Annotated in this window: 99 protein-coding genes and 2 other RNA genes; 53 read left to right on the plus strand and 48 right to left on the minus strand. The window is 66.8% G+C overall.

The window, feature by feature from the left end; genetic code table 11:
• Nucleotides 1-456: 456 nt before the first annotated feature.
• The 5 genes from sphst_RS02860 to sphst_RS02885 form a co-directional block, all read right to left on the minus strand.
• A complete protein-coding gene (locus sphst_RS02860; protein WP_081877383.1) occupies nucleotides 457-1,458 on the minus strand; it encodes a BRO family protein in 1,002 nt (333 codons plus the stop codon).
• Nucleotides 1,459-1,872: 414 nt separating this feature from the next.
• Nucleotides 1,873-2,244 carry a hypothetical protein gene (locus sphst_RS20265; RefSeq protein ID WP_159043487.1) on the minus strand — a complete coding sequence of 124 codons (372 nt, stop codon included), beginning with the start codon at nucleotides 2,242-2,244 and terminating at the stop codon, nucleotides 1,873-1,875.
• Nucleotides 2,245-2,301: 57 nt separating this feature from the next.
• A complete protein-coding gene (gene fdhD, locus sphst_RS02875) occupies nucleotides 2,302-3,129 on the minus strand; it encodes a formate dehydrogenase accessory sulfurtransferase FdhD (protein ID WP_107045120.1) in 828 nt (275 codons plus the stop codon).
• Nucleotides 3,126-3,731, minus strand: coding sequence for a molybdenum cofactor guanylyltransferase (mobA, locus tag sphst_RS02880; protein ID WP_325049421.1), 606 nt, complete (start codon nucleotides 3,729-3,731; stop codon nucleotides 3,126-3,128). The genes fdhD and mobA overlap by 4 nt, the downstream gene beginning before the upstream one ends.
• Nucleotides 3,638-5,926 carry an FdhF/YdeP family oxidoreductase gene (locus tag sphst_RS02885; protein WP_056405509.1) on the minus strand — a complete coding sequence of 763 codons (2,289 nt, stop codon included), beginning with the start codon at nucleotides 5,924-5,926 and terminating at the stop codon, nucleotides 3,638-3,640. The genes mobA and sphst_RS02885 overlap by 94 nt, the downstream gene beginning before the upstream one ends.
• A gap of 125 nt (nucleotides 5,927-6,051) precedes the next feature.
• Here sphst_RS02885 and trxB point away from each other — a divergent pair, with 125 nt between their 5' ends.
• Complete coding sequence (gene trxB, locus sphst_RS02890) at nucleotides 6,052-7,020, plus strand: thioredoxin-disulfide reductase (protein WP_031395129.1); 969 nt, start codon at nucleotides 6,052-6,054, stop codon at nucleotides 7,018-7,020.
• Nucleotides 7,021-7,331: 311 nt separating this feature from the next.
• On the opposite strand, the gene sphst_RS02895 is transcribed toward trxB, so the two are convergent.
• From sphst_RS02895 to sphst_RS02905, 3 genes are read right to left on the minus strand one after another with little or no spacing between them, the layout of a single operon-like run.
• Nucleotides 7,332-8,144: a hydrolase 1, exosortase A system-associated gene (locus sphst_RS02895; protein ID WP_107045121.1), complete on the minus strand. Its 813-nt coding sequence runs from the start codon at nucleotides 8,142-8,144 to the stop codon at nucleotides 7,332-7,334.
• Nucleotides 8,132-8,794 (minus strand): hypothetical protein, encoded by a 663-nt coding sequence (locus tag sphst_RS02900; RefSeq protein WP_107045122.1) that lies wholly within the window; start codon nucleotides 8,792-8,794, stop codon nucleotides 8,132-8,134. Before sphst_RS02900 ends, sphst_RS02895 begins: the two co-directional genes overlap by 13 nt.
• Nucleotides 8,795-8,805: 11 nt before the next feature.
• Nucleotides 8,806-9,084 (minus strand): acyl carrier protein, encoded by a 279-nt coding sequence (locus sphst_RS02905; protein ID WP_107045123.1) that lies wholly within the window; start codon nucleotides 9,082-9,084, stop codon nucleotides 8,806-8,808.
• Between the two features lie 77 nt (nucleotides 9,085-9,161).
• Here sphst_RS02905 and sphst_RS02910 point away from each other — a divergent pair, with 77 nt between their 5' ends.
• The 12 genes from sphst_RS02910 (at nucleotide 9,162) to sphst_RS02970 (ending at nucleotide 24,810) form a co-directional block, all read left to right on the plus strand.
• The gene (locus sphst_RS02910; protein ID WP_107045124.1) at nucleotides 9,162-10,688 is read left to right on the plus strand and encodes an acyl-CoA ligase (AMP-forming), exosortase A system-associated; all 1,527 of its coding nucleotides are present in this window, start codon (nucleotides 9,162-9,164) and stop codon (nucleotides 10,686-10,688) included.
• Nucleotides 10,688-11,929, plus strand: coding sequence for a pyridoxal-dependent decarboxylase, exosortase A system-associated (locus sphst_RS02915; protein ID WP_107045125.1), 1,242 nt, complete (start codon nucleotides 10,688-10,690; stop codon nucleotides 11,927-11,929). Before sphst_RS02910 ends, sphst_RS02915 begins: the two co-directional genes overlap by 1 nt.
• Nucleotides 11,930-12,057: 128 nt before the next feature.
• Nucleotides 12,058-12,702, plus strand: coding sequence for an XrtA/PEP-CTERM system exopolysaccharide export protein (locus sphst_RS02920; protein WP_031393819.1), 645 nt, complete (start codon nucleotides 12,058-12,060; stop codon nucleotides 12,700-12,702).
• Between the two features lie 11 nt (nucleotides 12,703-12,713).
• Nucleotides 12,714-14,237, plus strand: coding sequence for an XrtA system polysaccharide chain length determinant (locus tag sphst_RS02925; protein ID WP_107045126.1), 1,524 nt, complete (start codon nucleotides 12,714-12,716; stop codon nucleotides 14,235-14,237).
• Between the two features lie 10 nt (nucleotides 14,238-14,247).
• Nucleotides 14,248-15,279, plus strand: coding sequence for an AAA family ATPase (locus tag sphst_RS02930; protein WP_107045170.1), 1,032 nt, complete (start codon nucleotides 14,248-14,250; stop codon nucleotides 15,277-15,279).
• Nucleotides 15,276-16,928, plus strand: coding sequence for a hypothetical protein (locus sphst_RS02935; protein WP_234387277.1), 1,653 nt, complete (start codon nucleotides 15,276-15,278; stop codon nucleotides 16,926-16,928). Before sphst_RS02930 ends, sphst_RS02935 begins: the two co-directional genes overlap by 4 nt.
• Before the next feature lie 12 nt (nucleotides 16,929-16,940).
• Nucleotides 16,941-18,014 carry an ExeA family protein gene (locus sphst_RS02940; RefSeq protein ID WP_056405515.1) on the plus strand — a complete coding sequence of 358 codons (1,074 nt, stop codon included), beginning with the start codon at nucleotides 16,941-16,943 and terminating at the stop codon, nucleotides 18,012-18,014.
• A gap of 43 nt (nucleotides 18,015-18,057) precedes the next feature.
• Complete coding sequence (locus sphst_RS02945; protein WP_056405678.1) at nucleotides 18,058-18,885, plus strand: XrtA system polysaccharide deacetylase; 828 nt, start codon at nucleotides 18,058-18,060, stop codon at nucleotides 18,883-18,885.
• Nucleotides 18,882-19,913, plus strand: a complete 1,032-nt coding sequence (locus tag sphst_RS02950; RefSeq protein ID WP_107045127.1) for a FemAB family XrtA/PEP-CTERM system-associated protein — start codon at nucleotides 18,882-18,884, stop codon at nucleotides 19,911-19,913. Before sphst_RS02945 ends, sphst_RS02950 begins: the two co-directional genes overlap by 4 nt.
• A complete protein-coding gene (locus tag sphst_RS21040; RefSeq protein WP_234387278.1) occupies nucleotides 19,910-21,421 on the plus strand; it encodes a glycosyltransferase in 1,512 nt (503 codons plus the stop codon). The genes sphst_RS02950 and sphst_RS21040 overlap by 4 nt, the downstream gene beginning before the upstream one ends.
• Nucleotides 21,418-22,923, plus strand: coding sequence for an exosortase A (gene xrtA / locus sphst_RS02965; RefSeq protein WP_107045128.1), 1,506 nt, complete (start codon nucleotides 21,418-21,420; stop codon nucleotides 22,921-22,923). Before sphst_RS21040 ends, xrtA begins: the two co-directional genes overlap by 4 nt.
• On the plus strand, nucleotides 22,924-24,810 hold the full coding sequence (locus sphst_RS02970) for an XrtA/PEP-CTERM system amidotransferase (RefSeq protein ID WP_107045129.1): 1,887 nt from the start codon (nucleotides 22,924-22,926) through the stop codon (nucleotides 24,808-24,810).
• 22 nt (nucleotides 24,811-24,832) lie between these two features.
• Here sphst_RS02970 and sphst_RS02975 read toward each other — a convergent pair whose 3' ends face one another.
• From sphst_RS02975 to sphst_RS02990, 4 genes are all read right to left on the minus strand, one after another.
• On the minus strand, nucleotides 24,833-25,867 hold the full coding sequence (locus tag sphst_RS02975) for an alpha/beta hydrolase (RefSeq protein WP_107045130.1): 1,035 nt from the start codon (nucleotides 25,865-25,867) through the stop codon (nucleotides 24,833-24,835).
• A 72-nt stretch (nucleotides 25,868-25,939) separates the two neighbouring features.
• The gene (locus sphst_RS02980; protein WP_031396468.1) at nucleotides 25,940-26,365 is read right to left on the minus strand and encodes an MAPEG family protein; all 426 of its coding nucleotides are present in this window, start codon (nucleotides 26,363-26,365) and stop codon (nucleotides 25,940-25,942) included.
• A 116-nt stretch (nucleotides 26,366-26,481) separates the two neighbouring features.
• Entirely contained in the window at nucleotides 26,482-27,543 is a 1,062-nt protein-coding gene (locus sphst_RS02985) for a 1,9-bis(guanidino)-5-aza-nonane synthase (RefSeq protein WP_031396469.1), read from the minus strand.
• Between the two features lie 133 nt (nucleotides 27,544-27,676).
• Nucleotides 27,677-28,912: a type III PLP-dependent enzyme gene (locus tag sphst_RS02990; protein WP_107045131.1), complete on the minus strand. Its 1,236-nt coding sequence runs from the start codon at nucleotides 28,910-28,912 to the stop codon at nucleotides 27,677-27,679.
• 137 nt (nucleotides 28,913-29,049) lie between these two features.
• On the opposite strand from sphst_RS02990, the gene sphst_RS02995 reads away from it, so the two are divergent.
• Both sphst_RS02995 and sphst_RS03000 read left to right on the plus strand, forming a co-directional pair.
• Nucleotides 29,050-30,012: a threonine ammonia-lyase gene (locus sphst_RS02995; RefSeq protein ID WP_056680389.1), complete on the plus strand. Its 963-nt coding sequence runs from the start codon at nucleotides 29,050-29,052 to the stop codon at nucleotides 30,010-30,012.
• Complete coding sequence (locus sphst_RS03000; RefSeq protein ID WP_031395612.1) at nucleotides 30,009-30,188, plus strand: hypothetical protein; 180 nt, start codon at nucleotides 30,009-30,011, stop codon at nucleotides 30,186-30,188. The genes sphst_RS02995 and sphst_RS03000 overlap by 4 nt, the downstream gene beginning before the upstream one ends.
• A gap of 145 nt (nucleotides 30,189-30,333) precedes the next feature.
• Here sphst_RS03000 and sphst_RS03005 read toward each other — a convergent pair whose 3' ends face one another.
• Nucleotides 30,334-30,990 (minus strand): alpha/beta hydrolase, encoded by a 657-nt coding sequence (locus sphst_RS03005; protein ID WP_031395613.1) that lies wholly within the window; start codon nucleotides 30,988-30,990, stop codon nucleotides 30,334-30,336.
• 63 nt (nucleotides 30,991-31,053) lie between these two features.
• Between sphst_RS03005 and sphst_RS03010 the strand changes: the two genes are divergently transcribed.
• From sphst_RS03010 to sphst_RS03045, 8 genes are all read left to right on the plus strand, one after another.
• The gene (locus sphst_RS03010; protein WP_107045132.1) at nucleotides 31,054-32,100 is read left to right on the plus strand and encodes a cysteine desulfurase family protein; all 1,047 of its coding nucleotides are present in this window, start codon (nucleotides 31,054-31,056) and stop codon (nucleotides 32,098-32,100) included.
• Nucleotides 32,097-33,164: a cysteine desulfurase family protein gene (locus sphst_RS03015; protein ID WP_107045133.1), complete on the plus strand. Its 1,068-nt coding sequence runs from the start codon at nucleotides 32,097-32,099 to the stop codon at nucleotides 33,162-33,164. Before sphst_RS03010 ends, sphst_RS03015 begins: the two co-directional genes overlap by 4 nt.
• A gap of 13 nt (nucleotides 33,165-33,177) precedes the next feature.
• Nucleotides 33,178-33,483, plus strand: coding sequence for a 2Fe-2S iron-sulfur cluster-binding protein (locus sphst_RS03020; RefSeq protein WP_031441521.1), 306 nt, complete (start codon nucleotides 33,178-33,180; stop codon nucleotides 33,481-33,483).
• Between the two features lie 139 nt (nucleotides 33,484-33,622).
• Nucleotides 33,623-33,985 carry a hypothetical protein gene (locus sphst_RS03025; protein ID WP_051916542.1) on the plus strand — a complete coding sequence of 121 codons (363 nt, stop codon included), beginning with the start codon at nucleotides 33,623-33,625 and terminating at the stop codon, nucleotides 33,983-33,985.
• 83 nt (nucleotides 33,986-34,068) lie between these two features.
• Nucleotides 34,069-34,305, plus strand: coding sequence for a hypothetical protein (locus sphst_RS03030; RefSeq protein WP_051916540.1), 237 nt, complete (start codon nucleotides 34,069-34,071; stop codon nucleotides 34,303-34,305).
• A gap of 70 nt (nucleotides 34,306-34,375) precedes the next feature.
• Nucleotides 34,376-34,469: signal recognition particle sRNA small type (gene ffs / locus sphst_RS03035), an RNA gene on the plus strand.
• 380 nt (nucleotides 34,470-34,849) lie between these two features.
• Nucleotides 34,850-36,553: a DNA polymerase III subunit gamma/tau gene (locus sphst_RS03040; protein WP_107045172.1), complete on the plus strand. Its 1,704-nt coding sequence runs from the start codon at nucleotides 34,850-34,852 to the stop codon at nucleotides 36,551-36,553.
• Complete coding sequence (locus sphst_RS03045) at nucleotides 36,550-36,873, plus strand: YbaB/EbfC family nucleoid-associated protein (RefSeq protein ID WP_031395321.1); 324 nt, start codon at nucleotides 36,550-36,552, stop codon at nucleotides 36,871-36,873. The genes sphst_RS03040 and sphst_RS03045 overlap by 4 nt, the downstream gene beginning before the upstream one ends.
• Nucleotides 36,874-36,900: 27 nt before the next feature.
• Here the strand turns inward: sphst_RS03045 and mtgA are convergent, their stop codons facing one another.
• Genes mtgA through sphst_RS03065 form a run of 4 tightly spaced genes read right to left on the minus strand, consistent with a single transcriptional unit; the run spans nucleotide 36,901 to nucleotide 40,757 of the window.
• Nucleotides 36,901-37,572: a monofunctional biosynthetic peptidoglycan transglycosylase gene (gene mtgA / locus sphst_RS03050; RefSeq protein WP_107045134.1), complete on the minus strand. Its 672-nt coding sequence runs from the start codon at nucleotides 37,570-37,572 to the stop codon at nucleotides 36,901-36,903.
• 9 nt (nucleotides 37,573-37,581) lie between these two features.
• Nucleotides 37,582-38,850 carry a flavin monoamine oxidase family protein gene (locus sphst_RS03055; RefSeq protein WP_031396359.1) on the minus strand — a complete coding sequence of 423 codons (1,269 nt, stop codon included), beginning with the start codon at nucleotides 38,848-38,850 and terminating at the stop codon, nucleotides 37,582-37,584.
• Nucleotides 38,851-38,854: 4 nt separating this feature from the next.
• Nucleotides 38,855-39,757 (minus strand): RNA polymerase sigma factor RpoH, encoded by a 903-nt coding sequence (gene rpoH, locus sphst_RS03060; protein ID WP_031396358.1) that lies wholly within the window; start codon nucleotides 39,755-39,757, stop codon nucleotides 38,855-38,857.
• 52 nt (nucleotides 39,758-39,809) lie between these two features.
• The gene (locus sphst_RS03065) at nucleotides 39,810-40,757 is read right to left on the minus strand and encodes an RluA family pseudouridine synthase (RefSeq protein ID WP_031396357.1); all 948 of its coding nucleotides are present in this window, start codon (nucleotides 40,755-40,757) and stop codon (nucleotides 39,810-39,812) included.
• Nucleotides 40,758-40,774: 17 nt separating this feature from the next.
• On the opposite strand from sphst_RS03065, the gene sphst_RS03070 reads away from it, so the two are divergent.
• The 11 genes from sphst_RS03070 to sphst_RS03120 all read left to right on the plus strand — a co-directional run bounded on the left by sphst_RS03070 (nucleotide 40,775) and on the right by sphst_RS03120 (nucleotide 51,392).
• Nucleotides 40,775-41,167, plus strand: a complete 393-nt coding sequence (locus tag sphst_RS03070; RefSeq protein WP_031396356.1) for a Mov34/MPN/PAD-1 family protein — start codon at nucleotides 40,775-40,777, stop codon at nucleotides 41,165-41,167.
• 104 nt (nucleotides 41,168-41,271) lie between these two features.
• On the plus strand, nucleotides 41,272-41,916 hold the full coding sequence (locus tag sphst_RS03075; protein WP_031396355.1) for a histidine phosphotransferase family protein: 645 nt from the start codon (nucleotides 41,272-41,274) through the stop codon (nucleotides 41,914-41,916).
• A 100-nt stretch (nucleotides 41,917-42,016) separates the two neighbouring features.
• The gene (locus sphst_RS03080) at nucleotides 42,017-44,371 is read left to right on the plus strand and encodes a chemotaxis protein CheA (RefSeq protein WP_051916677.1); all 2,355 of its coding nucleotides are present in this window, start codon (nucleotides 42,017-42,019) and stop codon (nucleotides 44,369-44,371) included.
• Nucleotides 44,371-44,802 (plus strand): chemotaxis protein CheW, encoded by a 432-nt coding sequence (locus sphst_RS03085; protein ID WP_031396353.1) that lies wholly within the window; start codon nucleotides 44,371-44,373, stop codon nucleotides 44,800-44,802. Before sphst_RS03080 ends, sphst_RS03085 begins: the two co-directional genes overlap by 1 nt.
• Nucleotides 44,803-44,887: 85 nt before the next feature.
• Nucleotides 44,888-45,253, plus strand: coding sequence for a response regulator (locus sphst_RS03090; RefSeq protein ID WP_031396352.1), 366 nt, complete (start codon nucleotides 44,888-44,890; stop codon nucleotides 45,251-45,253).
• Nucleotides 45,254-45,270: 17 nt separating this feature from the next.
• Nucleotides 45,271-46,410 carry a chemotaxis-specific protein-glutamate methyltransferase CheB gene (gene cheB / locus sphst_RS03095; RefSeq protein WP_082446549.1) on the plus strand — a complete coding sequence of 380 codons (1,140 nt, stop codon included), beginning with the start codon at nucleotides 45,271-45,273 and terminating at the stop codon, nucleotides 46,408-46,410.
• 29 nt (nucleotides 46,411-46,439) lie between these two features.
• Nucleotides 46,440-47,318: a CheR family methyltransferase gene (locus sphst_RS03100; protein WP_234387279.1), complete on the plus strand. Its 879-nt coding sequence runs from the start codon at nucleotides 46,440-46,442 to the stop codon at nucleotides 47,316-47,318.
• Between the two features lie 60 nt (nucleotides 47,319-47,378).
• On the plus strand, nucleotides 47,379-48,293 hold the full coding sequence (locus sphst_RS03105; RefSeq protein WP_107045135.1) for a DMT family transporter: 915 nt from the start codon (nucleotides 47,379-47,381) through the stop codon (nucleotides 48,291-48,293).
• Nucleotides 48,294-48,346: 53 nt separating this feature from the next.
• Nucleotides 48,347-48,979 (plus strand): N-acetylmuramoyl-L-alanine amidase, encoded by a 633-nt coding sequence (locus sphst_RS03110; protein ID WP_081874152.1) that lies wholly within the window; start codon nucleotides 48,347-48,349, stop codon nucleotides 48,977-48,979.
• Between the two features lie 11 nt (nucleotides 48,980-48,990).
• Nucleotides 48,991-49,379, plus strand: an RNA gene (rnpB, locus tag sphst_RS03115) — RNase P RNA component class A.
• A 135-nt stretch (nucleotides 49,380-49,514) separates the two neighbouring features.
• Nucleotides 49,515-51,392 (plus strand): hypothetical protein, encoded by a 1,878-nt coding sequence (locus tag sphst_RS03120; RefSeq protein ID WP_159043488.1) that lies wholly within the window; start codon nucleotides 49,515-49,517, stop codon nucleotides 51,390-51,392.
• A 32-nt stretch (nucleotides 51,393-51,424) separates the two neighbouring features.
• On the opposite strand, the gene sphst_RS03125 is transcribed toward sphst_RS03120, so the two are convergent.
• Both sphst_RS03125 and sphst_RS03130 read right to left on the minus strand, forming a co-directional pair.
• Nucleotides 51,425-52,063, minus strand: a complete 639-nt coding sequence (locus tag sphst_RS03125) for a carbonic anhydrase (protein ID WP_031396345.1) — start codon at nucleotides 52,061-52,063, stop codon at nucleotides 51,425-51,427.
• Nucleotides 52,060-53,640 (minus strand): SulP family inorganic anion transporter, encoded by a 1,581-nt coding sequence (locus tag sphst_RS03130; RefSeq protein ID WP_051916675.1) that lies wholly within the window; start codon nucleotides 53,638-53,640, stop codon nucleotides 52,060-52,062. The genes sphst_RS03125 and sphst_RS03130 overlap by 4 nt, the downstream gene beginning before the upstream one ends.
• 216 nt (nucleotides 53,641-53,856) lie before the next feature.
• Between sphst_RS03130 and sphst_RS03135 the strand changes: the two genes are divergently transcribed.
• Nucleotides 53,857-54,396, plus strand: a complete 540-nt coding sequence (locus tag sphst_RS03135) for a J domain-containing protein (protein WP_107045137.1) — start codon at nucleotides 53,857-53,859, stop codon at nucleotides 54,394-54,396.
• Complete coding sequence (locus tag sphst_RS03140; protein WP_107045174.1) at nucleotides 54,393-54,743, plus strand: hypothetical protein; 351 nt, start codon at nucleotides 54,393-54,395, stop codon at nucleotides 54,741-54,743. Before sphst_RS03135 ends, sphst_RS03140 begins: the two co-directional genes overlap by 4 nt.
• Here sphst_RS03140 and sphst_RS03145 read toward each other — a convergent pair.
• The 9 genes from sphst_RS03145 to sphst_RS21450 form a co-directional block, all read right to left on the minus strand.
• Nucleotides 54,740-55,147, minus strand: coding sequence for a SufE family protein (locus tag sphst_RS03145; protein ID WP_081874150.1), 408 nt, complete (start codon nucleotides 55,145-55,147; stop codon nucleotides 54,740-54,742). The genes sphst_RS03140 and sphst_RS03145 overlap by 4 nt on opposite strands.
• A gap of 68 nt (nucleotides 55,148-55,215) precedes the next feature.
• On the minus strand, nucleotides 55,216-55,455 hold the full coding sequence (locus tag sphst_RS03150) for a hypothetical protein (protein WP_031396340.1): 240 nt from the start codon (nucleotides 55,453-55,455) through the stop codon (nucleotides 55,216-55,218).
• A gap of 12 nt (nucleotides 55,456-55,467) precedes the next feature.
• Nucleotides 55,468-55,707, minus strand: coding sequence for a hypothetical protein (locus tag sphst_RS03155; protein WP_031396339.1), 240 nt, complete (start codon nucleotides 55,705-55,707; stop codon nucleotides 55,468-55,470).
• A 22-nt stretch (nucleotides 55,708-55,729) separates the two neighbouring features.
• The gene (locus sphst_RS03160; protein ID WP_031396338.1) at nucleotides 55,730-55,999 is read right to left on the minus strand and encodes a hypothetical protein; all 270 of its coding nucleotides are present in this window, start codon (nucleotides 55,997-55,999) and stop codon (nucleotides 55,730-55,732) included.
• 11 nt (nucleotides 56,000-56,010) lie between these two features.
• Complete coding sequence (locus sphst_RS03165; protein ID WP_031396337.1) at nucleotides 56,011-56,313, minus strand: hypothetical protein; 303 nt, start codon at nucleotides 56,311-56,313, stop codon at nucleotides 56,011-56,013.
• A 27-nt stretch (nucleotides 56,314-56,340) separates the two neighbouring features.
• Complete coding sequence (pspC, locus tag sphst_RS03170; RefSeq protein ID WP_031396336.1) at nucleotides 56,341-56,724, minus strand: envelope stress response membrane protein PspC; 384 nt, start codon at nucleotides 56,722-56,724, stop codon at nucleotides 56,341-56,343.
• Between the two features lies 1 nt (nucleotide 56,725).
• Nucleotides 56,726-57,034, minus strand: a complete 309-nt coding sequence (gene pspB, locus sphst_RS03175; RefSeq protein ID WP_043158492.1) for an envelope stress response membrane protein PspB — start codon at nucleotides 57,032-57,034, stop codon at nucleotides 56,726-56,728.
• A gap of 1 nt (nucleotide 57,035) precedes the next feature.
• Complete coding sequence (gene pspA / locus sphst_RS03180; protein ID WP_031396334.1) at nucleotides 57,036-57,701, minus strand: phage shock protein PspA; 666 nt, start codon at nucleotides 57,699-57,701, stop codon at nucleotides 57,036-57,038.
• 40 nt (nucleotides 57,702-57,741) lie between these two features.
• Complete coding sequence (locus tag sphst_RS21450; protein WP_261362606.1) at nucleotides 57,742-57,876, minus strand: hypothetical protein; 135 nt, start codon at nucleotides 57,874-57,876, stop codon at nucleotides 57,742-57,744.
• Nucleotides 57,877-58,050: 174 nt separating this feature from the next.
• Between sphst_RS21450 and pspF the strand changes: the two genes are divergently transcribed.
• Both pspF and sphst_RS03190 read left to right on the plus strand, forming a co-directional pair.
• On the plus strand, nucleotides 58,051-59,112 hold the full coding sequence (pspF, locus tag sphst_RS03185; RefSeq protein ID WP_031396333.1) for a phage shock protein operon transcriptional activator: 1,062 nt from the start codon (nucleotides 58,051-58,053) through the stop codon (nucleotides 59,110-59,112).
• A gap of 104 nt (nucleotides 59,113-59,216) precedes the next feature.
• On the plus strand, nucleotides 59,217-59,831 hold the full coding sequence (locus sphst_RS03190; RefSeq protein ID WP_031396332.1) for a superoxide dismutase: 615 nt from the start codon (nucleotides 59,217-59,219) through the stop codon (nucleotides 59,829-59,831).
• A gap of 49 nt (nucleotides 59,832-59,880) precedes the next feature.
• Here sphst_RS03190 and sphst_RS03195 read toward each other — a convergent pair whose 3' ends face one another.
• The 4 genes from sphst_RS03195 to sphst_RS03210 all read right to left on the minus strand — a co-directional run bounded on the left by sphst_RS03195 (nucleotide 59,881) and on the right by sphst_RS03210 (nucleotide 64,460).
• Nucleotides 59,881-60,492, minus strand: a complete 612-nt coding sequence (locus sphst_RS03195) for a septation protein A (RefSeq protein WP_261362605.1) — start codon at nucleotides 60,490-60,492, stop codon at nucleotides 59,881-59,883.
• A 46-nt stretch (nucleotides 60,493-60,538) separates the two neighbouring features.
• On the minus strand, nucleotides 60,539-61,474 hold the full coding sequence (gene ftsY, locus sphst_RS03200; RefSeq protein WP_031396330.1) for a signal recognition particle-docking protein FtsY: 936 nt from the start codon (nucleotides 61,472-61,474) through the stop codon (nucleotides 60,539-60,541).
• The gene (gene mtaB, locus sphst_RS03205; RefSeq protein ID WP_031396329.1) at nucleotides 61,471-62,718 is read right to left on the minus strand and encodes a tRNA (N(6)-L-threonylcarbamoyladenosine(37)-C(2))-methylthiotransferase MtaB; all 1,248 of its coding nucleotides are present in this window, start codon (nucleotides 62,716-62,718) and stop codon (nucleotides 61,471-61,473) included. Before mtaB ends, ftsY begins: the two co-directional genes overlap by 4 nt.
• A gap of 116 nt (nucleotides 62,719-62,834) precedes the next feature.
• The gene (locus sphst_RS03210) at nucleotides 62,835-64,460 is read right to left on the minus strand and encodes a putative bifunctional diguanylate cyclase/phosphodiesterase (RefSeq protein WP_042466603.1); all 1,626 of its coding nucleotides are present in this window, start codon (nucleotides 64,458-64,460) and stop codon (nucleotides 62,835-62,837) included.
• A gap of 306 nt (nucleotides 64,461-64,766) precedes the next feature.
• On the opposite strand from sphst_RS03210, the gene ffh reads away from it, so the two are divergent.
• The 3 genes from ffh (at nucleotide 64,767) to rimM (ending at nucleotide 67,565) form a co-directional block, all read left to right on the plus strand.
• Nucleotides 64,767-66,296: a signal recognition particle protein gene (ffh, locus tag sphst_RS03215; RefSeq protein ID WP_107045175.1), complete on the plus strand. Its 1,530-nt coding sequence runs from the start codon at nucleotides 64,767-64,769 to the stop codon at nucleotides 66,294-66,296.
• 66 nt (nucleotides 66,297-66,362) lie between these two features.
• Nucleotides 66,363-66,788 (plus strand): 30S ribosomal protein S16, encoded by a 426-nt coding sequence (gene rpsP / locus sphst_RS03220; RefSeq protein ID WP_031396325.1) that lies wholly within the window; start codon nucleotides 66,363-66,365, stop codon nucleotides 66,786-66,788.
• Nucleotides 66,789-67,022: 234 nt separating this feature from the next.
• A complete protein-coding gene (rimM, locus tag sphst_RS03225; protein WP_043158490.1) occupies nucleotides 67,023-67,565 on the plus strand; it encodes a ribosome maturation factor RimM in 543 nt (180 codons plus the stop codon).
• Between the two features lie 65 nt (nucleotides 67,566-67,630).
• Here the strand turns inward: rimM and sphst_RS03230 are convergent, their stop codons facing one another.
• Entirely contained in the window at nucleotides 67,631-68,536 is a 906-nt protein-coding gene (locus sphst_RS03230) for an NAD(P)/FAD-dependent oxidoreductase (protein ID WP_107045138.1), read from the minus strand.
• Nucleotides 68,537-68,899: 363 nt separating this feature from the next.
• Here sphst_RS03230 and trmD point away from each other — a divergent pair, with 363 nt between their 5' ends.
• Both trmD and rplS read left to right on the plus strand, forming a co-directional pair.
• Entirely contained in the window at nucleotides 68,900-69,625 is a 726-nt protein-coding gene (gene trmD / locus sphst_RS03235; RefSeq protein WP_107045176.1) for a tRNA (guanosine(37)-N1)-methyltransferase TrmD, read from the plus strand.
• Nucleotides 69,626-69,627: 2 nt separating this feature from the next.
• Nucleotides 69,628-70,020: a 50S ribosomal protein L19 gene (gene rplS, locus sphst_RS03240; protein ID WP_031395442.1), complete on the plus strand. Its 393-nt coding sequence runs from the start codon at nucleotides 69,628-69,630 to the stop codon at nucleotides 70,018-70,020.
• A 480-nt stretch (nucleotides 70,021-70,500) separates the two neighbouring features.
• Here rplS and sphst_RS03245 read toward each other — a convergent pair whose 3' ends face one another.
• The 5 genes from sphst_RS03245 to sphst_RS03260 form a co-directional block, all read right to left on the minus strand.
• Nucleotides 70,501-71,043, minus strand: coding sequence for a pseudouridine synthase (locus sphst_RS03245; RefSeq protein WP_107045139.1), 543 nt, complete (start codon nucleotides 71,041-71,043; stop codon nucleotides 70,501-70,503).
• Between the two features lie 94 nt (nucleotides 71,044-71,137).
• Entirely contained in the window at nucleotides 71,138-72,142 is a 1,005-nt protein-coding gene (locus sphst_RS20270) for a hypothetical protein (RefSeq protein WP_159043489.1), read from the minus strand.
• Nucleotides 72,143-72,412: 270 nt separating this feature from the next.
• Entirely contained in the window at nucleotides 72,413-74,440 is a 2,028-nt protein-coding gene (gene rpoD, locus sphst_RS03250) for an RNA polymerase sigma factor RpoD (protein ID WP_031393714.1), read from the minus strand.
• Complete coding sequence (gene dnaG, locus sphst_RS03255) at nucleotides 74,440-76,302, minus strand: DNA primase (protein ID WP_031393713.1); 1,863 nt, start codon at nucleotides 76,300-76,302, stop codon at nucleotides 74,440-74,442. Before dnaG ends, rpoD begins: the two co-directional genes overlap by 1 nt.
• A 238-nt stretch (nucleotides 76,303-76,540) precedes the next feature.
• Nucleotides 76,541-76,993 carry a GatB/YqeY domain-containing protein gene (locus sphst_RS03260; RefSeq protein ID WP_031393712.1) on the minus strand — a complete coding sequence of 151 codons (453 nt, stop codon included), beginning with the start codon at nucleotides 76,991-76,993 and terminating at the stop codon, nucleotides 76,541-76,543.
• Nucleotides 76,994-77,133: 140 nt separating this feature from the next.
• Between sphst_RS03260 and carA the strand changes: the two genes are divergently transcribed.
• The 4 genes from carA (at nucleotide 77,134) to sphst_RS03280 (ending at nucleotide 83,251) form a co-directional block, all read left to right on the plus strand.
• The gene (gene carA, locus sphst_RS03265; RefSeq protein ID WP_056405544.1) at nucleotides 77,134-78,408 is read left to right on the plus strand and encodes a glutamine-hydrolyzing carbamoyl-phosphate synthase small subunit; all 1,275 of its coding nucleotides are present in this window, start codon (nucleotides 77,134-77,136) and stop codon (nucleotides 78,406-78,408) included.
• A 304-nt stretch (nucleotides 78,409-78,712) separates the two neighbouring features.
• Entirely contained in the window at nucleotides 78,713-82,045 is a 3,333-nt protein-coding gene (gene carB, locus sphst_RS03270) for a carbamoyl-phosphate synthase large subunit (RefSeq protein ID WP_031394602.1), read from the plus strand.
• A gap of 73 nt (nucleotides 82,046-82,118) precedes the next feature.
• A complete protein-coding gene (gene greA / locus sphst_RS03275; RefSeq protein ID WP_031394601.1) occupies nucleotides 82,119-82,595 on the plus strand; it encodes a transcription elongation factor GreA in 477 nt (158 codons plus the stop codon).
• Nucleotides 82,596-82,600: 5 nt separating this feature from the next.
• Complete coding sequence (locus sphst_RS03280; protein WP_056405546.1) at nucleotides 82,601-83,251, plus strand: rhomboid family intramembrane serine protease; 651 nt, start codon at nucleotides 82,601-82,603, stop codon at nucleotides 83,249-83,251.
• Nucleotides 83,252-83,564: 313 nt separating this feature from the next.
• On the opposite strand, the gene sphst_RS03285 is transcribed toward sphst_RS03280, so the two are convergent.
• The 5 genes from sphst_RS03285 to sphst_RS03305 all read right to left on the minus strand — a co-directional run bounded on the left by sphst_RS03285 (nucleotide 83,565) and on the right by sphst_RS03305 (nucleotide 85,547).
• A complete protein-coding gene (locus sphst_RS03285) occupies nucleotides 83,565-83,795 on the minus strand; it encodes a DUF4170 domain-containing protein (protein WP_031395167.1) in 231 nt (76 codons plus the stop codon).
• 80 nt (nucleotides 83,796-83,875) lie between these two features.
• Entirely contained in the window at nucleotides 83,876-84,343 is a 468-nt protein-coding gene (locus sphst_RS03290; protein WP_042466851.1) for a hypothetical protein, read from the minus strand.
• Between the two features lie 67 nt (nucleotides 84,344-84,410).
• Entirely contained in the window at nucleotides 84,411-84,683 is a 273-nt protein-coding gene (locus sphst_RS03295; protein WP_052149343.1) for a hypothetical protein, read from the minus strand.
• Nucleotides 84,680-85,033: a phage holin family protein gene (locus sphst_RS03300; RefSeq protein ID WP_234387280.1), complete on the minus strand. Its 354-nt coding sequence runs from the start codon at nucleotides 85,031-85,033 to the stop codon at nucleotides 84,680-84,682. Before sphst_RS03300 ends, sphst_RS03295 begins: the two co-directional genes overlap by 4 nt.
• A gap of 4 nt (nucleotides 85,034-85,037) precedes the next feature.
• Nucleotides 85,038-85,547 carry a hypothetical protein gene (locus tag sphst_RS03305; RefSeq protein WP_031393149.1) on the minus strand — a complete coding sequence of 170 codons (510 nt, stop codon included), beginning with the start codon at nucleotides 85,545-85,547 and terminating at the stop codon, nucleotides 85,038-85,040.
• A gap of 153 nt (nucleotides 85,548-85,700) precedes the next feature.
• Here sphst_RS03305 and eno point away from each other — a divergent pair, with 153 nt between their 5' ends.
• A complete protein-coding gene (gene eno, locus sphst_RS03310; protein WP_031393148.1) occupies nucleotides 85,701-86,981 on the plus strand; it encodes a phosphopyruvate hydratase in 1,281 nt (426 codons plus the stop codon).
• 23 nt (nucleotides 86,982-87,004) lie between these two features.
• On the plus strand, nucleotides 87,005-87,337 hold the full coding sequence (locus tag sphst_RS03315) for an FtsB family cell division protein (protein WP_042466854.1): 333 nt from the start codon (nucleotides 87,005-87,007) through the stop codon (nucleotides 87,335-87,337).
• Nucleotides 87,338-87,379: 42 nt separating this feature from the next.
• Here sphst_RS03315 and sphst_RS03320 read toward each other — a convergent pair whose 3' ends face one another.
• Nucleotides 87,380-88,204, minus strand: a complete 825-nt coding sequence (locus sphst_RS03320; RefSeq protein WP_031393146.1) for an alpha/beta fold hydrolase — start codon at nucleotides 88,202-88,204, stop codon at nucleotides 87,380-87,382.
• 128 nt (nucleotides 88,205-88,332) lie between these two features.
• Between sphst_RS03320 and sphst_RS03325 the strand changes: the two genes are divergently transcribed.
• Nucleotides 88,333-90,093: a DUF885 domain-containing protein gene (locus tag sphst_RS03325; RefSeq protein WP_107045140.1), complete on the plus strand. Its 1,761-nt coding sequence runs from the start codon at nucleotides 88,333-88,335 to the stop codon at nucleotides 90,091-90,093.
• Between the two features lie 14 nt (nucleotides 90,094-90,107).
• Here the strand turns inward: sphst_RS03325 and sphst_RS03330 are convergent, their stop codons facing one another.
• Nucleotides 90,108-91,523, minus strand: coding sequence for an MFS transporter (locus sphst_RS03330; RefSeq protein WP_107045141.1), 1,416 nt, complete (start codon nucleotides 91,521-91,523; stop codon nucleotides 90,108-90,110).
• Between the two features lie 147 nt (nucleotides 91,524-91,670).
• Here sphst_RS03330 and sphst_RS03335 point away from each other — a divergent pair, with 147 nt between their 5' ends.
• Nucleotides 91,671-93,746: a prolyl oligopeptidase family serine peptidase gene (locus sphst_RS03335; protein WP_107045177.1), complete on the plus strand. Its 2,076-nt coding sequence runs from the start codon at nucleotides 91,671-91,673 to the stop codon at nucleotides 93,744-93,746.
• A gap of 163 nt (nucleotides 93,747-93,909) precedes the next feature.
• Here sphst_RS03335 and sphst_RS03340 read toward each other — a convergent pair whose 3' ends face one another.
• The 3 genes from sphst_RS03340 to sphst_RS03350 all read right to left on the minus strand — a co-directional run bounded on the left by sphst_RS03340 (nucleotide 93,910) and on the right by sphst_RS03350 (nucleotide 97,226).
• The gene (locus tag sphst_RS03340; RefSeq protein ID WP_107045142.1) at nucleotides 93,910-94,464 is read right to left on the minus strand and encodes a glycine zipper 2TM domain-containing protein; all 555 of its coding nucleotides are present in this window, start codon (nucleotides 94,462-94,464) and stop codon (nucleotides 93,910-93,912) included.
• Between the two features lie 69 nt (nucleotides 94,465-94,533).
• Nucleotides 94,534-94,824 carry a hypothetical protein gene (locus tag sphst_RS03345; protein ID WP_107045143.1) on the minus strand — a complete coding sequence of 97 codons (291 nt, stop codon included), beginning with the start codon at nucleotides 94,822-94,824 and terminating at the stop codon, nucleotides 94,534-94,536.
• 110 nt (nucleotides 94,825-94,934) lie between these two features.
• On the minus strand, nucleotides 94,935-97,226 hold the full coding sequence (locus sphst_RS03350; RefSeq protein ID WP_414712107.1) for an ATP-dependent helicase: 2,292 nt from the start codon (nucleotides 97,224-97,226) through the stop codon (nucleotides 94,935-94,937).
• A gap of 101 nt (nucleotides 97,227-97,327) precedes the next feature.
• On the opposite strand from sphst_RS03350, the gene sphst_RS03355 reads away from it, so the two are divergent.
• Together sphst_RS03355 and sphst_RS03360 are read left to right on the plus strand one after the other, a co-directional pair.
• Complete coding sequence (locus sphst_RS03355; protein ID WP_031396463.1) at nucleotides 97,328-97,723, plus strand: GFA family protein; 396 nt, start codon at nucleotides 97,328-97,330, stop codon at nucleotides 97,721-97,723.
• Between the two features lie 225 nt (nucleotides 97,724-97,948).
• On the plus strand, nucleotides 97,949-98,275 hold the full coding sequence (locus tag sphst_RS03360; protein WP_031396464.1) for a UrcA family protein: 327 nt from the start codon (nucleotides 97,949-97,951) through the stop codon (nucleotides 98,273-98,275).
• Nucleotides 98,276-98,356 lie beyond the last annotated feature (81 nt).

The following is a 98,356-nucleotide window of genomic DNA, read 5'->3' on the forward strand; positions in this document are numbered from 1 at the left end:
CGAGTTTACGAACCGCCCCCGCCAGGGGCATATGGAAACCGAAGCTAAGTTATCAGCGGCCTGAAAACGGGGAGCAGGTCAGAGCCGACCTATCTTCTTTCCAGAGAAGCCGGAAGATAAGCGCATGGCACCGCACGGTGATTCGATTGCGAACTAGCCGCTGTAGCGGCGGCGAGTACGACCGCGACGAGAGGGCGGCGCAGGCGCGTTCGAGCTTACGACTTTGTGCGATTGTCGGATCAGCTGGCGGGCATTGCTGGCCGGTTCATTTCATCGGTCAACGACACGCCCGGCGCTCGAGAAATGTTCGGTCGGTTCGCCATGGCACGGCCGATACGACGTGGACCATCGGCACTGCAGTCAGCGGAGCGAGGCGGGTGACCGAGCTGCTCGTTTCGTACCTTTGAAGCGAACGGCCCGACGGGGAGACCCCGTCGAGCCGCTCCAAAAGCACAACTACTTCGGTATGCGCTTCCCGCCCTCAGTAAGCTTTACTGGATCGGATGTTCGCTTGTCGGTGCCTAAGAAGTTTTTCTGGCTGACAACGCGCTGTCCGGTCTGCCTTTCCAAATCCTGGCGCGCACGTCCTGCGACACCACCTCCAGCGACTGCCGCATCCTTGTTGGCGCGTAACCCCTGAGCGTCCCTAATCTGGGCAACCTCCTGGGTAGACCTCTCGCCTAACATCATGAAAATCAGTTCAAGATCGGACATGTGGTCCCGAAGATTATGACTTTTCTTAAGGCCCTTTAGCTGTTTGTGACTGTCGACGCCGACGCCGCCAAACGTCGCCATTGAGACGATATTTGTTAGCAGGCCGTATTGCTGACCCTCGATGCCCCGTTTCTTCCATTCGTTCGTAAGCTCCTTACGAACGACGATGGAGCGAACGCGCTTTTCAATCCAATCATCTGATCGACCCTGGAGCTGATAAGTGAGGATCGCTCGCTTGATAGCGAGCTCTGGATTTTGGATTTCTTGGATGCGTTCGAAGCCGACCCGCGCCAGCCATTTCTTAAAAGGCTCAGCGTTCGGCGAGCGGATGGCCTGGATAATCCGCAAGAGCGTTTCGACGGTAGCCGCATCCGTTTGGTACATTTTACCGTCGGCCGCAGCCATCGGCAGTTGTACGATGTCATCGTACAACTCAGACGCGCCATCTTTCTCAATGAGCTGGCGCTTCAGGTCACTCCAGTACCGCCGCGCATTGGTCGACTGCGTGATTGCGCCGACAACGTCGACGACCGAGAACCACCACTCGTCCTCATGGCATACTTTCCGGATCTCGTGACCTTTGAAGATAACGAGCTGCGCTTCTCCCTCCGGGACCAAGTCGCCGGTGGAGGAAGGGGATTCCGATCCCGCCTCTTCCCTAGTTGCCTTATCGTACCGGCCGTACGCCTCATCACGTCGCATATTGAGTCCGAAGGCTTCCTCAATTTCGTTAGGGTCGCTCATGCATTCCTCCGCGATTCGGGTTTGGCCTTTTCGGCACTCTACGCCGTTATAGGGATAGCCGAGCGATTCTTTGCGCTCTGAGTTATGGGTGCCATCTGACCCCGGTAACGAGCTATTTAGAAGAGCCGCCGACGTGCGCCTAAAAATCGCGAATGCCGATCGGCTTCCCGAAGTAGGGAGAGCGCAACCCGTGACCTAGCTCCGTGAAAAACCGCGGCACGCCTTCCCGAACGAAGTCCGAAAGATAGCTCGCTCGCCGGTCGAGCATGCGCGATAGCGCGGCTAAACTATCCCCGCGTGCCGGGGCGGCGGCGAGCGCCCCGCGCGGATCAACCGACCCATTGCGTAACTTCGCGGTGATGGCGCGCGTCACATACACAACCAATCGGTCTCGGCACCTTGGGTGCGGCGAACCTATCGCCGTCTGCCTGCAAGCTTCCCGGCGACCCGGTCGACCTCGTCCGCCAGCCCGGCAACCCGCACAATCACATGGCCGTCGCGGTCTTCACAATGACAAGCAAAACGTGCGTTAGGTACCTGGGGCGAGTTAAGGCGCAGTGGATCGGGAGCAAGATGGACCGAGGTGTCGATGTCATCGCGATCGTCGAGCGCATACGCAGCACCGGCCTGAACGGCTCGGCACTCGGGCTCATGCCTAGGATCGACATGGAGGGCGAGATACCAGAACTGCCTGCCATCGACGGCGATGTGGTATCCGTAGTGCGTCACCATCGAACCGCTGCCAACTGACGCTTTGGGCGGAGCCGGAGTGAAATATATTTCCATGGTATAATACGTGGTATCGTTCGATTTGTGACGAAGATTATCGCTTATTTTCAAATGCTAATTGCCGACTTTGGGGTAGTCTCCTTCGCTACCATTTTCAAACACACCGAACGGGTCGTTGACGACCAGGATCGCGTCGCTGCGGGCGAGCGCGAGCAGCGTCAGGCCGTGTGCGCGCGCGTGATCGATCGCGAGACTGGTCGGCGCGGAAATCCCCACCAGCATCGCCACGCCCGCGACCAGTGCCTTGTCGACCATCTCGAAGCTGATCCGCGAGGTGACGAGGATGAAGGCGGGGGGCTCGCTCGACCGGATCGCCAGCCCGCCGACGAGCTTGTCGAGCGCATTGTGGCGGCCGACATCCTCATAGGCGGCCAGTACGGCTCCCGACCGGTCGCAGGCGGCGGCAGCATGGATAGCCCCCGTCGCGGCATTGAGCGGCTGGTGCGCGCGCAGCCCGGCCAGCGCGGCGAAGATCGCGGTGACGGGCACGTCGGGGCGGGGCGGGGTACCCGCCACCGGCTTTCGCAACTGTTCGAGCCCGGAAATGCCGCACAGCCCGCAGGACGTGTCGCTGGTCCGGTGGCGGACGCGGTCGTGGATCCGCCCCCTGCACCGCTCCGACAGGCCGACCCGGACGATCCAGCCCGCCTCCGCCTCGAATACGTCGATGTCGCGCACGTCGTCGGCGCTGTCGGCGAGCCGCTCGGTCAGCAGGAAGCCGGTGGTGAAGGCGGGCAGGTCGGCGGGCGTCATCATCATCACCGCATAGCCAAGCCCGTCGATCTCGATCGCGACGGGCACCTCGATCGCGATCGCGCGCGTACCCGCCGCGACGGCGTCGGGGCGCAGGATAGTGATCGCTTCGGTACGGGCAGTCGTCACAGCGCAGCCATGTCCTCGGGGGTGTTGATGTTCGGGATGGCCCCGTGCGCAGGGATCGGCAAGGCGCCGATCGCCTCGGCCCAGCCGCGCACCGAGCGTCGCGGCGACGATTCGATATGCGCGATCAGCGCTGCGGCGGACGCGGTCTCCCAATGCCCCAGCACGGGCGCATCGGGGCAGAAGGCAGGGGCGCGGCGGGCCAGCGCCGCCAGCAGCCCGTCGGGCAGCACGGGCACGTCGCAGGCGATCGTGAGGACCGAGGTATAGCCCAGACCCGCCGCATGATGCAGCGCCCCCGCTATGCCTCCCAGCGGCCCCAGATCGGGCCCCGGCAGATCGCGGATCAGGCCGTCCCGCCCCGCGACCACCGCGTCATCGACATGTGGCCCGAGCAGCGCGCAGGCGTGGTCCGCAAGGCGACGGCCGTCGAGCAGCGCCTGCGCCTTGTCCGACCCGAACCGCGACGATCGCCCGCCCGCCAGGACGACGCCGAGGATCCTGGGCGTGCTCAGCGCGTCTTCTCGATCCGCACCGGCACCGACTTGGCGGCAGGCACATGGCTTTCGCGCGCATGATGCGCGACCGGCATCAGCAGATTGCACTCGGGGTAATAGGCCCCGACGCACCCTTCCGGAATCGAATATTCGACGACGCGCAGCTTGTTGAAGCGGCGGTCGCCATTGTCGCCCGCATCGCCGACCAGATCGACGTCGTCACCGTCGGTCAGCCCCATGCGCAGCATGTCGCTGCGGTTCATGAAGACGATGTCGCGCGTGCCCTTCACGCCGCGGAACCGGTCGTGATAGCCATAGACGGTGGTGTTGAACTGATCGTTCGACCGCAGCGTCATCAGCCGGAACCGCCCCTCGCTCTCCTCGAACCCCGTGACGTTGAGCGAGTGGGGGACGTTGATCTCCGCTTTGCCGCTCTCGGTCAGCCATTCGCGGTGCGCCGCCGGCACGCCCTTCCAGAAGCCGCCGGGGGTGAACATCTTGGCGTTGAAGTCGGAGAACATGTCCGGATAGGTCTCAGCGATCGCATCGCGGATCCGCGCATAGTCGCGCACCCACGCGTCCCAGTCGAGCTTCGGATTGGGCGCCAGCGTCGCCTTGGCGATACCCGCGAGGATCGCCGGCTCGGACAGCAGCGTCTCCGCGGCGGGCGTCGCCTTGCCCTTCGAGCCATAGATCTGGCTGAACGAATCCTCGACCGACACGCTCTGCGGCCCGGTGCCCTGCATGTCGGTCTCGATCCGGCCGAGGCAGGGGAGCAGATAGCAGGTCTTGCCGGGCAGCAGGTGCGAACGGTTGAGCTTGGTGGCGATGTGCACCGTCAGGTCGATCCCGCGCCACGCCGGCTCCATCCGCGCATGGTCGGGAATCGCGCGGACGAAATTACCGCCCAGGCCGATGAACGCCTGCGCTTCACCCTCGAGCACCGCCTCACACGACGCGACCGTGTCCCAGCCCAGCTCGCGCGGCGGCTCGAAGCCATATTGCTCGGCGAGTTTGTCGAGCGGGGCGAGCTCCGGCTTTTCGGTGATCCCGACCGTGCGCTGCCCCTGGACGTTCGAATGGCCACGGACGGGGCCCATGCCCGCGCCGGGCTTGCCGATATTCCCGCGCAACAGCATCAGGTTGACGAGCATGTGCACGTTGTCGATCCCGCCGACATGCTGGGTCAGGCCCATGCCGTACACCGCGATGACCGCCTTCGACTTGGCATAGACCTTGGCGGCCGATTCGATCTCGACGCGCGACAGCCCGCTCTCATGCTCGATCGTCGCCCAGTCGGTGCCGCGCGCGACATCCGCGAACTTCTCGAACCCGGTGGTATGCTCGGCGAGGAAGGCGTGGTCGAGGATCCGCAGCGTGTTGAGTTCGCGCGCGCGATCATCCGCCTCGATCAGATATTTGCACATCCCCATCAGCGCCCCGACGTCGCCGCCGGTCTTCACCTGATGATATTGCGAGGCGATCGGCGTCGACTTGCCGGTGACCATCTCCAGCGGGTTTTGCGGATCCTGGAATTTCTCGAGCCCGCGCTCCTTCAGCGGATTGAAGACGACGATCTCGACTCCCCGCTTGGCGCAGTCGCGCAGCGGGTGGAGGAAGCGCGGGCTGTTCACGCCCGGATTCTGCCCGAAATAGAAGATCGCGTCGCACTTCTCGTAATCGGACAGGTGGATCGTCCCGACCGCCGAGCCGATCGCTGATTTCAGCCCGACCGAGGTCGTCTCGTGGCACATGTTCGAACTGTCGGGCAGGTTCTGGCTGCCGTACATCCGCGCCATGAGGCTGTACATGTACGAGGTCTCGAGGCTCGCGCGACCCGAGGCGTAGAAGATGACCTTGGTCGGGTCATAGGTCTTGAGCTTCGCACCGATCCCGGCGAACGCCTCGTCCCAGCTGCACGCGGCATATTTGTCGGTGGTCGCGTCATATTTCAGTGGATGCGTCAGGCGGCCGGCCTGTTCGAGATCGAAATCCTTCCAGCCGAGCAGCTCGGTGACCGTATGCTCCTGAAAGAAGGCCGGCGTCACGCGGTAGGATGTCAGCTCCCACGCAGTCGCCTTGGCGCCATTCTCGCAGAATTCGGCGGTATGCGGATGCGCGGGCTTGCCCCAGGCGCAGCTGACGCACGCAAAGCCCTCGGGCTTGTTCTGCCGCGTGAGTTCGCGCAGCGCTTCGGGGCCGATCTTCTCGCGCGCGGATATCTCCACGAGCGATTTCATCGACCCCCAGCCGCCGGCGGGTGCGGTATAGTCTTCGATCTCGATGGTCCGGTCGTCGCTCATACGTCTCTCCGCTTTTGCCTTCCAACGAAGCGGGGCGGCAAACGATGCACGCCGATTGCGGTGGCGATGGTTCAAATCGCACGCGCCATCGCCTAGATGGGATCCGAAACTCCAAGGATATCACGATGACGACGCACACGACCCGCATGCTCATTCTCGGTTCCGGGCCTGCCGGGCTGTCGGCCGCGATCTATGGCGCGCGCGCCGGGATGGCGCCGATCGTCGTCCAGGGGATCCAGCCCGGCGGCCAGCTGACCACCACCACCGATGTCGAGAATTATCCCGGCTTCAAGGACGTCATCCAGGGTCCGTGGCTGATGGAGCAGATGCAGGCGCAGGCCGAGCATGTCGGCACGCGGATGATGTGGGACACGATCGTCAAGGTCGACGTCAGCAGCCGCCCGTTCCGCCTCACCGGCGACAGTGGCGACGTCTATGAGGGCGAGACGCTCGTCATCGCGACCGGCGCGCAGGCCAAGTGGCTCGGCATCGACAGCGAGGAGCCGATGAAGGGCAAGGGCGTCAGCGCGTGTGCGACCTGCGACGGCTTCTTCTATCGCGGCAAGAAGGTCGCGGTGATCGGCGGCGGCAACACCGCGGTCGAGGAGGCGCTGTACCTCACCAACCATTCGCCCGACGTGACGCTGATCCACCGCCGCGATTCGCTGCGTTCGGAGAAGATCCTCCAGGAGCGGCTGTTCGCGCACAAGGGCGTGACCGTGCTGTGGAACAAGGAAGTCCGCGAATTCGTCGACGGCGGCGGCAATGCCGGGCTCGTCGCGCTCGAACTCGAGGATACGGTCACGGGCGAACGCTCGCGCCTCGCGGTCGATGGCGGCTTCGTCGCGATCGGCCACCACCCCGCGACCGAGCTGTTCCGCGGGCATATCGATCTCGATTCGGACGGCTATATCTCGGTCGAGACCGGCTCGACGCGCACCAGCGTCGAGGGCGTCTTCGCGTGCGGCGACGTCGCCGACAAGGTCTACCGCCAGGCGGTGACCGCGGCAGGCACGGGCTGCATGGCCGCGCTGGACGCGGAGCGGTTCCTGGCGGCGGCGGAATTCGCGGAACTGGCCGAAGCCGCGGAGTAAGCGCGGGGGGCGTGCGTTTGATCCACGCCCCCTCGTTCGCATGATGGGGGAGCGTGCTCTCGCCCCCTCACACCCTCTCGTCATCCTGACGAAAGTCAGGACCCAGAGCCAAGGACGGCGTCGCCCGTAACCCTGGATCCTGACTTTCGTCAGGATGACGAGAGTAGAGGTGCCAGTGTTCCCCTCACACCTTTCGCCATTATGACGGACGGGGGAGTGCCAGCGTCCCCCCACAACCTCCGTCATCCTGACGAAAGTCAGGATCCAGAGCCAAAGACGGCACCGCCCGTAACCCTTGGTCCTGACTTTCGTCAGGATGACGAAGTGGGGGAGGCGGGGGCCTGTGCATCGTCCGTGCGGTCGATCACGGCCCTGAGCTCCGCCTCCAGCGCAACCGCAGCGGAACCAGCGAAGCTGTGCGAATCGGTAGCCAGCCGCATGATCCGCGCTTCGCCGCCGTAACGCGCCGCAAACACCTGCGCCGTCACGTCACCGGTCGCGAGCAGAATGACGACACGCGCCGCCCAGCCATCGATCGCGCCGCAGACCCGGCTCGCAAGGTCGCCCTCGACCGCTCCCGACGCCCGCGACACCCTCACAAGACCCCGGACCAGCTTGCGCAGATCGATCCCACCGCGGATCAGGCTGAGCCACGCGGCCGGATCACGCAGCCGCGCGGCATAGCGCGCGCGGATCGCAGCGGCAGGGGGCAGGTCGTCGGTCGGCGCGATCACCCAGGGGTTGGCCAGGAGCAGCCGGTCGACCCCCGCCGCCGCGCCGAACAGCGCGAGCGCGCTCGCCGCGTCGCAATTGCCGAATCCGACCAGCCGCGTGACCTGCGGCGCGGCGGCGCGGAACGCGGCGGCGGCGGCGACCAGATCGGCCTGCCCCGACAGAAAGCCGCCATTCTCGCCACTCGAATCGCCGATGCCGCGGCGGTCGTAGCGGAACACCGGCGTGCCCCCCGCCGCCAGTCGCCGCGCAAGCATCGCCATGCCGCGGTGCGCGCCGCTGCGGATCTCGTTGCCGCCCGACACGATCAGCAGCCCGGTCGCGCCCGCCGCATCGTCGAGCGTCGCGACCAGCGTCTCGCCCTCGCAGGGGACCGCGATCAGCCGCCGCATGTGGCGATCCACCCGGCGATGTCCGCGGCCAGCGTGTCGGAGAGCGCCGCATCGCTGCCGGGTTCCGACCGCCGCCACAGCGGCGCGCCGGGATAGCGCGCATCCGCCGGGCGCGGGTCGCTCTCGAGTCGAACCGTTCGCGACGCGGCGCGCGGTACGGCGTCCTGCAGATCCGCGAGCAGCGCCTCGGACAGGCTGTTGCCCGCATAACCCTCCGCGTCGGGCATCGTCGACGCGGCGCGGATCCGGTTCAGGTCGCGCAACAAATCATCGCCCGCCTGCGGTGCGAGCCGCCATCGCCCAGCAAGACTGGCATCGCAATCGACGAGCGCACCGCTCCGAATCGTGACCGCGTAAACTGGCGCGTCGAGCGTGCCGACGAGCGCGGCAAACGCCTGGCGCAGGTCGAGCAAACGCAGGTCGCGCGTCTCGACCACACTCTCGCCGGTACCGGGCAGATCAGGTAGGATGCTGCCGATCCCGCGCCCGGCCAGCGCGCGCAGCATCGCGACGAGGAACGCGCGCGTCCGGTTCGCCTCCTCGAACAGCGGCAGCACCGCGACGACCAGCGGTCCGGCATCGGGGCCGAAGCGCAGCATCGTCTCGCGCCCGCCGGCCCAGTCATTGCGATCGAAGCGGGGGCCGGTCATCCCGGCCGAGGCTAGACCAGCGCCTTGCGCACCGCAAACTGGACGAGCGCGCCGAACGTCTCGAGCATCTCGCCGTCGATCTCGTCATCCTCGATCAGGATGCCGAGCCGGTCCTCGAGCTCGGTCAGCACGCTCGCCACCGCCATCGAATCGAGTTCGGGGAGCGCGCCGAACAACGGCGTGTCGTCAGTGAATGCCGCGACTCGCTCGGCGCTAAGGCCAAGGATGTCGGCAAGGACGGCGCGGACCGTCGTTTCAACCTGGGAAGTACCTTCGAAGATCACGAGCATCGCCTGAACCGTTGCGAACCGGGCCCCGCTAGCCTGTGGGGGTGAATTCGGCAACGGCTTGGCGCTATGGAGGACCCATGACCCCGCCCGACCCCGTCCCGTTTCCGATCGATCACCTGACGTCGCGCGGCGCAGCCGACGACGTTGCGCTGATCGACCGCGCAGGGACGATGACGTTCCGCGACCTCGAAACCGCGGTCGCCGCGCTCGCGGGTTGGCTGGCGGGGCAGGGGTTGGCGAAGGGTGAGCGCGTCGCGACCTGGCTGCCCAAGACGCGGGTCGCCTGCGTGATGCCGCTCGCGGCGGCGCGCGCGGGGCTGGTCCATGTTCCGGTCAACCCGCTGCTGCGGCGCGCACAGGTCGCGCATATCCTCGCCGACAGCGGTGCTGTGCTGCTGGTGACGCAGGGCGCGCGCGCGGCGACGCTCGAGCCGGGCGACGTGCCCGCGGACTGCGCAATCGTCGACGAGACCGCGCTCGATCTGCAAGGCGAGGGCGGCCCGGGCCCGTCCGATGCCGATCCGGCGACGCTCGCCGCGATCCTCTACACCTCGGGATCGACCGGGCGGCCCAAGGGGGTGATGCTGAGCCACGCCAATCTGTCGCTCGGCGCGGTGTCGGTCGCGCACTATCTGAAGCTCACGCGCGACGACCGGGTGCTGGGCGTGCTGCCGCTGTCGTTCGATTACGGCCAGAACCAGCTCTTCTCGACCTGGGCGGCGGGCGCGGCGGTCGCGCCGATCGACTATATGGTGGCGCGCGACGTCGTGAAGGCGGTCGAGCGGGTCGGCGCGACGACGCTGGCGGGGGTACCGCCGCTCTGGGTGCAGTTGCTTGAGGCGGACTGGCCGGCGGAGACCGCGGCGCGGCTGCGGCGGCTGACCAATTCGGGCGGCGCGCTGACCCCGCGGCTCGTCGCAGGGCTGCGTGCGCGGTTCGCCGGCGCGGATATCTACGCGATGTACGGGCTGACCGAGGCGTTCCGCTCGACCTATCTCGACCCGTCGCTGATCGACGCGCACCCCGACGCGATGGGGCGTGCGATCCCGTTCGCGCAGGTGTCGGTGATCCGGCCCGACGGCACCCGCGCCGCGCCGGGCGAGCCGGGCGAGCTGGTGCATGCCGGGCCGCTGGTCGCGCAGGGCTATTGGCGCGATGCCGAGCGGACCGCGCAGCGCTTCCGCCCGGCACCCGACGGTGACGGCATGGCGGTCTGGTCGGGCGACACGGTGGTCGAGGGCACGGACGGGCTGCTCCGCTTCGTTGGCCGCGACGACGAGATGATCAAGAGCGCGGGCAACCGGATCAGCCCGCTCGAGGTCGAGGAGGCGGTACTCGCCGGCAACGAAGCCCGCGAGGCGGTCGCGGTCGGTGTGGCCGATAGCCGGTTGGGGCAGGCGATTGTCGTGATGCTCGCGGGCGACGCGGCGGACGAGCCCGCGCTCAGGACCCGGTTGCGCACCGCGCTGCCGAGCTTCATGCAGCCCGCCGGCTATCTGTGGCGCGACGCGCTGCCGCGCAACGCCAACGCCAAGCTCGACCGGTCCGCGATCGCGGCCGAGGTCCGGGCATGGTCGTCTGCACAGGAACAGGGACAGGCATGATGAAGCCGATGGGGGCGCTGCCGCCCGAATATGCGCACCAGTCGGGCGCGCTGACGATCGGCGGGCGGTCCGCGGAGGCCTGGGTCGCACACGCCGGCGACACGCCGCTGTTCGTCTATGACAGCGCCATCGTCGCGGCCCGGATCGCGCGGTTCCGCGCGGCGATGCCCGCGATCGACCTGCATTATGCGATCAAGGCGAACCCGCATTCGGACCTGCTCGCGGCGGTCGCACCGCTGGTCGACGGGCTCGACGTCGCATCGGCGGGCGAGCTCGGCATGGCGCTCGCGGTCAAGCCGGCGCAAGCGATCAGCTTTGCCGGTCCCGGCAAGCGCGACGACGAACTGACGGCAGCGATCCGCGCGGGCGCGACCCTGAACGTCGAGTCGGAGGGCGAGGCCACGCGCGGCTTCGCGATCGGCGCGCGGCTCGGCATCGCGCCGCGGATGGCGGTGCGCGTGAACCCCGATATCGAACTGCGCGGATCGGGAATGCGGATGGGCGGCCGCGCCTCGCCCTTCGGCGTCGATGCGGAGCGTGCCGCGGCGCTGGTCCGCGACATCGTCGCGGCGGGCGCGGACTGGCGCGGGTTCCACATCTATGCGGGCAGCCAGGCGCTCGACGCGGGCGCGATCATCGAGACGCAGGCCGCGACGCTCGACCTCGCCGCGCAGCTGGCCGACGCGGCGGGCCATGCGCCGCCGCTGGTCAATCTGGGCGGCGGGTTCGGCGTGCCCTATTTCGCCAACGACGTCGCGCTCGACGTCGAACGGGTCGGCGCGGCGCTGCACGGGGCACTCGAGACACGCGCGGCGGTGCTGCGCGACACCCGGTTCGCGATCGAGCTCGGGCGGTGGCTGGTCGCCGAGGCCGGCGTGTACCTGACCCGCGTGATCGACGTGAAGCACAGCCAGGGCGAGACCTTCGTCGTGGTCGATGGCGGGCTGAACCATCAGCTCGCGGCGAGCGGCAATTTCGGCACTGTGGTCCGGCGCAACTATCCGATCGCGGTCGCCGCGCGGATGGGGGAGGCGGCCGCCACGGACGCAGTGTCGGTCGTGGGACCGCTGTGCACCCCGCTCGACCGGCTCGGCGACCGCGTCGCGCTGCCGCCGGTCGTGCCCGGCGACCTGATCGCGATCTTCATGGCGGGCGCATACGGCGCCAGCGCGAGCCCGGCGGCGTTTCTCGGGCATCCACCCGCGCTCGAGATCGTTACTTCAGTCCAACCCCAGCCATGAGCGTGGCGGCGGGCGGGGTTGCGGGGCGCTCCTAAACGCTATCTTCACCTGTTTCCCTGCATAGCCCGTGCGAGTTTAACCGGCCATCGGACACCCGTTGCCGGGATGGCGCCAGGAGATCAGTGCCCATGCGTTCCGGACCCGTTTCCCGTTCCCTGTTCACGCTGGGGCTCGCCGCGTCGTCGCTGGCCGCCTGCAGCAGCACCGGCGGTCCGCCCGAACTGCCGCCCGCGGCCTATGTCGCGAACAAGGAACTGCCGGGCGAGGAATATGTGATCGGCCCGCTCGATCAGCTCAACATCTTCGTCTGGCGCAATCCCGAACTGTCGTCGAAGGTCCAGGTCCGCCCCGACGGCCGGATCACGACGCCGCTGGTCAACGACATGTCCGCGGTCGGCAAGACGCCCGCCCAGCTCGCCGACGACATGAAGAAGGCGCTTGGCGAATATGTCAAAAACCCGATCGTCTCGGTCATCGTCGAGAATTTCAGCGGCACCTACAGCCAGCAGGTCCGCATCGTCGGCGCGACCGAAAAGCCCGCCTCGATTCCCTATCGCGCCAATATGACGCTGCTCGACGCGATGATCGCGGTCGGCGGGCTCAGCCAGTATGCGGCGGGCAACAAGGCGCGGCTGGTGCGCTACGACCGGGCGAGCGGCAAGCAGAGCGAGTTCTCGCTGCAAATCTCGAACCTGTTGAAAAAGGGCGATTCGTCCGCCAATGTCAGGCTTGAGCCCGGTGACGTCATCATCATCCCCGAATCGATGTTCTGAGGCGTGGCGGTATGAACGGCATCTATGACGAGGCGCGGGTCGCGCTGCACGCGATCTGGACGCGGCGGTGGCTCGCGCTCGCGATCGCGTGGGGCGTGTGCGTCCTCGGCTGGCTGTTCGTGTCGCAGATTCCGAGCCGCTATGAATCGCGCGCGCGCGTCTTCGTCCAGATGCAGAACCTGCTGCCCGCGAGCATGGACCAGCCCTCCGGCTCGAGCCGCACCGACATTGACACGATCCGCCAGACGCTGACCTCCGCGGTCAATCTGGAGAAGGTCGTGCGCGGCACCGACCTTGCCAACACGGTTGCCAGCGACCGCGACGTCGCCGACCGCGTCGCCAGCCTCGCCCAGTCGATCAAGGTGACGTCGGCGCAGGACAATCTGTTCGAGATCGCGACGTCCGCGGCGAGTCCGAAGCTGGCGCGGACGATCACGCAGAAGCTGATCGACATCTTCGTCGAGGGCAATCTGGCGGGCGACCGGACGAGCACCAGCCAGAGCCTCAGCTTTCTCGACAAGCAACTGGCGCAGCGGCAGAAGCAGCTCCAGGACGCGGAGGCCAAGCGCGCCGACTTCCAGAACCGCTATCTCGGCGCGCTGCCCGGCACCGGGTCGGTCGCCGACCGGATCGGCGCCGCGCGGTCGCAGATGGCGCAGGTCGATGGCGATCTCGCCGCGGCGCAATCAGGGCTCGCCGCGGTGCAGGGACAGATGGCCGGCGTGGCGCGGACGGTCGCGGGCAGCGGCGGTGTCGCCGGCGCGGCCGGACCCGCACGCGCCCGGCTCGCGGCGATCCAGGGGCAGCTCGCCGATGCCCGTGCGCGGGGCTATACCGAAAGCCATCCCGACGTCGTCGCATTGCGCGCGCAGCTCGCCCAGGCGACCGCGGCGGCGCGCGGCGAACCGCTGTCGGGGGGCAGCGGCGCGGGCTCGTCGCCCAATCCGCTCTATGTCTCGCTGCAGGCGATGATGGCGGACAAGCAGGCGGCGGTCGCATCGCTCAGGATCCGTCGCGCGCAGCTGCAGGGCGATCTCGACCAGCTCAACGCGAAGCTGTCCGAGGATCCGACCGTCGCTGCCGAACAGGGCGCGATCGACCGCGATTATCAGGTGCTGAAGGACCAGTATGACCAGCTGCTGACCCAGCGCGAACAGATCGCCCTCCGCGGCCAGGCGCAGTCGCAGACCGATCGCGTCAAGTTCAGCGTGATCGACCCGCCGACCACGCCGCAAAAGCCGAGCGCACCGAACCGGATGCTGCTGCTGACGGGCGTGCTGATCGCCGGGCTCGGCGCCGGGATCGGCGGCGCGTTCCTGCTCGGCCAGCTCCGCGGCACGTTCGCGACGAGCGCCCGGCTCGAACGCGTCGCGGGAATGCCGGTGATCGGGTCGATCGGCGAAGTCGTGACGCGCACCCAGTCCGAGCTGCGCGCCAAGCAGTTCCGGATGTTCCTCGGCGGCACGGCAGCACTCGGCGCCGCCTATGTGCTGCTGCTGGGCGTCGAGATCCTGCAGCGTGGCCTGGCGGCCTGAGGACGTGACCATGCGTAGCAAGATCCCCCAGTCGAACGGTACCAGCGGCGAGCCGCCACGCGCGCCGTCGCTGCTCGAACGCGCCGCCACGGTCTATGACTTCAACCAGCACGTGCGGGCCCGGCCGCCGGTGCCGCCGGTCGAACCGGCACGCGCGCCTGAGCCTGCCGCCGAGCCCGTTGCCGCGTTCGAAGCCGACGCGCCGGACTCCGACGATGCGACCTTCCTCGCGATCCCGCCCGAGCTTCGCGCGCCGATCGGGCAGGAATTGCCTGACGAGTTCCACCTGCCGCTGGTCGCCAGCGACACGGCGATGATCGATCGCGGGATGCTGGCGGCGAACGGCATGATGGTGCCCGGCGCGCCGGTCGGCCCGCTGGCGGAGGAGTTCCGCCTCATCAAGCGGCAGCTGCTGATCACGCGCGCGCAGATCGAGGCCAGCACGGTGCCCGACAAGGCGCGCACGATTCTCGTCTGCTCGGCGCGGCCGAACGACGGCAAGACCTTCTGCGCGATCAACCTCGCACTCTCGATCGCGGCCGAGCGTGATACCGAGGTGCTGCTGGTCGATGCCGATGTCGCCAAGCCCGACGTGCTGCGGCAGCTCGGGCTCGACGATGGCCCCGGCCTGCTCGATGCGCTGGCCGACACGAGCATCGACGTCGAGACGCTGGTGATCCGCACCGACGTGCCGCATCTCTCGATCCTGCCCGCGGGCGACCGGACCACGATGGATACCGAACTGCTCGCCAGCGCGCGGACCCGTGCGGTGCTCGCGCGGCTGCTCGCGGCGGATCCGCGGCGGATCGTGATCTTCGATTCGCCCCCTGCGCTCGCCGCGTCGCCCGCGGGCGTGCTCGCGATGCTGGTCGGGCAGGTCATGCTCGTCGTCCGCGCCGATCACACGCCCGAGAGCGAGGTCCGCGCCGCGGTCAACCGGCTCGACAGCTGCGAGCATATTCAGCTGGTGCTCAACGCGGTGTCGTTCGTCCCCGGCGGCGCGCGGTTCGGCAGCTATTACGAGCAAGGCGGCGCGCGGTGAGCGATGTCCGCCTGATCCTCGGCGGCGCGGCGGCGCTGTTCGTCGCGGCGCCCGCGCTCGCCCAGTCCGACTCCGCGTCCGGAAGCGGGCAGGGCGCACGGCGCGTCGTCGTCCGGCCCTATATCGAGGCGACGCAGATCCTCACCGCGGATCTCGGCGGCGGCGACGTGCTCACCTACACCTCGCTCGCCGCCGGCGTCGATGCGGCGGTGTCGACCGCGCGGATCAACGGGCAGGTCAGCTATCGCTACGAACGCCGCTTCGCCTATGACGACGATATCGGCGACACCGACATCCATTCGGGTCTCGCGCGGGTCGAGGCGCAGCTGACGCGCAACCTCTCGCTGGAAGCGGGCGGGATCGCCACGCGCTCGCGCTCGGACATCCGCGGCGCCGCGCCCGGCGTGCTGGTCGGCAACGTGTCGAACATCGCGCAGGTCTATGCCGTCTATGGCGGGCCGAATTTCGCCGCGCAGGCGGGCGACGTCGCGCTCAACGCGAACTACCGGCTCGGCTATACCAAGGTCGAGACCCCGACCTTCGGCACCGCGGCGACCGGTGGCCAGCGGCTCGATTATTACGACGATTCGATCGGCCACACCGCGACGGCCAGCGCGGGGTTCCGGCCGGGCACGCTGCTGCCGGTCGGGCTGACCGCGAGCGCGGGGTTCGACCGCGAGACCGCAGGCCAGCTGAGCCAGCGCTACCAGGGCTATTTCGGCCGCGGCGACGCGGTGCTGCCGGTGTCGCCCTATGTCGCGCTGACCGCGGGCCTCGGCTATGAACGGATCGAGACGAGCCAGAAGGATGCGCTGGTCGATGCCGCGGGCGTCCCCGTGCTCGACCGCGACGGCCGGTTCCGGACCGCGCCGGGATCGCCGCGCCGCATCGCCTATCGCACCGACGGGCTCTATTACGACGCGGGCGTGATCTGGCGGCCGAACCGGCGCACCTCGGTCGAGGCGCGGATCGGCGAACGCTATGGCTCGCTCAGCTTCACCGGCACCGCGACCTACCAGGCGTCGAAGGACATCGGCGTCGCGGTCAACGTCTATGACGGTGTGCAGACCTTCGGCCGCCAGCTGCGCACCGGCCTCGCCAACCTGCCGACGAGCTTCCTCGCGCCCAACCAGGGTTTCGCGCAGCAGTTCAACGGCTGCGTCTTCGGCGCGACCGGCGCGGCGCCGGGCGGCTGCCTCGACGACGTGTTCCAGTCGATCTCCACCTCGAGCTACCGTGCGCGCGGGATCGACGCGGTGCTCGTCGCGACGCGCGGGCGGACGACGTTCGGCGGCGGCATCGGCTATGCCAATCGCCGGCTGTTCGCGCCGCGCGGCGCGCCCGGCCTCGTCGTCACGGGCCTCGAGGACGAGAGCTATTACGGCCAGCTCTATTTCGCGCGGTCGCTGTCTTCGGTATCGGGGATCAATGCGACCGCGTTCGTGAACTATTTCGACAGCCAGCTCGGCGGCGGTTTCGTTACCGCGGGCGATGGCGGGGTCTGGTCCTATGGCGCGACCGGCACCTATTACCGCAATTTCGGACGGCTCGGCACGACCGCGTCGCTCGGGTTATACAGCTTCAAGGTCGGCGACTTCGACAGCGACTGGTCCGCACAGGCGCTGCTCGGTGCACGGTATCAGTTCTAGGATATTTGGCAGATGTACGACGAACATTACGGACTGACGGGACGCCCGTTCCAGCTCACCCCGGACCCCCGATTCTGGTTCGAATCGGGGACGCATCGCAAGGCCATGGCGTATCTCGGCTATGGTCTGGCGCAGGGCGAGGGCTTCATCGTCATGACCGGCGATATCGGCGCGGGCAAGACCACGCTGGTCGGGCATCTGATGGACACGATCGACCATCAGAGCCTGAACGCGATTCGTCTGGTGTCGACCGCGATCGAGGCGAGCGACCTGCTGCGGATCGTCGCGACCGCGCTCGGTGTCGACCCGGCGGGGCTCGAAAAGGCACAGCTGCTCACCGCGATCGAACGCGGGCTGCACGCCGTCGCGCGGACCGGCAAGCGCACGCTGCTGATCGTCGACGAGGCGCAGGCGCTGCCCGTGTCCGCGCTCGAGGAACTGCGGATGCTGTCCAATTTCCAGACCGCCGGCCATGCGCTGCTGCAGATCCTGCTGCTCGGCCAGCCCGAATTCCGCGACCGGCTCCACGGTTCCGACGGGCTCGAACAGCTGCGCCAGCGGGTGATCGCGATCCACCATCTCGATCCGATGGAGCCGCACGAGGTCGCCGACTATATCGCGCACCGCCTGTCGGTGGTCGGCTGGGAGGGCAATCCGGCGTTCACCGACGACGCGGTCGCCGCGCTGTTCGACGGGTCGGACGGCATCCCCCGCCGCCTCAACATGCTGGCGGGCCGCGTCATGCTCTATGCCGCGATCGAGGATCTGCGCGTCATCGACGGCGCCGTCGTCCGCGCCGTGCAGAGCGACCTGACCGCGGACCTGCCGACACTCGCGACGACGCCCACGCCCGAGCCCGCCCCCGAACCCGCCGCCGAACCCAAGGCACAGCCCCGCGCCACGCCCGACCCCGCCACCGACCCTGCGGTCCTCGACCGTCTCGCGATGCTCGAGGCGCGCGTCGAGCAGCAGGACCAGGCGCTGCGCCGCGTCCTGACCTTACTCGTCGAGTGGGTCGAGGGCGACGAGCCCAGGCCCGATTACAAGCCGATCCGCGGCGCGTCGCACTGGCACGACGCGGCGTGATCCGGTGACGACGGCGGTAACGGCCGGCCCGATCCGCAACGGCATGTCGGTCGATGTCGAGGACTGGTTCCAGGTCGGCGCGTTCGAGACGGTGATCGACAAGGCGGACTGGGACAGCCTCCAGCCGCGCGTAGAGGCGAATACCGATGCGGTGCTCGCGCTGTTCGCCGAAAGCGGCGTGCACGCGACCTTCTTCACGCTCGGCTGGGTCGCGCACCGCTACCCCGCGCTGATCCGCCGGATCGTCGATGCGGGACACGAGATCGCGAGCCATGGCTGGGACCACCAGCGCGTCTTCACGATGGATGCAGGCCTGTTCCGCGCCGACCTCGCACGCGCGCGCGCGGCGATCGAGGATGCGGCGGGGCAGCGTGTCACCGGCTACCGTGCCCCGAGCTTCTCGATCGACCAGCGCACGCCCTGGGCGCACGCCGTGCTGGCGGAAGCTGACTATGCCTATTCGTCGAGCGTCGCACCGCTCGCGCACGATCATTATGGCTGGCGCGACGCACCGCGCTTCGCCTTCCGCCCGCTGGCCGACAGCGCATTGCTCGAAGTGCCCGTCACCGTCGCGCAGTTCGGCACGCGTCGCGTCGCCACGGGCGGCGGGTTCTTCCGGCTGCTGCCCGCCGCGCTGATGGATTTCGCGGTTCGCCAGGTGAACGCCGCCGACCACCCGGCGATGTTCTATTTCCACCCCTGGGAAATCGATCCCGCCCAGCCGCGCGTCGCGGCGGCGCCCTTGCGCTCGAAGATCCGGCATTATTCGCGGCTTGGCGCGATGGCGGGCAAGCTGCGCGGACTGCTCGGGCGGCATGACTGGGGCCGCGTCGATGCCGCGGTCGCGGTCGAGGCGGGTCGGCTGCGGTGACGACGGCCACCGTGCGCGAGGCGGATCTCGCCGACGCGGACGAGCGCGCGCGGATCGCGGCGTTCGTCGATGCGACGGCGGCGGCGACGCCGTTCCATCTGCCCGCGTGGAGCATCGCGGTCGCGCGCGGTTGCGGCCAGCGCGCACGCTATCTGGTCGCGGAGCGGGGCGGGACGATCACCGGCGTGCTGCCGCTGACCGAGATGCGGTCGCCGCTGTTCGGGCGCGCGCTCGTCTCGGCGGGGTTCGCGGTCGATGGCGGCGTGCTCGGCGATGCCGCGGTCGAGCCGCTCGCCGCGGCGGCCTGGGATCTGGCGCAGCGGCGCGGCTGCCCGTCGGTCGAGCTTCGCGGTGGCGCGGTGCCCGCGGGGTGGGACAGCGACGCGGACAGCTATCTGGGGTTCGCACGCGATCTGGCGGCGGATGACGATGCGGAGCTCCTCGCCATCCCGCGCAAGCAGCGCGCCGAGGTGCGGCGCGCGCTCGGCCTCGACCTCAACATCGCGACCGGCCGCGACCGCGCAATGCTCGCCGAGCATTATCGCGTCTATGCCGAATCGGTGCGCAATCTGGGGACGCCGGTCTTTCCCGCGCGGCTCTTCCGCTCGGTCGTCGAGACGATGGACGCCGACGTACTGACCGTCCGCCACCGCGGCCGCGCGGTCGCGAGCGTGCTCAGCCTCTATCACCGCGGGACGGTCTATCCCTATTGGGGCGGCGGGACCGAGGCGGCGCGCGGCCTGCGCGCGAACGACCGGATGTATTTCGCGCTGATGGCGCATGCCCGTGCGCGCGGCTGCACGCGGTTCGATTTCGGACGGTCCAAGACCGGTACCGGCGCGGCCGCGTTCAAGAAGAACTGGGGATTTACGCCCGTGCCGCGGCTTTATGCCAAGCGCAGCGACGGCCCCGCGCGCGAGGTCAATCCGCTCAATCCCAAATATGCGCTGATGGTGCGTAGCTGGAAGAAGATGCCGCTCTGGGCGGCGAACCTCGCCGGACCGTGGATTTCCCGGGGTCTGGGGTGAGCGACCTGCTGTTCCTCGCGCACCGGGTGCCGTTCCCGCCCGATCGCGGCGACAAGATCCGCAGCTTCCACGTCCTCCGCTATCTCGGCGCACGCATGCGGGTCCATCTCGTCGCATTTGCCGACGACGCGGCGGACCTCGATCCGCCGGCCGCCTTCACGGACATGCTGGCGAGCTGCACGATCCTGCCACGCGGCAAGTCGCAGATGCGCGCCGGACTCGAGGCGCTGGCCACCCGCAAGCCCGTATCGCTGACGGCGTTCGCCGCTCCCGCCATGCAGGCCGCGGTCGACCGCATCCTGCCTCGGGTCGACGGCATCTACTGTTTCTCGGGTCAGATGGCGCAGTACCTTCCCGATGACGGGGCCCGCGTCGTCATGGATTTCGTCGACATGGACTCCGCCAAGTTCGCAGGCTTCGCGGACGACTCCCGCGGTGCGATGCGCTGGATGATGCGCCGCGAGGCACGGCTGTTAGGGGCCTTCGAGCGGGAGATCGCGTCGAGGGTCTCCGCCAGTTTGTTCGTCAGCGAAGCCGAAGCCGCCCTGTTCCGCACCGGCGGCGCTACCGGGCGCATCCTCGCGGTCGAGAACGGCATCGATTCAACGACGTTCGACCCGGCGGGGAAGGTTGGGCAGGCTGGCAAGTCTGGGCAGGCCGCAACCCCACCCTACCACCCCGGCGAAGGCCGGGGCTCAGTTGGAAAGGCCGCAGTAACACCGGACAGTCCGTCGCCCTCAACGTCCCCCAACTGGACCCCGGCCTTCGCCCGGGAAGTGAAGGGCGGCACGCCCGACCCGGCTGCGCATCGCGGGCAGGCCGCAACCCCATCCCACCACCCCGGCGAAGGCCGGGGCCCAGTTGGAAAGGTCGCAGTAACAGCGGACAGTCCGTCGTCATCGACGTCGCCCAACTGGACCCCGGCCTCCGCCGGGGAGGTGAAGAGTGGGCTGGTCATCGGCAGCGCCCAAGCAGACCCACTGATCGTCTTCACCGGCCAGATGGACTACCGCCCCAATATCGACGCCGTGACCTGGTTCGCCTGCGACATCCTCCCCCGGATCCGCACGCGCCACCCGACGGCCCGGTTCGCGATCGTCGGCCGCGCCCCAACCCCCGCAGTGCAGGCGCTGGCAGGCGATGCGGTGATCGTCACCGGCGCGGTCGACGACGTGCGCGGCTGGCTCGCCGCGGCCGATGTCTGCGTCGCCCCGCTGAAGCTCGCCCGCGGCATCCAGAACAAGGTGCTGGAGGCGATGGCGATGGCGCGGCCGGTCGTCGCCTCGGCGGCGGCGGCGGAGGGCATCGACCACGCCGGCACGATCCGCGTCGCGGCGGACGCGCGCGAATTCGCCGCGCAGGTCCTCGCGCTGCTCGAAGCGCCCGCCGACGCGGCCGACCTCGGGCGGGCCGCGCGCGCGCAGGTGCTGCGACGCTATGGCTGGGACGCGCGGCTTGCGCCGCTCGATGCGCTGTTCGGAGTCGATGGCAGCCGGTCCCCATCGTGACCGATCGCCCCGCGACGTCCTGGCCCCGGCATCTGCTCGCGCTCGGCGTCGCGGCGACCCTGTTGCTCGTGCTGTTCCGCCGCGACGTCGCCGATCTGACGACGATCTGGTGGACCAGCACGACCTTCGGGCATTGTCTGTTCATCGCCCCGGTGATCGCCTGGCTGGTGTGGCAGCGGCGTGGCGAGCTCGCGCAACTGACGCCGGTCGGCTGGTGGCCGGGGCTGGCGCTGGTCGCGGTCGGCGGGGCAGGTTGGCTGATGGGCGACGCGGCCTCGGTCAATCTCGCGCGGCAAGTCGGGCTGGTGCTGATGCTGCAGGGCGCGGTCGTCGCGATCCTCGGCCCCAATGTCGCGCGCGGATTGCTGTTCCCGCTCGGCTATGCGCTGTTCCTCGTGCCCTTCGGCGAGGGGATCGAGCCGCCGTTGCAGGCGGTGACCGTCGCGATCGTCACGCCGCTGCTGCATCTGGTTGGCGTGCCTGCGGTCGTCGACGGCGTGCTGATCCATGCCGGCCGCTATTATTTCGAGGTGGCGGAGGCGTGTTCGGGCGCGAAGTTCGTGATCGCGATGGTCGCGTTCGGGGTGCTGGTCGCCAATGTCTGCTTCGTCTCATGGCGGCGGCGCGCGGTGTTCCTCGCCGTGTCGGTGGTCGTGCCGGTCGTCGCCAACGGGTTTCGCGCCTTCGGGACGATCTGGGCGGCGGAGCTGACCTCGGTCGAGGCGGCGACGGGGATCGACCACATCGTCTATGGCTGGCTGTTCTTCGCGCTCGTGATGGCGGCGGTGCTGGCGATCGGCTGGCGCTGGTTCGACCGCGCACCCGACGATCCCGCCTTCGATCCGACGCGACTGCAAACGGTCCCGCGCTATCGGGGCGACCTCGCCACCGTCACGCTGCTCGTGCTGGTGGTGGCATCGGCGTTTCCCGCGTGGAGCACGGCCATCGCCGGGCGGCGGCAGATGCTGCCAGCGCAGATCACGCTGCCCGACGTGCCGGGCTGGCACCGCGTCGATGTCAGCGTCCGCGCGCCGTGGATGCCCTGGTATCCCGGTGCGGACCATTATCTCTTCGGCCGCTATGCCGACGCGTCGGGCGCGACCGTCGACATCGCGCTCGCGGTATTCGGGCGGCAGGGCGACGGGCACGAGCTGATCGCGTTCGGCACGGGGGTGCTGCGCGAGGAGGATCGCTGGGTCCGCGTCGCCGATCTTCCCCCGGTCGCGGACGCTGCGGGCGCGCGCGGTTCGGCGATGCGGATTACCGCGCCGGGACCCGTGGAGCGCATCGTCGCGACGTGGTACCGGGTCGGCGATGCTACCACCGATGACGGGATGATCGTGAAGATCGAGACGATGAAGGCGCGGCTGCTCGGCGGACCGCAGCGCGCGGTTGCGGTGCATCTGTCGGTCGAGGGCGGCGATCCGCGACCGATGGCGCGCTTCCTTGCCGCGCTCGGACCGGTCGGCGCGGTCGCCGATCACGCCGCGGGCCTGCGCTGAATGTGCGGAATTGCCGGGATCTTCCACCCGGGCACGCCAAAGCCGGTCGATCCGAACCGCATCCAGGCGATGATCGCCGCGCTCGCGCATCGTGGTCCCGATGGCGACGGCATCTGGACCGCGCCGGGCGTCGGGCTGGGGCATCGCCGGCTGTCGATCATTGACCTCGAAGGCTCGCCACAGCCGATGTCGGACGGCGAGCTGACGATCAGCTACAACGGCGAGATCTACAATTTCGCCGAGTTGCGCGCCGACCTGATCGCAGGCGGCGCGCGGTTCCGGACCGCGGGCGATACCGAGGTGCTGCTGCATGGCTGGCGCGCCTGGGGGCCGTCGATGCTCGACCGGCTGAACGGCATGTTCGCCTTCGCGATCCACGACGCCGGCGCCCGCGCGCTGTTCCTCGCGCGCGACCGGCTGGGGGTGAAGCCGCTTCATTATGTCGAGCTGGCGGACGGCTCGGTCGCGTTCGCCTCCGAGTTGAAGGGCCTGCTCGCCAACCCGCTCGTCCGGCGCGCGCCCGATCTGTCTGCGGTCGAGGATTACATGGCGCTCGGCTATGTCCCCGACGACGCCTGCCTGGTCGCAGGCGTGAAGAAGCTCGCGGCCGGGCATTTCCTGCTGATCGAGCGCGGGCGCGGCATGCCCGCGCCGCGCCGCTGGTGGGACGTCGACTTCTCCAACCGCGCGACCGGCTCCACCAAGGCGCTGGGCGAGGAACTGGTCGATCGGATGCGCGCGGGCGTGCGGTCGCGGATGGTCGCCGACGTGCCGCTCGGCGCGTTCCTGTCGGGCGGGGTCGACAGCTCGGCGGTAGTCGCGCTGATGGCGGAGGCGAGCCCGCGCGCGGTCCGGACCTGCACGATCGGCTTTGACGAGGCGGGGCATGACGAGCGCGGCCATGCGACGACGATCGCACGCCGCTTCGCGACCGATCATGCCGAGCGGGTCGTCGACCCCGACGATTTCGCGCTGATCGACACGCTGGTCGCCGCGTTCGACGAGCCGTTCGCCGACGGATCCGCGCTCGCCACCTATCAGGTCTGCGCACTGGCCCGCGAGCGGGTGACGGTCGCGCTGTCGGGCGACGGCGCGGACGAGGCGCTGGCAGGCTACAGGCGCTACCGCTTCCAGGCCGCGGAGGAACGCGTGCGCGGCCTGCTGCCCGCGCATCTCAGGACGCAGATATTCGGCGCACTCGGCCGGCATTATCCCAAGGCCGACTGGGCCCCGCGACCGTTCCGCGCGAAATCGACCCTGCTCGCGCTCGCGGCAGGCGGGGGCGAGGCCTATGCCCGCTCGGTCGGCGTCACGACGCCCGAGGTGCGCGCGCGGCTGTTCTCGGGCGGCGCGCAGGCCGCGCTGGGCGGCTACCGCGCGGAGGAGCGCTATGTCGCGACGATGGCCGCCGCCCCCGCGCGCGACGCGATCGACCGCGCGCAATATGCCGATCTCAAGCACTGGCTGCCCGGCGACATCCTGACCAAGGTCGACCGCACCAGCATGGCGGTCGGGCTCGAGGCGCGCGAACCGCTGCTCGACCACCGGCTGGTCGAGTTCTGCGCGACCTTGCCCGTCGGCATGCGGCTGCGCCACGGCGAGGGCAAATGGCTGATGAAGAAGGCGATGGAGCCCTATCTGCCGAAAGAAATCCTCTACCGGCCGAAAATGGGCTTCGTGACGCCGATCAGCGCATGGTTCCGCGGCACGCTGGCGGGCGAGGCGAGCGCGCTCGGATCGTCGCGGATGCTCGCCGAGACGGGGTGGTTCGACATGGCCGCGATCACCGCGCTCGCCGAGGCGCATCGCGGCGGGCGCGCCGAGCATGGCCGCACGTTGTGGCAGCTGATGATGCTCGAACGGTCGCTGAAGCGGGTGTTCGGCTAACCCCGGGCACGCACACCCGTCGTCAGAGCGGCGCTTCGGGCCCGATCGCCTCGCGCATCCAGCGGTCGAACAGCTGCGGCCAGAGCGAACCCGGCGAGCTCGCGGGCAGCCGAGTGCCGAACCCGTGGCGCCCACGACGCAGGATATGCGCCTCGACCGGAATGTCGACGCGGCGCGCGGCGGCGAGCATGTCGAGGCTGTTGGCGACCGGCACCGTGTCGTCGTCCTCGGCATGGACCAGGAACAGCGGCGCGTCGCCGCTGCGCAGATTGCGGTCGATCGCATAGCGCGCCTGCATCGCCGGATCGGGATTGGGCCCCAGCAGCTGCGCGCGCGACCCGCCATGGCTGCGCCCCGGATCCATGTTCGACACCGCGTACATCAGCCCCGCAAAGGCCGGCCGCGCCGACAGCCGGTCCGCGGCATCGACCGGGCGATAGACTTCGAGGCCATGATGGATCTCGAGCGACCCGGCGAGATGCCCGCCCGCCGAAAAGCCGAGCACGCCCAGCGTCTCGGGGTTGATCGCATAGCGCCGCGCATTGGCGCGGATCAGTCGCATCGCGCGCTGCACGTCGGACAGCGGCACGTTGGCGCGGTCCGCCCAGCCTTCGCCAGGCAGCCGGTAGCTGAGCACGAACACCGTGATACCGAAGCCGTTCAGCACCCGTGCGACGTCGATCCCCTCGTTGCGCAGCGAGGTGATCGAATAGCCGCCGCCGGGGCAGACCAGCACCGCACGGCCATCGGGGCGGGCGGCGCGGAACACGCCGACCTCGGGCTGGACGACGCCGCGCATCTGCACGTCGCGGTAGCCGCCCGGGCGTCCGGTGATCATCGGGCGCGGGCGCGGCAGCGGGGTCGGCGCGCCGGCGGGAATGCCGGGCCACAGCGCGAACCGCTCGGCGGGTGGCCAGACCGGATCGCCGGCGAGACGCGCGCCTCGACTGGCGCTCCCGTTCGTCGCGGACTGGCCGGCGGCGTCGGAGAGCAGGGCGGCGGGGGCGATCCCGGCCGCGAGCGGCAGGGCGAGCAAGGTTCGGCGGTCGAAGGTCATGGCGCGGTAGCTAGCCGATCCCGATCGCGCAGGGGAAGGGGCGATCGACACGCATCGCCGGCAATGGTCTCGTCAGAATACCGCCATCGCCGCGTGCAGCGTGAGCGCGATCAGCGCGAGGCTCGACAGCAGGAACAGGATGAACCGCGTCTGCACCCGGTTGGTCGTCGCCTGCGCGATGCTGTGCGCGACCCGCAAGCCGACATAGGCCCAGGCGATCCACGCGTTGACCCCGTCGCCGGTATGGCTGAGCGCGAGCACCGCACACACCGCGTAGAACAGCGTCGGCTGCTCCATCAGATGGTTGTAGTTGTGCGCCTTCCACTGCGCACTGGCGGGCAGCGAGCGGTCCGCATCGGCGGCGCGCGTGCCGACGAGCTGGCTGAGGTCGACCCCCGCCGCCTTCATCGCCGGCAACCGGGTCGCCAGCATCCAGAGCAGCATCACCAGCGTCCAGGCGATCAGCGCGACCATCGGCCGCAGGATCTCGCTGTGGATCAGGTCGTCATGCATGAAAAAGCCTCCCCCGGTTCCCCGGAGGAGGCTGCATCAATCACGCAATGGGAGCAATCGCAGAATCCTCCCCCTTGCAGGGTAGGATCAGCGCGCCCGCCTCAGGCCTTGTCGAAGCTCGCGCCCCACTTGCGGACCGGACGGTCCTTCCACAGGCCGCGATGATACGCGTCCGACGCGAGCAGCGGCATGACCGAACCTGCCTCGGCGAACACCATCTGCTCGATGCCGGTGTTGACCTTGCCCCACGACGCCGCCTCCTGCAGCGTCGACGACGAGCATGCACCGTCGCGCACGTCGGCGACCGTGATCTGCACTGCGTACTTGTGGACCTGGACGTCGTCGTGACCGAGGATCTCGGCGCACACCACGGTGTCCTGGATAAAGTTCTTCGGCACGCCGCCGCCGATCATGAGAAGCCCGGTGGTGCCCGCCTTGATCTTGATCTCGGTGAGCTCGCGGAAATCGGCGATCGCGTCGAGGACCATGTAGGGCTTGCCCGCCTTCGCGGCATCGACCTGGTGCTTGACCAGACCGAAGCCTGCCGAGCTGTCGACGAACGCCGGGCAGAAGATCGGCACGTCATGCTCATAGGCGAGCTTGACGAGGCTGTTCTCCTTCTTGCCGTGCTCGACCAGATACTTGCCCATCTCGCGGATGAACTCGCGGCTCGAATAGGGGCGGGGTTCCAGCGTCTCGGCGATCTCGAAGATCGTGTGGTCGACGTGCTGGAGCTCTTCCTCGTCGATATAGGTGTCGTAGATCCGGTCGATCATCAGCGAGCGCAGCACGTCGTCGTGCGGCACTTCGAGCGCCTGGTAATGCTTGTGGCCGAGGCCCTCGAAGAAATCCATGTCGACGATCGTCGCGCCGGTCGCGACGATGCCGTCGATCATGTTGTTGCGCAGCAGCTCGGCATACAGGTCCATGCAACCGCCGGCCGAGGTCGAGCCCGCGATCACGAGGAAGATCGTGCAGTCCTTGTCGGCGAGCATCTGGTTGTAGATGTCGGTCGCGCGGCCGAGGTCGCGGCTGGTGAACGACATCTTCTTCATCGCGTCGACGATCGGCCGCGCGTCGAAGCTGGTGATGTCGATATGCTCGACGGTGGTGGACAGGAGCTCAGCCTTGCGCTGCGCGTCGATGCGGGTGTCTTCGGTCATGGTCATCATCCTCAAACGTCGTCATCCCCGCGCAGGCGGGGATCCATAAACTCGGGGGCTCGATGGAGCCGCGCCGATAGCGTTTATGGATTCCCGCCTGCGCGGGAATGACGGTAGAAATAACAGCTAGTGGTTACAGCGTGACGACGTTGGACGCGAGGTCCTGGTACCGTTCGTCGTACAGCGAGACCATCGGCTCGTCGGTGACGATCACCGTCTCGTCCGATCCGAACCCGTTGAACGCGGTCCGCATCGCCGAGCCGTATGCGCCGAGCATGCCGATCTCGATATAGTCGCCGGCCTGGACGTCGGCGGGCAGCAGGAACGGCCCGGCCATGTGGTCCATGTCGTCGCACGTGGGACCATAGAAGCTGAACTCCATGTCCTTGGCACGGCTGTCCGGCTCGCGGAGCAGCTCGACCGGGAAGCGCCAGCCGATATGCGCCGCATCGAACAGCGCGCCATACGCGCCGTCATTGATGTACAGCTCGGTCCCGCGGCGCTTTTCAACGCGCACGATGATCGACGAATATTCCGCGCACAGCGCCCGGCCGGGCTCGCACCACAGCTCGGACGAATAGCTGACGGGCAGCGATTCGAACGCACGGTGGATCGTCTCGAAGAAGCGCTCGAGCGGAGGAGGCTCCATCCCCGGATAGGAAGACGGGAAGCCGCCGCCGACGTCGATCACGTCGACCGTGACCGCCGCCTCGACGATCGCCGCGCGGACACGCTCCATCGCGTTCGAATAGGCCTCGGGAGTCATCGCCTGGCTGCCGACATGGAAGCAGATGCCGAGTGCGTCCGCCGCCTGGCGGGCCGCGAACAGCAGCTCCTTGGCTTCATGCGGTGCGGCACCGAACTTCGACGCCAGGCTCAGCTTCGAATGCTCGGACGACACGCGCAGCCGGACGCACAGCGTCAGGTCGCTGGCTTCGCGGGTGGCGCGCACGACCTTGTCCAGCTCTTCCAGGCTGTCGAGGCTGAAGGTGCGGACGCCGTGCGTGAAATACGCCTCGGCGATCGCTTCCTCGGCCTTGACCGGGTGCATGAAGCACAGGGTCGCCTCAGGCAGCGTCCGCGCGACCAGGCGCACTTCGGCGATCGACGCCACGTCGTAATGCGTGATGCCATTGTCCCACAGGATCTGCAGGAGTTCGGGAGATGGATTCGCCTTCACCGCATACATCGAGCGGCCCGGGAACTTCTCGACGAAGAACCGAGCGGCGCGCGCAGCAGCGTGCGGACGAACGAGCGTGACCGGATTGACCGGGCGCCCCTTAGCGATGTCGATGCCGCCCCCGATGAGGGGAGTGTCGGCGGTCGAATGGGCTTTCGCTAACCCCAGCGCGATATGATGCTTGACCAATTCAAGGGACCTCCAATGTCCTGAGACAAATTACGAAAACACTGCCTTGCGGTTGGAAGTCCCATGGGGCAGCGGAAGCGCGATTTAGGGGCGCACGCCCCCCATGTAAATAGCATCTGCACCACAGGAGACGACGTGTGACGATTTTGCGACAGCCGACACGGGCCGGTGTCCGTGACGCGGCAGAGAAGATCGCGCGCATCCTGCCGCCGACGCCGCTGTTCGTGGCCGAAATCCGGGGGATAGCGGTCGCGTTCAAGGCGGAATCGCTGCAGCCGGTCGGCGCGTTCAAGATTCGCGGCGCCTGGCACCGGCTGACCGCGATTCCCGATCAGATCCGCGCGCGCGGCGTCGTCGCCTTCTCGTCGGGCAATCATGCGCAGGGCGTGGCGTGGGCGGCGCGGCGACTCGGTATCGCCGCGACGATCGTCATGCCGTCGGACGCCCCGCGGACGAAGCGCGACGCGACGCTGGCGCTCGGTGCGGAGGTCGTCGCCTATGACCGCGCGACCGAAAGCCGCGAGGCGATCGCCGCACGGCTCGCCAAGGCGCGCGGCGCGACTTTGGTGCCGAGCTTCGACGACCCGTGGATCATCGAGGGGCAGGGCAGCGCGGGGATCGAGGCGCACGCCCAGATGGCGGCGCTCGGCCTGGGGTCGCCCAGCCGCATCGTCGTCCCGTGCGGCGGCGGCGGGCTTGCGGCGGGGGTCGCGCTCGCGGTCAAGGACGCGGCGATCACGGTGGTCGAGCCCGAGGGGTGGGACGACATGCGGCGGTCGCTCGAAGCGTCGTGGATCGAGCCGGTCGGGCCGAACCCACCGCCGACCGCGTGCGATTCGCTTCAGACGCAGCGCGTGTCGCCGCTGACCTTCGACGTGCTGTCGCGGCGCGATGCGACCGGCGTCGCGGTCAGCGAGGCGGAGACCGCGGCGGCGCAGCGCTGGGCGGCGGAGCGGCTGCGGCTGGTGATCGAGCCGGGCGGCGCGGTCGCGCTCGCGGCGCTGCTGGCGGGCAAGGTGCATCCCGAACCCGGGCTGCTCGTCATCCTGTCAGGCGGCAATGTCGACCGCGCCGCCTATGCAGCGGTGCTGGCAGCATGACCGCCGCATTGACCGCCATCGCCGCCGCCGCGCCCGCCATCGCCATGCTCGGCATGTTCGCCTGCCTGATCGGCGGCATCACGCTGATCGTGAAGAACCGCGACCGCCGCAAAGGCATACTCATGCTGGTGATGGCCGCGGTCCTGCTAGCCAACGTAGCAATCTGGACCCTGTAAACCCCTCTCCCCTCGGGGGAGAGGGAGGGGCCCGCCGCGCAGCGGTGGGAGGGTGAGGGCACGTGGTGAAGCGCAAGGCTCCCCAACGTGCCCTCATCCGGCGCTTGCGCGCCACCTTCTCCCCCGAGGGGAGAAGGGCATAAGCTCACCGGATCGGCGAATTCGGATCCAGCCGCATGTCGAGATACTTGTCCACCGACCCCATCAGCTCGGGCATCTCATGCTCGAAGAAGTGGTTCGCCTTCGGGATCGTGTCGTGATGGATCGTGATGTGCTTCTGCGTGCGCAGCTTGTCGACCAGCTTCTGCGTCGCACCCGGCGTCGCGACCTCGTCGCCCTCGCCCTGGATGATGATCCCGCTCGACGGGCAGGGCGCGAGGAAGGTGAAGTCGTACAGGTTCGCCGGCGGCGCGATCGAGATGAAGCCGCGGATCTCCGGCCGGCGCATCAGCAGCTGCATGCCGATCCACGCGCCGAAGCTGACGCCCGCGATCCACGTCGTCTGCGCCTCGGGATGGAAGCTCTGCACCCAGTCGAGCGCGCTCGCCGCATCGGAGAGCTCGCCGACGCCGTTATCGAACACGCCCTGGCTCTTGCCGACCCCGCGGAAGTTGAACCGCAGCGTCGCAAAGCCGCGCCGCTGGAAGGTCTTGTAGAGCTGCTGCACGATCGCGTTGTTCATCGTGCCGCCCGCAGACGGGTGCGGGTGGAGGATCATCGCAACGGGCGCGCGCGGGCGCGGACCCGGCGCAAAACGACCTTCGAGACGGCCTTCGGGACCGGGAAAAATGACTTCTGGCATGGGCACTCGCGAGCTGGGATACGCACTCGGGTGGAGTGCCGGACGATGCGCGCTATATAGGTAATGCACCCCTTTTCGCAATTGGAACCGACCCTGTCCCGTAACGAACCCCGCATCTACCTCGATCACGCCGCCACCACGCCGATGCGTCCGGAGGCCGTCGCGGCGGTGATGGAGGGCATGACGCGCTGGGCGAACCCGTCCTCGCCGCATGCCGAGGGGCGGGCGGCGCGGGCGGCGCTGGAGGATGCGCGGCGCCGGATCGCGCAGGCGCTCGACTGGCCGCACCACGTGATCCTGACCAGCGGCGCGAGCGAATCCGCAAGCCTCGCGCTGCGAGGACGGCCGGGCATCGGCGTGGCCGCGGTCGAGCATGACGCGGTCCTGCGCGCGGCGGAAAGCCCGGTCATGCTGGATGTCGATGCGGGCGGCATCGTCAGGACCGAGGGGCGGGACTGGATCGCCCTCCAGTCCGCCAACAGCGAAACCGGCGTCCTCCAGCCCGCGACCGCCACCCCCCGCATCGCCGACTGCGCGCAGACCGCCGGCAAGCTCCCGCTCCCGCACGCGGACATGATCATCGTCTCCGCGCACAAGCTCGGCGGCCCGCCCGGGATCGGCGCGCTGCTCGTCCGCGACCTCGGCCTGCTCGATCCGACCGGCGGGCAGGAGCGCGGCTATCGCGGCGGGACCGAGAATCTCCCCGGCGCGCTCGGCTTCGCCGCCGCACTCGAAGCCCCGCGCGACTGGTTCGCGCCGCTCGCCGACTTGCGCGCCGAACTCGACGCCGCGATCCTCGCACATGGCGGCGAGATCGTCGCGCAGGCCAGCCCCCGCATCCCGACCATCGCCTCCTACCGGATGCCCGGCGTCGGCGCGGCGGCGCAGCTGATCCGCCTCGACATGGCCGGGTTCGCGGTCTCGGCGGGCAGCGCCTGTTCGTCGGGCAGCATGCGGCCGAGCCATGTCCTCGCCGCGATGGGCTATCCCGCCGACGCCGCCGCGCAGGTCGTCCGCGTCAGCTTCGGCTGGACCACCACCGCCGACGACGTCGCGCGCTTCGCCGAGGCCTGGACGCGCATCGCCCGCGACATCAGGGCGGCCGCATGAGCTATCTCGATTACCAGGCGACCACCCCGCTCGCGCCCGAGGCGCTGGCCGCGATGCTCCCCTGGCTCGAATCGCAGCATGCCAACCCGCATTCGCCCCACCGCGAAGGCCGCCGCGCGAAGGCCGCGGTCGAGCTGGCGCGCGATCAGGTCGCGGCGCTGCTCCCCCCCGGTGGCCGCATCGCCTTCACCAGCGGCGCGACCGAGGCGCTGAACTGGGCGATCAAGGGCACCGCCGGGCCGATCACGACGCTCGCCACCGAACACGCCGCCGTCCTCGACACCGCGGCGGCGGAAGCAGCGCAGGGGCGCGACGTGACGATCCTGCCGGTCGGCGCAGACGGGATCGTCGACAGCGTCCCATCCGGCGCAGGCGTCGTCGCCGCGATGCTCGTCAACAACGAGATCGGCGTGATCCAGCCGATCGCCGCGCTTGCCGAGGCCGCGCACGCCGCCGGCGCGCTGATGCTGGTCGACGCGGTCCAGGGCTATGGCCGCGTAGCAATCCCCGACACCGTCGACCTGATCGCAATCTCCGCGCACAAGATCCACGGTCCCAAGGGCATCGGCGCGCTGTGGATCCGCGACGGCGTCACGCTCGCCCCGCTGCTCCACGGCGGCGGGCAGGAGGCGCCCGGCCGTTCTGGCACGCTGTCGCCCGCACTGTGCGCCGGCTTCGGTATCGCCGCGCAGCTGATGGCCGACCGCAGGGATCAGGATGCCGCGCATGTCGACCGGCTCTGGTCGCTGGCGCGCGACCGGCTCGGCCCCGGCTGGACGATCAACGGCGCCACCGACTCGCGCTATCACGGCAATCTCAACATCCGTCGCGACGCGCTCGACGTGAACCGGCTGATGTCCGACCTGCGCGACATCGCCTTTTCCGCAGGCTCGGCCTGTGCGAGCGGGTCGGGGCGGTCGAGCCATGTGCTCCGCGCGATCGGGCTGAGCGAGACCCAGGCCCGGTCGAGCATCCGCCTCGGCTTCGGCCGCTACACCACCGAAACAGACCTCGCCGCCGCGATCGACGCGATCGCGGCCGCGGCGGAAGGGCAATGGCCATGATCGTCCGCTTCCCATGATCGTCCACTTCATCGCCCGCGACGGCAGCATGCGCAGCGTCGCCGCCACCCCCGGCGACCGGCTGCTCGACGCCGCCCAGGCGGACGGCCAGCCGCTCGAGGGCACGTGCGAGGGCCAGCTTGCTTGCGCGACCTGCCATGTCATCGTCGACGCCGCCGATGTCGCGCGGTTGCCGCCGGCGAGCGCTGACGAAGAGGACATGCTCGATCTCGCCCCCGGCGCGACCCGGACCAGCCGGCTCGCCTGCCAGATCCGCCTGACCGAGGCGCTCGACGGACTGACGGTGCGCATCCCCGGATGACCGACCGGGCGAACCTTACAGAATGACAACGGCCGGTTCAGCGTCGAGCCACGGCGGTTCGGCGATCAAGCCTCCACCGCCCCAGTATACGGGGCATTGATACAGCCCCGCTGCCCGGGGCTCGAGTGGAGTAGCTTTCATGAGGATCATCGCTTTCTTCGCCGCCGGTGCTCTGGCCGCCGGTACCCTGGTTGCAGCGGCCCCCGCGGACGCACAGCGTTACGGCTGGGACGGGCCGCGCGGCGGCGGGCATCATGACCGTGGCTGGCATGGCCCGCGCCATCGCTATGACGGCTATCGGGATGGCGGTTACCGGGGCGGCTACCGGGGCGGGTACCGCGGCGGGTACCGGGATGGATATCGCGGCGGCTATCGCGGGCACCACGGCGGCTATCGCGCGCATTACGGCTATGGCGGGCCGCGTGGCTATGGCCGCTCGCGCGTCGTGTGCCGCATCCAGCGCGGCTATTACGGCCCGGTTCGCCGCTGTTTCCGTCGTTGATACGGAACCGTAATGAGGCGGCGCGAGTTTGCTAACATAGGTTATGGGATTCACGCGAATCCAGACCGCTCAGGAGACTTTCCATGAAGTTGTTTACCCTCGCCGCCGCCGGTCTCGTTGCGCTCACCGGCCTCGCGCCCGTCGGCTTCGCCGCCGAGGCGTCTGCACAGCGCACCGTCGTCCATGAGCGGACCGTCGTCCGTCACAACGACAACCGCCCCGGCGTCCGTCATCGTACGCGCACGCGTCAGATCTGCCGCAACGTGGTCCGCAACCATCATCGCCAGCGCGTCTGCCGCACGGTCCGCGTCAACCGCTAAGAACGGGCCTTCCCCCTGGTCAGGCCGTAAAGCGGCTTGATCATCCCGTCCGACCCCGCCATATGCGCAGCGGGAGTCGGGCGGACGGGGTCGTCGCCAACTTGGTCAGATCCGGAAGGAAGCAGCCACAACGATTTCGCCCCGGGTCGTCCCGGCTCCCACCGCGAACATTTGCAGGCAAATGTTCGCGCGGCCAGCGGCGCAAAGCGCCGTCTGACGACACGGCTCAGCCGTGGCGCCCCTACCTCCCCGCCAAACCCCTGATCCCAAACAGCTTTCACAATGACGTTCCCGAAACGTTCCATTTCACTGTAAATCTGCCCGCGATTGTGGTACGCCGCATCATGGCCCAGATCGCTCCCAGTTCCGGCCCCCGATACGCCATCCCGAACGGCCGCACCCCGACCTCGGGCTGCACCGCGAAGACGCTCAGTGTCGACCCGACGCCCAATGTTGAATCGCGCTATCGTCTCAACATTCGCAACATTCGCGGTCCCGGCCATGCCCTTCGACACCGGACCCGACAGCCGCTATGACGACCGCAATGTCAGATTCCTTCGACCTGGGCGAACCGCCACAGCCGGCTGCTAAGGCGGATGTCGCGTACCGTGTGCTCGCGCGCAAATATCGTCCGCAGACCTTTTCCGAGCTCATCGGGCAGGACGCGATGGTCCAGACGCTCGGCAACGCGATCAAGCGCGACCGGCTGGCGCATGCGTTCCTGATGACCGGGGTGCGCGGGGTCGGCAAGACGTCGACCGCGCGCCTGATCGCCAAGGCGCTCAACTGCATCGGTCCGGACGGGCAGGGCGGTCCGACGATCGACCCCTGCGGCGTCTGCGAACCCTGCCGCGCGATCGCGGAGGGCCGCCATATCGACGTGATCGAGATGGACGCAGCGAGCCATACCGGTGTCGACGACGTCCGCGAGATCATCGACGCGTCGCGCTATTCGGCAGTCACCGCACGCTTCAAGATCTACATCATCGACGAAGTCCACATGCTGTCGAAGAACGCGTTCAACGCGCTCCTGAAGACGCTCGAGGAACCGCCCGCGCATGTGAAGTTCCTGTTCGCGACGACCGAAGTGAACAAGGTGCCGGTGACGGTCCTGTCGCGCTGCCAGCGTTTCGACCTGCGCCGCATCTCGGCAGAACAGCTTGCCAAGCACTTCGCCTGGGTGTCGACCGAGGAAGGCGTCGTCGCCGAGCCCGAGGCGTTGATGCTGATCGCACGCGCCGCCGAAGGGTCGGCGCGCGACGGGCTCTCGATCCTCGACCAGGCGATCGCGCATGCGGGGCTCGAAGGTGGCGGCGTCACCGCGGACGCGGTGCGGCAGATGCTCGGCCTGTCCGACCGCGGCGCGGTGCGCGACCTGCTCGCCCTGATCCTGGCGGGCGACGGGGCGGGGGCGCTCGCCTCGCTGCGGCGGCAATATGATTATGGCGTCGATCCGCTGTCGGTGCTCCGGTCGCTGCTCGAAACCGTTCACGGCATCACGCTGACCAAGGTCGGGACGCCGGCCGACGCCGCGCAGCCCGCGGAGGAACGCGCCGCGCGCGAGGAGTGGGCGGCGAACCTGTCCTACCCCGCGCTGCATCGCCTCTGGCAGCTGTTCCTCAAGGGCCATGACGAGGTCGCCAAGGCGGTCCTGCCGATCGAGGCGGCGGAAATGGCGCTGCTGCGGACGATCTACGCCTCGACGCTGCCCGATCCCGGCGAACTCGCGCGGCAGATCGCCGGCGGTCCCGCACCCGCTGCGCCCGCCGCCGCGTTGACTCAGGCGCCGGCGCCCGCTCCCGCATCCTCCGGCGAAGCGCCGCCCTGGGCCGGGGCGGTGGCGCCCGCCGCGCCGGCACCCGTCGACACCGGACCGATCCTGCCGCCGACCTTTGCGGCTCTGGTCGATCTGCTCGACGATTCGGGCGGGCTGGCGATCGCCGCGCGGCTGCGACACGGTGCGCGAATCGTCTCCTATGCGCCGCCCGAATTCGCGCTCAGCGGAAGCCGGCCGGTCTCGGCCGACACGCTGGCGGAACTCGGCACGCTGCTGAAGTCGGTCACGCGGACCGCCTGGAAGGTGTCGATCGTCGACGCGCCCGGCGAACCGACGCTGCGCGAAGCGCAGGACGCCGCCGACGAGGCGGTGAAGCAAGCCATTCTCGAATCCCCCATCATGAAGGCCGCGGTGGCAGCGTTTCCCGACGCCAAGCTTGAATCGTGGCCGGGTCAAAGGAGCAACGCATGAAGAATATCGACGAAATCCTCGCCATGGCGCAGAACGTCCAGACCGAACTCGAAAAGGCGCAGGCCAATCTCGACACGATCGAGGTCGAGGGCGCGTCGGGCGGCGGGCTGGTCAAGGTCAAGGCGTCCGCCAAGGGCCGGATCATCGGCATCGCGATCGACGATTCGCTTATGCAGGTCGGCGAGAAGCAGATGCTCGAGGATCTGCTGACCGCCGCCTTCAACGATGCCCGCGCCAAGGCCGATGCGGTGTCGGGCACCGAAATGTCGAAGATGACCAGCGGCCTGCAGCTCCCGCCGGGCTTCAAGCTGCCGTTCTGATTTGCCGGGTGCGGCGGCTGCCGGCCCCTAGCGGAGGCAGCCGTCGAGCCCCTGGGTGCGGACCGTCGAGACACGGCGCGACAGCGTGTTGCCATGGCGGCGGACGAAACCGCGCGGCGCGATCGCCGCCCGCTTCTTCGGCAGCGGCAACACCGCCGCGATCCGCCCCGCCTCGGTCGCCGACAGCCGCGACGCATCGTGGTTGAAATACCGGATCGCCCCGGCATTGGCGCCATAGGTGCCGATCCCGGTCTCGGCGATGTTGAGATACACCTCCATGATCCGCCGCTTCGGCCACAGCGTCTCGATCAAGACGGTGAAATACGCCTCGAACGCCTTGCGGACATAGCCGCCGCCCTGGAACAGGAACGCGTTCTTCGCGGTCTGCTGGCTGATCGTCGACCCGCCACGGATCCGCCCGCCCTGCGCATTGCGCGCCGCAGCCCCGGCGATCGCCTTGAAGTCGAAGCCGCTGTGCGAACAGAACCCCGAATCCTCGCCCGCAATCGCGGCGCGCGCCATGTCGGGATCCATCTCCGACAACGGCATCCAGTCCTTCGTCACCGTATGCCCGGACAGCAGGTCGCCCATCATCGTGAAGGTGAAGGGCGGCGGGACGAACCGGTACAGGCCGACCCAGGCGACCGTCACGACGACGAAGACGAACGCGAATTTGGCGAGGATGCGGATAAGGCCCATGGCCGCTCCTTATGCGATCACCGCGCCCCCGCCAATGATCGCCCGCGCCGCCGTGACGCCGGTTTCATATGCGCCATGCGCCGTAGAGAAATCCTCGCGGTGGCAGGCCTCGCCGGCAAAGAAGATCCGGCCATCGACCGGTTCTTCGAGCACCGCGCGCTGGCCCGCGCACCCGATCCGCGCATGGCTATAGCTGCCTCCGATCCAGGGTACGTGGCGCCAGCGCGTCGCGGCAAGCGCCGTGAAGCGGCTGCGCCAGTCGCTGCCGAGCAGGGCGACCAGCTCATCGATCGCGAACGCCGCGGCGTCGCCATCCTCCAGCATCTCCGCGCAATCGCCGCCGAAGAAACTCTCGATGATCGGCCAGCCGAACGGCGACAGGCGGTGGCTGGCGGTGCAGGCGGCATAGGGGTTGCCGACGAGATGCGCATTCGCCGGCCATTCCGGGCGATCGACATGCAAGAACACCTTGTCCGCCAGACCGAGTGGGAGGTCGGCGGCGGCGGCATGCTTGTTGGGCAAGGGCGGGTCGAACCTGATCTGCGATCGGGCAAGCACGGTGGTGGGCACGCAGACGATGACATGATCCGCGTCGATCGTCCCGGACGGCGTGTCGAGCGTGATCCGCCGACCGCCATGGTCGATACGGGTAACCGGCGTGGAGAGGCGGATCGGAAGACCGGCGGCATGGCTGGTGACCAGCGTGCCATAGCCTTGCTTCACGGTCCAATTATCGTCCGATGCAGCATTTTCATACGCGGCCCAGTCATGGAGCGACACCTGCGACAGGTTCGCGCCATTCGCATAGCCTGAGATCGCGTCGATCCTCGACCGCCACGGATCGTTCACACCGACAAACTCGGACAGGGCGCGGTCGGGACCGTCGACTGCCGCCAGTGCGCGGGCGTTCCACTCCTGATAGGCAGTGGACGAGGACGCCTGCTCTTCGGGTGAAAAACTGAGGTTACGCCATTGCGTGCGCCAGTTCGCGTCCGACCGGTCGACGCTGAAACCCGAAAGCTCCGCAATCGCGGTCCATGGGTTGCGCTGCGCAGAGTGGAGCCACCCGCAACCGGCATCGACATTAGACCCCGCAGGGACAGGATTCGCCTCTGCCTCACTGCTCTCGCGGCTCAATAACTCGTCTATCGAAAGACTATGCGCCCGACCACCAAGGCGGTCGCTCGCCTCGACCAGCAACACATCATGCGCGGCGTCATACAGCGTTCGCGCCGCCGCAATACCGGCCGCACCGCCGCCGATGACGACGGTGCGCATGACGTCAAGCGGCGAGCAGGCGCTTTTCGCCAGCGATGCGCATCATAGCCTTTTGCAGCTTCTCGAACGCGCGAACTTCGATCTGGCGGACTCGCTCGCGCGAGACGCCATAAACCTGAGACAATTCCTCGAGTGTCTTGGGATCGTCCGTCAAGCGGCGTTCGGTCAGGATATGCTGTTCACGATCGTTGAGGTCGTCCATCGCGGAAACCAGCATCGAGTGGCGGACGTCGGCCTCCTGTGCGTCGGCAACGATCTTGTCCTGAAGCGGTGCGTCGTCCTGCAACCAATCCTGCCACTGGCCTTCACCGTCCTCGCGCATCGGCACGTTGAGCGAGGTGTCACCGCCCATCGCCATGCGGCGGTTCATGCTAACGACGTCAGTCTCGGCGACACCGAGATCGGTGGCGATCTTCGTCACGTGCTCAGGGCGCAGATCACCGTCCTCGAATGCATCGAGGCGGCTCTTCATCCGGCGCAGATTGAAGAAAAGCTTTTTCTGCGCTGCGGTGGTGCCCATCTTCACGAGCGACCAGCTGCGCAGGATATATTCCTGAATTGACGCGCGGATCCACCACATCGCATAAGTCGCGAGGCGAAAGCCGCGCTCCGGCTCAAATTTCTTCACACCCTGCATCAGGCCGATATTACCCTCAGAGATTAGCTCGGACGTAGGCAGGCCGTAACCGCGATAGCCCATGGCGATCTTCGCCACGAGACGGAGATGCGACGTCACCAACTGTGCCGCAGCATCGGTGTCGCCATGCTCCTGGAACCGCTTGGCGAGCATATATTCCTGCTCGGGTTGCAGGATGGGAAATTTCTTGATCTCGGCGAGATAGCGATTGAGACCCGCCTCGCTGCCGAGCGCAGGTATCGTCGCTGGAACGTTAGAGCGGGCTGCCATGGTAGTCTTCCCTTTCTGCGAAACCATACCGCACTGCGGCAGGGTCCGATATCTATACGTGAAGCTCGCTGAACAGTTCCTGCATGTCCGCAGGCATCCTGCTTTCGAACGCCAAAGCGTTACTATTTATAGGATGGATGAACCCGAGATACGCGGCGTGCAAGGCCTGACGGCGGAAACCAAGCGTTTCGAGCAGCGTCTTCTGACCCGGCCGGTTTCTACCGTAGACCGGGTCGCCGAGCAAGGCGTGCCCTATCGAGGCCATGTGAACGCGCACCTGATGCGTGCGACCCGTTTCGAGCCGGCACTCGACCAGCGCGGCATCGCGAAGCGGTTGCAGCGTCGTGAAATGCGTGACGGCGCGTTTGCCGCCCTGGACGATCGCGATCTTCTTCCGGTTTTGCGGACTGCGCGCCAGCGGGGCATCGACGGTCCCTGAGGAAGGGCGCGGGATCCCGCCGACGATCGCGCGATAGCGACGGTCGATGCTGTGATCGTGGAACTGTTTGGCCAGTCCCTCATGCGCGCGGTCGCTCTTCGCCGCGATCATCAACCCGGACGTATCCTTGTCGATTCGGTGGACGATGCCCGGACGTGCAACCCCACCGATCCCCGACAGATTGCCTGCACAATGGTGAAGCAGCGCGTTGACGAGCGTGCCGTCGAAATTGCCTGCTGCAGGATGCACGACCAGACCCGCCTGCTTGTCAACGACGATCAGATGCTCGTCTTCATAGGCGATGACGAGCGGGATGTCCTGCGCCTCGTTATGCAGCGGCGTCGGCGGGGGGACGGCGATCGCGAAGGTCTGACCGGCTGACGCCTTTTTCGACGAATCACGCCAGGGCTGACCTGCCTGCGATACCGCGCCAGCGGCGATCAACGTCTTCAGACGTTCGCGCGACATCGTCGGGACGGCATCCGCGAGCGCCCGGTCGAGACGCCATCCATCGGCCGCCGCGGCGATTCTCGCTTCAATCGTGGCAACCCCCCGGTCCATGCGGTAGCGATGTGGCGATGAGCGTTACGATTTCAAGCAGCGTCCTCGATAGGATTATCGCTCTGGCGGCGGCATCGCAGGACGGGGAGATTTGCGGACTGCTGTTCGGCGCGCCGGATGCGATCGCAACGGCAGAGCCTTGCGCGAACGTCGCGGAACATCCCGCCCGCAGCTTCGAAATCGATCCTGCAGCGCTGCTGGCCGCGCATCGTCGCGCGCGCCACGGCGGCCCAGCGGTCATCGGTCATTACCACTCGCATCCCACGGGCAACCCCGTGCCGTCGCCGTGCGACGCCGCGCAGGCGATGGGCGACGGAGCGATCTGGCTGATCATCGGCGGCAGGCAAGCCCGCGCTTGGCGGTCTCACGCCCCCGGTGCATTTGCCGAGGTTGCCATTGTGCTAATTTGACGTGATCCGCCGAGCATAGAGCGCGAAGCGCCAACGATGCGCCTTGCCGCTTGCCAGCCAATCGTGGCGAGGTCAGAACGGCACATGTTTTCGAGAGGATATTCATGACTGTCAGCCCGGTCGATTTTGCCAGCCTGTTGTGTTCGCGTTTGTGTCACGACCTGCTGTCGCCGGTCGGCGCGCTCAACAACGGGCTCGAACTGCTGGCAGACGAAGCCGATCCGGCAATGCGTGCGCGGTGCATGGAGCTGCTGGCGGACAGCGCACGCGCATCGGCGAGCAAGCTGAAATTCTTTCGCTTGGCCTTCGGTGCTGCGGGAGGATTTGGCGAGGAGGTCGCAACCCGCGAGGCCAAGTCCGCGATTGAAGGGCTGATCGCCGAGAACAAGCGGATCGAGCTCGCCTGGCTCGTGGACGAGGAAACGATGCCCAAGGCGGCGATCAAGGTCCTGCTCAATTTGGTGCTGATCGGCAGCGAATCGCTGGTGCGTGGCGGCCGGATGGAGATTGGCGGCGAGGACAATGCCGGCCATCTCGAGGTGGTCGTGAAGGTCGAGGGGCCGCGGCTCGTCCTGGACCCCGAAATTCGTCGGACGCTGGTCGACGGTCCTGGCGATACTGCGGTAACGCCGCGCGCGGCCGCCGCTTATATGGTGCACACGCTCGTCGCCGAGAGCGGGGGCAGCATGCAGATCTTTGAACCGTCCGACGGCGTCATGATCTTCGGTGCGGTGTTCAACGCGCGATAACTTGGCTGGATACGGTGGTGCGGTGGGGGAGGAGCGATCCTAACGCGGCCTTAACCCCTGTTCGTCATGACGGGCCCGACGCACGCGTTCCGGGGCCCGCATGGACGATCTTCTACAGGAATTCATAGCCGAGACGCGCGAGACGCTGGAGGCGCTGTCGGGCGAGATTGTCGCCTGGGAGGCGGCGCCGACGGATCGCGCGCGGCTCGACGCAATCTTCCGCTTCGTTCACACGGTGAAGGGCAGCTGCGGGTTTCTCGACATCCCCCGGCTGGCCCGGCTGAGCCATGCCGCTGAAGACGTGCTTGCGGCGGTTCGGGACAACAAGCGCGTGCCCGACACCGCGCTGGTGAATGCCGTGCTCGCGATCGTCGACCGGATCGGCGAGATCGTCGAGGCGATCGATGCCGGCGCGGCGCTGGATGATGCAAGCGAGGAACTGCTGATCACGGCGCTGGCGGAGGACGCCACGCCGGCGGCCGTGCCCGTGCATGTCGCAACCGTGCGGGCCAGCAGCCGCAGTGTCCGTCTGAACGTCGATCTGCTCGACCGGATGATGAGCGGCATGTCCGACATGGTGCTCGCGCGCAACGAACTGGCGCGGCGATTGCGAGATAACGTCAGCGATCCGCATGTTGATGCTGCGCTCGAACGGCTCTCGCTGACCGTCGCCGACATGCGAGACACGGTGACGCGGACCCGGATGCAGAAGATCGATGCGCTGTTCTCGGCGCTGCCGCGCATGGTCCGCGATACCAGCGCGGAACTGGGCAAGGCGGTCAACCTGGTGATCGAGGGCTCTGACGTCGAGCTCGACCGCGAGCTGATCGAGCTGATTCGCGATCCGCTGGCACATATCATCCGCAACGCCGTCGATCACGGGATCGAGTCGCCGGCCGACCGTCTGGCCGCGGGCAAGCCCGCGACGGGGCGACTCGTCGTGTCCGCACGCCAGTCGGGCAACCAGATCCTCATCGAGATCAGCGACGACGGACGTGGCATCGACGTTGCGCGGATCGTCAGCAAGGCCAAGGACCAGGCCCTGCGTACCGAAGCGCAGATCAGCGCGATGGATGAGGACGCAAAACTCGATCTCGTGTTCGAAGCGGGACTGTCGAGCCGCGACACGGTCACGACAGTCTCTGGACGCGGCGTCGGTATGGATGTCGTGCGCGCCAATATCGAGCATATCGGCGGGCGCATCGCGCTGTGCAACATGCCCGGCCGCGGGCTTCGGATCGTCATTCACGTGCCGCTGACGCTGTCGATCCTGTCGACGATCATCGTCAGCGTGGGGACGCAGCGTTTTGCGCTGGCGCGGCAGTCGATCGAGGAGATCGTCAGGGTCCGTGGAACGCAGGTGCGGATCGACACGATCGGAGATGCATCGGCCGTCGCGGTCAGGGGACGGCGGATGCCGCTGGTCTCGCTAGCCGCGCTGTTCGGGCTGGGCGACCATGACCCGGGCACGCTCGTGATCGTGTCGACCCGCGAAGGCGATTATGCGCTCGGCGTCGACGATGTGCTCGACGCGGAGGAACTGGTCGTCAAACCTGCTTCGCCGCACGTGATGGCGACAGGCGTCTATGCCGGCCAGACGCTGCCCGACAGCGGCCTGCCGATGCTGCTGCTCGACGGAGCGGGGATCGCGCATGTCGCGGGGCTGCGGTTTTCCGCCCTCGCGGTCGCGCACGACGAAGCTGCGGCGGACAGCGTCGCCGGCGTACAGGCGCTGCTGTTCGACGATCTGGACGGCAAGCGCCGCGTGATCGCGCTGGCGGTGATCGACCGGGTCGAACCGGTGGCGACGTCGGCGATCAGCTTTACGGCGGGCGCGCTGCGTCTCGCCATCGGCGGGGCGATCGTGCCGTTGCATTCGGTTGGCGTGATCGGCGACCGGGAAGAGGTCGCCGTACTCCGTCTGACCGATGGCGACAGCGAGATGGCCTATGCGATCGCGGAGGCCATCGAGATCGTCGAATTGCCGCCCGAAATGGCGCCGGCTAATGGCGGCGGGCCGATCGCGGGCGTCGTGATCATCGGCGGTGAGCAGGTCGAACTGATCGATCCGCACGCGTTGTTCGCGGGCGAGCCGGTCCGGCGCGCCTCGCGCCCGGTCTGCCTGTTGCAGAGCGACAGCAGCGGGTGGATGGAGACGTTCCTCAAACCCGCGCTCGAGGCGTCGGGCTATCGGTGTGTGACACGCCTCGCCGCGGGCGAGACGCCTGCGGTCGCGCTGGCGATGGAGGATGGACCGGTCGAGGCGGTCGCCGCCCCGATCGTCACGCTGCGCCGTAATCGGGAGGGCGCGAGCGCGCAGGACCATAGCATCTATCGCTATGATCGTCCGGCCCTGATCGAGGAACTCGCGCGGCGGGTCGCGGCGCAGGCCGGCGCGCAACAAGAGGATTCAGCACCCTCTATTCGCGCCGTGACGAGTGGGGGAGCGCGCTGATGGAATTGTTTCTGATCGCGCATATCGCCGGGCGCGGCGTCGCGATTCCGGCAGAACAGGTCGGCTCGGTCGTCGATATCGGTGATGTCGTCGCGGTGCCGCAGGCGGAGGCGGCGATCCGCGGGCTGACCGCGCTTCGCAGTCGGGTTGTGACGGTGATCGATACCGGCACTGCACTGGGGCTCGCGCCGACGCCCGAAACCGCCAGACGGGCGGTCATCACGCAGGTCGACGGGCATGATTATGCGATCCTGGTCGACTCGCTCGAGGATGTCGCGCCGTTCGAGCGGCTGCCGCTGTCGTCGGGGCTGGCGCTCAACCACGGCTGGGCGGCGGCGGCGTCGGGGCTGGTCGATCGCGATGGCGAGCCGATGCTGGTGCTCGACCTGGCCGCGGTGGTGCCGTCGTCCTTGCCCGCGCTCGTCGCCTGAACGGCGGCCAACTCGCGCGCGCTTAACCCGGTGCTTACGCTTTGCCGGCTAAGGCGGGCGCCATGATCACCCCGGAAGGCTTTCCATGAAGACCTGTCTTGTCGTTGATGATTCGAAGGTGATCCGCAAGGTCGCGCGTCACATCCTCGAAACGCTTGATTTTACCGTTCGCGAGGCATGTGACGGCCAGGAGGCGCTCCAGTGCTGTCTGGAGTCGGTTCCGGACGTCATCCTGCTCGACTGGAACATGCCCGTCATGAGCGGCATGGATTTCCTGCGAGCGCTGCGCGACAGCGATATCACGCAGCGTCCCAAGGTCGTCTTCTGCACGACCGAGAACGGCATGGCGTATATCCGCGCCGCGATCGAGGCGGGTGCCGACGAATATGTCATGAAGCCGTTCGACCGCGAAACCCTCGCATCGAAATTGCAAATCGTCGGCATGGCCTGAGCGGGTCTTACGACGCCGTGGCCGCCTCGCTGCCCCTTCCACCGCTGCCGCGGTCGCCTTCGTCCGCCGTCGCGCGCGTCCTGATCGTCGATGATTCGGTGGTCGCCCGCGCGGTGATGGCGCGGCTGATCGACGCGAGCTCGCAGTTCACCGTCGTCGGCGCGGTTGCCAATGCGGGAGCCGCACTCGAGTTCCTGCGCTCCGCTGAGGTCGATTTCATCCTGCTCGATATTGAAATGCCGGGGGTCGACGGACTGACCGCTTTGCCGGACCTTATCGCTGCGGGGCAGGGTGCCAAGATCCTGATCGTCTCCTCCTCCGCCGATGAGGGCGGTGCGGCAGCGGTCCAGGCGCTCGCGCTGGGGGCGGCGGAAACGCTGGTGAAGCCGGGCGCCAGCGGGATGTCTGGCCGCTTTGCAACCGCACTGGTCGAAAAGCTCGAACGCCTGTGTGAAGCCCCGACCGCGATCGTGCCTACCCGCGCGTCGGGACTGAGAAGCGCGAGCAACGTCACGGCCGCAATTGAGCCGCTGTGCGGCCGGGGTGCTGCGGATCAAGGCCGTTCCGTCGCGGTCGGCGACGCCTATGACATCGTCGCGATCGGTGCATCGACCGGCGGGATTCACGCACTGAGCCAGTTGCTGCGTGAGTTGCCCGCCACGTTCCAGCTGCCGATCCTGATCACGCAACATTTGCCCGCGTCGTTCATGCCGTATTTCGCGGCACAACTCACGGTCCTGTCCGGCCGGCCGTGCGACGTCGCGACCGACCGCCTGCGGATCCGCCCCGGCCGCCTGTTCATCGCCCCCGGCGACGCCCACATGACCTGCGTGCGGCTGAGCGACGGCGGTGCCGCGATCCGCCTCAGGCAGGGCGTCGTCGGCAGCGGCTGCCTCCCCTCAGTCGATCCGATGCTGGGATCGGTCGCCCAAGTCTTTGGCGCGCGCGCGCTGGCTATCATGCTGAGCGGCATGGGCCGTGACGGTGCGGAGGGGGCGCGACAGGTCCACGACGCCGGCGGCAGCGTGGTCGCTCAGGATCAGACGACGTCGGTCGTCTGGGGCATGCCGGGCGCAGTCGTGTCGTCGGGTGTCGCTGCGGCGATACTGCCCCCCGAGGCGATCGGGCGGCTCATCGCGTCGCAGCGCCGTCCATGATGGGCGCGTCAGCGTTGCGCGGGCGGAGCATGCCGACCACGGCGCCGTCATCCTCACCGGCAACGGCGGCCTCCCAGGCGACGATCGACGTGCTGACCGCGCTGCTAGAAGCGCGGACGGGACAGCAGATCGCGGCCTATCGCTCCTGGCGCCTTGATACAGCGCTCAAGCCGCTGTTGCGTGAACGCCAGCTCGGCAGCCTTGATGAGCTGGTTGCGCAGTTGCTGGCCGGAAAGGATCGGGAGATCGGCGAGCATATCGTCGACGCGCTGCTGAACCAGGAAACGTCCTTCTACCGGGACGCGCAGGTCTTCGAGCACCTCGTCGCGGCGATCGCGGATGCCGAGACCGCCGGTCATCGCATCCGGATCTGGTGCGCGGGATGTTCGACCGGGCAGGAGCCGCTGTCACTGGCGATGCTGTTCGCCGAGCGGCACGAGACGACTGGTGCGCCGGTTCCGGATATCGTCGCGACCGACGTTTCGGGCGCCGCAATCGCCCGCGCACGGTCGGGGCGTTTCACGCAGTTCGAGATTCAGCGCGGGTTACCGATCCGTCGGATGATGCGGTGGTTCGACGGTGTCGGCGCAGACTGGGTCGCCAAGCCTGAGCTGGTGAAGCTGGTCACGTTTCGGCGGGTGAATCTGGTGTCCGATGCGGCGCCGGCAGGACGTTTCGACCTGGTCCTGTGCCGCAATGTCCTGTTGTACCTGACGGCGGAGACGAAATTGCGGGTGTTCTCGACGATCGCACGGACACTACGGCCCGGCGGCCTGTTCGTGATGGGCGCGGGGGAGACGGTGAGCGGGCAGACCCCGTTGTTCGAGCCCAGCCAGCGCTATCGCGGCTTCTACGAAACGCCGTCGTCAAGCACTGGCGATCCGCGGCTTCGCGCGCCCGGGTCCTGATCCCGCGATAGAGTGCTGCGGCAGTTTACATCGCGGTGCGATCCCGGCAAGCGTTGGGGGATGACGATCCAGGCCGCACCTCCAGCGACGCATCGGTTCGGCCTGCGCGACTTTGCGATCGTCGTCGTGATGAACGTGCTGTGGGGGCTCAACATCATCGCCGTGAAGATGGCGGTGACGGAAATCGCGCCGATGACGGCCGGGTTCCTGCGCCAGGTCATCGTGTTTGCGGTCTGCGCAAGCTGGTTCCGGCTGGTGCCGGGACGGACCGCGACGCTGGCACTGCTCGGACTGTTGTCGGGCGGCATCTTCTATCTCGTGATCAATCTGTCACTGTCGGTCGCGACCAATATCGGCGCGTTGGCGATCGCCGGCCAGCTCGGCGTTCCGTTCGCGCTGCTGCTCGCGATCGTCGTTTTTCGCGAACGGATCCACTGGCTCCGGATGCTGGGGATAGGCCTGTCGATCCTGGGAGTGGTGCTGCTGGTCTTCGATCCGTCGGCAGCGCGCGAGGGCGCCGGTCTTGCGCTGACCGCGCTGGCAAGCCTGATCTGGGCGATCACCTCGCTGATCCAGCGGCGGCTCGTCGGCGTGCCGGTCCTGACGATCTATGCCTGGGTCGGTCTGATGGGGAGTCTGGTAATGGCGGTCGTGGCGATGATCACCGAGCCTGCGGCGATGCGCGCGATCCCTGACCTGCCGCTCCGCACGGTCGGCTGGGTGGCGTTTTCCGCGATCGGATCGACGGTGATCGGCCAGGGCTCGATGTCATGGCTGTTGCAGCGTCATTCGGTCAGCGTGGTCACGCCGATGACGCTCGCCGCACCAATAATCTCGGTGTTCGCCGCAGCCTATTACTTCGGCAACCCGTTGACGCTATTGATGCTTGCAGGCGGAGGCGTTGCGATGCTCGGCGTCGCGATCGTCACGATCCGGACCGCACGCGCGGACCGGCTGGAGGGGAAGCTGGCTTGACGATCATCGAGACGCCGTCACCGAATTTCGACGACCGAACGCTGCCTGTCAGCATGATCGTATTGCACTATACCGGCATGCAGGATGGCCCGTCCGCGATCGCCCGCCTGCGCGATCCGGACGCGAAGGTGTCGGCACATTATCTGATCGAGGAGGACGGGACCGTCCTGCGGATGGTCGCCGAGGATAAGCGGGCCTGGCACGCGGGACGGTCACACTGGCGCGGGATCGAGGACGTCAATTCGGCAAGCATCGGCATCGAGATCGTCAATCCTGGGCATGAGTTCGGCTATCGCCCGTTCCCGCCCGAACAGATCGCCGCGCTGCTGCCGTTGGTGGCGCAGATCAAGGACCGCCACGAGATCACGCGGGGTAACATCGTCGGTCATTCCGACATCGCGCCGACGCGCAAGCGCGATCCCGGCGAGTTGTTCCCGTGGCACGAACTGGCGCGACGCCGGCTTGCGCTGCCGCGGCCGACCAAGAATCTGATGGATCCCGGCTGGACGGAGGGCGGGTTCTGCCTTGCGCTCGAACGGTTCGGCTACGACGTGGAGAACCGGATGGCGGCGATCATGGCGTTCCAGCGCCGGTTCCGCCCCGAGCTGGTGGACGGCGAGATCGATGCGGAATGCCGGTGCATCCTGCTCGCTTTGCTGCTTCCCAAACCGATGGGTGACGACTAGGGATCGGCGCGCCAGAGGGTCGGGCGCCCGCGGGGGTGTTGTAATGGCATCCGCGAGGAAAGTCCGGGCTCCGCGGAACGACGGTGCCGGGTAACGCCCGGCGGGGGTGACCCCAGGGACAGTGCCACAGAGAGCAGACGGCCAACCCTCGGCGCAAGCCGGGGCGGTCAGAGTGAAAGGGTGCGGTAAGAGCGCACCGCGCGCCTGGTAACAGGGGCGGCATGGCAAACCCCACCGGGAGCAAGATCGAATAGGGGTGGCACATGGGCTTCGTTCCGGCTCGTCACCCGGGTTGATTGCTTGAGGCGGCGGGCAACCGTCGTCCTAGAGGAATGGTCGCCTAACTTTCGACCGAAGGGTCGGAAATGGACAGAACCCGGCTTACAGACCCTCTGGCATCCTTTCCCGATCGCATGCAGACTGCCCAAAAGACGTGGGGGATGTAATGCGTATCGACCGGGCAGGACTGATGGGCGCAGGCGTTTTGATGGCGGCGGTCGCCGCGTAGGTTACGGCGCAGGGGCCCGTAACCACAGTGCAGCAGGATTTCGAAGCGGCAGCAGCGTTGGATGCGAAGGGCGACAGGCCCGCTGCGCTGGCGGCATGGACGACACTCGAGGCGCGAACCAAGCCCGGATCGCGGAGCCGGGGGATTGCGCTGATCCGCAAGAGTGCGGCGCTGTTCAAGCTCGACCGGTCGGACGATGCGGTGACCGCGGCGCGCGACGGCCTCGCCCTGTTGCCCGCGAACGATCCGACGCTCGCCGAGGATCGGTGGCGGGCCTATTATGATCTGGGCCTCATTGCGCAGAATGCGCTCGATTATGCGGGGGCGAGCGTCTCGTTTGCTAGCGCCGCCGCTGCGGCGGACGGCGCGTCGCTGAAGGTCGCGGCGTTGTTGTCTTTGGCGGACACGACGACGTTCACCGATCCCGCCGCCGCGGATGCGGCCCTTGCGAAGGTCGATGCGCTCGTCCGGACGGCCCCTGCCGATGCGGATGTAAAGGCTTTGATTGCGCGGCGTCGCGCGATTCTGGCGCTGAACCGGGGGCAGTATGAACAGGCGCGGACGCAAGCGGTTGAGGCGGTCAAATTTTATGGCGGGATGACGTCGCAGACCGATTCGCGCGACGTTTCTGCGCGGTCAGATGCGGCGATCGCGTCACTGTTGGCGGGCAAGAGCGAAGAGGCCCGCCGGTACATGGCGATGACCGGCGCGGGCCGGTTGAGCAAGGGGGAGTTTGATCCGGCGGTACAGATGGAGGTACCCGCCTGCGGTGGCGAGGCCGATCTGAGGCCTGCGGACATGGCGGTCGTCGAGTTCACGATCGACAATGACGGCGTGGTGCGCGGCGTCTCGCCCATCTATGCCGCAGGCGGTGGCGCGGTGGCGCTCGAATTTGCGCGTGCCGTCCGCGACTGGTCATGGACGCCCGAGCAGACCAAATCCTTTCCCGCGTTCTTCCGCTACAATATCCGCGTCGAGATGCGCTGCTCGACCGCGTTCGAGCGACCGTCGATCACCAAGTTTCTCGACGCGGACATGGCGGCCTGGCTCGAGTCCAAGGGGCTTTCGCTACCGGTAAGCGAACGTGGCGCGGATGCCGCCGCCATCGTCGGGCAACGTGCCGCACTCGCGGCGGCGGAGGGCAAGTCGGGGCCGACATCGCTCGCCACGCTGCCACCCTTGTACCAGCTCGTTGGCAACGCGGTCGTGGGTCGTGAGGAGGCGCATGAGCTGGCGCAGCGGGCGTTCGCTATTGCTCAGGCAAACGGCGCCCCGCCGATCGCGCTGCTCCCGCTCGACATCCGTGTGCGTGAGACCGAAAGTGCCGATAGCTGGAAGCAGGGCGCCTATGCCCGCGCTATCACGCCGCTGCTGTCGAAGCGCGGTTATGCGCAGGATCCGCAAGCGCGATCGGCGCTGCAACTGCTCATAGCGGATTCGACCAAGAGCCGAAGCCGGCGTGTGGCGCCGTTACAGGCGGTCGCGGACGACAAGGGTTTGGCAGCAAACGACCCGATGCGTGTCGGTGCGCTGATCCGGCTGGCGTCGCTACAGCAGCAGGCGGGGGATCCGGTGGCGGCACGTGCCACGTTCAACCGGTCGGGGCTGGCGGCCAGCCAGTGCGCGATCCTTGATGCCCCGCCCCGATTCCTTTCGGCCGGCGGCACGTTTCCGGATGAAGCCCGCATTTGGGGATTCGAAGGCTGGACCCGGACGCAGTTCGATGTGGGGCCGGACGGCAAGGTGTTTAACGAGCGCGCGGTGCTCAGCTATCCGCCGTTCGTTTTCACCAAGGCCGGCACGCAGACCGTCGCGGGCGCCCGATATACGAAGACGTTTCGCCCCGATGGCGGTGTCGGCTGCGGCGGGCTTTCCCAGAATGTCCGGTTCAAGATGCCGGGATGATCCTGCCCTCCCCGTCGGAGGAGGGACTGACGTCAGACCAGCACCTTGTCAGGCCTGCCAATCTCGTCGAGAACCGTGTCGGCGGCGATCTCCATGAGCGGTTTGATATGGCCGTCACGCATGTCGTAGACCCAGCCGTGCAGTGCCAGTTCCTGCCCCTTGGCGAACGCATCCTGCACAGTCCTGGTGCGCGCGAGGCGAACGAGCTGGTCGCGGACGTTGACCTCGACGAAGCGATTGACCTTGGCCTCTTCGGTAGGCTGCGCATCGATCTCGTCGCGGTGATCGCGCAGCACTTCGCGCGCAGTATCGAGCCACTCGTCGACGGGACCGTCCAGGCCACCTTGCAGCGTACCCATGATGCCGCCGCAACCGTGATGGCCGCAGACGATGACATGCTTCACCTTCAGTACGTCGACCGCATATTGCAGCACCGACATGAGGTTCAGGTCGTGATCGTTGACGAGGTTGGCGATGTTGCGGTGGATGAACATCCCGCCCGGCTGAGTCATCGTCATCTGTTCGGGACTGACGCGACTGTCCGAGCAGCCGATCCACAGGAATTCCGGCTTCTGGCCGACCGTCTGGCGGCTGAAGAAATCGGGATTCTCGTCGGTATGCTCTGCGACCCAGGCCTTGTTGGCGAGCAGCAGCTGTTTGTAGCGTCTCATGTGTACAGAACCTCGCTCGATGGCGCGTTGATCAACGCGGCACGCTTGCCGGCGATATCGCCGCGCAGGCTGACGGTGATGCCGCGATATTCCGCGCCTTTGATGAACGCGTTGATGATGTCGATATTGTCGAGGTCGACATAACTGGTCGACGACAGGTCGATCAGCACCTGGGTATTGTCGGGCACGCGGTTCAGCGACTTCTGCAATTCATATTTGTGGATGAAATACAGGTTGCGGCGCGCACGGACGAGGCAGTCGTCGCCATCGCAGGCAAAGGTGATCGCGGTACGGAAGTTGCGTGCAATGACGAATACGAAGCCGACAACGATGCCAATCACGATGCCCTCGAGCAAATCGGTAAACAGGATCGCGCCGACTGTGACGACGAAGGGGATGAACTGCGTCCAGCCCTGCTTGTAGCGTTCCAGAAACAGCTTCGGCTTGGTCAGCTTGTAACCGGTCGCGATCAGCACCGCGGCAAGCGCGGAGAGCGGGATCAGGTTAAGCAGCGACGGGATCAGTGCAACGCTGATCAGCAGCCAGAAGCCGTGGAGCATGGTCGAAAGCTTGCTCTCCGCCTTGGCGTCGACATTGGCCGACGATCGGACGATCACCGACGTGACGGGAAGCCCGCCGATCATGCCCGACAGGATGTTACCCCCGCCCTGCGCGAGCAACTCCCAGTTCTTGTCGGTGGAGCGACGGCGCGGATCGATCTCGTCGACCGCTTTCACGCTGAGCAGCGACTCCAAGCTCGCGACGATTGCGAGCGTGACCGCAGTTGTCCAGACGATGCCCATGCTGATGCCGGAAAAGTCCGGGAGCGTGAACAGCGTGGGAAATTCGGAAAGCTTCTGCGTGACGGGTACCTGGACGAGATGTGTCGCCTGGAGCTGCCAATCAGGCTTGACCGCGCCCAGCAGCGCGTTGCCGAGCACGCCGATCAGGACGACGACGAGCGGGCCGGGGACGAACCGGAGCGGGCCATTCTTCGGTTTCGCGCCGTCCCACCAGAACAGGAATGCCAGGCTGATCCCGGCAATCAGGATCGCACCGGGGGTCACGCTCGCGCTCAGACTGTCGATGATTCGCGAGAAGGTGTTGACGCCGTTGGCGGTGGAGAATTCGAAGATCCCCTCGGCCTCGCGGTCGAAGCCGACCGCGTGCGGAATCTGCTTGAGGATAAGGATCAGGCCGATCGCGGCCAGCATCCCGGTGATCACCGAGGAGGGCACGAATTCGCTGAGAATACCCGCGCGCGTCAGCGAAAAGCCGATCTGAAGCACGCCCGCCAGCACGACGGCCATCAGGAACATCTGGTAGCTCGGCATGCTTTCGATCGCTGCGAGGACGATCACGGTCAAGCCTGCAGCCGGTCCGCTGACCGACAAGGGAGATTTTGAGAAGAGCCCGACGGCGATGCCGCCGACGATTCCGGCGATGACGCCTGCGAACAGCGGCGCACCTGACGCAAGCGCAACGCCCAGACACAGGGGCAGGGCGACAAGGGCGACCACGATCGACGCGGGCAGATCGGCCCGCCACGTGCTTAGCTTCGGAATGAGAGTTTGCACCAGGGCTCCTGTCGCCGCGACGTCGGCCGGGATGCGCCCGGAGCAGACGCTTTACCCTATGCCAGATGACAATTTATTCATGTTCATTAGGCGATGAACGCCTCCTGACTCAAGGCGCAATGTCGGTCCCGGCCGCAGGTGCGGCCGCGTGGCTTGATCGTTTGGCGGTGCGGTACGCGGTTGCGTTGTCGGTGGGGACGCCTATCTCGAACGGCTATGGCGCGAAGCACGACACGTACACCCGATTGGGGATTTCCGCGGTGGCGCGGCTATGGCTCTAGCAGCGAGGCGGTGACGGTTCGATTGTGCGACCGGCACGGCTGCAACGAACCCGGCAATTGCCCGGCGCCGAAATCGCCCAACAGCCCGGACCGCTGGTATTTCTGCATGACGCATGCGGGCGAGTATAATCGCGGCTGGAATTATTTCGAAGGTCTGAGCGCCGAGGAAGCTGCCGAGCGCGAGGCGGCGGAGACGCGTACCGCGGACGGCTATGCGGATCCGAAGCATTATGCCTGGGCGGGGTCGGGCGACGGCAGCCGGTCGCGCGACGAGATGCGCGCGCTTGAAGTGCTGCAGCTCGAACCTGATGCGACGTTCGAGGATGTCCGTGCCGCGTGGCGGCGAATGGCCAAGGCCAATCACCCCGATGTGCGTCCGGGCGACAATGATGCAGCAACACGGTTCCAGGGTGTCCAGGCCGCTTACGAGGTCTTGCGCGCCGCAGAGGATGCACGGACGTGGAAGCCGGCGTGATCCGCGTGCTGGCGAGCCGCTGGCAGGGAAGCGTGCTGGTCTGCGGCAAATGTTCGAAGAAGCTCGCGGGCGGGTTTGGCGACAAGCGCCGCACGCCGCTCGCCAAGCTGTTGCGCGCCGCCCTCGGGCTGAAGAAGGGGCGCAAGGCCGACCGCGGCGTGGTCGAGGTCAAATGTCTCGGGGTCTGCCCGAAGAACGCGGTCGTGATGATCGATGCGGCCCAGCCCGATCGGTGGATGCTGGTCCCCGCCGGCGCCGACGTTGGCGAGATCGTAACGACGCTGCGCGGGGGTGATGCCTCTCCGCCGTGCCCTCCCCGGGTGGAAGACGGCCTCAAGGCCGCCTAGCTGGCGTAGCGTTCGGCGGTCTCGCGGATCAACGCGATCATGTTCGGGATTCCCTGCGTCCGGTTCGAACTGAGTTGCTTGCCGAGATCGAACGGCGCCAGTTCCGCACCGATGTCGGTCGCGACGATCGCCGCCGGCGGTTGGTCCTGCACCGCTTGAAGGACGAGCGCGATGATCCCCTTGGTGATCGCGGCGTTCGAGTCCGCGAGGAAATGGAGCCGGCCGTCGTCGGTCTTCATCGGATAGACCCACACGGATGCCGAGCAGCCGCGAACCAGCGTCGCATCGGTCTTCAGGGCATCGGGCATGGGTTCGAGATCGCGTCCGAGGTCGATCAGAAGGCGGTAGCGGTCGTCGGGTTCGAGGAAGTCATATTCCTCATGGATATCGGCTAGCTTGGGCATGGCGTCGCGGTACTCCCGCGTCATCTCGCCCGCAACCGCTGCGCGTGCGGCAGGACACGATTGCCGCGCTACAGGTCGACCCCGGCGGCGATCGCCTCCAGCTTCTTGATGCGTTCCTTCAGGTCTGCGATCTCGATGCGCGCGCCAGTCGACACCGCCACGGGCAGGCCGGTGTCGTGCGCTTGGTCGATCTCCAGGCGCCTGATCGACAGCCAGCCGCGCCAGCCGGCGAGTCCCGCGGTGACGATCATCGCGAGCGCCACCAGGCCGGTCAGCGCGAGCGTGATATAGACGTTCGGTTCGGTCATGTCCGCCTCCTCCTAGCGGTCGCGGAGCCGCTCGATCTCTCGGTCGAGATCGACGCTCTTGTGGTTGTCGGTGATGACGCGTTCGAGCACCTGGATGCGCTCCTTCATCTGGCGCACCTCGTCGCGCAGACGCAGCGTGTCGGCGGTATCCGCCGGGGCGGAGAGCGATCCTTGCGCATGGTATCGCGCCCGGAGCACGCGGGAGACCGCCACGATCAAAACGATACAGACGACCATCGTGAAGGGATTCATCGGTCAGCTCCTGAATACGGGTCTAGTTTAGGGGGCGCTCGTCGCGGAGCAGGTCGATTTCGTCCGCCAGGCCGATCCCGCGATCGGTGACGATCCGTTCCAGCACCCTCACACGTTGTTCGAGACGTTCATTCTGTGCCGCATATTGTGCGGACTTTTCGGCGACGAGTTGGGCATCGATTTCCATCCGGCGCTGCCGATAGGCGAACCAGGGCTTGACGAAGACGCCGCCGAAGATCGCGAGCAGGCCGCAGGATATGCCGAGAATGGGGATGAGCAGGGGGCTGATCATGGCGGCGTCCTCTATCGCGGCTGGAGGCGGAGAGCCTCGATCTCGCGGGCGGTACGCTCCGCGGGATCGGTGGCGATGCGCTCAAGAACGGCAATCCGCTCTTCGAGACGGGAAACCTGGCCGGTCAGGCGCTCGTTCTCGCCGGAAAGCAGTTCCAGCTTGCGGGCGTCCTTCGGGTCGACCCGGTGCGTCTTCCCGCTCCACTCATCCTCCAGCGCATAGCCGTGCTTTGCGCGTATCCAGTTGTTGATCACCCATCCCATCGTCGTGATCGCGATGATCGCGACGACGAAACCCGGTCCACCCCAATTCATCATCATTCTCCCCGTCTACGCCGCGTCTCAGCGCAGGCTGTCGATCTCTGCCGCGAGGCTGCTGCTGCTCCGGCTGGTATAGTGCGTTTCGATGTCGGCGAGACGACGATCGATGTCGCGGAACTTGCTGCGGACCTCTGCGGTCGAGCGCTTCGGGTTCGAGCGGACGCCTTGCCAGAACTTCGCGTCGTCGGGTGTTTCGTACAGACCGAACGGCTTTGGCTGTCCCATCCACGCGACCAGCCAATAGGCGATCAGTGTCCAGGGAAAGCCCCCGGCCAGCGTCAGCAGGACGACCGAGACGCGGACGATCAGGACATCGATCCCGGTATAGTCGGCGATCCCGGCGCAGACGCCCTTCCATTTGGCGTTCTGCTTGTCGAGGTAGAATTGGGTACGGCTGGCGGACATTTCAGTTCCTCCGATCCATGTTGCGTTCAAAGCGGGTGTCGATCGTGCGGTCAGCCTGGCGATCGGACAGGTAGGACGACTGGCTGGTGCCGAGGCCGGGCTTCCAGTCGGGATTGTCGGCGGCGATGATCCGCTCGACCGTCAGCACCCGGTCCTCGAGTCGGCGGGCGAGAAGTTGCATCTCGTCGAGCAGTCGTTCGTCCTCATCGGTGATCTTGGGTGCGGTCTTCCACTTGGTGACATAATGCAGGATCAGCCAGGGCAGCCCGACGAGCGCGCCGAGAATGGCGACGAGTCCTTCGAAATCCATCTCAGTCGTCCTTCTTCAGGCGGGCCTTGAGCGCGGCGAGCTGGGCATCGACCTTGTCGTTGCTGCGCAGCTCGGCGATCTCTTCCTCGAGCGTCTTGACGACGCCGAGCCCCATTGCGTCGGCGCGACCCTCCGCCTCGTCGACGCGGCGGTCGAGAATGTCGAAGCGGCTGAACGCCTCGTGCGTCTTCGGGCCGTTGTACATCTCGCGAAGCCGGGTGCGGTTGTTCGCGCTTTCCAGCCGCGTCTGCACCGCATTCTGCTTGGTCCGCGCCTCGCGCAGCTTGGTCTGCAGCTTGGCGATGTCCGCCTCGGAGGCGCTGAGCGCGTCGTCGAGGACGCCGACTTCCGCCTTGAGCTGCTCGGCCATGTCGGACGCCTTCTGGCGTTCGACCAGCGCAGCCTTGGCAAGATCCTCGCGGTCCTTGCTCAGCGCGAGCTCGGCCTTCTCGGTCCAGTTTTCCTGGAGCTGTTCCAGCTTGGCGATATGGCGGCGCATCTCCTTCTGGTCCGCGATGGTGCGCGCGGCGGAGGCGCGAACCTCGACCAGCGTTTCCTCCATCTCCAGGATGATCATCCGGATCATCTTGGCCGGATCCTCCGCCTTTTCGATGAGGTCGGCGAAGTTGGCGGCGACGATGTCGCGGGTGCGGGAAAAAATGCCCATGTAAATTCTACTCCAGGGGTCTTCGTGCGGCGGACGAACCTTATGCCACGATTGCGGTGTGTCGCGTAGCGGGCGCCTGATGCGCGGGCGCCACCGCCGCGAGAATGAAGGTGGCGCTGACGACGAAGGTGCAGGCGAGCGTGGCGACGGTGCGGACGATGCCGGTCTTGATCATGATGAGTCCCCTTTGAGGCGATGGTTGGTTCCGCCTTTGGGCGGGTTGTCCAAAGCGTTGCATCAGTCGTGCCAGTTTTAGAAAAGCCCGGAAATCATGCGGTTGTGCCAGCAGGGCGTCGGGCGAGCAGTTTGTTCCTTGCTATGCGTTGGGAATTTCCGCCACACTTTGGCAATGGAGAGAACAACGCAGGTTATCGGCCAATCCGGCGCGTTCATGGGAGCGCTCGAACGTGCGTCGCGCGCGGCGGCGCTCGACCGACCGGTGCTCGTGATCGGGGAACGCGGTACGGGCAAGGAATTGGTCGCCGAGCGGCTCCACCGGCTGAGCCCGCGCTGGGACCAGCCACTTGTGATCATGAACTGCGCCGCGCTGCCCGAGACGCTGATCGAGGCAGAATTGTTCGGACATGAGGCCGGCGCGTTCACCGGTGCGACCAAGGCACGGGTCGGGCGGTTCGAGGAGGCACATGGCGGCACCCTGTTCCTTGACGAGCTGGGCACGCTGTCGATGGCGGCGCAGGACCGGTTGCTGCGCGCCGTCGAATATGGCGAGATCACCCGGATCGGCTCATCGCGGCCGCTGCGCGTCGACGTTCGGATCGTGGCTGCGACGAACGAGCATCTGCCCGACAAGGTGATGCGGCATGAATTTCGCGCCGACCTTCTCGATCGGTTGTCATTCGAGGTCGTCACACTGCCCCCGCTGCGCGCGCGGGCCGGCGACGTGATGGTGCTAGCGGACCATTTCGGTCGACGGATGGCGTCCGAGCTCGGGCGCGAGCGGTGGGAGGGGTTCGGACCCTCCGCACGCGCTGCGCTGGCAGACTATGACTGGCCTGGAAATGTCCGTGAGCTGCGTAACGTCGTCGAACGCGCGGTCTATCGCTGGGAGCATGAGGGGCCGATCGATGCGATCGAGATCGATCCATTCCAGTCGCCGCACAGGCCACGTGCTGCTGACCGCAAGCCGGTCCTGCCACCAGCCCCAGCATCGCCGTCTGCCGGCGCGACTAATAACGCGGTAGAGGATGACGCCGACAATCCGGTCGTCGCATGCGAGGACGGGCCGTCGGATTTCAAGTCGCGCGTGTCCCGGTTCGAGCGCGACCTGCTGTCGCGTGCGTTGGCCGAGCATCGGTTCAACCAGCGGGCCACCGCCGAGGCGCTCGGTCTCAGCTATGATCAGTTGCGGCATGCCCTGAAGCGGCACGAACTGTTGCACGCCGGCGCCTGATCGAGGTCCGATCCGCTTGTGTAACGACCGTCCGGGGACCATTTGGGGGCCGCGGGCGTTTGACGTCCGACCCCATTCACCCATTGTCTTTGAGGAGACTCCTGATGGCTTTCGAACTTCCCCCGCTGCCTTACGCCTATGACGCGCTCGAGCCCGTGATCGATCAGGAAACGATGAAGTTTCATCACGACAAGCATCATGCGGCATACACGGCCAAGCTGAACGAGGGCGTCGAGAAGGACTCCGCGCTTGCGGGCAAGTCGATCGAGGACATTCTCGGCATGATCTCGTCGCAGCCGCCGCTCGTGCGTAACAATGGCGGCGGTTTCTGGAACCACGACTTCTTCTGGAAGACGATGGCAGCCAAGACGGGGCAGGCGCCGTCGGGCAAGCTCGCCGAGGCGATCGATCGCGATTTCGGCAGCCTCGATAAGCTCAAGGACGAGTTCAACACCAAGGGTGCGGGGCAGTTCGGGTCGGGCTGGGCGTGGCTGATCGCCGATGACAGCGGCAAGCTGAAGGTCACGAGCACGCCGAATCAGGACAACCCGTTGATGGACGATGCCAAGGAGCCCGGTACGCCGTTGCTCGGCAACGACGTCTGGGAGCACGCCTATTACCTGACGTACAAGAATGATCGTCCGGGCTATCTGAAGGCGTGGTGGGATATCGTGAACTGGGATGTCGTCGGCGAGCGCTACGCGAAGGTCGCTGGCTGAGCCGATCCCGTTACCGTCATCCCGGCTTTACCGGGATGACGGTTCATAATTACCCTTCGGGCGGCAGGTTGGTGACGGCCTTGTCGCCCGTTTGCAATCCATGCTTCAGCAGCATCGGGATGTTGGCAAAGGCGAAGATCAACGTCATCGGGATCGCGCCCCAGAGCTTGAAGCCGACCCAGAAATCCCACGTGGTGTTCCGCCAGACGACTTCGTTCAACACTGCCATGAACACGAAGAACACGGTCCAGTTGCGCGTGAGCTTGCGCCAGCCCTCGGCGGTCAGTCCTGGATAGGCGGTGCCGAGCAGCGACTGAAGCAGCGGGCGCCCGGTCACCAGCCCGAAGGTCAGGATGGCGGCGAACATCGCGTAGATGATCGTGGGCTTCATCTGGATAAAGCGCTGGTCATGGAAATAGATCGTCAGGCCGCCGAACACGACGATCAGGGCACCCGACATCCACAGCATCGGCGAGATATGTCCCGCCTTTACCTTCGAGACGATCATCGCGACGATCGTCGCGACGATGAACGCGGTCGTCGCGGTGACCACGCGCGCGATCGGTGCGCCGGGGGTGAGGAAGTTCACCGCGAAGAAGATCGCCAGCGGACCATAATCGATCGCCATGCGCAGGCCGGGGGACAGGGGGGGCTTGGTCACTTTTGTATCCAGGAATTGCGGTAAGACCGGAGAGCGGGGCGGCGTGTTATTTTCGGACGCTTTCGACGCCCGCGATGATCCGGCTGACCTCGTTTGCGTCGAACGGGCGCAGGTCCGTCATGCCTTCGCCGATGCCGATCGCGTGGATCGGCAGACCGTATTTCTCCGCCGCTGCGACCAGCACGCCGCCGCGTGCGGTGCCGTCGAGCTTGGTCATCACAACGCCAGTCACGCCCGCCACCTCCTTGAAGACTTCAATCTGCTGGAGCGCATTCTGCCCCGTCGTCGCATCGAGGACGAGGACGATGTCGTGCGGGCTCTCGGGATTGATACGGCCGAGCACGCGACGGATCTTGGCGAGTTCGTCCATCAGTTCGCGCTTGTTCTGCAGGCGGCCGGCGGTGTCGACGATCAGCACGTCGATCCCCGTTTCGGTCGCCTTCTTCACCGCATCCCAGACGACGCCCGCTGCGTCGCCGCCTTCCGGTCCGGTGACGATCGGCACGCCGACGCGCTCGGCCCAGGTGCGCAACTGGCCGATCGCAGCGGCGCGGAACGTGTCGCCCGCCGCCAGCATGACGCCGTAATCCTGTTCCATCAGCAGATGGGCGAGCTTCGCGATGGTGGTCGTCTTGCCCGACCCGTTGACGCCGATCACTAGGATCACCTGAGGGCGCGGGAAGGCGTCTATCTCGAGCGGCTTGGCGACCTTGGCAAGGACCTTTTCGACCTCTTCCGCGACGATGACGCGGATGCCGAGCTCTTCCATGTTGCGCTCGAAACTGCCCTCGGCGAGCCGATGGCGAATGCGGCCGGCGGTTTCAGGACCGAGATCCGATGCGATCAACGCCTCCTCGATCTCGTCGAGCGTCGCATCGTCGAGCCGCGCACCGCTGAGGCCAGCGAGATTGCCGACGAGCCGGTCAGAGGTACGCTTGAAGCCGCCGATGAGTTTGTCGTGCCAGCTTGGGGTGGTGCTCATAGGGATTCCCGTGTTGCGCTCAGGCGCTCGCCCAGAACGCCGGTGATCGTGATTCGGAGGATGTCGCCCGGTGCCGCAGGCGCGTCCAGCAGGACTTCCGCGAAATTTCCGACATGGCCGGAGTCGCCCGGACGTTCGACCAGCAGGTGCTGCGTCGTCCCGACCAGCGTCTGCAACCATGCCGCGTGAACGGCCTGGCCCGTCTCGCGGAGGATCGCAGCGCGTCGGCGGCGGATCTCGGGCTCGACCTGCGGCATTCGGGCGGCGGGGGTGCCGGCCCGCGGTGAATAGGGGAAGATGTGCGAATGAACGATGTCGCAGTCAGCGATCAGCGCATGCGTGTTCTGGAACATCGCCTCGTCCTCGGTCGGGAACCCGGCGATCAGGTCCGCGCCGATCGCGATGTCGGGACGGGCGGTCTTGAGCCGCTGGACGAGCGCCACGCTCTGGGCGCGCGAATGACGTCGCTTCATCCGCTTCAACACCATGTCGTCGCCCGCCTGGAGCGAGAGGTGGACATGCGGCATGATCCGGGGCTCGGTCGTGAGCAGCGCGAAGAGCCTGTCGTCGATCTCGATGCCGTCGAGCGACGACAGACGGAGCCGCTCGAGCCGCGGCACCGCGTGCAGAATGCGCTCGACAAGCTGGCCGAGCGTGGGGGCGCCGGGAAGATCGGGGCCATAGCTGGTCAGGTCGACGCCGGTCAGAACGATCTCGCGGTGTCCTGCATCGACCAGCCCGGCAATCCGGTCGACGACTGCGCCTGCGGGGACCGAGCGGCTTGGCCCCCGTCCGAACGGGATCGCGCAGAAGGTGCAGCGATGATCGCAGCCGTTCTGGACCTCGACAAAGGCGCGGGCATGCGACGAAAAGCTAGCAACCAGATGCGGCGCGGTTTCGCGAACCTGCATGATGTCGCTGACGACCACCGGTGCGAGCGTGGCCCATGCGGCTGGGGAGAGCTTGTCGGCATTGCCGATCACGCGATCGACCTCGGGCATCGCCGCGAAGGCACCCGGGTCGATCTGCGCTGCGCATCCGGTGACGACGATCTGCGCATCCGGGCGATCGCGCCGGGCCCGGCGGATCGCAACCCGCGTCGCCTTCACTGCCGCATTGGTGACGGCGCAGCTGTTGACCACGACCATGTCCCGCCTGGCGACGAGCGCGCGGATGGTCTCGCTTTCGGCGATGTTGAGACGGCAGCCGAGGCTGACGACCTCTGGCAGCGGGGCAGACGGCATGATGCGCGATCTAGGAGGGGCGGGGGGCAAAGTCCACGGCTTGCAGCGCCGGGCTGGAGTAAGGATGGCGGCTCGGCAGTGGGTGCGTCCGTGTGCAGGGCGCAGCGGGTTCGCGATCAGCCCGCGAGTCGTGGTGCAATGCCGCGGACCGGGGGGAAGTCGCCATCGGGCTGGTGTGCGAGCAGACGCTGTTCGGCGAGCAGCCGGCGCAGTTGCGCGGCGTTCATGGGGCGACCGTAGAGATAGCCCTGTCCCTTGGCACAGCCGAGCGCGCGCAGCCGCTCCTCGACCGCGGCATCCTCGATGCCCTCGGCGGTGACCGGCAGGTTCAGGCTGTCACCAAGCCGGACGATCGTGTTGACGATCGCCATGCTCTCCGCATTGTCGAGGATCGACGCGACGAAGCTGTGGTCGATCTTGATGCGGTCGAACGGGAGCGCGCGCAGATGCGCAAGGCTAGAAAAGCCGGTACCGAAATCGTCGAGCGCCAGGCGGATGCCCTGATTCTTCAAGCTGCCGACGATCGACTGGGCAAGCGCCAGATTGTCGAACAGCGCGCTTTCGGTAACCTCGATCTCGAGCCGGCTGGCGGGAAAGCCCGTCTCGACCAGCGTCTTGATGATCTTTTGCGCCAGCCACGCGTCGCGCAGCTGGACCGGGGAAATGTTGATCGACAGCGTCAGCGCCGAATCCCAGTCGCGTGCCGCAGTACAGGCTTGGCGCATGAGCGACAGCGACAGGTCGCCGATGACGCCGATCTCCTCGGCGATCGGGATGAAGACGTCCGGGGGGATCATCCCGCGTGTTGGATGGTCCCAGCGGGCCAGAACCTCGAACCCGGTGGTAAGCCCCGTGGCGAGGTCTACCTGTTGTTCGAAATAGGGGATGATGTCCTGCGCGGCGACCGCAAGGCGGAGCCCGGACTCGAGCTCACCGCGCACCTGCAGCGATTGCTCCATCGCGGTGTTGAACCAGACGTGGCGATTGCGGCCCGCCGTCTTGGCCGCGTGAAGGGCGATGTCCGCGTTGCGCAGCAGCGCGTCGATCGAGGCACAGTCCGCGTCCGAGCGGGCGACGCCGATCGACACGGTGGCGTGAATGTCGACGCCGTTCGCACGGAAGGGCCGCGCGAAGCCGGTGACAAGACGCTCCGCGATCCGATCGGCCACCCCTTGATGCGCCGGATCGAAGACGAAGGCGCAGGCGAACTCGTCCGCGCCCAAGCGTGCCAGAAGGCTTGATGTGGGGGCGATGGCCGCGATCGTTTCCGCGACATGGACGAGCACCTGGTCGCCGACGGCATAGCCGTGCATGTCGTTGACGCTCTTGAAGAAGTCGACGTCGATCGTGAGCATCGCCACCACCTTGCCCCGGCGTCTCGCGCTGCCGAACAGGGTCGCGCCGTCTTCGGACAGACTGCGGCGATTGAGGAATCCGGTCAGCGAATCCCGCTGTGCCAGAACGCGGGCGCGATGACCCGCATCGGTCGCCTCGTTGAGCTCGGCAGTGAGCGTGCGATAGCGCAGGCAGCCGAACAGCAACAGCGCGACGTTGAGCAGCACGGCGACAACCAGACCTTGGTCGATACCGGAACTGCGTCCCGTCAGACGGGCAAAGATGCCGACCAGAACGGCGCCGCCGGTACCGACGAGCATCAACGCTGCAGCCCCGGTCACGGCGCCGGTGACGAATTCCCGGTTGATGGTGCGGGGCGAACGGGTCGCCGCCGGCGGTGCGGTCATGGGCTGGATCGCCTGTGAGGTCGGGGCGGACACACATATGACATAGCATAAGTGTAGGACCGGTTAAGAGCGTCGATCCGTCCAATATGCCGGGGAGGGACTTTGACGTTGGACGCCGTCGCAGCGCATCGACGGACGGGTCGCTTGCGTCGGCGGCCCGGGTCGCGTAAGCAGCACGCCACGTTCCGTTACGGGGCACATGTGACGAGCATCCAAGGATGCACGCTGGCCGGCGAGGTTTCGCCCGCCGGCGATTTTGCGTTGGGCGTCGTCATGTGTCCGGTAATGGTGATTGGGAGTGTCTCGATGTTCGAAAGCCTGAGCGATCGTCTTGGCGGCGTCTTCGACCGCCTGCGCGGCCGGGGTGCGCTGACCGAAGCGGACGTGCGCGCGGCAATGCGCGAGGTTCGCGTCGCGCTGCTCGAAGCCGACGTCGCGCTGCCCGTCGCGCGCGAGTTCGTCGAGAAGGCGACCGAGAAGGCGATCGGCCAGAACGTCCTGCGCTCGGTCACGCCGGGGCAGCAGGTCGTCAAGATCGTCAGCGATGCGCTGGTCGAGATGCTGGGCGCGGATGCGTCCGAGCTCAATCTGGGCGTCACGCCGCCCGCGATCATCATGATGGTCGGGCTTCAGGGCTCGGGCAAGACGACCACCACCGCCAAGATCGCCAAGCGGCTGTCGGCAGGGCCGGGTGGGCGCGATCGCAAGAAGGTGCTGATGGCGTCGCTCGACGTCAATCGCCCGAACGCGCAGGAACAGCTCGCGACGCTCGGCACGCAGATTTCGGTCGCGACCTTGCCGATCGTCGCCGGCCAGCAGCCGGTCGATATCGCACGGCGCGCGATGCAGGCGGCCAAGCTGCAGGGCTTCGACGTCCTGATGCTCGATACCGCGGGTCGCCTCCATGTCGATCAGGCGCTGATGGACGAGATGAAGGCGGTCGCCGACGTCGCGAACCCGGCCGAGATCCTTCTCGTCGTCGATTCGCTGACCGGCCAGGATGCGGTCAACGTCGCGCAGAACTTCTCCGACCAGGTGCCGTTGACGGGTATCGTGCTGACCCGGATGGACGGCGATGCGCGCGGCGGCGCTGCGCTGTCGATGCGTGCGGTCACCGGCAAGCCGATCAAGTTTGCGGGTACCGGCGAGAAGCTCGATGCGCTCGAGGCGTTCCATCCCGAGCGGGTCGCCGGGCGGATCCTTGGCATGGGCGACGTCGTCAGCCTCGTCGAGCGCGCCGCGGAGTCGATCCAGGCCGAAGACGCCGAGCGGATGGCGGCCAAGATGGCCAAGGGTCAGTTCGACATGAACGACCTGCGTGCTCAGCTGGCGCAGATGCAGCGGATGGGCGGGCTCGGTGCGCTGGCGGGGATGATCCCCGGCATGAAGAAGGCGCAGGGCGCGGTCGCTTCGGTCGGCGGCGAGAAGGTCCTCGTCCACATGGATGCGATGATCGGTTCGATGACCATCAAGGAGCGCGCCAAGCCCGAGCTGATCAACGCCAAGCGCAAGATCCGCATCGCCAAGGGCTCCGGCACCACGGTGCAGGAGGTCAACAAGCTGCTCAAGATGCACCTCGAAATGTCGATCGCCATGAAGAAGATCAAGAAGATGGGCGGCATGAAGGGCATGATGGCGATGCTCGGCAAGGGGGGCATGGGCGGCGGTCTGGGCGGAATCGGTAACGCGATCGGCGGGCCGCAGATGGGCGACATGCTCAACAAGGCCGGCGCAGGTGGGCTCCCTGGGGGCAATTCCGGGGGTGGCCTACCGGGCCTGGGCGGCAAGATGCCGCAGCTGCCTGCGGGCTTCGACGATTTTCTGAAGAAGAAATAACCTTTTACTTAACCCCATTACCCTGGCGTTTGCCGGGCGAAATATTAGAAAACGAAGGAAAATATCATGGCAATCAACATTCGTCTCGCACGTGGCGGCTCCAAGAAGCGTCCTTATTACAAGATCGTCGTTGCCGATGCGCGCAGCCCGCGTGATGGCCGCTTCATCGAGAAGATCGGCAACTACAACCCGCTCCTCGCCAAGGACAACGAGCAGCGCGTGCAGCTCGACGCCGATCGCGCGAAGCATTGGCTGAGCGTCGGCGCACAGCCGACCGACCGCGTCGCCCGCTTCCTCGACGCGGCAGGCGTTCTTGAGCGTTCGGCACGCAACAACCCGAACAAGGGCAAGCCCGGCGAGAAGGCCACCGAGCGCGCTGAAGAGCGTGCGACCAAGGCGGCTGAAGCTGCTGAGGCGGAAGCAGCGGCAAAGGCGGCACCTGCTGCCGACGCAGAGGCACCTGCTGCCGAGACTGAAGAAGCCGCTTCGTAAGATCGTCTTCCTCGTCATCCCAGCGAGGGCTGGGATCCAGAGCCAGGGACGGCAGCGTCCTCGGCTCTGGATCCTGGGTCTAGCCTAGGATGACGGCTTGGGGTGGGCGATGTCCGCACCCGAATGGCGGTTCATGCGTTCTTTGTCGGTCCATCACCCACAAGGAGCGCATGATGACCCCCGATCCAGATCCCAGAACAGCCCCCGCACCCGAGGACATCGAAGATGCCAGCAATGAAGGCGTCTCCGCCGACGACCCCGCAGAAGGCGCCGACGACACCCCCGGACCCGACACCGGCTCCGCGCAGGGATAAGGTTACGCTCGCCGTCGTGATCGGCGCGCACGGCATCGGCGGCGAGGTGCGGCTGAAGGTCTTTGCCGAGACCATGTCGGGCTATAAGAGTTTCAACGACGGTACGCTGACGCTCAAGTCGGCGCGCCCTGGCAACAACGGCACGATTGCCCGCTTTGCCGAAGTCGCCGATCGGAACGCTGCGGAGGCGATGCGCGGGACCGAATTGACGGTGCCGCGATCGTCGTTGCCGCCGCTCGAGGATGGCGAATATTACCACACCGACCTGATCGGGCTCCCCGTCGTCTCGACAGATGGCGAGGCGATCGGGCGCGTTGTCGCGATCGATAATTTCGGTGCGGGCGACGTTATCGAGATCGAACGGCCGACGGCCAAGCGGTTCATGGTGCCGATGCGCGTTGAGGCGGTTCCAGAGTGGGATGCGGAACGACTCGTAGTCGAGGCGTCCTTCGCTACCGAATAGTTCCTTCGAACTTATTGCTCGCTCACGAAGGCGGGATCCCCGCCTTCGCGGTGAGGCATCCGAAGTCAGCGCCGGATCGGACGCTGTTCCGACAGCATGTTGCGGATGGTCGTGGCGGCCACCCCGGCTTCTCCCATCGCGTGGCTGATCTGGTCGAGCCCCTTCACGACATCGCCCGCCGCGAACAGCCCGGGGATCGAGGTGCGCTGGTGGTCGTCGACCTCTAGGCAGCCTTCGTCCGTCGCACGTGCGCCGGCGGCGACGGCAAGTTCCGACCGGATGACCGAGCCTAACGCCGGATAGACGCTGTCGAACGACAATCGCCCGTCGACCGTGTCGAGCGCGAACCGGTTGTCTTCGATCGCGTAATTGCCGCAGGGGCCGCCGACGCGGACGATACCGGCGTCGTCGAGGGCCGCCTCGCAGGCGGGATCAAGATCATGGCCGCCGTCCGGGGCGATCAGGGTGACGTCGGCGGTGTAGCCGCGCAGGAACAGCGCCTCGCGCATGCCGTGGTCGCCGGTGCCGATCACGCCGACGCGCTTGTCGGTGACCTCATAGCCGTCGCAGATCGGGCAATAACGGAGCAGCCCCGCCTCAAGGGCCTCGTCATGAAGCGCGTCGGGCATGGCGGGGCGGTTGTTGACGACGCCCGTCGCGAGCAGGACGCTCCGCGCGCGGGCGCGGCGGTCGCCGAGGCGGATGGTGAAGCCGTCGTCGTCCACCTCGATCGCATCGACCCGCGCGGCCTCGCGTACCGCTCCATAGGTCTCTGCCTGGGCCAACATCCGGGCGAGGAGGTCGGTGCCGCGGATGCCTTCGGGGTAGCCGGCGTGGTTGTGCGTGCAGGGGATCAGCGCGGCGCGGCTGCTGCCGCAGTCGAACAGCCGGATCGAGAGGTGGAACCGCGCGAGATAGATCGCCGCGGTGAGGCCCGCGGGGCCGGCGCCGATGATGATGCAATCGTCCATCCCGCTATAAGCGCGGCGCGGCGAATCCGTTCCGGTGGCGAAACGCTCGATCGCTATCGCAAGCCGGGCGTGGGAGTGATAGCGGCGTGCGGCATGAGCTATTGTCGTTGGTCGGAAGGCGATCTCCACGCCTATGCGTCGCACACCGCGGACGGGGTGCGCCGGTATGTCGCGCAGGTCGCCGATCCTGCCGTCGCGCGGTGCGGGGTGGAGGCGGAGTATGTCGAGGACAGCGCCGACGCGTTCCTTGCGCGTCTGAAATGGCTGAAGGCGCGGGGGTGTGAATTTCCCGCCGACGTCGTGCCCCAGGTCCTCGCCGCGGCGCAGGAGGAGGCGCGGCTGGCGCGGCTGGCGGCGGGCGAGCTGCCCTGGGCGGCGACGATCGTGACGCTGTACCCCGAGATGTTCCCCGGGCCGCTCGGCACGTCGCTAGCCGGGCGGGCGCTGGGGGAGGGGCGGTGGTCATGCGAGCCCGTCCAGTTGCGCGACTTCGCGACCGACAAGCATCGCTCGGTCGACGACACGCCGGCGGGTGGCGGCGCGGGGATGGTGCTGCGCGCGGACGTGGTCGCCGCGGCGATCGACAGCGTCGCGGACGGGCGGCCGGTGCTGGCGATGACGCCGCGCGGCAGGCCGCTGACACAGGAGCGCGTCCGTGAGCTCGCAGCAGGCCCCGGCGTCACCGTGCTGTGCGGGCGGTTCGAGGGGTTCGACGAGCGCCTGTTCGAGGCACGCGCCATCGAGGAGGTGTCGATCGGCGACTATATCCTGTCGGGCGGCGAGATGGGCGCGCTGGTGCTGCTCGATGCTTGCATTCGGCTGCTGCCCGGCGTAATGGGCGCGGCTTCTAGTGGGGATGACGAGAGCTTCGAAACGGGGCTTCTCGAATATCCGCACTATACCCGACCTCAGATATGGGAAGGGCGCACGATCCCGCAGGTGCTGCGATCGGGGGATCATGCGAAGATCGACGCATGGCGCAAACGCCGCGCGGAGATCGATACACGGTCACGGCGACCGGACCTTTGGGAGCGCCATGAGGGCGCTCGGGTCCAGTCGCCCTCTGGCGCGCGGCGACACGAGGACTGACTATGAACCTGTTGCAGACGATCGAAGCCGAGAACATCGCGAAGTTCCTGGCCAACAAGACGATCCCCGATTTCCGCCCCGGCGATACGCTGAAGGTCGGCGTGAAGGTCGTCGAAGGCGAGCGCACCCGTATTCAGAACTATGAGGGCGTGTGCATCGCGCGCTCGAACAAGGGCATGGGCAGCAACTTCACCGTGCGCAAGATGAGCTTCGGCGAGGGCGTCGAGCGCGTCTTCCCGCTCTACTCGCCGAACGTCGATTCGATCGAAGTCGTCCGCAAGGGCGCCGTGCGTCGCGCCAAGCTGTATTACCTGCGTGGCCGTACCGGCAAGGCAGCGCGTATCGCCGAGCGTCGCGACATGCGCCCCGCCAAGGGCACCGCAGCCGCCGAGTAATCGGGTCCTGCGAGACGCGATCGAGGGCGCGGGGGCGATGGTCCCCGCGCCCTTTTTCGTGCGCGCCGTCCGGCGTCCGGCAGAGGTGGCGGCGGGGGCGGGGGCCGCGAATGTTGCGAATGTTGAGACGATAACGCGTTTTTTCGCGCGGGGGAGACGACCCCCTGTCGGGCATGAGCCGACGGCCGCGGAGGCGGGGGTGCGAGTCGAGGCTGGATCAGACCAGGCCATGCGGGCAGGCTGCGCTTTTTGCGGCATTTTGGCCAGCAGCGTTCCTTACAGCGGGCCGGGTGGTGACGAGCGCCATGGAGGGCCGCCCTCGTGACCCTGGATCCTGACGTTCGTCAGGATGACGGCGTGGGAGGGGCGGCGGCGCTTGTGGCCCTGGGTTCTGACGTTCGTCGGGTTGACGATGTGGGTGGGGTGGTGGCCTGTGTGGTTCGAGGGCCGCGGTGTTGAGGCGGGCGGCGCGGGGCCGGGTCAGGCGTCGCGCCAGCGGCCGGGGGCGAGATCCGCCAGGGTCCAGTCGCCGATGCTCCAGCGGACCAGCCGGAGCGTCGGGTGGCCGATCGCGGCGGTCATCCGGCGGACCTGGCGGTTGCGGCCTTCGCGGATCGTGATCCTCAGCCAGCAATCGGGGATGCTCGCGCGCACGCGGATCGGCGGCACGCGCGGCCAGAGATCGGGCGCGGCGATGCGTTCGACCCCGGCGGGGCGGGTGGGGCCGTCCTTCAGCACGACGCCGTCGCGCAAGGCATCGAGCGCGGCCTCGCCCGCCTCGCCCTCGACCTGCACGAGATAGGTCTTGGCCAGCTTGAACTTCGGATCCGCGATCCGCGCCTGGAGGCGGCCGTCGTCGGTCAGCAGCAACAGCCCCTCGCTGTCCCGATCGAGCCGCCCCGCCGGATAGACGCAGGGCACATCGACGAACTGCGACAGCGTCGCGCGCGGCGTCGGCGACTTCGCGTCGGTGAACTGGCTGAGGACGTCGTAGGGTTTGTTGAAGAGGATCAGGCGGGGCATGGCGGGGCTTTAGAAGGAATGTCGACGCGGTTCGACTGCTATTCCTCCCGTTTCTCATGGGGAGGCTGTCAATTCATAATTCTATGGCTTCATTTCATCTGAAATAATCATAAATATAATTTGAAGCGATATTTAACAATATACTGATTACAGGTAGCATTAGCCAAGCGGCTATAGTTGTAGATGCAGAGGCTCTTGCCTTTTGGTAATCATCAAAGCGCCTTTCATCCCCAGTCGTTAGCAAAATTATGGTCGGTAAAATATTATGCGTAAGTCGTCTCATAAAAAAGACTGCCATTTGACCCTTGGTTGAAGACAATATAGCCATTATCGCGATCGCTAACGCCGCAGATGATAGCGGGGCAGAGAGGGTGTCAGGATAATCAGGGTGCCTTGCCCCGTAAAACGCAACAAATGCTGCAAGGCCTATAGTAGGCGTATTATCAATTGTATCTTTCAATAGGCGCCAATTTCTCACAAGCCAGCTATTTATCTTAGTCTGTGGCATCTTGCGGAGTTGGTTAAACCACTCTTCGGCCGAGGATATAAACCGCTGAGCCGTTATGAAGTCAACAAAGTCGACGCTTACGCGACAAGTTCGCCAATTTCCGCCAAAAGCTATCAGAAAGTCTAAAAGGCCGGTGTCTGGTGTCATCCTCTCATCGGGGGCGATAACCGGGAGAGAAGAGTCTAATGATATATTAATTACCATTCTCTGGGGTGCTACCAAATTTGGCAGTTTCATCAGCATCTCTATGCGTAAAACAACCTCAGACGTAATTATGAATTCGTTTGTTTGGAATCGCTTGAAGTGCGCCCAAGAGCTGTGTCGCATAGTACGTGCGTCAGCAGTTTTGATAACAATAGTCACGGTCGGAGCGGTTACCGTATCGATAACGTCAATCTGCTGCATTAGCATAGTGTAGAGCCGATCTATGTCGGCTTGATCGATTAGAACGCTACCATTTAGAAGTTTTGCTAGGTTCTCCGTTTTACCTGTTACGGCGTGATAGATCGCCTGTAGTGCTGTCATTGGTAAGTCGTCTAAGGAAACCGCAGCATTCGTATTTGGGCCCGTTACCAGGTCATTATCAGCCATCGTGTACCCCCCCCGTCACTAGACAGCACCATTGAACGATTTAGTTCGTTTACGGAAGGGTTAAGGTAAGGCCGGTCAAATATGCTAAGTAAACGCTCGGCACTAGCGACACTCTTAGCTCAAAATCTAGAGTAGTCGGGCGATCGGCGCTATCTACGTGCGAACTGAATTATCAAACTTTGAGGTCGCGTCGCCTCGATCAGCATCGAAAAAAAAAGGCCGCAGTGTTTCCACCGCGGCCCGTTCGTTCGATCAGAAATTCCGCAACCCTTACTGGTCGAGGAAGCTCCGCATTTTTCGGCTGCGGCTCGGATGCTTGAGCTTGCGCAGCGCCTTCGCCTCGATCTGGCGGATGCGCTCGCGGGTGACGCTGAACTGCTGGCCGACTTCCTCGAGCGTGTGATCGGTGTTCATGCCGATGCCGAAGCGCATGCGCAGCACGCGTTCCTCACGCGGGGTGAGGCTCGCCAGCACGCGCGTGACGGTTTCCTTGAGGTTGGCCTGGATCGCGGCATCGACGGGGATGATCGCGTTCTTGTCCTCGATGAAGTCGCCGAGATGCGAATCCTCCTCGTCGCCGATCGGCGTTTCGAGGCTGATCGGCTCCTTGGCGATCTTCATCACCTTGCGGACCTTCTCGAGCGGCATGGAGAGGCGCTCGGCCATTTCCTCGGGCGTGGGCTCGCGGCCCTGCTCGTGGAGGAACTGGCGGCTGGTGCGAACCAGCTTGTTGATCGTCTCGATCATGTGGACCGGGATGCGGATCGTGCGCGCCTGATCGGCGATCGAGCGGGTGATCGCCTGGCGGATCCACCAGGTCGCATAGGTGCTGAACTTGTAGCCGCGGCGATACTCGAACTTGTCGACCGCCTTCATCAGGCCGATATTGCCCTCCTGGATGAGATCCAGGAACTGAAGACCGCGGTTCGTGTATTTCTTGGCGATCGAGATCACGAGACGCAGGTTCGCCTCGACCATTTCCTTCTTGGCGATGCGCGCCTCGCGCTCGCCCTTCTGGACCATGTTGACGATCCGGCGGAACTCGGTGAGCGCCATGCCGGTCTGCTGCGTGATGTCGGCGATCTCGGCGCGGATGCGCTCGACCGCCTCGCTCTCGTTGGCGACGAACGCAGTCCACTTCTTGTCGACCTTGTTGACCGTCGCCAGCCAGTTCTCGTCGATCTCGTGACCGATATAGCGATCGAGGAAGTCCTTGCGCGGCACCTTGTGGCGCTCGGCGAGGCGCAGCATCTGGCCGCCCAGCGCGGTCAGGCGACGGTTATAGGCGTAGAGCTGATCGACGAGATATTCGATCTTGGCGTTGTGGAACTGGACGCTCTCGACCTCGGCCGTCAGCTCCTCGCGCAGCTTCTGATACTTGCGCTCGTCGGCCGCGGAGAAATCGCCGCCGATGCCCATCGCGTCGACACGGGCTTGCTGGATCTTGCTGAACTTCTTGTAGAGCGCGGTGATGTTGGCGAAGCGCTCGAGCGCGATCGGCTTGAGCTGTTCCTCCATCTGCGCGAGGCTGAGGGTGTTGTCCTCCTCCTCGTCGTCCGACGCGCGCGGGGCGCGGCGCTCGCCGTCCTCGTCCTCGTCGGCGGACGGCTCTTCGGGCTCGGCCTCTTCCTTGAACGAGGGGCCGGCGTTCTTCTCGCTGATCTCGCCGTCGTCGGCCTCGCCGTCCTCGGCCATCGCCTCGGGCGCGGGATCCTTCGAGAGCATCGCGTCGAGATCCATGATCTCGCGCAGCTGCATCGTGCCCTCGTTGAGCGCGGTCGACCAGTCGATGATCGCGTTGAAGGTAATCGGCGATTCGCACAGACCCAGGATCATCGTGTCGCGACCCGCCTCGATCCGCTTGGCGATCGCGATCTCGCCCTCGCGGCTGAGCAGCTCGACCGCGCCCATCTCGCGAAGATACATGCGGACCGGATCGTCGGTGCGATCGACGGTCTCCTTCTTCTTCTCGATCGCGGGGCCTGTGTCGGCTTCGGCGTCGGCGGCCTCGGGCTCGTCGTCGTCGTCCTTGGCGGGCTCGGCCTCGCCTTCCTCGCCGGCTTCGTCGTTGTCGACGATGTTGATGCCCATCTCGCTCAGCGCGGCGCTGATGTCCTCGATCTGGTCGGACGACATCTCGCCCTGCGGCAAGGCCTCGTTGAGCTGATCATAGGTGATGTAGCCACGCTTCTTGGCGCGCGCGATGACCTTCTTGATCGACGCATCGTTCATGTCGATCAGTGGCGCATCGCCGGTGTCGTTCGTCTCGGCGGGTTCCGCCATGTTCGCCTTAGCCATCAATCGCCCTCGGTACCCAACGCTCGGGCGTCTTCGTTCGACTGTACAAGATTTGCAAGTCGGACTTCCAACGCCTGTTTCTCTCTTACCATTGCCACTTGTCGTTCGAACGCATCTTCGGTGAAGTGCGTCTGCATCGCCGCGGTCGCCTGTTTGAGCGCCGCATCGACCTCGGGACGCGCGACCATGATCGCGATCGCCTCGTCTAGGTCGGCGCGGACGCGGGCGGGATCGGCCGTGGTCTGCGTGAACGAGTAGGGCATCGTATCGGCTCGCAACAGGTCACTCGCGACTGAATTGAAACCGGACCTCGCCAATATGGTGAGCAAGCGGCCGCTATCAAGCTTCTGGTCCTCAAGTGCAACATCGACGACCGCCTCGAACAGCCGGCCGAGTGCGCCGTCGATGAGCTGGAGCGGCCCCAGCACCTCCATGTGGCGGGCGATCTCGACCGGATGGCGGATCAGCCCGGCGAGCACCGCCTTCGCGAGCACGCGGTCGATTCCGGTGGCGAGGAAGGCCTTTGCGTCCTCGGTGACCGGCGCGGAAGGCGGCTTCCACCCGCCCTTGGGGCGTTCGCCGCGGGGGACGAAGGGCTCGCGGACGGGTTTGAAATGCTTGTAGAAGCGGTCCTTGAACTCGGACTGATATTCCTGCTTCACCGACGCGTCGCCGATGCCCTCCGCAAGCTCGTGGAGGCGGCGCTTGAGGCCGGCGCGCTGTTCGGGGGTGTCGAGGGCTTCGGCGGCGACTTCGGACGCCCAGAGGCGGTCGACGAGCGGTTCGGGGGCCTTCAGCAGCGCCTCGAACGCGCCGGGGCCGCCCGAGCGGACGAGGTCGTCGGGATCCTGACCCTGCGGGAGCGTGACGAAGGCGAGGCTGCGGCCGGGGGCGAGCAGGGGGAGCGCGCGGTGGGCGGCGCGCAGGGCTGCCTTCTGGCCGGCAGAGTCGCCGTCGAAGCAGAGGAGGGGGACGTCGACCATCCGCCACAGCCGTTCGAGCTGTGCCTCGGTCAGCGCGGTGCCGAGCGGGGCGACCGCTTCGCCAAACCCGGCCTGGGCGAGCGCGATGACGTCCATGTATCCTTCGACGACCAGGACGCGGCCGGACTTGCGCGACGCGGGGGCGGCGCGGTCGAGATTGTAGAGCGTGCGGCCCTTGTCGAAGAGCGGGGTGTCGGGGGAGTTGAGATATTTGGGCTCGCCGCCGTCGAGCACGCGCCCGCCGAACGCGATCGTCCGGCCGCGCGGATCGCGGATCGGGATCATCAGCCGGCCGCGGAACCGGTCATAGGGATCCTTGCCCTCGACGTTGATCAGCATGCCCGATTCGACGAGCATCGGGTCCCCGTACGTCTTGAGCGCGGTCTTGAGCTTGCCGCGGCTGTCGGGGGCGAACCCCATGCCGAATGCGCGTGCGGTCTCGGGCGTGATGCCGCGGCGGTCGAGCAGCGCGCGGGCGTCGTTGCCCGCGAGGCCGTTCAGCTGCTCGACGAACCAGTCGGCGGCGTCGGACATGACCTCGTGCAGGCCCTTGGCGCGTTCGGCCTTGGCGGCGGACTGGCGGTCCATCGCGGGCATGTCGAGCCCGGCGGCCTGGGCGAGCTCCTTGACCGCATCCATGAACGGCAGGCCGCGCTGGTCGGTCATCCACTTGATCGCGTCGCCATGCGCGGAGCAGCCGAAGCAGTGGTAGAAGCCCTTGTCGTCGTTGACGTAGAAGCTGGGCGTCTTCTCGTTATGGAACGGGCAGCAGCCCTTGTGCTCGCGCCCGGCCTTGGTGAGCTTGGTGGTCTTGCCGATCAGCGCCGACAGCGACGTACGGCCGCGCAGCTCGTCCAGAAATTGCGGGGTCAGGGCCATGCGCGCGAGTATAGCTCGGTATCACTGTTGGGGTGATACCTGCAATCCGAAGAGGAGAAGAAGCAGGGTTTGTTCGCGCGGAGGCGCGGAGGCGCGGAGGGGGTGCGTTCGCCGGGAGCGGGTGCGCACCACTATCGCCGCGCAGCGGCAGATAAGAGCAATATTTGCGCTGACGCGCAGCAGAAGCCCCGAGCGCAACCCCCTCCGCGCCTCCGCGCCTCCGCGCGAAAAAATCTTCTTAAGACAGCGCCGCCTTCACCAGGCCACTCGCCTTGCTCATGTCCAGCTCGCTCGCGTGACGCGCCTTCAGTTCGGCCATGACGCGGCCCATGTCCTTCATGCCGGTCGCGCCGAGTTCGTCCTTGATCTTGAGGATCGCGGCCGTCGTTTCCGTCTCGTTCATCTGCGCGGGCAGGAAGCGTTCAATCACCGCGACCTCGGCGGCCTCGGCGTCGGCGAGTTCCTGGCGGCCGCCGTTCGAAAACATTTCGATCGACTCGCGGCGCTGCTTGACCATCTTCTGGAGCACTTCGATCACCAGCGCGTCGTCGCTTTCGGGCGCCTTGCCGGTCCGCGCCTCGATGTCGCGGTTCTTGATTGCGGCCTGGATCAACGAGATGGCGTTGCGGCTCTCCTTGTCGCCGGCCTTCATCGCGGTGAGCTGCGCGGCCTTGATGTCGTCGCGAATCATATACGGGTCTTTCAGGCGGTTCGGGATAGCCGGACGCGATAGCGCGTCGAGCCAAGGTTTAACAGATTGACGCTGCGGCACGCCGGCCTTAGCGGACACCACTTAGCGACATCGTCAACGTAAAGAGAGTGCCCAGCCTGATGGCCGACGCCCAGCCTACACCCATGTCTTCGGCAAAGCCCGCCGGTGCGACCGGCGTGCTCGTGCTTGCCAATGGCGACGTGATCTGGGGGCGCGGGTTCGGCGCCGAGGGCGAGGCGGTCGGCGAAGTGTGCTTCCACACCGCGATGACCGGCTACCAGGAGGTGCTGACCGATCCGTCCTTCGCCGGGCAGATGATCTGCTTCACCTTTCCGCATATCGGCAATGTCGGTGCGAACCCCGACGATATCGAGGCGGACGACCCGCACGCGCTGGGCATCATCGTCCGCGAGGACGTGACGCAGCCGTCCAGCTTCCGCGCGGTCGAGGGGCTCGATGGCTGGATGAAGCGGCATGCGCGGATCGGCCTGTCGGGGATCGACACGCGCGCGCTGACGCGGCGGATCCGCGTCGGCGGCGCGCCCAACGGCGTGATCGCGCATTCGGCGAGCGGCGAATTCGACGTCGCCGCGCTGCTGGCGATGGCGCGGGGCTGGCCGGGGCTCGAGGGCATGGACCTCGCCAAGGGCGTGTCGACCGAGATGCATTATGGCTGGGGGGATCAGGCGCCGGGCGGCACGTGGCGGCTTGGGTTCGGCTATGGGGAGAGCGGTGCTTCGACTGCGCTCAGCACGAACGGGGAAGGGGATGCGTCGCCTCAATCGTTCGCGCCGGGCGAAGGCGATGCCCCCGTCGCGAGTGCGGCCCGCCCGCATGTCGTCGCGATCGACTATGGCTCGAAGCGCAACATCTTCCGCAACCTCGTCGCCGCCGGCGCGAAGGTGTCCGTCGTGCCCGCCACCGCGACCTATGACGAGGTTATGGCGCTCGCCCCCGACGGCATCTTCCTGTCGAACGGCCCCGGCGATCCCGCCGCGACCGCCGAATATGCCGTGCCGGTGATCCGCGAGCTTCTCGAGACGGGCAAGCCGCTGTTCGGCATTTGTCTGGGCCACCAGCTGCTCGGCCTCGCGGTCGGCGCGACCACGACCAAGATGTTCCAGGGCCACCGCGGCGCCAACCATCCGGTCAAGCGCCTGTCCGACGGCGCGGTCGAGATCACCAGCATGAACCACGGCTTCTCGGTCGAGCGCGACAGCCTGCCGGCGAACGTCCGCGAGACGCATGTGTCGCTGTTCGACGGGTCGAATGCGGGGCTCGAGCTGACCGACAAGCCGGCGTTTTCGGTGCAGTATCATCCCGAGGCCAGCCCGGGGCCGCAGGACAGCCTGTATCTGTTCGAGCGGTTTGTGGGTCAGCTGAGGAACGCATAATGCAGGCGCTCCCCCCTCCAGCTTACCATTGCGTGCAAGCGGCGGACGTAAAATCAGGGTCATCATTCCTAATAGTAAGCGGTGACCCGGCTCAGCTCTCTGCGTTTCTGACCGAAGCGAAGAAGCAGCCGCAATGGACGGTAGAGGCGGACGCTACTGCCAAAGGTATTCGGTTCGCCAGACTGCGCGCTGGTATAAACATTCCCTACCGATCTGTCGGTGGCCTGATCTATTCCGCCCAAACGCGTCATTTGGCCGTAGCGATGACCACTGACCCGCTAATTTGCGAGAATGAAGAGAAATAATGCCAAAACGCACCGACATCTCCTCGATCCTCGTCATCGGCGCAGGACCCATCGTCATCGGCCAGGCGTGCGAGTTCGATTATTCGGGCACGCAGGCGATCAAGGCGTTGAAGGAGGAGGGTTACCGGATCGTCCTCGTCAATTCGAACCCCGCGACGATCATGACCGATCCCGAGCTGGCCGACGCGACCTATGTCGAGCCGATCACGCCCGCGATCGTCGCCAAGATCATCGAGAAGGAACGCCCGGACGCGATCTTGCCGACGATGGGCGGGCAGACCGCGCTCAACACCGCGCTCGCGCTGTTCCATGACGGTACGCTCGAGAAATTCGGCGTGACGATGATCGGCGCGGATGCCGATGCGATCGACATGGCCGAGGACCGGCTGAAGTTCCGCGACGCGATGGACCGGATCGGGCTGGAAAGCGCGCGCTCGGCGATCGCACATACTGTCGAGGAAGCGCTCGAAGGGCTTGAAAAGACGGGGCTTCCGTCGATCATCCGGCCGAGCTTCACGATGGGCGGATCGGGCGGCGGGATCGCGTATAACCGCGAGGAGTTCATCGCGATCGTCCGCAACGGGCTCGACCTGTCGCCGACCACCGAGGTGCTGATCGAGGAATCGCTGCTCGGCTGGAAAGAGTATGAGATGGAGGTGGTGCGCGACCGCAAGGACAACGCGATCATCATCTGCTCGATCGAGAATGTTGATCCGATGGGCGTCCATACCGGCGACTCGATCACGGTCGCGCCGGCGCTGACGCTGACCGACAAGGAATACCAGATCATGCGCAACGCATCGATCGCGGTACTGCGGGAAATCGGTGTCGAAACAGGCGGTTCGAACGTCCAGTTCGCAGTCAATCCGAAGGACGGCCGGCTCGTCGTCATCGAGATGAACCCGCGCGTGTCGCGCTCGTCGGCGCTGGCGTCGAAGGCAACGGGCTTCCCGATCGCCAAGGTCGCGGCCAAGCTAGCGGTCGGCTACACGCTCGACGAGATCGAAAACGACATCACCGGCGCGACGCCCGCGAGCTTCGAGCCGACGATCGACTATGTCGTCACCAAGATCCCGCGCTTCGCATTCGAGAAGTTCAAGGGTGCGTCGAGCACGCTCGGCACCGCGATGAAGTCGGTCGGCGAGGTGATGGCGATCGGCCGCAACATCCACGAATCGATGCAGAAGGCGTTGCGTGGGCTCGAGACCGGGCTGTCGGGCTTCAACCAGGTCGACCATCTGGTCGGCGCGCCGCGCGCGGAGATCGAGGCGGCGCTGGCCGTCGCGACCCCCGACCGGCTGCTGGTCGCCGCACAGGCGTTGCGCGAGGGCTTCACCGTCGCCGAGGTGCACGCGATCGCGAAGTATGATCCGTGGTTCCTTGAGCGGATCGCCGAGATCATCGCGGCCGAGGCCGAGGTGATGAAGGACGGGCTGCCGATCGACGCGCCGGGCATGCGGCGTCTCAAGAGCATGGGGTTCAGCGACAAAAGGCTCGCCTGGCTCGCGCTGCAATCCGCCAATCTGCGCGGCATGAACCGCGGGATCGCGCGCGGGTCGGGGCTGATCCACGAGGTCGTCAAGGCGATGACTGGTGGCGTGACCGAGGAGGAGGTGCGCCAGCATCGCCTGAAGCTCGGCGTGCGGCCGGTGTTCAAGCGGATCGATACCTGCGCGGCGGAATTCGACGCGAAGACGCCGTACATGTACTCGACCTACGAGGCGCCGAGCTTCGGCGAGCCCGAGAACGAGTCCGCGCCGACCGACCGGAAGAAGATCGTCATCCTCGGCGGCGGGCCGAACCGGATCGGGCAGGGGATCGAGTTCGATTATTGCTGCTGCCATGCGTGCTTCGCGCTGGCGGATGCGGGCTATGAGACGATCATGGTCAACTGCAACCCGGAGACCGTGTCGACCGATTACGACACCAGCGACCGGCTGTATTTCGAGCCGCTGACCGCCGAGGACGTGCTCGAGATCCTGCATGTAGAGGCGTCGAAGGGCGAGCTGGTCGGCGTGATCGTGCAATTCGGCGGGCAGACCCCGCTGAACCTCGCGCGCGCGCTGGAAGCGGCCGGGATCCCGATCCTGGGGACGACGCCCGACGCGATCGATCTGGCGGAGGACCGCGAGCGGTTCGCGGCGCTGATCACCAAGCTGGGGCTGTTGCAGCCTGCCAACGGGCTTGCACGCAGCCGTGACGAGGCGGTCGCTGCGGCCGAGCGGATCGGTTATCCGGTGCTGATGCGGCCGAGCTATGTGCTCGGCGGGCGGGCGATGGAGATCGTCGATACGCTGGGGCAGCTCGAGCATTACATCGCGACCGCGGTGCAGGTGTCGGGCGACTCGCCGGTGCTGATCGACCAGTATTTGCGCGATGCGATCGAGGTCGATGTCGACGCGATCTGCGACGGGACCGATGTCGTCGTCGCGGGCGTGCTGCAGCATATCGAGGAGGCGGGCGTCCATTCGGGCGACAGCGCCTGCTCGATCCCGCCTTATTCGCTGTCGGCGGAGATCGTCGCCGAGATCGAGCGGCAAACGGTCGCGCTCGCGCATGCGCTGTCGGTCGTGGGCCTCATGAACATCCAGTTCGCGGTCAAGGACGGGCTGGTCTACCTGATCGAGGTCAACCCGCGCGCATCGCGGACCGTGCCGTTCGTCGCCAAGGCGATCGGTGCGCCGATCGCCAAGATCGCCGCGCGCGTGATGGCGGGCGAGCAGCTGAAGGACCTGCCCAAGATCGACCGGCATATCGATTATTATGCGGTGAAGGAGGCGGTGTTCCCCTTCAACAAGTTCCCCGGCGTCGATCCCGTGCTGTCACCGGAAATGAAGTCGACCGGCGAAGTCATGGGAATCGATCCCGATTTCACGATCGCCTTCGCCAAGGCACAGCTGGGGGCGGGGACGATCCTGCCGACCAAGGGCAGCGTCTTCGTCAGCGTGAAGGACAGCGACAAGGCGATGATCGTCGAGGCGGTCAAGGCACTGGTCGACACCGGCTTCTCGATCGTCGCGACCGGGGGCACTGCGGAGCATCTCGCCCGCGCCGGCCTGCCGGTGGAGACGGTCAACAAGGTCGCGCAGGGACGGCCACATATCGTCGACCGGATCAAGGACGGCGACATCGCGCTGATCTTTAACACGACGGAGGGGTGGCAGAGCCTGAAGGACTCGCAGCCGATCCGCGCGTCCGCACTCGGCCAGCGGATTCCCTACTTCACGACCGCCCCCGCCTCGCTCGAGGCGGCCAAGGCGATCGCGAAGCTTTCGACGCACAGCCTTGAAGTACGGCCCTTGCAATCCTATTATTCGCAGTCGCACAACTGATCCCGACATGAGAGCGTGATGTGTGAGCGGGCCGCGTAACGGCTTGCGTTGGGTAATGAATTGGGGACGAGATATGGCGACCGTCGAAAAGATGCCAATGCTGCAAGAGGGCTATGAGACGCTGTCCGCGGATCTGAAGCGCCTCAAGGCCGAACGCCCGACGATCGTCGATGCGATCGAGGAAGCGCGGGCGCATGGCGACCTGTCGGAGAACGCCGAATATCACGCCGCCAAGGAGCGTCAGGGCCAGGTCGAGGCCTCGATCTCGGACATCGAGGACAAGCTGAGCCGCGCGCAGATCATCGACCCCAAGGAGCTTTCGGGCGACAAGGTCGTGTTCGGCGCGACCGTTACGCTGCTCGACGAGAACGACAAGCCGGTGAAGTACCAGATCGTCGGCCAGACTGAGGCGAACGCCAAGACCGGCCGGATCTCGTACAACTCGCCGCTGGGTCGCGGGCTGATCGGGCGCAAGCTCGACGAAGAGGTCGAGGTCACGGTGCCCGCCGGCGAGCGCTATTACGTCGTCTCCAAGATCGAGTTCATCTAGGCATCATGACATTTTTCGAGACGCGGGCGACGGCGATCATCACGATCGTGACGGTCGTGATCTCGGGGCTTTTGCTGGTGACCGGCGCGCTGCCCTATTGGGTGGTGAATGCGGGCTTCATCCCGCTTCGGCTGACCGAGCTCGGCATGGCGGGCGGTCACAACTTTGCGATCCCCGCCTGGGCGACGCCACTGACCGCGGCGCTGCTCCATGGCGGCTGGGCGCATCTCGCGCTCAACCTCGTCATGCTGGTCTATTGCGGACAGTTCGTCGAGCGGGCGATCGGCACCATGCAGATCGTCGTCCTCTACATCGTCGGCGCGTATTTCGCGGCCGCCGGGCAATGGGTGCTCGATCCCCGATCGATCGCACCGATGGTCGGCGCCAGCGGCGCGATCTCGGCGGTCGTGGGCGCCTATGCGCTGCTCTATGGTGAGCGACGCGCGCGCGCGATCGGACCGGTGCCCGCGGGGGTCGTACACGTGCTGTGGCTGGCCGCGGCGTGGATCGGCATCCAGCTGATGATGGGGGTCGCGGGGTTCGGCGCGTCGGTGGGGGCCAATGGGTCGATCGCGGTCGGCGCGCATATCGGCGGGTTTCTGGCGGGGCTGGTGCTCGCGCGGCCGTTGTTGTTGTGGCGGTACCGCACGGCCTGAGGGGCCGGGTGCTGGCGGTTTGCGTGTTGCAGTCGCCTCAAACGCTTCCGTCATCCTGACGAAAGTCAGGATCCAGAGCCACAAACGACACGCCCCGTAACCCTGGATCCTGACTTTCGTCAGGATGACGGGGGTGGGGACGAGCCGGCAGGCAGGTGACGCTGGATGGCGTTTGCGGCTCTGGGTCCTGACTTTCGTCGGGATGACGGATTGGGGATTGCCGTCCTAAGCCAGCCATAGGGCGTAGAGGCGGTGGGCGGTCGGGCACCGGGTGCCGACCGCGGTCCGGGCCGCCTCGTCGCCGTGCGGCGTGTTACGCCGTTGGGGTGGTGGTCAGGTTCGGCTCGAGCATGCGGTGGAGATGCACGACGACGAACTTCATCTCGGCATCGTCGACCGTGCGCTGCGCTGCAGCACGCCAGGCCTTTTCGGCGCTGGCATAGTCGGGGAACACACCGACGAATTCGATCTTGCTGAGGTCGTTGAAATCCAGGGTGCGCGGGTCGCTGACGCGGCCGCCGAATACGAGATGAAGCTTGCTCATGCGCTGCTGTCCTTGGAATGGGGGTTGCAGACGCCCTAGCGTGTTCGACCCGCGCTTTGAACCCTTTGCGGACCGGTCCTTTAGCCGGGGGTCTTTTGCGAAACGGCCTTCGCACCTGCGGTACCCGCGGTGGTCAGCGCCTTGACGATCCCCTCGACGAGACCCTTGGCCTGGCCACGGGCATTGTCCTTGGTAAGGCCGAGCTCGCCGAGCTCCGACTGGCCGGCCGCCTTGGCGGCGGCGGTGGCGGCGATCGCGGTCTCGCCGAGACGCTTGCCGAGCGGCGCGAGCAACGACTTCTCACGTGCCGAGCGCGGGATCAGCACACCCGCGAGCGCACCGACGACCAGGCCGCCGACGAGAATGCCGAGCGGGTTGGATTCGAGGCTGTTGACGGTACGACGTGCGGTTTCCTTCGACGCGTCGAGCGCCTCGGCGGCCTTGTCGCCGGCGTCGTGATAGACCTTTGCGGCGGTGTCGCGAACGGTGTCGAGACCCTCGCGCAGGCGATGTTCGGCGTTTTCGATCTTGGTGTGGGCGTCGGTCATGGGACGGTCCTTCTGATTTCCGGCGGCGCCATCGGGACGCGGCCGGGACAATATGGTTGGGGCGCGATCAGCGCCCGCGGCGAAACAGTCCGACGATACGGTGACGGGCGAGAAACAGGCCCGCCACAGCCGCGGCGCCCGCGGCGGGACCGGGGTTGCGGCGTACCGTCTCGACACTGGCATTGAGCGCGGCGGTGCCGACATCGGCAACGTCGCGGCTGGCGTTGAGCGCCAGCCGACGCGGATTGAGGCGGTCCTGCAACTGCCCGATCGTCATCATGACGCGCTGGCGGGCGAGGGCCGCTTCGATCTCTGCGGCGGCGACTTTGGCGGATGTCATGTGGCGGGCTCGCTTTCGGGCTTAAGCTTCGACTTGCCGACCATCGCGAGCGCGCCGGCAATCGCCAGCACGACAAGGACGACGATGGCCGTCGCCCATCCTGGCCCCACCAGCGTCGCCAGCGTCAAGATCGCACCGACCAGAAGTGCGATCAACGCGGCCAGCGCCAACACCCCGGCAATGGCGAAGAACATCGCCGCCGATTTGTACGCCGTCGCCGTCTCGCCGAACTTTGCCTTGTACACCGCAATTTCCGCGGTCGCGAGCGCGCGCGTCTCGCCGGCCAGACGGCCGACGACCGCGGTCAGGCTTTCCTCACCATCGAGCGCAAAGGGGATGGGATCCGCCAAGACCTCAGTCCTTCGGGTTTGCATCGATGCCCGACTGGACCAGTCGTGCCACGACGAAGCCGAGGGCCGCGGCCGCACCGACCGCAACGGCGGGCGACTTGCGGACCAGTGCGGTGACGTCGTCGACCAGTGCGTCGATGTCCTTGCTACGGACCTGCTCGGCGAAGCCCGAGACGCTGTCCGCGGCGCTGCGGGCATAGCCGCCATATTGCGCGCCGAGCTTGTCATCGACCTGCGCAGCGGCGTCGGTCAGCAACTGTGCGACCTGCTCGAGCGCGGTGCCGGCGCGGGCCTTGCCGTCCTCGGCGAACAGACGCGCCTTGTCGGCGGCCTGCTGGCCATATTTGCTCGCATTGTCCTTGATCACCTGCTTGGCCTCGGTCGCCTTGGTGCCGGTGGTGTCAGCGGCGTCGTCGAGCCGCGTGACGCCGCCCTTCAGCGGCTCTGCGATGGTGGCAGTGCCGGCGGCGGCGACATCGCCTGTGGTCATCGGCTGTGCGTCGGTATCGGCCATGGTCGTCCCTTTCGAAATGCTACGCCCTCAACACCGGTGCGCAGGCACGGTTCCCCTAGTCGGCCCGATTGCCCGATATGACGCGAGGCGGTAGAGGCAGCGCGAACGTCCCGGGCGATCGACCAGCTTGGGGATTTGTAGGAGCATCGTTACGTGACCGCAATCATCGACATTCACGCCCGCCAGATCCTCGATAGCCGGGGCAATCCGACGATCGAGGTCGACGTCCTGCTCGAGGATGGCAGCTTCGGCCGCGCCGCGGTGCCGTCGGGCGCCTCGACCGGTGCGCACGAGGCGGTCGAGAAGCGTGACGGCGACGCCACGCGCTGGGGCGGCAAGGGCGTCGACAGCGCGGTCGACGCGGTCAATGACGAGATCACCGACACGGTGCTGGGCATGGACGCGGAGGACCAGTCGGACCTCGACCGCGCGATGATCGAGCTCGACGGCACCGAGAACAAGGCGCGGCTGGGCGCGAACGCGATCCTGGGCGTCAGCCTGGCCGCGGCCAAGGCGGCCGCCGAAGCGCGCGGCCTGCCGCTGTACCGCTATGTCGGCGGCGTCCAGGCGCATCTGTTGCCGGTGCCGATGATGAACATCATCAATGGCGGCGAGCATGCCGACAACCCGATCGATTTCCAGGAATTCATGATCGTGCCGGTCGGCGCGTCGAACATCCTCGAGGCGGTGCGCTGCGGCTCGGAGATCTTCCACACGCTGAAGAAGGGCCTGAGCGCGAAGGGCCTGTCGACCAGCGTCGGCGACGAGGGCGGTTTCGCGCCGAACATCGGCAGCACGACCGAGGCGCTCGACTTCATCATGTCGAGCATCGAGAAGGCCGGCTACAAGCCCGGCGAGGACGTGATGCTCGCGCTCGATTGCGCCGCGACCGAGTTCTACAAGAACGGCAAGTACGACATTTCGGGCGAGGGGAAGATCCTCGAGAGCGCCGAGATGGCCGAGTATCTCGCCGACCTGACGCGCCGCTATCCGATCTTCTCGATCGAGGACGGCATGGGCGAGGACGACTGGGAGGGCTGGAAGACGCTCACCGACCTGATCGGCGACAAGGTCCAGCTGGTCGGCGACGATCTGTTCGTGACCAACCCGAAGCGGCTGAAGCGCGGGATCGAGGGCGGCTATGCCAATTCGCTGCTGGTGAAGGTCAACCAGATCGGCACGCTGACCGAGACGCTGGAAGCCGTGTCGATGGCACAGCGCGCCAAGTACACCGCGGTCATGTCGCATCGCTCGGGCGAGACCGAGGATTCGACGATCGCCGACCTCGCGGTCGCGACCAATTGCGGGCAGATCAAGACGGGCAGCCTTGCGCGGTCGGACCGGCTCGCCAAGTACAACCAGCTGATCCGGATCGAGGAAGAGCTGGGCGACGCGGCGCGCTATGCGGGTCGCGACATCCTGATCGGCGGCTGATAGGCTAAGACCCGGAGGACCCCATGGCGCGCACGACCAGCACGACGAAGAGCACCAAGTTGCGGCGGACGATGCGTAAGGCCGCCTGGCCTGCGCTGGGGCTGACGCTGATGGCGTTCTTCGGCGCCTATGCCGTGCTCGGGCCGAACGGGATGTTCGCGTATGGCGACTACAAGCGGCAGCTGGCGAAGCGGGAGCGCGACTATGCCGTGCTCGACCGCAAGCGCGAGGTGCTCAAGAACCGGGTGGCGCTGCTCAACCCGGACCATGCCAATCCGGACATGGTCGACGAGATGGTCCGCAAGGAGCTGAACGTCGCGCACCCGGACGAGGTGATCGTGCCGCTGGGGAACTGACTTACGATCCTCCCCCTTGCGGGGGAGGATTGGCAGGCGGGGTTACCGGCCGAGGAAGCGCAGCAGGTCCTGCGTGAAGCGGTCGCTTTCGGTGAGCGTGAGCCCGTGCGGGGCGCCGTCATATTCGACCAGCTGCGAGCCCGCGATGCCCGTCGCCGCGGCGCGGCCGGTGGCGTCGATCGGGACGGTCTTGTCGGCAGTGCCGTGGACGATCAGCGTCGGCACGCGGAACGCGGCGAGGTCGGCGCGGAAGTCGGTATGGCCGAACGATTCGGCGCAGGCGAGCGTCGGGCGCAGCCCCGCCTGCATCGCCAGACCCCAGACCCAGTCGACCATCTCGTCGCTGACCGGCGAGGTGATGAACCCGACGCCGAGGAACTGCTGCAGGAAGGTGCGGAAGAAGGCGGGGCGATCCTCCTTGATCCCGGCGCCGATGCTGGCGAGCGTCGCTTCGGGGACGCCGTGGGGATTGTCGTCGGTCTTGAGCATATAGGGCACGACCGAGGCGATCAGCCCGGCGGCGATCACGCCCTTGCCGTCGTGGCGGCTCATGTAGCGCGCGACCTCGCCGCCGCCCATCGAGAAGCCGACGAGCGTCGCATCCTCGGTCGCGCCGGTCGCGGCCATGACGTCGGCGAGATCGTCGGTCAGCGTGTCATAGTCATAGCCCGACCAGGGCTGGCCCGACCGTCCGAAGCCGCGGCGGTCATAGGCGATCGCGCGGAAGCCCGCCTCGGCCAGCGCCATCGCCTGCGCATCCCAGCTGTCGGCATTTAATGGCCAGCCATGCGTGAGGATGACGGGCCGCCCGCTGCCCCAGTCCTTGACGTAAATGTCTGTGCCGTCTCGGGTTTTAATGAAGGGCATGTCAATCTCCGGGGTTGTCGCCAAGGTCCTTACGTTAACGGTCCGGGCTATTGGCCGTTCCAACTCTGGCGTCCGCGCGATTCCGCTGGCAGCATTGCGGGCACGCTACGGCGTGAGGGGGGAGATCAATGCGGACGAGGTTCCCGGCGAGGACGGCGGCGCTGCTGCTGGCGCTGGGCAGCTGTACGCCGGACGATCCGCAGACGCGGGACCGCGTCGCCGCCACGCCCGTCACCGCCCCCGTCGCTGCGATCGCGCCCGATGCGTGGACTGCGTTTCGCGACCGGTTCGTCGCGACGTGGTTCGCGCTCGACCCGGCCTTTGCGGTCTATCAGGGGCGGCATGAGCATGATGGCGGGCTGCCCGACTGGAGCGCTGCGGGGCTGGGTCGGCAGGCGGCGTTCCTGCACCGGTCGATCGCGGCGGCGGGACGGTTCGAGGCGGCGGCGCTCAGCCCCGACCAGCGGTTCGAGCGCGACTATCTGGTGATGGTGGCGCGCGACAAGCTGTTCTGGCTCGAGGCGGCGGACGCGCCGCATCGCAACCCGGCCTGGTATGTCGCGGGCGGGCTCGACCCCAATGTCTATGTCGTGCGTGCCTATGCCGACCCGGTTCGGCGGATGCGCGCGCTGATCGCGCTGCTGCGCCGGATCCCGGCGGCGACGCTGCAGATCCGCGCGAACCTCGCGACGCCAATGCCGATCAGCCATATCGACTATGCCGCCAACGCGTTCCGCGGCTTTGCGTCCTATTACATGGACGATTCGGTCAAGGCGTTCGCCAGCATCGCGGACGAGGGGCTGCAGCGCGAACTCGCCGATGCGGCGATGACCGCGTCGGAGGCGATGCGCGACCTGGCGCTCTGGGTCGAGGCGCAGCGCCCGAGCGCGACGCGGTCGTTCGCGCTGGGACCCGCGCTGTTCGCGAAGATGCTGCGCGAGACCGAGGGGGTCGACACGCCGATCGGGACGCTCGAGGCGGCGGGGCGGGCCGATCTGGCGCGCAACCAGCGCGCGCTCGCCGCGGCCTGTGCCCGGTTCGCGTTCGGCCTGACGGTCCGCGACTGTCTGGCGCAGGTGAATGCGGACAAGCCGGTCGACGGACCGGTCGCCGAGGCGCGCCGCCAGATCCCGATGCTGCGCGCGTTCATCCTGCGGCGCGACCTGCTGACGCTGGCCGGCAACGAACAGGCGCTGGTCGAGGAGAGCCCGCCCTATAGCCGGCAGAATCTCGCCTATATCGATCCGCCGGGCCCGTTCGATCGCGGCGTGCCGTCGGTCTATTACATCTCGCCGCCCGATCCGCGCTGGACGCCAGCGGTGCGGGATGCGTTCGTGCCGGGCAAGGCGGACCTGCTCTTCACCTCGATCCACGAGGCGATGCCCGGGCATTTCGTCCATTTCCTCCACGCCAATCGCGTGCCGTCGCTGATCGGGCGGGTGTTCGTCGGCTATGGCTATGCCGAGGGCTGGGCGCATTATGCCGAGGAGATGATGTGGGAGGCGGGGCTGGGCGGCGGCCGCGCGGACATCCATATCGGCCAGCTGTCGAACGCGCTGCTGCGCGACTGCCGGTTCCTCGCCGCGATCGGGATGCATGCGCGCGGCATGAGCCAGGCGGAGGCGTTCACGCTGTTCGTCGACCAATGTTACCAGGACGAGGGCAATGCGCGGCAACAGGCGCTGCGCGGCACTTATGATCCGGCCTATCTCAACTACACGATGGGCAAGCTGATGATCCGCCGGCTGCGCGAGGACTGGACCGCGGGGCGGGGCGGGCGGCGGGCGTGGAAGGCGTTCCACGACCGGCTGCTGCGCTATGGCGGGCCACCGATCCCGCTGGTCCGGCAGGCGATGCTGGGCGAGCCGAGGCCGATCGCGGCGTTCTGAACGGGAGGCGGCGGCTAGCGCGCCTGCGCGGCCGGCTGGACGTCGCGGGTCTCGTCGATCGGCGGGTTGCGGATCGAGGGACGCAGACGCGACACGCTGCACAGGCCAGCGACCAGCGCCATGCCGGCTGCGACCAGCGGCGGCGTCGTGCCCGCGCCGACCCCGATCGCGAGCAGCGCGGCGACGACGGTGGCGCCGGTCGTCTGGCCGACCAGCCGGACCGTCGAGATCAGGCCCCCGGCGGCGGCGGCGCGCTCGCGCGGGGCCGAGCCGATGATCAGGCGCGCGTTCGGCGCCATGAACATCCCGAACCCCGAGCCGCACAGCGCCATCCGCCAGGCGATGGCGAAATAGCTCGGATCGGCGGGCATGAACGCGAGCAGCAGCAGCGCAGCGATCGAGACGGCCATGCCGATGCCGCCGAGCAGCCCGGCGGGATAGCGATCGGACAGCCATCCGGACAGCGGCGCCACGACCATGTTGGCGAGCGGCCATGGCGCGATCGCGGCGCCAACCTCGGCGGCGGAAAAGCCGTAAGCCTGGGTCAGCCGGAACGGCGTCGACAGCAGCAGCGTCATCTGCGCGATGAACGCGGTATAGGCGCCGATCGCGGACAGCGCGAGGACGGGGCGGGCGAGCAGGTCGATCGGCAGGATCGGCTTGGTCTCGCCGCGCTCGCGACGCACGAAGATCCAGCCGATCGCCACCCCGGTCAGCACGATCGCCGCCGAGACGACGGGGCTGTCGCCGTGCACCGCGGTCTCCGACCCGCCGATGACGAGCCCGATCATCGCCGCGCACATGACCGCGCCGAGCACGTCGAACGGTTCGCTCCGCGGCCCGGGATCGGGCAGGGCGCGCCCGAGGATCAGGCTGAGGATCGCGAACGGCACCGCGCTGGCAAAGACCCAGGGCCAGGGTGCGACCGCGAGGACCAGCCCGCCCAGCGTCGGCGCGAGTGCCGCCGAACTCGATACCACCACCGAATTGATGCCGAGCCCGCGGCCGAGCTGCTGCGACGGGTAGATCGAGCGGATCAGCGCGGACGATACGCTGAGCGCGGCCGCCGCGCCGAGCGCCTGTGCGGCGCGGACGACCAGCAGGAAGGGCAGGCTCTTGGCAAAGAAGCAGAGCAGGGTCGCGACGGTGAAGACGAGCTGGCCATATTGATACATGCGCTTCAGCCCGATCCGGTCGCCGAGCCCCGAAAAGGGAAGCAGCGCCATCGCCAGGATCAGCTGATAGACGGTGACGACGGTCACCACCGCACTGCTGTCGACGCCCAGATCGCGTGCGATCGTCGGCAGCGCGACATTGGCGACGCCGCCGTCGATGATGGTCAGCGCGGTGCCCGCCGAGATGGCGGCGATCGCGAGGAAGCGGCGGGGCTTGGGAAGGCCATCCAGGGCCGTTGTCTGGTCGGACTGCATTGCAGACCGCGATAGACACCGTCATGAATGACGCCAAGCTATTCGGGGAAATGGACGATGCGGGTTCTTACGGCTGCGCTTGCGGCGACGATATTGACGGGCGGCGCCGGCCTTGCGGCGGGCAGTGCGCTCGCCCAAGTCGCACCGATGACGAACACAAAACCTGCCCCGACCCCAACCTCAACCCCGGCCGCGGACACCGCCGCCGACCCCTATATCTGGCTCGAGGACAAGGATGGCGCCAAGCCGCTCGCCTGGGTCGAGGCGGAGAATGCCAAGACGCTTCCCCGGTTGCAGAACGATCCGCGCTACAAGAGCTTCTATGCCGAGGCGCTGGCGATCGCGGCGGCGAAGGACCGGATCCCGATGCCCGACCAGCGCTTCGGCCGGATCTACAATTTCTGGCGCGATGCCGAGCATCCGCAGGGCATCTGGCGGTGGACGAGCGAGGCGGGCTACGCGCAGGCCAATCCTGCCTGGACGACCGCGCTCGATCTCGACGCGCTGAGCAAGGCCGAGGGCAAGAAATGGGTGTGGAAGGGCGCGTCCTGCCTCCAGCCCGACGAGCGGCTGTGCCTCGTCTCGCTGTCCGAGGGCGGCGAGGATGCGGTGTCCTACCGCGAATTCGATCTGCAGACCGGGCAGTTCGTCGCGAACGGTTTTGCGCTGTCGACGTCGAAGCAGGGCGCGAGCTGGGTCGACAAGGACACGCTGTTGGTCGCGCGCGACTGGGGCGCGGGGTCGATGACCGCGTCGGGCTATCCGTTCGTCGTCAAGGAGGTGAAGCGCGGCCAGCCGCTGAGCGCCGCGCGCGAGATCTTCCGCGGCGAGGCGTCGGACCAGCTCGGCACCTATGCCAGCGTGATGACCGACGGGCAGGGCAACCGCGTGACGATGATCCAGCGGCGCCCGGCCTTTTTCGGCGGCGAGAAGCATGTCGTCACGCCGGCCGGGCTCGTGAAGCTCGACGTTCCCGACCGCGTCTTTCCCTCAGGCATGGTCGACGGGCAGGTGATCTTCTCGACCAGCGAGGCGTGGGGGCGGATCCCCGCCGGCGCGATCGCCTCGGCGCCGCTCGCCGAGGTGCGTAAGGGCCGGTTCACGCCGACCCTGGTCTTCGCGCCGACCGATCGCCAGTCGGTCGACGGCGTGTCGGTGACGCGCGATCACGTGGTCGCCAGCGTCTATGACAATGTCCGCGGGCGGGCGATGGTGTTCACGCATGGCAAGGGGGGCTGGACGTCGCGCGCGGTCGCGCTGCCCGACAATGCCTCGGTCGACGTCGCCAGCACGACCGATCGCAGCAATGCGACGTTCGTGCAGGTGACGGGGTTCCTCGCGCCGACGACCTTGTGGACGCTCGATGCCGGGCCTGGCGGCGTGCCCAAGCAGATCAAGGCGCTCCCTGCGAAGTTCGACGCGTCGCGCGACGTCGTCGAGCAGTTCGAGGCGGTGTCGACCGACGGGACGAAGATCCCCTATTTCATCGTCCACCGGAAGGACGTGCCGCTCGACGGGACGACGCCGACGATCATGACCGCCTATGGCGGGTTCGAATCGTCGATGACGCCCTATTATTCGGGGGTGATGGGCAAGCTGTGGCTCGAGCGCGGGGGCAGCTTCGTGCTCGCCAATATCCGTGGTGGTGGCGAATTCGGGCCGAAATGGCATGATGCCGGGCGCAAGACCAAGCGGCAGATCATCTATGACGATTTCGCCGCGGTCGGGCAGGACCTGATCGCGCGCAAGCTGACCAGCCCGGCGACGCTCGGCATCTATGGCGGGTCGAATGGCGGGCTGCTGATGGGGGTCGAATTCAACCAGCATCCCGATCTGTGGAAGGCGGTGACGATCCAGGTGCCGCTGCTCGACATGATCCGCTACGAACAGATCGCCGCGGGTGCGTCATGGGTCGATGAATATGGGTCGGTGAAGATCCCCGCCGAGAAGGCGTTTCTCGAGACGATTTCGCCCTATCAGAACATCAAGCGCGGCGGGGCTTACCCCGAGCCCTATATCTGGACGACGACCAAGGACGACCGGGTCGGGCCGCAGCATGCGCGCAAGTTCGCCGCGCGGCTGAAGGAATATGGCCTGCCGTATCTGTTCTACGAGGATACCGCGGGCGGGCATTCTGGCGACGCGGACATCGAGCAGGGGGCGCGGATGCAGGCGCTGCAGATGACGTATTTCGCGCAGAAGCTGATGGGGCCGGCGAAGTAGGGGAATCCAAGGACCCGTCATCCTGGACTTGATCCAGGATCCAGAGCCGGAGGCGGTGTCGCTCGTGGCTCTGGATCCTGACTTTCGTCAGGATGACGGGGGGTTCGGGGGAGGGGGGCGCGAACGGCGGCGGGCGTGATGGACGCCCGGTCGCCGCACGCGATCAGCGGCAGCGGATCTGGCTGTTGTTCTGCTCGACCGCGCGCCCGGCGAGGCCACCCGCGGCGGCGCCCAGCAGCGAGCCGACGATCCGCGAGCGGCCGCCGTCGATCACGTTGCCGAGGATGCCGCCACCTGCCGCGCCGATGATCAGCCCGGTCGTGCCGTCGTTGCGCTTGCAGTAATAGCGGCCGTCCTGCCCCGCATAGACGCGGTCGTTGGCGGACAGGGTGCGCTCATGATAATTGGGGCCGACGCGATAGTCGCGGGCCGGGTCGTAATTGCCCTCGTCGCGCTCGTCGGGATAGCCGCCCTCATACCGGTCGGGTGCCTGGCGATAGCCGCCCTGCGGCGCCGGCGGAACATAGCTGCCGCCACGATTGCCGCGCAGCGACTGGTGGCGATCGAATTCCTCGCGGAAGATCTGCAACTCGCTGTCGAGGCGCGCCTGGGCGGCGGCGAAACGGGCGTTGTCGGCACTGGTCTGCGCGACGGCGGGGGCGGCGGCGGACAGGCAAGTCGCGGCGATCATCGTCGCGAGGCCGAGAGAGCGCTTCATGATCGAAATCCTTTCACGGTAGGGTGTCCCGGTAACGGGTGGCGACATCGCGCCGCCACCCGCCTTTCGTCAACGACAGATCTGGACGCGACGATGGTTGCGCCATTCGGTGCGGCAACGGCGATTGTTGTTCCAGTTGCGACGATCATTGTCGCGGCCACGGAAGCGGCGGCCGTCGTGGCGGCCGCGATGGTCGTTGCGGCGATAGTCGCGACGATCGGCACGGTGGTCGCCGCGGTGATCGTTGTCGCGATACTGCTGGCTATGGCCCCGATCGCGCTGGGCTTCGGCGGGCGCGGCCACGCCGAGGCCGAGCGTGGCGAAGGCGAGCCCGGCGGCGATGAGATTCGTAAACTTCATGGGGTGTCCTCTTGCCCGAGATCGGGCTGGAAGGACGATACGATCCTGGTTCGGCATCGTTCCTGAACGGGGTTGTCGGCTCCCGTACAGGTTGGCGCCGACCGGTCGTCCTACGGTGCGATCGTGACGAAGCTGTCCATGACGCGTTTGCGGCCGGCCTGTTCGAAGTCGATCTCGAGCTTGTTGCCCTCGATCTCGGCGATGCTGCCATAGCCGAACTTCTGGTGGAACACGCGCTGGCCGAGGGAAAGATCGTCGCGGCCCTTGTTGCCGAGGCTGATCGCGCTGGACCGGCTTTCGACGACGCGGGCGGGCTTGGTCGAGAAGCCGCCGCCGGGTGTGGCCGCGCGCTGCCAGCCGGGGCCGCGGCCGGTGCCGCGTGCGACGTCGGCGAACGGGTCGGCGCGGTCGGACCAGTTCGCCTGCCACAGGCTCGCGCCGCCCGACATCGTCGTCTCGGTGTCGGTATGCTCGTCGGGCAATTCGGCGACGAAACGCGAGGGGATGGACGAATTCCACTGGCCGTAGATGCGGCGGTTGGCGGCGTGGAGGATGACGGCCAGGCGACGCGCGCGCGTGATCGCGACATAGGCGAGGCGGCGTTCCTCCTCGAGACTCTTGACGCCGCCCTCGTCGAGCGAGCGCTGCGAGGGGAACAGCCCTTCCTCCCAGCCGACGCAGAAGACGGTGTCGTATTCGAGGCCCTTGGCGGCGTGGATGGTCATGATCGTGACCTGCGGATCCTGAGCGCCGCCCTCATTGTCCATGACCAGCGAGACATGTTCGAGGAACGCGCCGAGCGAGTCATATTCTTCCATCGCGCGGACGAGCTCGCTCAGATTCTCGAGCCGGCCGGTCGCCTCGACCGATTTCTCGGCCTGGTACATCGCGGTATAGCCGCTCTCGTCGAGCAATTGGCGGGCGAGTTCGGCGTGGGGCAGGCTGGTCGCCATGTCGCGCCAGCGCGCGATGTCGCCGACGAGGCGGCCGAGCGACTTCTTTGCAGCCCCGGTCAGCTCGTCGGTGTCGAGGATGCGGGCGGCGGCGGTGGTCAGCGGGGTGCCGGTGGCGCGCGCGAGCTGGTGGATGCGCGCGACCGCCTTGTCGCCGAGCCCGCGCTTGGGGACGTTGACGATGCGTTCGAAGGCGAGATCGTCCGCGGGCTGGTTGACGACGCGGAGATAGGCGAGCGCGTCGCGGATCTCGGCGCGTTCGTAGAAGCGGAAGCCGCCGACGATCTTGTACGGCATGCCGATCGCGATGAAGCGGTCCTCGAACTCGCGCGTCTGGTGCTGCGCACGGACGAGGATCGCGACCTCGTCGAGGCTCTTGCCCGTGCGACGGACGCTCTCGATCTCCTCACCGACGCGGCGCGCTTCCTCGGGGCCGTCCCAGACGCCGATGACCTTGACCTTCTCGCCGACGTCGAGCTCGGTCCAGAGCTGCTTGCCGAGGCGGCCGCCATTGTTGGCGATCACGCCGCTCGCGGCGCCGAGGATGTGCGGCGTGCTGCGGTAATTCTGTTCGAGACGGATGACCTTCGCGCCCGGAAAATCGCGTTCGAACTTCAGGATGTTCTCGACCTGCGCGCCGCGCCACGAATAGATCGACTGGTCGTCGTCGCCGACGCAGGCAATGTTCTTGCGCTCCTGCGCGAGCAGCCGCAGCCAGAGATATTGCGACGAGTTGGTGTCCTGATACTCGTCGACCATGATGTATTTGAAGCGCTGCTGATACTGCGCCAGCACGTCGCGGTGCGTCTTCAGGATGACGAGCATGTGGAGCAGCAGGTCGCCGAAATCGCAGGCGTTGAGCGCGCGCAGCCGGGTCTGATATTGCTCGTACAGCTCGCCGCCGCGGCCGTTGGCGTAGCGCTCGCTCTCGCCCGCATCGATATCGGCGGGGACGAGGCCCTTGTTCTTCCACTGGTCGATCAGCCCGGCGAGGCTGCGCGTCGGGAAGCGCTTCTCGTCGATATCAGCGGCGAGGATGAGCTGTTTCAGCAACCGCAGCTGGTCGTCGGTATCGAGGATCGTGAAGTTGGACTGCAGCCCGACGAGTTCGGCATGGCGGCGCAGCATCTTTGCGGCGATCGCGTGGAAGGTGCCGAGCCACGGCATCCCCTCGACCGCGTCGCCGACCAGACGCCCGACGCGCTCGCGCATCTCGCGCGCGGCCTTGTTGGTGAAAGTGACGCTGAGGATCTCCGACGGCCACGCCTTCTTGGTGAAGATCAGGTGCGCAAGTCGCGCGGTCAGCGCCGCGGTCTTGCCGGTGCCCGCGCCCGCGATGATCAGGACGGGGCCGTCGGTGGTCAGCACCGCCTCGCGCTGGGGATCGTTGAGGCCGCGGAGATAGGGCGGCTGGCGGTTTGCGTCGGACGGATGGGCGATCTGGTTCACCGGTGAACAGGTAGGGAACGGGGCGCGATCGGGCAAGCGGCTAAGGCTTGCACGGCGCAGCGATGTGTGGAACAAATCGAGAATATCAACAGGAGGCGTGCATGTTGTCGGGACGATGCCACTGCGGAGCGATCCACTATGTCGCGACGGGCGAGGCGGCGCATCATGCGCTGTGCCACTGTAAGGATTGCCGCCGAAGCGCAGGCGCGCCGATGGTCGGCTGGATCGCGTTCAGGACCGAGCAGGTGATGATTTCGGGCGATCCGGTGACCTATGCGTCGTCCGAGCACGGGCGGCGGCAGTTTTGCGGGACGTGCGGGACCGGACTGTTCTACACCAACCCGGTCGCGCTGCCGGGGATCATCGACATCCAGTCGTGCACGCTCGACGATCCCGAGTCGGTCGCACCGGGCGCGCAAATCCAGGTCGCGGAGCGGCTGGCGTGGATGGCGGACCTGGCGAGCCTGCCCGAATTCGCACGCTATCCGGGGATGTGAACGCGCGTTCGGTCGCCACCGAGGTGCGGGGTGATCGAAATCGCGGGGCGACCGACGAACCGTCGCCAAACCGTCGCGGGCGCGTAACGATCCGGGCGTAGGGCGTGCGCAGCGACGAGGGTCTTCGTCGGAGAGGCCGCGCAGAGACGCTCCTCCCGACGGTCGGGCTTAGTCGCGCGCAGGCCGGTGTGCCTGCGGACCGCAGGACCAGCAAAGGACGTCATCATGAAGATCCTCCACAGCGTCGCTTCGGCGGCGATCGCTTCCGCGTGCCTTTTTGCGACCGGCGCTGCCGCCGATCCGGTGCGCGACCCCGTCACGATCCGTGTCTCGCATGCCGGGCTCGACCTGGCCAGCGACGCCGGGCGGCGTGTGCTTGCGCGTCGCGTGCAGTCGGCGGTCAACCGGACCTGCGCCCCGCGGACCGGCGGGCTGAATGCCTTTGCCGAGTCGCGCCGGTGCCGCGCGGAAATGATGCAGGACGCAACGGTGCAGACCGCCGCCTTGCTGACGCGCAACGGGACGCAGCTGGCAAGCCTCGCGGGGCGGTGACGGGGTAGCGTCTTCGCGCTCGATCCGATGCGCGATTGAAGGAGGACCGCTCTGTCAAAGGCGCGGCGGTCCTCCCCCCCC

It is taken from the genome of Sphingomonas sp. STIS6.2 (genome assembly GCF_000732685.2).
GTDB classification, from domain to species: domain Bacteria; phylum Pseudomonadota; class Alphaproteobacteria; order Sphingomonadales; family Sphingomonadaceae; genus Sphingomonas; species Sphingomonas aerolata.

Coding starts and splice junctions, on each gene's coding strand:
- sphst_RS02860 (WP_081877383.1), bottom strand. CDS start 1,458: ATGAGCGACCCTAACGAAATTGAGGAAGCCTTCGGACTCAATATGCGA.
- sphst_RS20265 (WP_159043487.1), bottom strand. CDS start 2,244: ATGGAAATATATTTCACTCCGGCTCCGCCCAAAGCGTCAGTTGGCAGC.
- sphst_RS02885 (WP_056405509.1), bottom strand. CDS start 5,926: ATGAGCGACGACCGGACCATCGAGATCGAAGACTATACCGCACCCGCC.
- trxB (WP_031395129.1), top strand. CDS start 6,052: ATGACGACGCACACGACCCGCATGCTCATTCTCGGTTCCGGGCCTGCC.
- sphst_RS02895 (WP_107045121.1), bottom strand. CDS start 8,144: ATGCGGCGGCTGATCGCGGTCCCCTGCGAGGGCGAGACGCTGGTCGCG.
- sphst_RS02900 (WP_107045122.1), bottom strand. CDS start 8,794: ATGACCGGCCCCCGCTTCGATCGCAATGACTGGGCCGGCGGGCGCGAG.
- sphst_RS02905 (WP_107045123.1), bottom strand. CDS start 9,084: ATGCTCGTGATCTTCGAAGGTACTTCCCAGGTTGAAACGACGGTCCGC.
- sphst_RS02910 (WP_107045124.1), top strand. CDS start 9,162: ATGACCCCGCCCGACCCCGTCCCGTTTCCGATCGATCACCTGACGTCG.
- sphst_RS02915 (WP_107045125.1), top strand. CDS start 10,688: ATGAAGCCGATGGGGGCGCTGCCGCCCGAATATGCGCACCAGTCGGGC.
- sphst_RS02920 (WP_031393819.1), top strand. CDS start 12,058: ATGCGTTCCGGACCCGTTTCCCGTTCCCTGTTCACGCTGGGGCTCGCC.
- sphst_RS02925 (WP_107045126.1), top strand. CDS start 12,714: ATGAACGGCATCTATGACGAGGCGCGGGTCGCGCTGCACGCGATCTGG.
- sphst_RS02930 (WP_107045170.1), top strand. CDS start 14,248: ATGCGTAGCAAGATCCCCCAGTCGAACGGTACCAGCGGCGAGCCGCCA.
- sphst_RS02940 (WP_056405515.1), top strand. CDS start 16,941: ATGTACGACGAACATTACGGACTGACGGGACGCCCGTTCCAGCTCACC.
- sphst_RS02945 (WP_056405678.1), top strand. CDS start 18,058: ATGTCGGTCGATGTCGAGGACTGGTTCCAGGTCGGCGCGTTCGAGACG.
- sphst_RS02970 (WP_107045129.1), top strand. CDS start 22,924: ATGTGCGGAATTGCCGGGATCTTCCACCCGGGCACGCCAAAGCCGGTC.
- sphst_RS02975 (WP_107045130.1), bottom strand. CDS start 25,867: ATGACCTTCGACCGCCGAACCTTGCTCGCCCTGCCGCTCGCGGCCGGG.
- sphst_RS02985 (WP_031396469.1), bottom strand. CDS start 27,543: ATGACCGAAGACACCCGCATCGACGCGCAGCGCAAGGCTGAGCTCCTG.
- sphst_RS03000 (WP_031395612.1), top strand. CDS start 30,009: ATGACCGCCGCATTGACCGCCATCGCCGCCGCCGCGCCCGCCATCGCC.
- sphst_RS03005 (WP_031395613.1), bottom strand. CDS start 30,990: ATGCCAGAAGTCATTTTTCCCGGTCCCGAAGGCCGTCTCGAAGGTCGT.
- sphst_RS03010 (WP_107045132.1), top strand. CDS start 31,054: ATGCACCCCTTTTCGCAATTGGAACCGACCCTGTCCCGTAACGAACCC.
- sphst_RS03015 (WP_107045133.1), top strand. CDS start 32,097: ATGAGCTATCTCGATTACCAGGCGACCACCCCGCTCGCGCCCGAGGCG.
- sphst_RS03020 (WP_031441521.1), top strand. CDS start 33,178: ATGATCGTCCACTTCATCGCCCGCGACGGCAGCATGCGCAGCGTCGCC.
- sphst_RS03025 (WP_051916542.1), top strand. CDS start 33,623: ATGAGGATCATCGCTTTCTTCGCCGCCGGTGCTCTGGCCGCCGGTACC.
- sphst_RS03030 (WP_051916540.1), top strand. CDS start 34,069: ATGAAGTTGTTTACCCTCGCCGCCGCCGGTCTCGTTGCGCTCACCGGC.
- sphst_RS03040 (WP_107045172.1), top strand. CDS start 34,850: ATGTCAGATTCCTTCGACCTGGGCGAACCGCCACAGCCGGCTGCTAAG.
- sphst_RS03045 (WP_031395321.1), top strand. CDS start 36,550: ATGAAGAATATCGACGAAATCCTCGCCATGGCGCAGAACGTCCAGACC.
- mtgA (WP_107045134.1), bottom strand. CDS start 37,572: ATGGGCCTTATCCGCATCCTCGCCAAATTCGCGTTCGTCTTCGTCGTC.
- sphst_RS03055 (WP_031396359.1), bottom strand. CDS start 38,850: ATGCGCACCGTCGTCATCGGCGGCGGTGCGGCCGGTATTGCGGCGGCG.
- rpoH (WP_031396358.1), bottom strand. CDS start 39,757: ATGGCAGCCCGCTCTAACGTTCCAGCGACGATACCTGCGCTCGGCAGC.
- sphst_RS03065 (WP_031396357.1), bottom strand. CDS start 40,757: ATGGACCGGGGGGTTGCCACGATTGAAGCGAGAATCGCCGCGGCGGCC.
- sphst_RS03070 (WP_031396356.1), top strand. CDS start 40,775: ATGAGCGTTACGATTTCAAGCAGCGTCCTCGATAGGATTATCGCTCTG.
- sphst_RS03075 (WP_031396355.1), top strand. CDS start 41,272: ATGACTGTCAGCCCGGTCGATTTTGCCAGCCTGTTGTGTTCGCGTTTG.
- sphst_RS03080 (WP_051916677.1), top strand. CDS start 42,017: ATGGACGATCTTCTACAGGAATTCATAGCCGAGACGCGCGAGACGCTG.
- sphst_RS03085 (WP_031396353.1), top strand. CDS start 44,371: ATGGAATTGTTTCTGATCGCGCATATCGCCGGGCGCGGCGTCGCGATT.
- sphst_RS03090 (WP_031396352.1), top strand. CDS start 44,888: ATGAAGACCTGTCTTGTCGTTGATGATTCGAAGGTGATCCGCAAGGTC.
- sphst_RS03100 (WP_234387279.1), top strand. CDS start 46,440: ATGCCGACCACGGCGCCGTCATCCTCACCGGCAACGGCGGCCTCCCAG.
- sphst_RS03105 (WP_107045135.1), top strand. CDS start 47,379: ATGACGATCCAGGCCGCACCTCCAGCGACGCATCGGTTCGGCCTGCGC.
- sphst_RS03110 (WP_081874152.1), top strand. CDS start 48,347: ATGATCGTATTGCACTATACCGGCATGCAGGATGGCCCGTCCGCGATC.
- sphst_RS03125 (WP_031396345.1), bottom strand. CDS start 52,063: ATGAGACGCTACAAACAGCTGCTGCTCGCCAACAAGGCCTGGGTCGCA.
- sphst_RS03135 (WP_107045137.1), top strand. CDS start 53,857: ATGGCGCGAAGCACGACACGTACACCCGATTGGGGATTTCCGCGGTGG.
- sphst_RS03145 (WP_081874150.1), bottom strand. CDS start 55,147: ATGCCCAAGCTAGCCGATATCCATGAGGAATATGACTTCCTCGAACCC.
- sphst_RS03150 (WP_031396340.1), bottom strand. CDS start 55,455: ATGACCGAACCGAACGTCTATATCACGCTCGCGCTGACCGGCCTGGTG.
- sphst_RS03155 (WP_031396339.1), bottom strand. CDS start 55,707: ATGAATCCCTTCACGATGGTCGTCTGTATCGTTTTGATCGTGGCGGTC.
- sphst_RS03160 (WP_031396338.1), bottom strand. CDS start 55,999: ATGATCAGCCCCCTGCTCATCCCCATTCTCGGCATATCCTGCGGCCTG.
- sphst_RS03165 (WP_031396337.1), bottom strand. CDS start 56,313: ATGAATTGGGGTGGACCGGGTTTCGTCGTCGCGATCATCGCGATCACG.
- pspC (WP_031396336.1), bottom strand. CDS start 56,724: ATGTCCGCCAGCCGTACCCAATTCTACCTCGACAAGCAGAACGCCAAA.
- pspB (WP_043158492.1), bottom strand. CDS start 57,034: ATGGATTTCGAAGGACTCGTCGCCATTCTCGGCGCGCTCGTCGGGCTG.
- pspA (WP_031396334.1), bottom strand. CDS start 57,701: ATGGGCATTTTTTCCCGCACCCGCGACATCGTCGCCGCCAACTTCGCC.
- sphst_RS21450 (WP_261362606.1), bottom strand. CDS start 57,876: ATGATCAAGACCGGCATCGTCCGCACCGTCGCCACGCTCGCCTGCACC.
- pspF (WP_031396333.1), top strand. CDS start 58,051: ATGGAGAGAACAACGCAGGTTATCGGCCAATCCGGCGCGTTCATGGGA.
- sphst_RS03190 (WP_031396332.1), top strand. CDS start 59,217: ATGGCTTTCGAACTTCCCCCGCTGCCTTACGCCTATGACGCGCTCGAG.
- ftsY (WP_031396330.1), bottom strand. CDS start 61,474: ATGAGCACCACCCCAAGCTGGCACGACAAACTCATCGGCGGCTTCAAG.
- mtaB (WP_031396329.1), bottom strand. CDS start 62,718: ATGCCGTCTGCCCCGCTGCCAGAGGTCGTCAGCCTCGGCTGCCGTCTC.
- sphst_RS03210 (WP_042466603.1), bottom strand. CDS start 64,460: ATGACCGCACCGCCGGCGGCGACCCGTTCGCCCCGCACCATCAACCGG.
- ffh (WP_107045175.1), top strand. CDS start 64,767: ATGTTCGAAAGCCTGAGCGATCGTCTTGGCGGCGTCTTCGACCGCCTG.
- rpsP (WP_031396325.1), top strand. CDS start 66,363: ATGGCAATCAACATTCGTCTCGCACGTGGCGGCTCCAAGAAGCGTCCT.
- rimM (WP_043158490.1), top strand. CDS start 67,023: ATGAAGGCGTCTCCGCCGACGACCCCGCAGAAGGCGCCGACGACACCC.
- sphst_RS03230 (WP_107045138.1), bottom strand. CDS start 68,536: ATGGACGATTGCATCATCATCGGCGCCGGCCCCGCGGGCCTCACCGCG.
- rplS (WP_031395442.1), top strand. CDS start 69,628: ATGAACCTGTTGCAGACGATCGAAGCCGAGAACATCGCGAAGTTCCTG.
- sphst_RS03245 (WP_107045139.1), bottom strand. CDS start 71,043: ATGCCCCGCCTGATCCTCTTCAACAAACCCTACGACGTCCTCAGCCAG.
- sphst_RS20270 (WP_159043489.1), bottom strand. CDS start 72,142: ATGGCTGATAATGACCTGGTAACGGGCCCAAATACGAATGCTGCGGTT.
- rpoD (WP_031393714.1), bottom strand. CDS start 74,440: ATGGCTAAGGCGAACATGGCGGAACCCGCCGAGACGAACGACACCGGC.
- dnaG (WP_031393713.1), bottom strand. CDS start 76,302: ATGGCCCTGACCCCGCAATTTCTGGACGAGCTGCGCGGCCGTACGTCG.
- sphst_RS03260 (WP_031393712.1), bottom strand. CDS start 76,993: ATGATTCGCGACGACATCAAGGCCGCGCAGCTCACCGCGATGAAGGCC.
- carA (WP_056405544.1), top strand. CDS start 77,134: ATGGCCGACGCCCAGCCTACACCCATGTCTTCGGCAAAGCCCGCCGGT.
- carB (WP_031394602.1), top strand. CDS start 78,713: ATGCCAAAACGCACCGACATCTCCTCGATCCTCGTCATCGGCGCAGGA.
- greA (WP_031394601.1), top strand. CDS start 82,119: ATGGCGACCGTCGAAAAGATGCCAATGCTGCAAGAGGGCTATGAGACG.
- sphst_RS03280 (WP_056405546.1), top strand. CDS start 82,601: ATGACATTTTTCGAGACGCGGGCGACGGCGATCATCACGATCGTGACG.
- sphst_RS03285 (WP_031395167.1), bottom strand. CDS start 83,795: ATGAGCAAGCTTCATCTCGTATTCGGCGGCCGCGTCAGCGACCCGCGC.
- sphst_RS03290 (WP_042466851.1), bottom strand. CDS start 84,343: ATGACCGACGCCCACACCAAGATCGAAAACGCCGAACATCGCCTGCGC.
- sphst_RS03295 (WP_052149343.1), bottom strand. CDS start 84,683: ATGACATCCGCCAAAGTCGCCGCCGCAGAGATCGAAGCGGCCCTCGCC.
- sphst_RS03305 (WP_031393149.1), bottom strand. CDS start 85,547: ATGGCCGATACCGACGCACAGCCGATGACCACAGGCGATGTCGCCGCC.
- sphst_RS03315 (WP_042466854.1), top strand. CDS start 87,005: ATGGCGCGCACGACCAGCACGACGAAGAGCACCAAGTTGCGGCGGACG.
- sphst_RS03320 (WP_031393146.1), bottom strand. CDS start 88,204: ATGCCCTTCATTAAAACCCGAGACGGCACAGACATTTACGTCAAGGAC.
- sphst_RS03325 (WP_107045140.1), top strand. CDS start 88,333: ATGCGGACGAGGTTCCCGGCGAGGACGGCGGCGCTGCTGCTGGCGCTG.
- sphst_RS03330 (WP_107045141.1), bottom strand. CDS start 91,523: ATGCAGTCCGACCAGACAACGGCCCTGGATGGCCTTCCCAAGCCCCGC.
- sphst_RS03335 (WP_107045177.1), top strand. CDS start 91,671: ATGACGAACACAAAACCTGCCCCGACCCCAACCTCAACCCCGGCCGCG.
- sphst_RS03340 (WP_107045142.1), bottom strand. CDS start 94,464: ATGAAGCGCTCTCTCGGCCTCGCGACGATGATCGCCGCGACTTGCCTG.
- sphst_RS03345 (WP_107045143.1), bottom strand. CDS start 94,824: ATGAAGTTTACGAATCTCATCGCCGCCGGGCTCGCCTTCGCCACGCTC.
- sphst_RS03355 (WP_031396463.1), top strand. CDS start 97,328: ATGTTGTCGGGACGATGCCACTGCGGAGCGATCCACTATGTCGCGACG.
- sphst_RS03360 (WP_031396464.1), top strand. CDS start 97,949: ATGAAGATCCTCCACAGCGTCGCTTCGGCGGCGATCGCTTCCGCGTGC.